Here is a 113,318-nt window from a genome sequence, read left to right as displayed (position 1 = left end):
GAGGCCTGACGGGCCCGGTTGCGGGCGGCGCGGCGCTTCATGGCACGGCGCTCGTCCTCGCTGAGACCACCCCAGACGCCCGAGTCCTGGCCGGACTCAAGCGCCCACTGCAGACACTGCTCGATCACCGGGCAGCGACGGCAGACGGCCTTGGCTTCCTCGATCTGCAGCAGCGCAGGACCGGTGTTGCCGATGGGGAAGAAGAGCTCGGGGTCTTCCTCGCGGCAAACGGCGTTGTGACGCCAGTCCATGGCTGCTACCTCTCCTTGGTATTACGTGCAGGGTGCTTGTGAATGTGAACGCTTTCACGAATCCCTCAACAAGTGAAGGGCCGATCGCCAGGTTCGCCGGCGAGGTCCTGTGATTTGGAGAGGGGTTCCGGTGATCTGTGGAGGCTGGTCTTGCGGGCCGTCCCGATCGCCACGTAGAGACTCGCAAACCTCAGCGGCGGATACAACCCCTTCCGGAAAGTTTTTTTTGATTCCTCGGTGTCGACTAGGTCACAGCCGTACTTCCATGGGGTGGATCCTGGCCTAAACGTTCGAGTGAAAGGACTTTGGCCCCTTCTGCTCACACAATCACACGCAGTGCACGGCGTACGCCTGTGAACGTCACGCTCGTACGCAGCCCCAGGTGGTCACCGTCCATCTGAAGGGGGAGGGGGACCTTCGAATGCAAGGTGAACCGGGTCAGGTCATGCAGGGAGGTGGCGTGCTTTCCCTGAGGTCCGCGGTCGGGGGACGAAGTGAGCAACTGGGTGCCATACCGGGCAACCGCGGCCGTGGACAGACGGCTGAGACCGAATACGTCGAGGCCGGTGTCGAACGACGCCTTAGGCGACGCATACATGGGGCGATTGCCGAGGAACGTCCACGGGGCTGTGTTCGAGACTATGGACAGCACCAGATCGGTCGCCAGTTCCTCGCCGTCCTGCTCGAGCGAGATCGTCCCGTGCCGGCGATGGGACTCACCGAGCAGCTGGCGTACCACCTGGCGCACATACAGAGCGTGCGTGGACTTCTTCCCGCGCTCGCGCTGCTGCTCGACCCGGCCGACCACGCCCGCGTCGAAGCCGAGCCCCGCGTTGAAGGTGAACCAGCGGGACGGGACGGCCTCGTCGTCGGTGCCGGGCGTCCCGGAGGTGAGCCCCAGGCCGACCGTCCGTTCGCGGCCCTCGCGCAGCGCGTCCAGCAGGGCGCCGGTCGCCTCCACCGCGTCGTTGGGCAGGCCCAGGGCGCGGGCGAAGACATTGGTGGAGCCGCCGGGGACCACGGCCAGGCCCGGCAGACGGTCCGGATCAGGCCCCGCGTGCAGGAGGCCGTTGACGACCTCGTTGACCGTGCCGTCGCCGCCGAGGGCCACGACCAGCTCTATGTCCTCGCTGTCCGCCGCCTGCCGGCCGAGGTCGCGCGCATGGCCGCGGTACTCGGTGGTGACCGCCTCCAGCTTCATCTCGCTCGCGAGAGCGTGGATCAGCACATCGCGCGTACGTGCGCTTGTGGTGGTTGCCGCCGGATTGACCACGAGAAGTGCACGCATGGATGGCAGCGTACCTACTGGGTGGTACCTGGCCCAGACCGGAAGAGGGATCACACAGGAGTTCGGGGCGTGAACCTTGACACGAGCGCGGGGGAGCGGGGGTGTGGGAGGGCGGGAGGAGGGGGAGCCGCGGTGGGCCGGCCCGGCCGCTACCCTGCTGGAGTGAGCTCTGCGCAGAACCCCAGCACCGAAGCCGCCGAAGAGGCGGGCCCGCGTCCTGTCCGGCTGACCGCCGCGGCGGCGCTGGCCGCGCTCGAAGGGCTGGCACTGGTGGCCGGCGGGATCTGGATGCTCGTCCTCGGACTGACCGGCGAGCCGGACGACCGGCAGCAGGCCGTCACGGGCGGCGTCACACTGATCGCGCTCGCGCTGCTGCCGCTGATCGCGGCCCGCGGCCTGCTGGCCCGCCGCAGCTGGAGCCGGGGACCGGCGGTGATCACGCAGATCATGGCGCTGCCCGTCGCCTACAACCTGCTCCAGGCCGACAGCATGGCCATCCCGGCCGGGATCGCGCTGGCGGTCGTGGCGGTCGCGGCGCTGGTCCTGCTGATCAACCCCGAGACGACCCGGGCCCTCGGGATCCGCGGGCCCGGCAACGCCGACAAGTAGCCACCGCTGCTGACGGAGCCGCTGCACGGCCGCCCCGTCCACCGCTCAGCGTCCCGCCGCTGAACGTCTACTCCTCCACGAGGAGCTTCTCCCGCAGCTGCGCCAGGGTCCGGGCCAGCAGCCGGGAGACGTGCATCTGCGAGATGCCGACCTCCTGCGCGATCTGCGACTGCGTCATGTTCCCGAAGAAGCGCAGCAGCAGAATCCGCTTCTCACGGGGTGGGAGGTCCTCCAGGAGAGGCTTCAGCGACTCCCGGTACTCCACGCCCTCCAGCGCCTCGTCCTCCGCGCCCAGCGTGTCGGCGACGGCCGGGGACTCGTCGTCCGTGTCGGGGACGTCCAGGGACAGCGTGGAGTAGGCGTTGGCGGACTCCAGGCCCTCCAGGACCTCCTCCTCCGAGATCGCCAGCTTCTCGGCCAGCTCGTGCACCGTGGGGGAGCGGCCGTGCAGCTGGGACAGCTCCGCGGTGGCCGTGGTCAGCGAGAGCCGCAGTTCCTGGAGCCGGCGCGGCACCCGCACCGCCCAGCCCTTGTCCCGGAAGTGCCGCTTGATCTCGCCGACGACCGTCGGGGTCGCGTACGTCGAGAACTCGACGCCGCGATCCGGGTCGAAGCGGTCGACCGACTTGATCAGCCCGATGGTGGCGACCTGGGTGAGGTCGTCCAGCGGCTCGCCGCGGTTGCGGAAGCGGCGCGCGAGGTGCTCGACGAGCGGCAGGTGCATCCGGACCAGCTGGTTGCGCAGCTCCGCGTACTCCGGGCTGCCCTCCTTCAGCGTGCGCAGCCGGATGAACAGGGCACGCGCCCCGCTGCGGTCCTGAGGGTCGTGGTGAGCGGCCGGCGCGTTCCGCGCGCTCGCCGCGTCGTCCTCGGAATTTCGCTCGTGCTCGCTCATCGTCCCGCCCGTCGCCCTTCCCCGAGCCCGCGCCTCGGCCCGGACAGGGAAGCCCCCGTTCCGCCGCTCCACAGGCGCGCCCTGCACGGCACTGTCCTGATCCCGCTGCCCGTCGCCGGAGAGGTCCGCCCGAGGGGAGTCCTCCTCCGGGTGCGGCCGGGCCTGCTCGGGGATGCCGTCGATGCCGTCCGCCATGCGTCGGGAACCGCCCGGTCCGTCCGGATCGGCCGGACCGACGGGCCCGCCCGTCTCCTCGGCCGGCAGCTCCCGTGTGCCGCGCTCTTCGTCCCGCACCGGCCCGTCCCCGTTCCTCACGCCGGCCCGGGTCCCGCGCCGCGCTGTTTGTAGAGGCTGATCGAAACGGTCTTGTCGTCGTCCACGGCGGAGGAGACCTTGCCCGCGAGGGCGGACAGGACGGTCCAGGCGAAGGTGTCCCGCGAGGGGGCGTGACCGTCCGTGGTCGGCGCGGAGACGGTGACCTCCAGCGAGTCGTCGACGAGCCGGAAGACGCAACTGAGCACCGAGCCGGGCACGGCCTGCTGCAACAGGATCGCGCAGGCCTCGTCCACCGCGATGCGAAGGTCCTCGATCTCGTCGAGGGTGAAGTCCAAACGGGCCGCGAGGCCGGCCGTGGCCGTCCGCAGCACCGACAGGTAGGCACCCGCAGCCGGCAGCCGGACTTCGACGAAGTCCTGGGTCGCGGGCTCGCCTGCGATCTGGGACACCCTCACCTCCAAGGTGGTACAAGCTCTACAAGCTTCACGGGGCCGAGGGTCGCCCCCCGGGGTAACGCGATGTGTGGTTCAGCGGTGACGCTACCGCGCTCTCGATTTTCCTGTCCCCTGGGACCCCAACCCCCTGCTGTCACTCATAGTAAACACGTGAACACGCACAGTGGCTAGAGGGTGGGCGGTCCCAATTCGGAACAGGGCGCGCCGGGTTGACGTACCCCGGCGTCAGACGCTCGAACCGTCCGGATCCGGGGTCACGAACGGGTCACACGAGCACGTGGTCGACGAAGCACCAACGCCAATTCTCACCCGGTTCGAACGTGCGCATCACCGGATGCCCCGACTTTTCGTGATGATCTGTGGCGTGCCGGCCCGGCGACGAGTCGCAGCAGCCGACGTGACCGCAGGTGAGGCACAGCCGCAGCTGTACCGGGTGCGTACCGGCCGCCAGGCACTCGGGACACGTCTCGCTCAGCGCGGAGGGTTCCGGGTGCGGCAGCGCGTCGGCGTGCGTGCACTGTTTCATGATTGCCAGATTACGACGGGTGTGCGGATGACCGCGCGAAAAACGAGGGCGGGCGAGAACCATGGACGTGATGCCACTGCTGTTGCTGGTGGCAGGCAGTGCCGCGATCGCCGCGGCGGGCCGCCGCACACCGGTGCCGGCCCCGCTGCTGCTGGTCGCCGCCGGACTGGCGGTCTCCTACATCCCGGGCATCCCGGACTACACCCTGGACCCGCACATCGTGCTGCCGCTCCTGCTGCCCCCGCTGCTGCACACCGCGGCCACCGACAGCTCCTACCTCGACCTGCGCGCACAAGTGCGGCCCGTCGCACTGCTGTCCGTGGGATACGTGCTCTTCGCGACGGTCGCCGTCGGCTGGGCCGCGTATCTGATCGTGCCCGGGCTGCCGCTGACCGCAGCGCTGGTGCTGGGGGCCGTGGTCGCGCCGCCGGACGCGGTCGCCGCCACGGCGATCGCCCGCCGCGTGGGGCTGCCGTCCCGGATCACCACCATCCTCCAGGGCGAGTCCCTGGTGAACGACGCCACCGCGATCACCGCCTACCGCGTGGCCGTCGCCGCCGTCGTCGGCGAGGGCGCCACCTGGGCCGAAGGGGTCGGTGAGTTCCTGGTCGCGGCGGTCGGCGGCATCGGCATCGGACTGGTGCTGATGGTGCCCATCCACTGGCTGCGCACCCACGTCAAGGAAGCGCTGCTGCAGAACACGCTCTCCCTGCTGATCCCGTTCGTGGCCTACGGCGTCGCCGAACAGGTGCACGCCTCCGGCGTCCTGGCGGTCGTGGTGGTCGCCCTGTATCTCGGCCACCGCGCGTGGGAGGTCGATTTCGCCACCCGCCTCCAGGAGGACGCCGTCTGGAAGATGGTCGCCTTCGTCCTGGAGTCGGCGGTGTTCGCGCTCATCGGCCTGCAACTGCCGGTGGTCCTGCGCGGGCTCGGGGAGTACGAGGGCGCGGACGCCGCCTGGTACGCCTTCGCCGTCTTCCTGGTGGTGGTCGTCGCCCGGTTCGTCTGGGTCTACCCGGCGACCTTCCTGCCACGCGCACTCTCCGCGCGGATACGCGAACGGGAGGACAACCCCTCCTGGAAGGGGGCGTTCATCATCTCCTGGGCCGGCATGCGCGGCGTGGTCTCCCTGGCCATCGCCTTCTCCATCCCGGCGACCATGCACGGCGGCGAGGACTTCCCCGGCCGCAACCTGATCCTCTTCCTCACCTTCACCACGGTCATCGGCACCCTCGTCGTCCAGGGCCTCACCCTGCCGCCCCTGATCCGGCTGCTGCGCCTGCCCGGCCGCGACCTCCAGGCCGAGACCCTGGCCGAGGCCAACGCCCAGGCGCAGGCCTCCCGCGCCGCCGAACAGCGCCTCGACGAACTTCTCACCGACGAGCGCAACGCCCTGCCGGAGCCGCTCGCCGACCGGCTGCGCACCGTCCTGGAACGCCGCCGCAACGCCGTGTGGGAACGTCTGGGCCAGCCCAACCCGATCACCGGGGAGACCGCCGACGACACCTACCGCAGGCTCGCCGGCGAGATGATCGGCGCCGAGCGGGAGGTCTTCGTCAAGCTGCGCGACCTGCGCTACATCGACGACGAGATGCTGCGGACGCTGCTGCGCCGGCTGGACCTGGAGGAAGCGGCGGCGTACCGGGAGACGACGTGATGTGATGCCCCCACGCGTTGTCGGTGCGAGGGGGGATCATTGACCGCACAGGCAGAACACGGCGATCGCCAGGGTGACTCGGGGGGCTCGATGACCGGCGCCGCACAGCGGTACTTCATCAGTTACGCGGGCGCGGACCGCACCTGGGCCGAGTGGGTCGGCTACCACCTTGAGCGCAACGGCCACCAGGTGATGCTCGACGTGTGGGACTGGCGCACCGGCGACGACTTCGTGCAGCGCATGGACGAAGGGCTGCGGCAGGCCGACGCGGTCGTGGCGCTGTTCTCCAAGTCGTACTTCGAACCGGGCCGTTGGACCGGCGAGGAGTGGACCGCCGCCGTGGCCCGCCGTGACCGCGTCATCCCGCTCGCCGTCGAACCGCTCACCAACCACGACGTCCCCGCGATGCTCGCCACCAGGGTCCGCAAGGACCTCCACGGCCTCGACGAGGAGGGTGCGCTCGCCGCCCTCCTGGCGGCGGTCAACGGCGGCGGACGGCCGAGCGCCCCGCCGCCGTTCCCCGGCGCCGCACCCGCCGCGCCGGGCACCGGCCCGGCGGTCCCGCCCGACGACGCCGGGACGGGCGGGACGGCCGGGGGCGCCAGGCCCCGGCTGCCGGACAGCAGCAAGCGGGCCGAGGTGTGGAACGTACGGCGGAAGAACGCCGACTTCTCCGGCCGCGAGGCGGTCCTCGTCGAGCTGCGCGAGGGGCTGCTCGGCGGCCGCGACACCGTCGCCTACGCGCTGCACGGCCTCGGCGGCATCGGCAAGAGCCAGATCGCCCTGGAGTACGCCCACCGCTTCGCCGACCAGTACGACCTGGTCTGGTGGATCGACGCGGAACAGGCCGACCAACTGCCCGTCCACTACACCGAGCTCGCCGACCGGGTCGGCATCGCCAACCCCGAGGCCAGCGCCGAGCACAACGCCCGTACGCTGCTGAACCATCTGCGCGACCGGTCGCGCTGGCTGATCATCCTGGACAACGCCGAGAACCCCGGCCAGATCGAGAACTGGCTCCCCGAAGGCCCCGGCCACGTCCTGATCACCTCCCGCAACCCCAACTGGCGCGACATCGCCCATCCGCTGGCCCTGGACGTCTTCACCCGCGAGGACTCCCTCGCCTACCTCGGCAAACGCATCCCCGGCATCGCCGAGGAACAGGCCCAGGCGCTCGCCCGAGACCTCGGCGACCTGCCGCTGGCCCTCGCCCAGGCCGCGGGTGTCATCGGCAACGGCATGACGGTGGACCGCTACCGTCGGCTGCTGACGGAGAGCACGGCCCGCATCCTGCAAGAGGGAGAGGTCCCCGGCTATCCGGCGCCCCTCGCCGCGACCGTCGGCATCGCGACGGCCGGCCTGGCCGAGGACCACCCCGACGCGGCCGCACTGCTGCGGCTGGCCGCGTTCCTTGGGCCCGAGCCGATTCCCACGGCGTGGCTGGAGGAGGCGCGGCGCCGGCTGACGACGATCCCGGGCGACCCGGACGACCCGATGTGGCTCCAGGCGGCACTCCAGCGACTGAGCCGCTTCGGACTGGCCCGCATCGACCACGAGGCGTTCCAGGTCCACCGGCTGACCCAGGCGGTGCTGCGGGACCAGGTGGATCCCGTGGAGGCCGCGTCGGTCCACGACGACGTGGCCACCGTGCTGGCCGCGGTGAGACCCGGCGAGCAGCAGCGCGCGGAGAACTGGCCGACCTGGGCGAGCCTGACCTCCCACCTCACCGCGCGGCACATCGACGTCGCCGCGCGGGCCGGGCTCCGGCCGGCGCTGTGCGACGCGATCCACTTCCTGATCCGCAGCGGCCAGCCACAGCCCGCCGCGGAGCTCGCCGCCGAGCTGCGGGAGGCATGGACGGCGCGGCTGGGGCCGGACCACCCGGACGTCCTGACCTGCATGCAGTACCTGGGCCACGCCACGGCCGACCTCGGTGACCTGCAAGGCGCCCGGCCCATCATCGAGGACACACTGGTACGGCGGCGGCGCACGCTCGGGGACGATCACGTGGACACCCTCCAGTCGGCGAACGACCTCGCGTCGATCCTCGGCCGGCTCGGCCTCTACGAGGACGCGCTCAGGGTCAACGAGGACACCCTGGCGCGCCGTCAGCGGATCCTCGGCGACGACCACCCGGACACCCTCCAGTCGGCCGACAACCGAGGCGCCTACCTCAGCTCCCTGACGCGGTACGAGGAGTCGCGTGCCATGCACGAGTATGCGCTCGCCCGGCGCCGTCGCGTCCTCGGCGACAGCCACCTGACCACGTTCGCCTCCGCCATCAACCTCGGCAACAGCCTGGCCAACCTCGGAGAGACGACCGAGTCGTGCCGCCTCCTGGAGGACACGCTGCTGAAGTGCCGCACCGTGCTCGGCGACGACCATCCGACCACCCTCAGCGCGAGTCGGGCCCTCGGCAGCACACTGCATGCGTTGGGCAGGCTCACGGAAGCACGGAAACTGGAGACGGACGCGCTGGCCCGCCTGCGCCGGGTCCTGGGCCACGATCACCCCGACACCCTGGCGTCCGCCGAGGGGCTGGCCGTGACGATGGCCGAGCTGCACGACCACACAGAGGCGCGCCTTCTGCACCAGGACACACTGGAGCGCAGGCTCCGCATCCTCGGTGAGGACCATCCGGACTGCTTCTCATCCGCCCACAACCTCGCCGCGACGCTGTCCCGGGCGGGCAAGTACCAGGAAGCCCAGCAGATGCACGAGGCCACGCTCGCCCGCCGCCGTCGGGCCCTGGGACCCGACCACCGGGACACGCTCAGAAGCGGCTTCAGCCTCGCCTTCAACCTGCTCCAGCTCCGGGCCTTCACCCAGGGCACCGAACTCCTGGAAGACGTACGCGCCCGCCAGCGCCGCACGCTCGGCGACGAGCACGAGGACACCCGGCGCTCCACCCACCTGCTCGCCGAGGCCTACACCGCCATGGGTAAGAAGTTCAAAGCGCAGAAGCTCATGGCCAAGAAGAAGCCGGCCCGCAAGTTCGGCCGCAGATCGCGCTAGGCGGACATCCGCTCGGGCGTTCCGGTGATCACGGCTGCCACCGTCGTCCCCTCCGCGAACGCCCCTTCCCCCGCCAGAGCGAAAAGCCCGTACAGCATTTTGGCGACATACAGACGTTCCACTCCCACCCCATGCCGCTCCTCGAACTCCTCTGCGAAGGCGTGGAGTTCCGGCGTGGTGCGGCCGTAACCCCCGAAGTGGAACCGCTCGTCGAGCCACCAGTCACCCCGGGGCCCGTCGAACGCCCGCTTCTGCAACGCCCGTATCTCGTCGCCGAGGAAGCCGCCCTTGAGCACGGGTATCCCGAGGACCCGCTGCTCGGGCCCGGTTCCGGCCGCGAGTCCCGCCAGTGTGCCTCCGGTGCCGCAGGCCACCGCCACCACGTCGGCCCGGCCGCGCAGTTCCTCGCCGAGGGCCTGGCAGCCGCGTACCGCGAGCGCGTTGCTGCCGCCCTCGGGGACGACGTAGGCGTGCTCGGCGTCGGCCGCGCGGAGCACCCGCGCGAGAGTGGCCGGATCCGTCTTGTGACGATACGTCGATCTGTCGACGAAGTGCAGCCGCATGCCGTCGGCCGCGCAGCGGGCCAGGGAGGGGTTGAGAGGGCGGTCCGCCAGTTCGTCGCCGCGGACCACGCCGACCGTGGGCAGGCCGAGCAGCCGGCCCGCGGCGGCGGTGGCCCGCAGATGGTTGGAGTACGCGCCGCCGAAGGTGAGGACGGTCCGGCCGGCCGCCGCCGTGAGGTTGGGCGCGAGCTTGCGCCACTTGTTGCCGACCAGGTCGGGATGGACGAGGTCGTCGCGCTTGAGCAGCAGACACACGCCGCGGCGGGCGAACCGCTCGTCCCGCACCTCCTGCACGGGAGAGGGCAGCCGGGGCCGGCCGAGAGCGGCAAGGGAGGCGTCGTGGCTGGTCACGCCACCATTGTCACTCCCGCCGCCGGAACCTCATTTCAGCCGGTCCCGGATCCGCTCCCGCATCGACTCCATGGTGAAGCCGCGCGGGTCCACCTTCCCGGGCTGCCACTCCTTGTGCCCGATCACCGAGCGCTCCGTCCATCCGTGGTGGCGGCAGATCGCCGCCGCGGCCCGCTCGATGGCCTCCAGCTGGGCCTTCGGCCAGGGATCCACGCCGTCGCCGAGGTTCTCGCACTCGAAGCCGTAGAAGCGGCGATTGCCGTCGGTGTTCGCCTCGTTGTCGTGCGGCAGACCCTTCTCCGCGATCACCGCGCGCAGCACGTCGTCGTCGCCCTTGCCCGCGTGGTTGGCGCGGCCGTAGCCCACGAGATGGACGGTGCCGTCCTTGGTGATGACGCCGTGGCACAGCGGACCCGGCAGGTCCTCGTAGCCGTCCCGGCACAGCTCCACGGTCCGCTTGCTGCCCTTGGTGACCGTGTGGTGGATCATCACGCCGTGCACGGGGCCCCAGGGCCCCTTGTGGTTGCGGTTGTGGTGCCGCCAGTCGCCCACTTCGACGACCCTGACGCCTTCCGCCCGCAGGGCTTCGAGGAACCGGTCCGCGGACATCGGTGAGGCCATGAGCGCCCCCTTCGGTGCTGCGTGACGGCCGCCCGTCGCGACCGCCTCGTGCCGTTTGTACCGAGGCGCGACGGACCGGAACCCTGTGTTCGCACAGCGTGCGAGCCGATCCGGACAGCGCGCTTCCGGACGTTCGCGCCGTCGTCACCCTGTGGGGGGTCCCTATGTGTGCCCCGGCCGACGATGATCCATTCCCGCTCTTTCGGGTAATAGCACGAGCACGTTGCGTGATGGAAGGGTTGGGGGCGAGATCGGTGCCTGGCGGCAGATCGCCGGCCGGGCATGACCGGGAGGGCAATTCCTTATGTCGGTAGGCGAAGAGGTCCGCACGGAGCAGGGCAAGCCGCAGCAGAGTCTCGGAACGGCGGCCGCGCGGAACCTGGCCACCACCACCAAGTCCGTTCCCCAGATGCAGGAGATCAGCTCCCGCTGGCTGCTGCGCATGCTCCCGTGGGTGGACGTACAGGGCGGCACGTACCGGGTGAACCGACGGCTGACCTTCGCGGTGGGTGACGGACGCATCACCTTCGTGAAGACCGGCGACCGCGTCGAGGTCATCCCCGCCGAACTCGGCGAGCTGCCCGCGCTGCGGTCCTATGAGGACGAGGAGGTCCTGAGCGAACTCGCCCGGCGCTGCCAGCAGCGGGAGATCGCCGCGGGCGAGGTCATCGCCTCCTTCGGCAGCCAGACCGACGAGGTCTACCTGATCGCGCACGGCCGCGTGGAGAAGATCGGCACCGGCCCCTACGGCGACGACGAGAGCCTCGGCGTCCAGGCCGACGGCTCCTACCTCGGCGAGCAGGCGCTGCTCGACCCGGACGCCATCTGGGAGTACACGGCCCGCGCGATCACCCCGTGCACCGTCCTCACCCTGGCCCGGCAGGACTTCGAGCAGGTCGCCGAGCGCGCCGAATCCCTCCGCGGCCACCTGGACCAGCAGCGCTCGCTGCCCCGCCAGCGCACCAACAAGTACGGCGAGAAGCAGATCGAGCTGGAGGCCGGCCACACCGGCGAGCCGGACATCCCGCACACCTTCGTCGACTACGAGGCCCGGCCCCGCGAGTACGAACTGAGCATCGCCCAGACCGTGCTGCGCATCCACAGCCGCGTGGCGGACCTCTACAACCAGCCGATGAACCAGACCGAGCAGCAGATCAGGCTCACCGTGGAGGCGCTCAAGGAGCGCCAGGAGCACGAACTGGTCAACAACCGCGAGTTCGGCCTGCTCAACAACTGCGAGTACGACCAGCGGATCCAGCCGCACGACGGCGTCCCCAGCCCCGACGACATGGACGAGCTGCTGAGCCGCCGGCGCGGCACCAAGCTGTTCCTCGCCCACCCGCGCGCCATCGCCGCGTTCGGCCGCGAGCTCAACAAGCGGGGCCTGGTGCCCGAGACCATCGACGTCGGCGGCAACCGCATCCCGACCTGGCGCGGAGTGCCGATCTACCCCTGCAACAAGATCCCGGTCACCGAGGCCCGCACCACCTCCATCATCGCGATGCGTCTCGGCGAGGCGGACCAGGGCGTCATCGGCCTCCGGCAGTCCGGCATCCCGGACGAGATCGAGCCCAGCCTGTCGGTGCGGTTCATGGGCATCAACGAGCAGGCGATCATCAAGTACCTCGTGACGGCCTACTACTCGGCGGCGGTCCTGGTGCCCGACGCCCTCGGCGTCCTGGAGAACGTCGAGATCGGCCGCTGGCGGTGACCCTGGTCGCCCAGAGGCAGTGTCCCCGCCCGGCAGGGCGGGTACATCCTCCGGGTACGCGCCCGACCGGAGCGGACGTGCCACCGTCCGCGGACGTTGTGAGGGGGATGCCGTGACCGAGTCCATGACACAGGCCGAGCAGCTCCCCGGCAGGACGCTCGCAGGCGTCGCAGGCCCGCGGCAGTCCTCCGACACGCTCACCGTCCACGACGCGCCACACCAGTCGAAAACAGACACCGACAAGGACACCGACAAGGACACCGGCAAGGACACCGGCAAGGACACAGACAGGGGCGGGGACAGGGAGAGGGATACGGTCACGCCCACGGGCGGGAGCCCGGAGGACGAGCCGGGCCGGCTCGACGGGCACGAGGCGACGGTGATCCTGGAGCGCACCCGCGCCTCCGTCGACCCCGAACTGCGCGCCGCCGTCGACTCCTTACCCAGCTCCATGCGCAGGGTGGCGCGCTACCACTTCGGCTGGGAACACGCGGACGGCACTCCCGCCTCCGGCAACGCGGGCAAGGCCATCCGCCCCGCCCTCGTCCTGGCCGCGGCCGCCGCCCTCGGCGGCCCGCAGGCCCAGGCCGCGGCCGTCCGCGCGGCCGCGGCGGTGGAACTGGTGCACAACTTCACGCTGCTGCACGACGACGTGATGGACCGGGACACCACACGCAGACACCGCCCCACCGCGTGGACGGTGTTCGGTGACCCCGACGCCATCCTGGCCGGCGACGCCCTTCAGGCACTGGCCCTGCGTCTGCTCGCCGAGGACCCGCACCCGGCGTCGGCAGCCGCCGCGGCCCGGCTCGCGGCCTGCGTGATCGAACTGTGCGAAGGACAGCAGACCGACACCGCCCTGGAGCGGCGCGCACCCGCCGACGTCGGACTCGACGAGGTGCTGGTCATGGCCGAGGCCAAGACGGGCGCGCTGCTGGGCTGCGCCTGCGCCGTGGGCGCGCTGTACGCGGGGGCGTCCGCCGAGGACATCGAGGCGCTGGACGCGTTCGGCCGGGAGGCCGGGCTCGCCTTCCAGCTGATCGACGACGTGATCGGCATATGGGGCGACCCGAGCCGGACCGGGAAACCGGCCGGCGCGGATCTCGCCGCCCGCAAGAAGTCCCTGCCGGTCGTCGCCGCGCTGGCCTCCGGCACCCCGGCGGCCGCGGAACTCGCCGAGCTGTACGGGGCGCCGTACGACGGTGGGGACCTGGAGCCCGCCGTGCTCGCGGTGGAACGGGCCGGCGGCCGTGACTGGGCCCAGCTCCAGGCGGCCGACCACATGGCCCGGGCGATGCAGGAACTGGCCCGCGCCATCCCGGACCCGGAGACGGCGGGCGGGCTGCTCGCCCTCGCGGAGTTCGTCACCCGGCGTACCACCTAGACCCCGGAGCCTTCGGGACCGTGCGGCTCCTGACCCCGCACGGTCACCGGAGGCTCCGGCTCGCGGGTCCCGCACATCCCCACGGTGTGCGGGGCCCGCCCCACGCCTTCGGCCACCCACCGACTACGCTCAACCGCCGTACCGATCAGGCGGGTTGGGGCGGACGAAGGGGTGGGCATGGGCGTGGCGATCCGGGCTGCGGGGGAGGGGGACCGGGAGGCGGTCGTCCGGCTGCTGGACGAGGCGTTCCGGGACGACCCGGTCAGCCGCTGGGTGTTCCTTGATGAGGAGTACCTCCGCGCCACGCACCACAGGCTGATGGCCGCGTTCACGGACATCGTGCTCGCCGAGGGCTGGATCGACGTCACCGAGGACGGCTCGGCCTGCGCGCTCTGGCTGTCGGTGCCCGCGGCCGGCCCGGACGACGGGCACGCCGCCGAGGACGACGGACCCGCCCTGGTCCGTGCGGCCGTCGACCCCGCGAACGAGCGCGTCGAGCTGATCGGCCGGCTCACCGCGGAGATCCACCCGGCCGAACGCGCCCACGCCTACCTGTGGATGATCGGCGTCGCCCCGCACCGGCGGGGCGAGGGGCTGGGCAGCGCGCTGATCCAGGCGGTCCTGGACCGCTGCGACCGCGACGGCCTGCCCGCCTACCTGGAGGCGAGCAACGCCGACAGCCGCCGCCTGTACGAGCGGCTGGGCTTCGCGGTCATGGCCGACCGAGTGCTGGAACTGCCCGACGGCCCACCGATGTGGCCCATGTGGCGCGAGCCCGACGCCGGCTGATCCCATGGGAGCGCGGCGGATGCCCTGCGCCGGCTGATCGCAAAGGGCTCGCATCCCCTCCCCGGCTGACCCGACGGAGCCGCATTCCTCAGCGGCTGATCCGGTGGGGGTCGTGCGTCCCGCATCGGCCGCGTCCGCAGCGGCTGTGCGCGTTGTGCGTGTTGTGCCGTGCCGGTTGACCGGGGGGCGAGCCCTCGCGGGCTGGCCCGACGGAGCCGTATGCCGCACCGGCTGATGCGACAGGAGCTGTGGGTCCTGCATCGGCTGGGTCCAGGTCGGCGCGAGCCCTGCGTCGACTGACCTGGCAGGGGCCGTATGCCTCACGGGTTGATCCTGCGAGGGTGCGAGTCCTCGCGGGCCGGCCCGACAGGGGGTCCTCCCCTCACTGGCTGAGCCCGGGCGGCGGTTCTCGACACCGGCCTACCTACGGTCGTGCCCCTCACGGGCTGCCCCCGTAGGCGGCAGGTGCCCACACCGGCCGACCGCACAGCACGCCCCTGCCCGCCCGTTGACCCGACGCAAGGCCGCTCCGAGCCGGCCGAGCCCGCAAACTCCGCTGCCCTCCGCCCCCGCCGATGGCTCTCACCGCCCCACCGGAGGCCCACCACCCCTTCACCGTGCGCCGGAGGCCCACCACCCCCCGTCGGAGGCGGCTCCCCTTCCCCCGCCCGCCGCAGGCGGGCCCTCACCGCTCCGGCACGATCCTCGCCACGATGCGTTCCACCAGTTCCTCCGGGACACCCGTTCCGGGGAGGACGCCGTCGAGGACTCCGGGCAGGGTCACCTGTTCGAGGATCAGGCCGAGCATGGCGAGGTAGAGCACGACGACCGTCTCGTCGCCGCCGGGCAGGCCCGCCTCCCGGTGGAACGTCATGCCGTACTCCAGTTCGCCGCGGACGGACTCGGTGTACGAGGCGCGCAGTTCCGGGCGGCGGGTGGCCTCCAGGCGGAGTTCGAGCAGGGCCAGATAGCCCGTGCGGTCACCGGTGACGCGGGTCATCAGGTCGTGCATCAGCGCGGTGACCAGCGCGCGGTCCTTCGGGGCCTTCATCAGTGCGCCCAGGACCTCCGGGTCGGGGGTCAGCCGGGTGTGCACCCGGCCGTCGATCTGCCGCAGCAGGTCGTCGCGCCCGCCGAAGTAGTTGGAGGCGGTGCCGACCGGCACCCCGGCCGCCGTGTCCACCGCGCGGAACGTCAGCCCGCGGGCGCCCTCCCGTGCCAGCACCTCGATCCCGGCGTCGAGCAGGGCCGCGCGGCGCTCCGGATTACCGGCCATTCGGAATCCCCTCTCTCACTTGAACGACTTCACCGGCTCGTCCATCGAAACACTTGCAACCACTACAAGCGAAGTACTACAACTGGAGTGGTTCAGCGACGAGTGCAGCTTACGGAAGAGAGACCCAGTTGCGAAAGCTCAGCTACTTCATCGCCTGCTCGATCGACGGATTCATCGGCGACCCGAGCGGCGACGCCTCCGCCATGTTCCGCTTCGTCGAGGGCGAGTACCTCGACTACCTCAAGACGGAGGAGGCCGACACCCTGCCCACCCCGGGCCGCCGCGCCTTCGGCGTCGACGACACGCCCAACCGGCGGTTCGACACGATCGTCCAGGGCCGCGCCAGCTACGACCTGGCACTGAAGGAGGGCCTCACCAGCCCCTACGCCCACCTGCGCGAATACGTCGCGTCCCGCACCCTCGCCGAGTCCCCGGACCCGAACGTCGAGATCATCTCCGACGGCCTCGTCGCCAAGGTCCGCGAACTCAAGGCCGAGGACAGCGCCTTCGACATCTACCTGTGCGGCGGCTCGCGGATCGCCGGCGAGCTGATCGACGAGATCGACGAGATCGTCGTCAAGACCTACCCCGTCGTGTTCGGCTCCGGCATGCCGATGTTCGCCTCCGGCTTCGCCGTCACCGACTTCGCCCTGGACTCGGTGCGCTCCTTCGACAACGGAGTGCTGGTGCGGACGTACCGCAGGAAGCGGTGACGGGCGGAGGGGCGGGGCGGCCGGCCGGCGGGGAGCGCGGAACGGTCGGCCGTCCTACCCTGGAGGGCATGGACAGCGAAGGTCATGCCTGTCCCGTCTGCGGACAGTCCGTCGAAACGGTCGTCCGGCGCCACAAGACGCTGGGCGCATGGGTGCCGACCTGGGTCGCGGGCCCGTGCCGGAACCCCAAGTGCGACGCGTACGCCGAGGTGGGCGTCGCAGCCGCCGAAGAGCACACCAGGCGCCCCGGCCCCACCGAGCACGAGCGGCACACCGGGCGGCACACCGGGCACGCGAAATCCTGACCGCCCCGACCGGGCCCGACCGAGGAGCGCCCATGAAGTACCTGGTCGTCGTGCAGGGCACGCAGGCGGAGTACGAGGGCATGCGCGGGAACCCCTCCGAGAACGCCCCCGGCTGGACCGAGGACGAGCTGAAGGCCATGTACGTCTACATGGGCGCGATCAACTCCGAGCTGGCCGAGACCGGCGAGCTGGTCGACCCCCAGGGTTGGCCGAGCCCGCCCGGAGCCGGCTGGTCACGCGCGGCGCGGACGGCCGTACGGTGATCGCGGACGATCCCTACGACAAGGCCGAGGTGCTGCCGGCCGGCTACTGGCTGCTGGACTGCGCGAGCCTGGAGCGGGTCACGGAGATCGCCGAACGCGTCACCCGCTGCCCCGGCCCGGAGGGAGTCGTCGAGCGGCCGGTGGTGATCCGGCCCGTTCTCGACGGCGCCGACGACATCCAGGACGCCTCCTAGAACTCACGACGCGCCCGGCAGTCCGCCCGTCAGGGGGTCTCGTCCCGTCAGGCAGTAGATGCCGCTCGCCGGGTCCCGCAGCACGATCCAGTGCCCGCCCGTCGCCACCCGTACCGCGCCGAGCCTCTCGTGCTCCGCGCAGGTCGCCTCGATGTCGGCGCAGGCCAGGTCGAGATGGGCGGAGGCCGGCCGTTCGGTGCCGAGGCGCTGGAGCAGCAGCCGCACCGGCAGCCCGGCCGGCGGCGCCACCACATGGAACTCCGGCCGCGACCCCGGCCGGGACGTCCAGCCGGTGGTCAGCGCGCTCCAGAAGGCGACCTCGGCGTCGTAGGCGGACGGCGGGACGTCCAGGCACACCTGGTCGAGACGGCTGCCGCGCACCACCGGCGGCCGTATCGCCTCCCCCTGCCAGGGCACGGCGCAGAACAGCTGACCGGCGGGCGAGCGCAGCACGGCCCATCCGTCGTGCTCGGCGACGGTCCGCGCGCCCAGCGCCAGCGCGGTGGCGATGAACTCCGGTACGTCGTCCACGGCGAAGTCGAGATGCGCGCCGCCGTCCCCGGAGCCGACGCCCTGCACCTTCGCGCAGGCGTCCGCGCCGCCGCCCGGCAGCAGTGTCGCGAACTCTCCCCGCTTGCCGCGGGGCTCGGACAGCCGGGTGCCGGTGACGGCCGTCCAGAACTCCTGGGCGCGGCCGAGGAGTCCGGCGGGGCGGTCGATGAAGGCGTAGGTCCAGCGGATGGTCATGCCGTGATCGTAGAGCGAACGATTCCGTGATCTCCTGTCCCGCGAACCACCGATCGGATCAGCGGCTCAGTGGATCGTCGTACAGAGGAGAGTGCGCTCGATGGAACCCTGCGTCTTCTGCGGCATCGTCGCGGACCCCGCCCGCGCGCGGATCGTGCACGAGGACGCCCACACGCTCGCCTTCTTCCCGCTGACCCCGGCCACCTGGGGACACACCCTGGTGGTGCCGCGGGCGCACTCGGAGGACCTGTGGCAGATGGCCGAGGACGAGGTCCGGCGGCTGATGGACGCGGTGCTGACGGTCGGCAGGACACTGCGCTCGGTCCTCGCCCCGGAGGGCATGAACGTCATCAACTCGGCCGGGCGGGCCGCCACCCAGACGGTCTTCCACACCCACGTCCACCTGGTGCCGCGGCATACCGGCGACCCGATGGGCGACTTCTGGCCGCCGCGCACCGCGCCCCGGGACGAGGCGGCGCTCGACGAGCTGGCCGGGCGCGTGCGGTCCGCCGGGCTCAGCTCCAGACGGCGATGAGCACCAGGTCGGCGGCGAGCAGCGCGCCGTGGAAGAGGGCGAGGGTGTCGGAGAGGACCGCGCCGCGCAGGGGGACGTCGGCCCGGAACGGGGTGGCGTCCATGGACAGCACCTCGATCGTGCTGCCGGGGCGGCGGGCGGCGTCGTACAGCCGCCGGTACAGCCGCTCCTGACGCAGGAAGTGCGCGTCGAGGAACCAGAAGCACAGCAGCGGCACCACCCCGGTGGCCGCCACCGCCCAGCTCTTCTGGCTGGCCGACAGAGCCAGGAAGCCCGCGGCGAGGGTGAGCGACCAGCCCTTGACCAGGAACGAGTTGTTGCCCAGCCGGGTGATGGTCGCCTGGACGAACTCCAGATGCTTGACCCGGTCGGCGTCCAGCGGCTCACGGCCGGTTGCGGCCCCGGCCCCGACCCCTGCTCCGGCTCCGGTCCCGACACCGGTTCCGGCCCCGTCGTTCAAGGCTGTCACGTCGAACTCCCCCCGTCCCGGCGCGCGTTCGCCACCGCGTCGAGGCTAGCGAAAAAACGCCGAAAGGGCCGGTCGCGGTTGCGACCGGCCCCCTCGGGAAGCCTCATGACCTGCGATGGTGCACCGATCGCGGGTCCGCGGCAGCGGCCTTGGTCAGGCCTTCTTGGTCTCCCAGAAGATCTTGTCGATCTGGGCGATGTAGTCCAGCGCCTTCTGGCCCGTCGCCGGGTCGGTGGACGCCTTGGCGGCCGAGAGGGCCTTCAGGGTGTCGTTGACCAGCTGGTGCAGCTCCGGGTACTTCTCGAAGTGCGGGGGCTTGAAGTAGTCGCTCCAGAGCACCGAGACGTGGTGCTTGGCGAGCTCCGCGCGCTGCTCCTTGATGACCGTGGCACGCGCCTGGAAGTGCGGGTCGTCGTTGGCGGCCATCTTCTCCTGGACGGCCTTCACCGACTCCGCCTCGATGCGGGCCTGGGCCGGGTCGTACACACCGCAGGGCAGGTCGCAGTGCGCGCTGACCTTGACCTTGGGGGCAAACAGGCGGGAAAGCATGGAGCATTCCTTCCTCGTGATCGTCTTCTCAGGTGGGACATTACTCCCTGAGGAACCGGTTTTCGCGAGTGCCCCCTTGGGCTTAGGACAAAAGTCCGGGGTGAGACTGAGACTGGTGGAGGATCGAACCGGGGAGGTGCCGGGATGCGGGAGCCGTCGCAGGAGACCGAGCGCAGGGGTGCGCCGTTCGGGCTGGCGGAGGTGACCGGGCCGTCGATGGTCCCCACGCTGCTGCACGGGGACCGGCTCGTGGTGCACTACGGCGCCCGGATCCGCCCTGGTGACGTGATCGTCCTGCGCCATCCGTTCCAGCAGGACCTGCTGGTGGTGAAGCGGGCGGCGGAGAGCCGCGAGGGCGGCTGGTGGGTGCTCGGGGACAACGCCTTCGCGGGCGGTGACAGCACCGACTACGGCACCGTGCCGCAGGAGCTGGTGCTGGGCCGGGTCCGCTTCCGCTACCGGCCCCGCAAGCCGGGTCAGCGCTCGCCGCTGGCGGTGCTGCGCTGGGCGGTCTCCGCGGCCAGGCCGGTCTGGTGCGACCGGTCCGCCTCCAGGCGCTTGCGGGCGCGGTAGGCGGCCACGTTCGCGCGGGTGGCGCAGCGGTCGGAGCAGTAGCGCCGCGAGCGGTTGGTGGAGGTGTCCAGGTAGGCGTTGCGGCACGGGGCCGCCTCGCACAGGCCCAGGCGGTCCACGCCGTACTCGGTGAGGTGGAAGGCCAGGCCCATCGCCGCGATGGCCGCGTAGCCGGCGGTGGCGTTCGACGGGTGGTCGGCGAGGTGCATGTGCCACAGCGGGCTGCCGTCCTCGTCGCGGTGGTCGTGCCCGGAGATCTGCGGGCTGACCGGGAACTCCAGCAGCAGCGAGTTCAGCAGGTCCACCGCCAGCGTCTCGTCGCCGCCGTCGGCCGCCTCGAAGACCGCGCGCAGCCGGCCCCGGACCGAGCGGAACCGGGTGACGTCCGCGTCGGTGGCGCGCCGGGCCGCCGACTGGTTGCCGCCGAACAGGTCGCGGACGGCGTCGACGGACGTCAGCGCGTCCTTGCCCCGGGCCGGCTCCTCGCTGTTGACGAGACGTACGGCGTAATCCGAGTAATAGGCCAGTTCCACTTGTAGTCCTTACGAGGGCGCTTTATGGTCGTGGTGCGGTCGGGTAACAGACGATCGTGCTTCCAGGGTATTACGCATGCCTCGATCGGGGAGGGTGACGATGACGGACACGCAGACGACGGCGGCCGGTACCGACTGGCAGGCCTGGCAGCACAGCTGGGACCGCCAGCAGGAGTGGTACATGCCGGACCGGGAGGACCGCTTCCGGGTCATGCTCGACATGGTCGAGGCACTGGTCGGCACCGCCCCGCGCGTCCTGGACCTCGCCTGCGGCACCGGCACCATCACCGCCCGGCTCCTGGCCCGCCTCCCCGAGGCCACCAGCACCGGCGTCGACCTCGACCCGGCCCTGCTCACCATCGCCGAGGGCACCTTCGCGGGCGACGACCGGGTCACCCTGGTCACGGCCGACCTCAAGGACCCGGACTGGACGGCGAAGCTGCCGTACGAGACGTACGACGCGGTCCTCACCGCCACCGCCCTGCACTGGCTCCACAGCGAACCCCTCGCGACCCTCTACGGTCAGGTCGCGGAGCTGGTCCGCGACGGCGGTGTCTTCATGAACGCGGACCACATGATCGACGACAGCACGCCCCGGATCAACGCGGCCGAGCGCGCCCAGCGCCACGCCCGCATGGAACGCGCCCGCGCCGACGGCGCGCTCGACTGGACCCAGTGGTGGCAGGTGGCCGGCGAGGACCCGGTGCTCGCCGCCCCCACCGCCCGCCGCTTCGAGATCTACGGCGAGCACGCCGACGGCGACACGCCCTCCGCCGCCTGGCACGCCCGGGTGCTGCGCGAGAAGGGCTTCGCCGAGGCGCGCCCGGTGTGGTGCTCGCCGTCGGACACGCTGCTGCTCGCGCTGAAGTAGGGCGCACGCGCGAGGGGCGGTACGGAACCCGTCCGTACCGCCCCTCGCCGTGACTGCCGCTACAGCACCTTCGACAGGAACGCCTGCGTCCGCTCGTGCTGCGGGTCGGTCAGGACGTCGCGCGGGTTGCCGGACTCGACCACCACACCGCCGTCCATGAAGACCAGGCTGTCGCCGACCTCGCGGGCGAAGCCCATCTCGTGGGTGACGACGACCATCGTCATACCGGACTCGGCGAGGTCGCGCATGACGTCGAGGACGTCACCGACCAGCTCCGGGTCCAGCGCCGAGGTCGGCTCGTCGAACAGCATCAGCTTGGGCTCCATCGCCAGGGCACGCGCGATGGCCACCCGCTGCTGCTGGCCGCCGGAGAGCTGCGAGGGGTAGTTCCCGGCCTTGTCGGCCAGGCCCACGCGCTCCAGAAGCTGCCGCGCGTGCTCCCTCGCCTCCGTCCGGCTCTTGCCCTTGACCTGCATCGGCGCCTCGACGACGTTCTCCAGCGCGGTCATGTGCGGGAAGAGGTTGAAGCGCTGGAAGACCATGCCGATGTCCCGGCGCTTCAGCGCGACCTCGCTGTCCTTGAGCTCGTACAGCTTGTCGCCCTTCTGGCGGTAGCCGACCAGCTCGCCGTCGACGTAGAGCCGACCGGCGTTGATCTTCTCGAGGTGGTTGATGCACCGCAGGAAGGTCGACTTGCCGGAGCCGGAGGGACCGATGAGGCAGAACACCTCACCCTGCTTCACCTCCAGATCGATGCCCTTGAGGACCTCGACCGGGCCGAAGCTCTTGTGGACGCCCTCGGCCTTGACCATGGGGACGGTGGTGCTCTTCACGGGCTTGTCCGTCTTGCTGAGCTTGTCGGTCATGCGGACGCGTCTCCCTTCGGGCGGCTCAGGGACAACACGTTCGCCTTCACCTTCTGCCACGGCGTGGGCGGCAGCTGTCGGGTGGAGCCCTTGGCGTAGTAGCGCTCCAGGTAGTACTGGCCGATGCTGAAGACCGAGGTCAGCAGCAGGTACCAGGCCGCGGCGAGGAACAGCATCTCGGCCGGGGCGCCGGACGTCTGCCCGATGTCCTGGGCGGCGCGCAGCAGCTCCGGATACTGGACGACCGAGACCAGCGAGGTCGTCTTCAGCATGTTGATGACCTCGTTGCCCGTCGGCGGCACGATCACGCGCATCGCCTGCGGGATCACGATCCGGCGCAGGGTCTTGGCGTGGCTCATGCCCAGGGCGTGCGACGCCTCGGTCTGGCCCTCGTCGACCGCGAGCAGACCGGCACGGCAGATCTCCGCCATGTACGCGGCCTCGTTCAGGCCGAGGCCGAGCAGCGCGGTCAGGAACGGGGTCATGAAGTCCGACCACTCGTCCTTGTAGAACGGCCCGAGGTTGATGTACTCGAAGACCAGGCCCAGGTTGAACCAGACGATCAGCTGCACCAGGACCGGGGTGCCGCGGAAGAACCAGATGTAGAACCAGGCGATCGTCGAGGTCACCGGGTTCTTCGACAGGCGCATCACGGCGAGCAGGACGCCGCCGACGATGCCGATCGCCATGGACAGGACGGTCAGCAGGAGCGTCTTGCCGACGCCGTCCAGGATGCGGTCGTCGAAGAAGTAGTCGGGGATCGCGTCCCAGTTGATCCTGCCCTGGGAGAACGCGTAGACGACCGCGCCGAACAGCGCGAGCGCGACGACGGCGGAGACGTACCGCCCGTAGTGCCGGACCGGGATGGCCTTGATGGCTTCCGGTCCGGCCGGGGGAGTGTCGTCCGGCCCCGTCGTCTTGTCGATGTCAACAGTCACGGGTGTTGCCTTTCAGTGCCCGCAGTACGGTGGCCGCGCGGTCACTTGCCGCCGTTGACGACGGCTTCCTCGACGGCACCGTCCTCGACGCCCCACTTCGAGATGATCTTCTCGTACTCGCCGTTGGCGATGATCGCTTCCAGGGCGGCCTTGAGGGCGTCGCGCAGCTGGGTGTCGCTCTTGGCGACCGCGATGCCGTACGGCGCCGCCTCGACCTGCTCGCCGACCAGCTGGAAGTCGTTGCCGCCGCCGGAGGTCTTCACCGCGTACGCGGCGACCGGGAAGTCGGAGGAGCCGGCGTCGGCGCCGCCCGCGCGCAGGCGGGTCTGGGCCTGCTGGTCGTTGTCGAAGGCCTCGATCGTGATCTTCTCGCCCTTCGGGCACTTCTCCGACTCGGCCTTGGCGAGGTCCTCGGAGACGGTGCCGCGCTGCAGCACGATCTTCTTGCCGCACAGGTCGGACCAGGTCTTGATGCCCTGGTCGTCGCCCTTCTTGGTGTAGATCGAGACACCGGCGGTGAAGTAGTCGACGAAGTCGACGCCCTCGCCGACCTTCTTGCCGGTGTCGGAGTCGATGCCCTCCTGGCGGTCCTTGGTGTCGGTCATCGCGGACATGGCGATGTCGTAGCGACCCGAGCGCAGACCGGTGATCAGCGTGTCGAAGGTGCCGTTCTCGAACTGGAAGTCGACGCCGAGCTGCTTGCCCATGGCGGCGGCGATGTCCGGGTCGATACCGACCGTCTTGCCGGAGCTGTCCTTGAATTCGACCGGCGCGTACGCGATGTCCGAACCGACCTTGATGACGCCCTTGTCGCGGATCTCCGCGGGCAGCTTGTCGGCCAGCGGCGCCGCGGTCTTCGACGCGGTGTCCGCGGTCTCCGAGCCGCCGCCGTTCTTCGTCTGGTCACCGCAGCCGGTGAGCAGCAGGGCGCCTGCGACCGCGATCGAGCCGACCGCGGCCAGCCGGGTGCGCATGGCGGTCGTACGACGGGTGGTGCTTGCGGTCATGGTGGGTTCCTCCGGCGGATGGGTGGAGTTGCCGATGGGTCGACGAGAACACACACCTTCGGGTGTCGCGACCTCGTGTGATTACGGGCATCTTGCCATTCGGACTGAGCCATTCAGGCTGCCCGCCATGTCAAAATCGGATAACGGGTGACGCCCGAACCGCATCACTCCGGACAACACGGCCGGACCTTCTGCGGGAATGCCTCCTTCCGGCCGGAAGATCTTCGGCATGTCTCACGATATGGATGATCCAAACCGGGCTTATGCCGGTACTTGAGCGTTTGTCAAGGGTTTGTCGAGCCCTCGTCCCCATATTCGTCTATGAGTCATGTCACCGGCATGTGACCTTCGCGTTATGGACTCGTCGGCGACGCCCTTCGTCCGGTAAGAAGGTTCTTTACACCCCTCATCCGGGGCAGGGCGCGTGTGCGGCGCGCCCGTCGCGTATGTGCCCGTACGCATCTCTCACTGGGTCATACGCGGTGCCCGCCCACCCCTCACCAGGAGTGGAACCCACCCTCAAACCATGAACACCTAAGGGGTAAAACGAAGTGGCAGCGGAGATCGTCAATCCTCGCAGCGAGACCCATACGGACCAGGAGGGCGGTGCGGAGCCCCTCGACTCCATCGATCCGGCTTTCGCGCTGCACCGCGGCGGCAAGATGGCTGTGCAGGCCACCGTGCCGATCCGTGACAAGGACGACCTGTCCCTGGCTTACACGCCCGGCGTCGCGAAGGTGTGCACCGCGATCGCCGAGCAGCCGGACCTCGTCCACGACTACACCTGGAAGTCGTCGGTCGTGGCCGTCGTGACGGACGGTACGGCCGTGCTCGGGCTCGGCGACATCGGACCCGAGGCCTCCCTTCCGGTCATGGAAGGCAAGGCCATCCTCTTCAAGCAGTTCGGCGGCGTCGACGCCGTGCCGATCGCGCTGGCCTGCACCGACGTCGACGAGATCGTCGAGACCGTGGTGCGGCTCGCGCCGTCCTTCGGCGGCGTGAACCTGGAGGACATCTCGGCGCCCCGGTGCTTCGAGATCGAGCGCCGGCTCCAGGAGCGCCTGGACATCCCGATCTTCCACGACGACCAGCACGGCACCGCCGTCGTCACGCTGGCCGCGCTGCGCAACGCCGCGCGCCTCAGCCGGCGGGAGATCGGCCAGCTGCGGGCGGTCATCTCGGGCGCCGGCGCGGCCGGTGTCGCCATCGCCAGGATGCTGATCGAAGCCGGCATCGGGGACGTGGCGGTCGCCGACCGCAAGGGTGTCGTGTCGGCCGACCGGGACGACCTGACCTCGGTCAAGCGGGAGCTGGCCTCCTTCACCAACAAGGCGGGCCTCACCGGCTCCCTGGAGGACGCGCTGGCCGGCGCCGACGTCTTCATCGGCGTCTCCGGCGGCACCGTCTCGGAGGAGGCCGTCGCCTCCATGGCCGAGGGCGCGTTCGTGTTCGCCATGGCCAACCCGAACCCCGAGGTGCACCCCGAGGTCGCGCACAAGTACGCGGCGGTCGTGGCCACCGGCCGGTCGGACTTCCCGAACCAGATCAACAACGTGCTGGCGTTCCCCGGCATCTTCGCCGGGGCGCTCCAGGTGCGGGCCTCCCGGATCACCGAGGGCATGAAGATCGCGGCGGCGGAGGCGCTGGCCGCGGTGGTCGGGGACGACCTCGCTCCCGACTACGTCATCCCCTCGCCGTTCGACGAGCGCGTCGCCCCGGCCGTGACGGCGGCGGTGGCCGCGGCGGCTCGGGCGGAGGGCGTCGCCCGCCGGTGACGCACACCGAGCCGGCCGGGACCGGAGTCCGGCCCCGGTCCGGTCCAGAGCGTTGACCCGAATGACCCCGCCCGTTCGGGCGGGGTCATTCGGCTGCGGGGGGCTGGGCTGTTCGGGGGGTGGGTTGCGCCGGTCGGGGGAGGGCGGGCGGTGGTCGGGGTTTCGTAGGTGTGGGGGTGTGTCGACCCGGTGGTGGCCGGGTCGAGGTGGGTGCGGTCAGCCGTGCCGCTCGGGCGGTGGTCGGGTTCCCGCGGGTGCTCCGACGGGGCGTACGGTCGGTGGAGACGCTGGCAAGAGGGTGTGTCTCACAGTCCGACACGGTTCCGCCCGCCCCTACGGCCCCCTATCGTCGCCCCCATGTTCGCTGTCTACGCCGCCCGAATCGACCGCGACCGGCCGCTCGACGGACTGGAGTTGGGGGAGCGTCCCGCCCCCGAGGCCCGTCCCGGCTGGAGTGTCGTCAACGTCAAGGCCGCCTCCCTCAACCACCACGACCTCTGGTCCCTCCGCGGCGTCGGCCTCCCCGAGGACCGGCTCCCGATGATCCTCGGCTGTGACGCCGCCGGAATCGACGAGGACGGCAACGAGGTCGTCCTGCACTCCGTCATCGGCCAGACCGGCCACGGCGTCGGCCCGAAGGAGCCCCGCTCCATCCTGACCGAGCGCTACCAGGGCACCTTCGCCGAGCAGGTCGCCGTGCCCGCCTGGAACATCCTGCCCAAGCCCAAGGAGCTCTCCTTCGAGGAGGCCGCCTGTCTGCCGACCGCCTGGCTGACCGCCTACCGGATGCTCTTCACCAACGCCGGGGTGCGCCCCGGTGACTCGGTGCTCGTGCAGGGCGCGGGCGGCGGTGTCGCCACCGCCGCGATCGTGCTGGGCAAGGCGGCCGGGCTGCGGGTCTTCGCCACCAGCCGGGACGAGGCCAAGCGGAAGCGGGCGCTGGAGCTCGGTGCCGTGGAGGCGCTGGAGTCGGGCGCGCGACTGCCGCAGCGGGTGGACGCGGTGATCGAGACGGTCGGCGCGGCGACGTGGTCCCACTCGGTGAAGTCGCTGCGGCCCGGCGGCACGCTGGTGATCTCCGGTGCCACCAGTGGTGACCGGCCCTCGCACGCGGAGCTGACGCGCATCTTCTTCCTGGAGCTCAAGGTCGTCGGCTCGACCATGGGGACCAAGGACGAGCTGGAGGACCTGCTGTCGTTCTGCGCGGCCACGGGTGTGCGGCCGGTGATCGACGAGGTGCTGCCGATGGAGCAGGCTCGCACGGGCTTCGAGCGGCTGGCGGCGGGGGACCAGTTCGGCAAGATCGTGCTCACCAACTCCTGAGTTGTGCGGGCGGTTCGCCCGTGGATGACGACGGCACTCGACAACGGCCGGTCCGGTTCTTCCGGGCCGGCCGTTTCCGTATGCCGCTGTGCTGCCGCTGTGCTGCCGTCGCGTTGCCGTCGCGCGGGCTATGTCAACCAAGGTTGACGCTTGGGGGATGTCAACGTAAGTTGACGTCATGACCGAAGCAACGGATCTCGCCGAGCGCGCGGGCGACCGCGATCCACGGGTCGGGCTGCGGGCCGTCGCCGCGCTGCGCCGGCTGCTGGAGCAGTTGGAAGCCGTCCAGGTGCGCAGCGCGCGCCATCAGGGCTGGTCGTGGCAGGAGATCGCCGCGGAACTCGGTGTGAGCAGGCAGGCCGTCCACAAGAAGTACGGGAGGCGATGATGTTCGAACGGTTCACCAAGGACGCTCGTGAGGTGGTGAAGGGGGCCTTCGCCCACGCCGAGCACGAGCGGGCGAGCACCGTCGACGCCGGCCATCTGCTGCTCGCGCTGCTCGACCGCGAGGCGAGCCGGGCCTCCTTCGCGCTGGCCGCGCTGGGCGCGGATCGGCGCCGGGCCTCAGTGACCCGGGCGCTGGACGAGGCCCGGCGCCGGGCCGGACTCTCCCAGGCGGACACCGAGGCGCTGGCCGGGCTGGGGATCGACGTGGCGGAGATCGTCGCCCGGGTGGAGGAGGTGCACGGCGCGGGTGCGATGTCCGAGGGCCCCAGGGACACGGCGAGGCGCGGCAGGCGCCCCTCCTTCGGCCGGGACGCCAAGGACGTGCTGGAGAAGTCCCTGCGCATCGCCCTGGCCCGACATGACCGCACCATCGGCGACCAGCACCTCCTGCTCGCCCTCACCGCTCGCCCGGGTGTCGCCGCGGAGGTTTTGGCGGACCACGGCGTCACCTACGAGTCGGTGACGCGGGTACTGGACGGCGGGGGAGCGGGAGGCGTGGCCAAGGCGGGGTGAGGGTGCCCGCCCGCGCCGACCCCCGCCCCTACGCCTTGGGTGTGCGGAGCAGTGCGGTGATCCGGGAGGCCGCTGTCGAGAGGTGATGGCGGGCCTCGTGGAGTTGGGCGGGGGTGACTCCGTGGTCGCGGGCTGTGTCGCGGATGTCGTCGCGGAAGCGGTCGAGGAGGCGGTCGAGGTCGCGGGCCGGGTCTCCGGTGGGGTCCTCGTGGGCCCAGGCGGGTTCGACGTCGGCCGGGAAGTCCGCGGGGGTGGAGGAGTACTCGTGGTCGGGGCCGTTGCCCCGGCGCTTGCCGTTGTCCGTGCCGAACTGACCGAACTCCTTGGCCAGTTCCGTCAGGCCCTCGCGCAGGCCCGTCGGCCAGTCGCCGCGCTGGAAGTGGTCCTGCACCTGCTCCTGGACCCGCCGGGCGATGCGCTGCACCTCTTCCTGGGCCTGCGCCCGTGCCTGGTCCTGGGCCTCCTTGGCCTGGCGGCGGGCGCGCTGGGCCTCCTCGCGGGCCCGGCGGCTCTCGTCCTTGGCGCGGCGGGCCTGCTCCTTCCACTCCTGCTTGACGCGCCGCAGCTCCTCCTTGGCCGCGCGCCAGGCCTCCTTGTCCCCGCCGGCTTCCGAGGAGTCCGCCGAGCCGTGCTCCTGCCGGGCCTGGCTCGCCGCGGCGGCCCGCATCTCGCGCCGCAGGTCACCGGCGGCGCCCCGCACATCGGCCCGGATCTCCGCGGCCAGCTCGGCGACGGACTCCCGGATCTCCAGCTCCAGGTCGGCCAGTTCACCGCTGCGGTCGGCCAGTTCGGCGCGGCCGGCGTCCGTGATGGCGTACACCTTGCGGCCGCCCTCGGTGGTGTGGGTGACCAGGCCCTCGCTCTCCAGCTTGGCCAGGCGCGGGTACACCGTGCCCGCCGACGGCGCGTACAGCCCCTGGAAGCGTTCCTCCAGGAGGCGGATCACCTCGTAGCCGTGGCGCGGGGCCTCGTCGAGCAGCTTGAGCAGGTAGAGGCGGAGGCGGCCATGGGCGAAGACGGGCGGCATGTCAGAGCACCTTCTTGTCGGTCGTGCCGTCGGCCGGGGCGGCAGCGGCATTGTCTCCTGGGCCGTCCTGCGGTTCCGCCGCGTCCCACCGCTCCTCCGGCGGCCGGCGCAGCAGGGCGATGGAGCCGGAGACGGTCGTCGCCTTCAGCCGGCCGTTGCCCTCGCCGAGGCGGCCGGTGATGCGCTTGGCGCCCCACTGGCCGGTGACCCGCAGATCCTCGAAGGCGTTGGAGACGCTTCCGCTGGCGGTGTTCGCCTCCACCCGCGCGTCCGCCGGCTGCGGCAGACGGATCGCGATCTCGCCGGAGACGCTGGTGAGGCCGATGTCGGTGGGGCTGCCTCCCGGATTGAGGTCGACGATCATCGAGCCGCTGACCGAGTCGGCCTTCACGGACGAGCCCGCCTCGACGACGGTCAGGTCCCCGGAGACCGAGTTGAACCGCAGGTCGCCGCCGAGCGCCTGGGCCTCCACATTGCCCGAGACGGTGTCCGCGCGGACCGGCCCGGTGAGGCCGACCAGCGTCGTGTCCCCGAAGGCGCCCCGCACGTCCACCGGCCCCGTGACGCCGGAGACCATCGCGGAGGCGCCGACCACGCCCACCTCGACGCGGGTGTTCGCGGGGACGGCCAGCGAGACCACGGCGCTGCGCCGGCGCCCCTTGGGGTCCAGCCACTTGAGGAAGCCCTTCCAGGGCAGGTCGTCGTAGGCCACCGTCAGCGTGCCGTCCTGCTCGGTGACGGTCAGGGGCGGCCCTTCGAGCTGGGAGATCTCCAGGCGGGCGGAGCCCTCGTCGGTGCCCACCACGTTCACCGTGCCATTGACGATGCGGACGCGGAGTTCGCTCGGGGGCGCGTCGAAGACGAGCTTCCTCGGCTCCGCGACGGACCACTCTGACATGGTGCAGACCTCCTCGACGACCCACCCCGACGCGCCATATCGCGTCTTCCGCAATTCACGATATATCGCGGCCTCGGAAAGTCAAGACACTCTTTCCGGCGATCACGGATCACCCGAACCGGACAAAGTGCCCTAGCGTGTGATCATGCCGACGGACAACTCCCCGGTCGGCCCCCGTGCCGGTGCCACCGCCCCGGGCGCCCTGCTGCTCTGCCGGGCGGAGCCCGCGTCCGTCGCCTCCGCCGCCCGCCTGCTGCGCGAGCCCATGCTGCTCACCGGCGCAGGGGAGCGGTGGAGTGTGCTCGTGCCGGAGGGAAGGCCCTGGCGGGACGCCGGCGAGCCGGTCGACCGCGTCGCGGGCGGTTGGGCCGCCGCCCTCGCCGTCGGCGCTCCCTGGCCCGTCCTCGCCCTGTGGTGGGACCCCGACCGGGCGGGGTTCACGCTGGCCGCCGGCTTCCGCCGTCCCGTCGGCTACGTGTGGCTCGCGAACGGCGTCGCGGCCGGTGAGGACGAGGCCATGCGCACCTTCGCCGCCCGCCTCGGCCTGGACCCGGTCCTCGACATGCAGTCCCTTGACCGGCTGACGCGGCCCGACGACGCGGCGGACGGCCGCACCCGCATCCGTGGCCTGCTGGCGGTCCTCACGCGCGTGGGCGTCGCCCTGCCCGGCGGTCTCGTCCCCGGTGATCCCGCCGCCCGCCTCGTCGAAGCGGCCGAGAGCGCCCCGGACGTCCGGCGGATCGACCGGCCCGGGTGGCGCGAGGCGGTCCGCACGGAACTGGACGTCGTCGAGAACGGTCTCCAGGACCGTCTCCTGGGCCCCTTCCTGCCCTGGACGGGCGGCCCGAGGGCCCGTGCCCTGTCCCTCGCCCAGATCGCCGCCGGCCTCCCCCTCACCGCGTGGGGCCTGCACCGCCGCAGCGCCGGCCGGCTGGTCGCGGGCACCCTTCTCCTGGCCCACGGCACACTCGGCCTGGGCTACGGCCTGGCCCACCCACGCGACTGACGACGCACCACGACCGACGACAGACGGGCACACCAACGGCCACCCACGACAACCGGCGGCCACCCGCGTCGACCCCGTCACCCACGACAACCAGCGGCCGTCCACGTCGACCACCACGGCGACCCGCCCGCCGACGGAAAACGGGGCGCCCCAGGCGCCCCGCTCACCGGCCCTCCCGACGCAGGGGAAGGCACCGCCGCTCTACTCGTCGTCGTCCTCGTCGTCCAGCCGCGCCAGCCACGTCGCCAGACGCTCCACCGGCACCTCGAAGTCCGGGTTGAGATCGACGAACGTCCGCAGCTGCTCGGCGAGCCACTCGAAGGTGACCTCCTCCTCGCCGCGCCGCTTCTCGAGTTCCTCGATGCCTCGGTCGGTGAAGTACACGGGTGCTCTCCTGGGGATGGGGCCCGGCCCGGGGCCCGGGAACGTACGACTCAAGGTTATGACGGAAGGGCCCGGCCCCGAGTCGCGAGGACTCGGGGCCGGGCCCTTCCGCAGTGCTGAGGCCTACGCCTCGAACACCTCACGTACCAGCTGCTCCTGCTCGGCCTGGTGCCGCTTCGCGGAACCCACGGCCGGCGACGAGCCGTGCGGACGCGAGATGCGGCGCAGGCGCTCGCCGTGCGGGACGTCCGCGCCGACCGCCAGGTCCAGGTGGTCGATGAGGTTGAGGGCGATGAAGGGCCACGCGCCCTGGTTCGCCGGCTCCTCCTGCGCCCACAGGTACTTCTCGGCGTTCGGGTACTTCTTGATCTCCGCCTGGAGCTCGGCACCCGGCAGCGGGTACAGCCGCTCGATGCGGATGATCGCGGTGTCGGTGATGCCGCGCTTGACCCGCTCGGCCTCCAGGTCGTAGTAGACCTTGCCCGCGCAGAAGACGACCTTCCGCACCGCGGCCGGGTCCACCGAGCTGTCACCGATGACCGGGCGGAACTGGCCCGTGGTGAACTCCTCCGCCTTCGAGGCCGCCGCCTTGAGGCGCAGCATCGACTTCGGGGTGAAGACGACCAGCGGCTTGTGGTGCGGGTTGTGCACCTGCCACCGCAGGAGGTGGAAGTAGTTCGCCGGCGAGGTCGGCATGGCGACCGTCATGTTGTTCTGCGCGCACAGCTGGAGGAAGCGCTCCGGGCGGGCGGACGAGTGGTCCGGGCCCTGGCCCTCGTAGCCGTGCGGGAGGAGCAGGACCACACCGGAGGTCTGGGCCCACTTCTGCTCCGCCGAGGAGATGAACTCGTCGACGACCGTCTGCGCGCCGTTGACGAAGTCGCCGAACTGCGCCTCCCACATCACGAGCGCGTCGGGGCGGGCCAGCGAGTAGCCGTACTCGAAGCCCATGGCCGCGTACTCGGAGAGCAGGGAGTTGTAGACGTTGAGCCGCGCCTGCTCCTCGGAGAGGTACTGCAGCGGCGTGTACTCCTCGCCCGTCTCGCGGTCGATGATGACCGCGTGGCGCTGGCCGAACGTACCGCGCTGGGAGTCCTGGCCGGCGAGCCGGACCGGGACGTTCTCCAGGAGCAGCGAGCCGATCGCGAGGGTCTCGCCCATGCCCCAGTCGATGGTGCCGTCCTCGACCATCGTCGCCCGGCGCTGGAGCTGCGGCAGCAGACGCGGGTGGACGGTGATGTGGTCGGGGATGTTGACCTGGGACTCGGCGATCCGCTTGACGACCTCGGAGGAGACCGCGGTGCCGACGGCGACCGGGAACTCGGCCTGCGGCTCGTGCGTCTCCACCGCGGCGGGCTGCGAGGTGGCCTCGCGGACCTCGGTGAAGACCTTCTCCAGCTGGCCCTGGTAGTCCTGGAGCGCCTGCTCGGCCTCCTCCAGGGTGATGTCGCCGCGACCGATGAGGGACTCGGTGTAGAGCTTGCGCACCGAGCGCTTCTTGTCGATCAGGTCGTACATCAGCGGCTGGGTGAAGGCCGGGTTGTCGGACTCGTTGTGACCGCGGCGGCGGTAGCAGATGAGGTCGATCACCACGTCCTTGTTGAACGCCTGGCGGAACTCGAAGGCGAGCCGCGCGACGCGGACCACGGCCTCCGGGTCGTCGCCGTTCACGTGGAAGATCGGGGCCTCGATCATGCGGGCCACGTCCGTCGCGTACATGGAGGAACGCGAGGACTCGGGGGCCGCGGTGAAGCCGACCTGGTTGTTGATGACGATGTGGACCGTGCCGCCGGTGCGGTAGCCGCGCAGCTGCGACATGTTCAGGGTCTCGGCCACCACGCCCTGGCCCGCGAAGGCCGCGTCGCCGTGGATCGCCACCGGCAGGACGGTGAAGTCCGTGCCGCCCTTGTTGATGATGTCCTGCTTGGCGCGGGAGACGCCCTCCAGGACCGGGTCGACCGCCTCCAGGTGGGAGGGGTTGGCGACCAGGGAGACCTTGATCTGCTCGCCGTCGAGGCCGGTGAAGGTGCCCTCGGCGCCCAGGTGGTACTTCACGTCGCCGGAGCCGTGCATCGACTTCGGGTCGAGGTTGCCCTCGAACTCGCGGAAGATCTGCGCGTACGACTTGCCGACGATGTTGGCGAGGACGTTCAGACGGCCGCGGTGGGCCATGCCGATGACGACCTCGTCCAGGCGGGACTCGGCGGCCGAGTCCAGGACCGCGTCCAGCAGCGGGATGACGGACTCGCCGCCCTCCAGCGAGAAGCGCTTCTGGCCGACGTACTTGGTCTGCAGGAAGGTCTCGAAGGCCTCCGCCGCGTTCAGCCGGCGCAGGATGCGCAGCTGCTCCTCGCGCTCCGGCTTGGCGTGCGGGCGCTCCACGCGGTCCTGGATCCACTTGCGCTGCTTGGGGTCCTGGATGTGCATGAACTCGATGCCGGTGGTGCGGCAGTACGAGTCGCGCAGGACGCCGAGGATGTCGCGCAGCTTCATCATCGACTTGCCGGCGAAGCCGCCGACGGCGAACTCGCGCTCCAGGTCCCACAGGGTGAGGCCGTGCTCGGTGATGTCCAGGTCGGGGTGCTTGCGCTGCTGGTACTCCAGCGGGTCGGTGTCGGCCATGACGTGGCCGCGGACCCGGTAGGAGTGGATCAGCTCGAAGACACGGGCGGCCTTGGTGACGTCGTCGTCGTGGGACGCGTCGATGTCCTTGAGCCAGCGGACCGGCTCGTAGGGGATGCGCAGCGCCTCGAAGATGTCGTCGTAGAAGTTGTTCTCGCCGAGCAGCAGGTTGGCGACCTGGCGGAGGAACTCGCCGGAGGCGGCGCCCTGGATGACCCGGTGGTCGTAGGTCGACGTGAGCGTCATGACCTTCGAGATGCCGAGCTTGTTCAGGGTGTCCTGGGAGGTGCCCTGGAACTCCGCCGGGTAGTCCATGGAACCGACGCCCATGATGACCGACTGGCCGGGCATCAGACGCGGGACCGAGTGGACGGTGCCGAGGCCGCCGGGGTTGGTCAGGGAGACCGTGACGCCGGTGAAGTCGTCCATCGTCAGCTTGCCGTCACGGGCGCGGCGGACGATGTCCTCGTAGGCCTGCCAGAACTCGAAGAAGTTCAGCGTCTCGGCCTTCTTGATCGCCGCGACGACCAGCTGGCGGTCGCCGTTGGGCTTGACCAGGTCGATGGCGAGACCGAGGTTGACGTGCGGCGGCTTGACCAGGGTCGGCTTGCCGTCCTTCTCGCCGAACGACCAGTTCATCGCCGGCATGGCCTTGATGGCCTGCACCATCGCGAAGCCGATGAGGTGGGTGAAGGAGATCTTCCCGCCCCGGGCCCGCTTCAGGTGGTTGTTGATGACGATGCGGTTGTCGAAGAGCAGCTTCACCGGCACCGCGCGGACCGAGGTGGCGGTCGGCAGCTCCAGCGAGGCGTTCATGTTCTTCGCGACCGCGGCGGCCGGGCCGCGCAGCGTGATCAGCTCGGGACCCTCCGGGGCCGCGGCGGCCGGCTGGGCCTTCGGGGCGGCGGCGGGCTTCGCCGGGGCCTTGGCGGCCGGGGCGGGAGCGGCGGCGGGCTTCGGGGCCGCCGGAGCCGGCGCCGGGGCGGGGGCCGCGGCGGGCTGGGCGGCGGCGGGGGCGGCCGGGGCGGCGGGTGCCGCGGGGGCGGCCGGCGTCTGAGCCGTGGGGGAGGTCTGCGCGGCCTCCGTGGCCGGGCTACCCGCCGGAGCCGGGGCGGCGGCCGCCCCGGGCTTGTAGTCGGCGAAGAAGTCCCACCAGGCGCGGTCTACCGAATTCGGGTCCTGGAGGTACTGCTGATAGATCTCGTCGACGAGCCACTCGTTGGCTCCGAACGCGGCCGCGGGATTCTTGCCCGCTTGGTCGGCGTCGGTGGAGATGCTCGAATTACTGGGGGACTGTGGCGACACGGCGGCAACCGCCCTCTTCCGCTTCACAAGGTGATGGACAGCGGGAATAAAGGCTACGCCTCCCTGGGCGGGAAGGTCAGGCCGGGCCCGTTCATCGTCGCGTAAGTCACATCGGAGACCGTGTTTCGGGGCTGATAATGGCGGGAAACAAGCGTGGTTCCGGTGTGCGATGCCGCTGGTGGGGTACGCCGATGCGGCCCGGCGCACGGACGGCGCGGGGCCCTGCCTGATCACACGTGTCCGTCAGTGCGAACGCCCGTGGATCTTGTGGCTCCGGTTCGCACTTTACGTCAACTTGGCACGGATGGCAGTCCCGGAAGAGTGATAAGAATCCGGCAACCCCGCTCGGATTCGGCCACTCCGATCCGGCCGCCGTGCAGATCCACCGCCCAGCGGGCGATCGCCAGGCCCAGTCCGGTGCCCCCGTCGCTGCCGGGCCCGTGCGGCCGGCTGACCACACCGCGGTTGAACCGCTCGAAGACCCGGTGCCACTCCGAGCGCGGAATGCCCGGACCCTCGTCCAGCACCTCCAGCGCCAGCGACTCCGGCTGCGCCCCGCGCCGCGCCTTCACCGTCACCCGGCCGTGCGGCGGACTGTGCTTGACCGCGTTGTCGATCAGGTTGGCGACGACCTGGTGGATGCGCTCGGGGTCGGCGTGCGCGGTCAGCTCCGGAGGCGAGACGTCGAGGTGCAGATGGACGTCGGTGCGGGTGTGGCTGCCGGATCCGGAGGCGATGCCCGCGCGGGCCGAGGCGACCATGTTGGCCTCCTTCAGCACGCCCGACAGATACGGCCACACCTCGAACCGCCGTTTCTTCAGCGGGACGACGCCGTTGTCGAGCCGGGACAGGTCCAGCAGCGTCTCCACCAGCCGGCCGAGCCGCTCGGTCTGCTTCAGCGCCGTGCGCATGGTCTCGGGGTCGGCCTCGGCGATGCCGTCGACGACGTTCTCCAGCACCGCGCGCAGCCCCGCGATGGGGGTGCGCAGCTCGTGCGAGACGTTGGCGACCAGCTCCTTGCGCTGGCGGTCCTGGGCCTCCAGCTCGTCGGCCATGACGTTGATCGTCCCGGCCAGGTCGCCCAGTTCGTCCCGCCGGTTCTCCCGCACCCGGCGGGTGTAGTCGCCGTGCGAGATGGAGCGGGCCACGGCGTTCATCTCGTCCAGCGGGGCGGTGAGCGAGTGCGCCACGAACTGTGTGATCAGCAGCGTGGCGATCATCGAGAAGACCGTGATGAACCGCAGCTCGGTCTTGGTGTGCACCGCGATCACCGACAGTCCGGTGGTGATCAGCACCGAGATGACGACCAGCGCGCCGAGCTTGGTCTTGATCGAGAACGGGCGTACGCCGCCCCAGGGTTCCCCGGGGCTCCTCCGTGCGGCTCGCCGCCCGTCCCTCATGGCGTCGGGGTCTCCAGCGCGTACCCGACGCCGTGCACCGTGCGGATCCGCTCGGCGCCGATCTTGCGGCGCAGCGCCTTGATGTGGCTGTCGACCGTGCGGGTGCCGGAGGCGTCCGCCCAGTCCCACACCTCGGCGAGCAGCTGCTCACGGGAGAGCACCGCGCGGGGGGTGTTGGCCAGGCACACCAGCAGATCGAACTCGGTGGGCGTCAGATGCACGTCCTCGGCCTTCACCCGGACCCGGCGCTGCGCGTGGTCGATCTCCAGCTCGCCGAGCCGCAGGATGCCGCTGCGCGGCGTGGAGGCGGCCAGCGCCGCCCGCTCCACCCGGCGCAGCAGCACATGCACGCGGGCCGCCAGCTCCCGCATGGAGAACGGCTTGGTCATGTAGTCGTCGGCGCCGACCCCGAGTCCGACCAGCATGTCGGTCTCGTCGTCGCGCGCGGTGAGCATCAGGACCGGCACCGGCCGCTGGGCCTGCACCCGGCGGCATACCTCCAGGCCGTCGAAGCCCGGCAGCATGATGTCGAGGATCAGCAGGTCGGGCTGCCAGGCCTCCGCCGTGTCGACCGCCGAGGGACCGTCGCCGGCCGTTTGCACCAGGAATCCCTCGGCGCGCAGGCGGGCCGCGATGGCGTCGACGATCGTCGGGTCGTCCTCGACGACGAGGACCCGGCGCTGTGCCGCCGGAGCGGCCGTCGCCGTGCCGTTGTGGGAGGTGTGTGTCTGCTCCATCGCCCGCCCCAAAAGTGTGCTTTCCGGAATCAGTGGGGTGATCCCTTGTCTGCGCATGACTGCGATTGACGCTTGAATGATCGGCGTCAGGCAAGCAGGGTACGGGGAGTCACCGCGCCTTTGCTATCCAGGTCGGACGCCGAGGTGCACGACGTCCGGAACGCCCCGGGCAACGGGGATCTCTTCGGTACGCACATGCCGGAATCCGGCATTACGCAAGGTTTCTTCGAAATCCGGGGAAGGCTCGGCCGACCATACGGCGAGCACCCCACCGGGCCTCAACACCCTTGCGCAGCTTGCCAGTCCGGCCGGTGCGTAGAGCCCGTCGTTGCCCTCCGTGACGGTCCAGCCGGGGCCGTTGTCGATGTCCAGGCACAGCGCGTCGAACGTGGCGCATGTCTCATTGACGTAGGCGACCAGATCCGCCTCGACGATCTCGGTGCGCGCGTCGGCCAGGGCCTCGCGGGACAGCGCGGCGAGCGGACCGTTTCGGTGCCAGTCGATGACGGCGGGCTCGCGTTCCACCACCGTGACGCGCCCCCAGCGGGCGTTCGCGGTCGCGTGTGCGAGCGAGAAGCCGACCCCGAGACCGCCGATCAGGACCGCGGGCTTCGGCCGCCCGTCCAGCGCGGCGAGCGCCGCGTCGACGAGCCGCCGCTCGGAGCGGCCGTCGGAAGTGTCCATGAGGAAACAGCCGTTGGCGATGATCTGCAGCACATCGCCGTGCCGGCGCAGCACGACCTCGCCGTAGGGGCCCTCGCGACGGTCCAGGACTTCGGGTGTGTCGTAAGCGGTGGGCATCGGCCCATCCTGGCACCTCGGGCCGCACCGCCGACGGGAATTACCGACCGTCCTCGCCGACCCGGAGCCCGTGCCCGTAGGGGAAGACCGGATCCTCGGTGTCGCCGGGCACGTCCGGCCGGGACGCCGCGACCGCCGCCATCGAGCGCGGCAGCTCGAACGGCAGCCGCCCCTCGGCCCGCGCCCGCCCGAACACCACATCGAGCAGCGCAGCGTCCGAGGCACCGAAATCGGCCACCAGTGCCGCCGCCCGCTCGGCGATCTCGGGCAGCACCGCGGGCCGCTCCAGATGGACGCAGACCAGCGTCGGCACGGTCCGGAGCAGCCGCAGGATCTCCTTCAGCTCGGGCTCGGGGAAGGCCAGCGAACCCGAGTGGAAGAAGGACTCGAAGGCCCCGGGACGCTCCTCGTACGGCGTGCGCAGCCGCAGCACCGCCAGGTCCGCCGCCGCCGGCTCGGCGACCACCTCGCCGTACTCGGCGGCCGTCGCCGGGTCGACGCCCCGCACATACAGTTTCGGCCGCCCCCGCACCGGCAGCAGCGACCGGTCGGTGAGCACCGTCAGCGAGCGGCGCTGCGCGGCGGCGCCGAGCGCGGTGAACCGGCTCGACCCGACGACCTCCTCCGCCAGGTCCGGGTCGACGAACCGCTCCTCGAACAGCCCGAGGGCGAACTTGTCCCGCAGCAGCCGCCGTACGGAGACGTCGATCCGCTCCTCGGAGATCCGCCCGGAGCGGACCAGCTCCACGACGACCTCCGGGCACTGCTCGCCGCCGAACTGGTCCGCGCCCGCATCCAGCGCCTTCGCCGCGCGCTCGGCGACCGACAGGTGCTCCACGCCCCAGGCGCGGGCCTCGGCCGGCTCGCCCAGGATCTCGGCGTCGTTCAGCAGGCCCCAGTCGGTGCAGACGACCCCGGTGAAGCCCAGGCGCTCGCGCAGCAGCCCGGTGAGGACGTCCCGGTTGAAGCCGAAGCCGACCTCCTCCCAGTCGGTGCCGACCGGCTGCCCGTAGTACGGCATGATCTGCGCGCACCCGGCGCGCACGGCCGCCTCGAACGGCTTCAGGTGGTACTCCCGCATCCCGCCCGGATAGACCTGCTCCTTGCCGTGCGGGAAGTGCGGGTCCTCGCCGTCCTTCTGCGGGCCGCCGCCGGGGAAGTGCTTGACCATGGCGGCGACCGAGCGCGGACCCAGCCGCGGCCCCTGGAGGCCGCGTACGTACGCCCGGACGAGTTCGCTCGTCAGGTCCGCGTCCGAGCCGAAGGTGCCGGACTGGCGGGACCAGCGCGGCTCGGTCGCCAGATCGATCTGCGGGTGCAGCGCCACCCGGAAGCCGACCGCCAGGTACTCCTGCCGCACGGTGTCCGCGAACCGTTCCACCAGCGCCGCGTCCCCGATCGCCGCCAGCCCCAGCGGCTCCGGCCATGCCGAGAACGCGCCGGACAGGAACGAGGCGCCCGGGTTGTCGGTGAAGGCGTGCCGCGGATCGGTGGAGAGGGTGACCGGGATGCCGAGCCGGGTGCCGGCGGCGGCCTCCTGGAGCCGGTTGGACCACTCGGCCAGGGCGCGCGGGGTGCCCTGGCCGAGCAGGTTGAAGTGGCTGAGGTGGCGGCCCGTGACCAGGTCGAGGGTGGCGTCCGGGGCCGGTGTCGCCATGGTGTGGAAGAGCTGCCCCGCCTTCTCCTCCAGGGTCATCCGGGCGAGCAGGTCCTCGACGCGCTCGTCCGCCGGACGGTGCGGATCGCGGTACACGGGCGTGGTCATACGGGGTTTCTCCGGGTTCTACGGGAATGCGGGGCGGCGGGCTGCGCGGGGGCCTGGGCCGGCCCGCCCGTGCGGGGCTACTTGACGGAGCGGACGAACTGGACGGCGAGCGCGCCCAGCACGGCGGCGATCGCGCCGAACAGGAACAGGGCGCCGTAGTTGCCGCCGCCGCCGATCGCGAGGAAGGCCGGCGCGGCGATGGGCACCAGGGACTGCGGGAGGGCGTTGCCGATGTTCAGCACCCCCATGTCCTTGGCGGACTGCTCCGGATCGGGCAGGACGGCGGCGGCCAGCGCCATGTCCACCGAGAGGTAGAGGCCTTCGAAGAAGCCGAAGACGACCATCGCGACGAGGTAGAGCGTGAACGACTGCGCGGCGGCGATCAGCGCCAGCCCGGCCGCCATGCCCAGCGAGGCGGCGAGGACGTACGGCTTGCGGCGGCCGGAGCGGTCGGAGAGCTGGCCGCCCAGCACCGAACCGGCGATCGTCGCGCCGACCATGGCGAGGGTGCCGGCGAACACCTGGTCCGCGACCTCGGCGTCGCTGTAACCGAGGCGGTCCATCAGGAAGTACACCTGGTAGCTGGTCACACAGGAGGCGCCGGTGAAGACCAGGAAGCGGCCGGCGAAGTTCCAGGCGAAGTCGGGGTGGCGGCGCGGGCTCACCCAGAAGCTGCGCAGGAACTCCTTCACGCCGTACGGCTGGAAGGCCCCGGGCCGGGCCGGGCGGTCCGGCATCACGGCGACGAGCAGGCCGACCGCGGCCACGCCGACGACACCGGGCACCAGGAACGCCAGCGCCATGGAGTCGCTGAAGACGCCCGCCAGGGCCGAACCGGCGATGATCGCCAGCGGGGTGGCCATGCCGACGGCGCCGGAGACCCGGGCCATCTGGCGCTCGGGGACCAGATCCGGGATGCAGGAGGTCAGCGCGGCCAGCGCGGCGTTGATGCCGAGCTGGGCGAGGGCCCAGCCGAGCATCAGGGTCGGCACGTTGCCGCCGAGCGCGACGACCGCCAGCCCGGCGAGGCCGCCCGCCATGCCGCCGAGCAGCCAGGGCCGGCGGCGGCCGAAGCGGCTGGTGGTGCGGTCGGAGAGGGCGCCGAAGACCGGGTTGCCGAGCATCGCGAGCAGCGCGCCGACGGACAGCACCTGACCGAGGGCGGCGCCGCGCTCGTCCTCCGGGACGATCTGGCTCACCCGCAGGGCGAGGGTGACCATGACCGGGGTGAGCACGGCGAGATAGGCGCCGAACTGGGCGAAGGCGAGTGCGAGGACGAGCTTCGCGGGGGCGTGGGCGGGCTGGGACGCCTCGGGGACGGGGGCCCGGTCGGGGGACTCGACGGGCTCGTGGCTCAGGGCCATGCGGCTCTCCGTGGGGACGGGGGCGGCTTCTTCGCCGCACCGGCCCGCTCAGCGAAGCAGCAAAACCGAGTGGGTACTAGGTTTTGTTCGGGTGGCCAGAATCACGCTGCACGCGGCTTGAAAGAGAGGGCTTGCTGACACGTGTAATCATGGGTTCGGCCGTCGGCTAGGGTGACGGCCATGGAGCGCATGGAGCCGGCCGGGACTTCACAGGCCAGGGGCAACGGCGGCCGCAACGGCACCCGGGGCGCGGCCCGCGGGTCGTACGCCGTCGGTGACGAACGCCGGGTGCGGATCCTCGACGCGGCCGTCGAGCACTTCGCCCAGTGGGGCTTCCACGCCTCCTCGCTGGCCCGCATCGCCCGGGACGTCGGCATCACCCAGGGCGGGCTGCTGCACCACTTCCGCAGCAAGGAGGACCTGCTCGTCCAGGTCCTCGAACGCACCGAGGAGCAGGACAAGGAACGGTTCTTCGCCGAGGAGTTCGGCTCCGCCGCCGGCTGCTACGCGGCCCTGCTCCGGCTCACCGAGCACAACGCCGCCCGGCTCGGCCGCACCCGGATGTTCAACGTCCTCGCCGCGGAGGCGGGCGACCCGGCACACCCCGCCCACGCCTATTTCGTGCGCCGCTACGCCGAGCTGCGCGAGGTCATGTCCGCCACGCTGGAGCGGGCCGTGGAGAGCGGCGAGCTGAGAGCGGGCACGGACGTCGCCGCCATGGTGGAGGAGACCACCGCCGTCATGGACGGCTTCCAGCTCCAGTGGGTGCTGGACCCGCGGGGCTTCGACATGGTCGGCCGGTTCCGCGCCTACGCCGACCGGCTGCTGCGGGCGGTCACCACGGCCGGGACGGGTCTTCCTTCGGCCTGAAGAGCGACTACTTCTCCATCCCCCGGTTGAGCTGGTGCAGCAGCCGGGCCAGCTCGGCCACCTCGCGGCGGTCCCAGTGGGAGAGCTGGCTGACGTACCGGCCGCGGCGCGCCTCGCGCACCCGCTGCACCCGGCCGCGGCCCTCGTCGGTGAGGTGGACCAGCCAGGCACGGCCGTCGGCGGGGTCCGGCTCACGGGCCACCAGGCCCAGGTCCTCCAATGCGCGCAGCTGGCGGGACATGGTGGCCTTGCCGACGCCGATGTAGGCCGCCAGCTCGGTGGCCCGCTGCCGGCCGCACTCGTCGAGCCGCACCAGCAGGCCGTACGCCGCGGACTCCAGGTCGGGGTGGACCTCGCGGGCCATCTCGCCCTGATTGGCGCGGGCCCGGCGCAGCAGGACCGTCAGTTCGCGCTCCAGGGACAGGTACTCCTGGTCCGCACCGTTCGTCGGCGCCGCGGATCCGCCCCCGTGTCCGCCGCCGTTCGCGTCCTCGTGCACGTCAGCACCCCTGATCCGGTTTCCCGCTCGTGAAAGTTCCTGCCAAAGGCCACCATCGCCGCAGCTCCGCCAGTATTTCGCAGGCGTAGACCAACGGCGGCATCCGGGCCCTCTTCCCAGCCCCACGTCTACGTGCGTAGCTTCTTCACCAGGCAACTACTGGCATGCTCACGCCAGTGACGTACGTCCGCGGGTGAGCGGCGGCCGACGACGCCCGCGCGCCCCGCCCGCGCCATCTCGTGCTCCCCCCACCGAGCACCATCGAGTCCTCAGTCTCGGAGGCACGTCATGCCCGTGCACAGATCCGGAACGAACCGGCGCCGACGCCGTGCGACGACGCTCGCCGGCATCCTGCTCGCCGTTTTCTCGCTGCTGTCCGCCGTCCCCGCGTCCGCCGCCGACGTCCCCGCCCGCGGCACCGCCCACATGGGCATGGGCGTCATCGAGCACGACGGGCAGCACGGCACGCCCACGCCCGGCGGCGCCACCCAGACCGAGGGGGTGGACGTCAGCAGCCACCAGGGCAACGTCGCCTGGACGACCCTGTGGAACAGCGGGGTGAAGTGGGCCTACGTGAAGGCCACGGAAGGCACGTACTACAAGAACACGTACTTCTCCCAGCAGTACACCGGCTCCTACAACGTCGGCATGATCCGCGGCTCGTACCACTTCGCCACCCCCGACACCACCACGGGCGCCGCCCAGGCCAACTACTTCGTCGACAACGGCGGCGGCTGGTCCCGCGACGGCAGGACCCTGCCCGGCGCCCTCGACATCGAGTGGAACCCCTACGGCGCCGCCTGCTACGGCAAGACGCAGTCCGCGATGGTCACCTGGATCCGCGACTTCCTGAACACCTACAAGGCGCGCACCGGCCGCGACGCCGTCATCTACACCGCCACCAGCTGGTGGACGCAGTGCACCGGCAACTACGGCGGCTTCGGCGCCACCAACCCGCTGTGGGTCGCGCGGTACGCCTCGACGGTGGGCGAGCTGCCGGCGGGCTGGGGCTACTACACGATGTGGCAGTACACCTCCACCGGACCGACCGTGGGCGACCACAACCGGTTCAACGGCGCCCTGGACCGGGTCCAGGCCCTGGCCAACGGCTGATCCGCCGCACACACCGCGAAGGCCCGGGCCTCCCTCACGGGACCCGGGCCCTCACCTAACCGATGGCGTCCGTCACGCCGCCACCGGGACCTTGGGCTCCACGCCGCTCGTGGCGGGCGTCAGGGCCAGTTCCAGGACCTGGCGGACATCGGTCACGGCGTGGACCTCCAGCTTGTCCAGCACCTCGGCCGGGACGTCGTCCAGGTCGGGCTCGTTGCGCTTGGGGATGATCACCGTGGTGACCCCCGCGCGGTGCGCGGCGAGCAGCTTCTGCTTCACACCGCCGATGGGCAGCACCCGGCCGGTCAGCGAGACCTCGCCGGTCATCGCCACGTCCGTGCGGACCAGGCGGCCCGAGAGCAGGGACGCCAGCGCCGTCGTCATGGTGATGCCGGCGCTCGGACCGTCCTTGGGCACCGCGCCCGCCGGGAAGTGGATGTGCACGCCCCGGTCCCGCAGGTCCGCCACCGGCAGCTCCAGCTCGGCGCCGTGCGAGCGCAGGAAGCTGAGCGCGATCTGCGCCGACTCCTTCATCACGTCGCCCAGCTGACCGGTGAGGGTCAGCCCGGCCGCGCCGGTCTCCGGGTCGGCCAGGGACGCCTCCACGTAGAGGACGTCACCGCCCGCTCCGGTCACCGCCAGGCCGGTCGCCACGCCCGGGACGGACGTGCGGCGCTCGGCCGGGTCCTGGGCCGACTCCGGAACATGGTGCGGACGGCCGATCAGCTCGCGCAGTTCGCCGTCGGTGACGGTGAACGGCAGCTTCCGCTCGCCCAGTTCGTGCTGGGCGGCGACCTTGCGCAGCAGCCGGGCCACGGACCGCTCCAGGGTGCGCACACCCGCCTCGCGGGTGTACTCGCCGGCGAGCTTGCGCAGCGCGCTCTCGTCGATGACCACCTCGTCCGCGCCCAGCCCGGCGCGCTCCAGCTGACGGGGCACCAGGTGGTCACGGGCGATGACGACCTTCTCGTCCTCGGTGTAGCCGTCCAGCCGGACCAGCTCCATACGGTCGAGCAGGGCCTCCGGGATGGCCTCCAGGACGTTGGCCGTCGCCAGGAAGACGACGTCCGACAGGTCGAGTTCGACCTCCAGGTAGTGGTCGCGGAAGGTGTGGTTCTGCGCCGGGTCCAGGACTTCCAGGAGCGCCGCGGCCGGGTCGCCGCGGAAGTCGGAGCCGACCTTGTCGATCTCGTCGAGCAGCACGACCGGGTTCATCGACCCGGCCTCCTTGATCGCGCGCACGATCCGGCCGGGCAGCGCGCCGACGTAGGTGCGCCGGTGGCCGCGGATCTCCGCCTCGTCGCGGACGCCGCCGAGGGCGACCCGGACGAACTTGCGGCCCATGGCGTGGGCGACCGACTCACCGAGCGAGGTCTTGCCGACGCCGGGCGGGCCCACCAGGGCCAGCACGGCACCGCCTCGCCGCCCGCCGACCACGCCGAGGCCCCGGTCGTTGCGGCGCTTGCGCACCGCCAGGTACTCGGTGATGCGTTCCTTGACGTCCTCCAGACCGGCGTGCTCGGCGTCCAGGACGGACTTGGCGCCCTGGATGTCGTAGGCGTCCTCGGTCCGCTCGTTCCACGGCAGTTCGAGGACGGTGTCGAGCCAGGTGCGGATCCAGGAGCCCTCGGGCGACTGGTCGCTGGCCCGCTCCAGCTTGTCGACCTCCTTGAGGGCGGCCTCGCGGACCTTCTCGGGCAGGTCGGCGGCCTCGACACGGGCCCGGTAGTCGTCGGACTCCTCGCCCTCCGCCTCACCGTTCAGCTCGCGCAGCTCCTTGCGGACGGCCTCCAGCTGGCGGCGCAGCAGGAACTCGCGCTGCTGCTTGTCGACGCCTTCCTGGACGTCCTTGGCGATGGTCTCGGCGACGTCCTGCTCGGCGAGGTGGTCGCGCAGGTGCTGGGTGGCGAGCTTGAGGCGGGCGACCGGGTCGGCGGTCTCCAGCAGCTCGACCTTCTGCTCGGTGGTGAGGAACGGCGAGTAACCGGAGTTGTCGGCGAGGGCGGAGACGTCGTCGATCGCCTGCACCCGGTCGACCACCTGCCAGGCGCCGCGCTTCTTCAGCCAGGCGGTGGCAAGGGCCTTGTACTCCTTCACCAGCTCGGCGACGCTGCCCGGCAGCGGGTCGGGCACGGTCTCGTCGAGCCGCGTCCCCTCGACCCACAGGGCGGCACCCGGCCCGGTCGTCCCGGCGCCGATCCGCACCCGCCCGCGCCCGCGGATCAGGGCGCCGGGATCGCCGTCGGCCAGGCGGCCGACCTGCTCGACGGTGCCGAGGACACCGGTGCTCGCGTAGGTCCCGTCGATGCGCGGCACCAGCAGCACCCGGGGCTTGCCGGGCTCCGACCGGGCGGCGGCCTGGGCGGCCTCCACCGCGGCCCGCACATCGGCGTCGTTCAGGTCCAGCGGAACCACCATTCCGGGCAGCACGACCTCGTCGTCGAGCGGCAGCACAGGCAGGGTGAGCGGTGTGAACGCCGTGGACTCAGCAGCCATGATCTCCCCTTCGGCAGTCAAGTTGAGTTATGCCGACTCAATGCACGACGGGCCTCCGATGTTCCCCACCCCGCGTTCGCTCTGAGCGATCATCCGGCACCGGCCGCATCACCGCAGGTCAGAGGCGTGGGCAGGAGCACTGTCAGTGGCTGCTGCCACGCTTGCCCCGTCCGCAGCCGCCATCGGGGGAGGTCCGCATGGGCACCTGGGACGTCGGTCCCTTCGACAACGACACCGCGGCAGACCTCTGTCATTCCCTGGACGACGCGGAACCCCCGCCGAGCGGGCGGAGCTGGTGCGCGCCGCGCTCGACGCCGCGGTCGCGACGACCGGCTGCGGCCCGAAGAGGCCCTTGCCCGACCTCACGGCCCTCCGCGAAACCGCCGTCCAGGCCCTCGACCGGGTCCTGGGTGAGCCGCCCGAGCCGCGGGAACCGTGGGCCGAGTCCGGCCGGGACGCGGACGCCTGGCCGGCGACCCTCCACCGCATCCGCGCGGCGCTGACGGCAGCACCCCCTGCTCCGCCGGCGCGGCCGAGAGCGTGACCGGCGCGTACGGACGTTCCCCGTCGCCGAGTCGGGCCGCTCGGCCCGCGGCCCCCGGCGGGAGGAGGGGTGTGTGTGGCGGCGAGTGGGCCGAGGAGTGCGGCGCGAGCTGACCGGCGCGGAGCGCGTCGGCGGCGCCGGGGGCGCGCTGTCACGGCACCGGCAAGGTGTGGCGTGCGCCGGACCTCCCGCCCGCGCCGACCCCGTCCTTCCCGGTGGCCCGGGCGCGGCCGGGCGGGGCCGGGAGGGGTCGAGCAGGGCCGAGCGGGGCCGGGCGGGGCCGGGCGGGGATCCGGGCCCCGGCGCCGGCCGCGGCGCCCTTCCCTGCCCCCGTCACAGCTCCACGAACACCACCGTCGCGTCGTCGTGGGTCTTGGCGCGGCCCAGGTGTGTCCGCTGCTCCCGGTCGGCCTCCTCCAGGGCGCGGACCCGGTCGATCACGGACCGGGCGCCGTTCTTGCGGACGGCGGTGTGCAGGGCGGTCCAGTCACCCTCGTGGAAGGTCTCCGTCCAGCGGGTCGCCCCGTCGGTGAGGGCGGTCAGGGCCTCGACCCGCGCGCGGGGCACGCTGCCGGTGACCGCCAGGGCCGCGACCGCCGGGTCCGCGGCGGCGGTGAAGAAGCCGCCCTCCTTGTTGCGCAGGGTGGCGTCGATGACGTCGTCGGAGGTACGGGCCGCGCGCGGCAGACGGGAGAGGCGGTCGTCGAGGACGGGGGTGACCAGGCCGTCGGGGGACTCCAGGAGGAGGGCCGAGTCGGACAGCACCAGGTGGTCGACGGACTCCTCGGTCCACCGGGCCAGGACCACGGTCGCCTGAGGAGTGCGCGGGTGAGAAAGGTCACAGGTCGCGGCGTGGGCGTCGGCGGTACGAGTGATCGCGCGGGCCAGCGCCTCGGCGAGCGGAACATCCGGGAGCGAAACGGTCAGTTCGGTCAGGGCGCCGCCGAGACGCGCGGTGTACCAGGGGACGGAATGCAGACAGCCGGTGTCACCTCTCGGCGGTGTCACTCCGTCCAGCACGATCAGACAACCGCCCTGTCCGGAAGCGGGAAGTCCGACACCGGCGAAGTCCTCGTTGGGGCGGGCGAGATCACCGGGCACCGAGACAAGTTCCGTACGCATGCCGCCAGTCTGCACGAGCCCTTCACAAGGTCCGCGAAAGACTGGCATCGGTCGCCGAATCGGCGAACCGTCGCAGGTCAGGAGCCGGTTTTGGGAGGGATTGGCGCACTCCGGGAAGACGTGGCGGCGAATACTGCCAAAGCCTGCCGCAGACGTCCAACCGGCCCGCCGGAAAGGGCCGTCGCACAGGCCGGAGGAACTTGCCCGCCAACTCCCGTCCGATGTTCACTCCTTCGGGTGGCGGGTCAGGCGATACGGGACCACTGCCCACCGGCACTGGGAGGGTCGGGAACTGTACCGGGAGTACGCGCCAGTTGACGGAGCGTCACCCGGGCCCACGGGTACACGAGTCAGGAATGCGAGCACCGGTGCAGAAGAAGCGGCCTCGGCGCACAGGCAGGCAGACGGCCCCCGAAGGGGCAGCGGAGCACACCCCCGTCGGAAAGGGCCGCCCCACCCACGTACGCAATCGCCTCATCGTGGCCGTGGCCGTGGTGGCCGCCGCCATCGCCGGAGCGGGCGCCCCGTCGGTCCTCGCCGCCGCCGGGCAGGCGAACGACACCCAGAACCTGGTCACGCTCTCCGCGCAGACCCAGGACGCCCTCACCCTCGCCCACTCGCTCGCCGACGAGCGCGACGACGTGACGTCGTACATCGCGGCCGGGCGGCCCAAGTCCAAGGCGCCCTCGGAACAGCGCAGCGCCCGCGTCGACCGGCAGGTCGAGGAGCTGCGCGCCGACACCGACACCCCGGCGTCGCTGCTGAAGGACCTCGACGCCGTCGCGGCCGTCCGCCGGGCCGCGCTCACCGGCAAGAGCACCGCCCTGGAAGCACACCGGGCGTACTCCGACGCCATCACCGAACTGCACCGGCTCACCGAGGAGCTGGCCGAGCAGCTGCCGCCCCGCGCGGGCTCCGGCGCGTACGCCCTCGCCGAGCTGGACACCGCCGTCCAGCAGGCCGCCGCCACCCGCGGACTGCTGCTCGCCGCGCTGAACGTGCCGCGCACCACGCAGACGGTCATCGACCCGATCACCGGTCTGCCCACCACAGCCACCACCTCCTCCGAGGCCGACACCCGGCAGCGCGCCGCCCTGACCGCCGCCGCCCAGCAGGCCCGGCTGCGCTCCGACGCGGCCCTGGAGGACTTCCGGGACACCGCCCCCAAGGCCTCCCGCACCTCCTACGACTCCACGGTGACCGGCCCCGAGGTCAACTCCGCCGAGAAGTACCTCGCCACCCTCACCGACCAGCCGACCCTCGGCGACGACGAGCTCGCCACCGGCACCGAGAAGCTGAACGCCGCGCTCTCCGCCCGCGTCGACGCCATGCGCGGCGTCGAGTCCGCGCTCTTCGACCGCCGTACGAAGGACCTGGAGCGGCTGCGCGACGACGACGTCACCGAGCTGGAGATCCGGATCGCCGTCCTCGGCGCGCTGCTGCTGCTCGCCGTCGGCGTCGCCACCGCGATGGCCCGCTCCCTCACCCGCCCGCTCGCGGTGCTGCGCATCGGCTCCGCCCGGCTGGCCGAGGCCGCCGACCCGGCCGCCGAGGAACCCGTCAAGTTCACCGGACGCAACGACGAGTTCGCCCGCGTCGTCCGCTCCGTCAACGCCCTGCACGCCCAGGCCACCGCCCTGCACGAGCGCATCGCGACCCTGGAGTCCGACCGCAAGCACCTGGTCGGCCAGCGGCAGAAGATGGCCGACGCCCGCGAGGAACTGCGCGCGGAACTGGACGAGGCGAGCACCCAGCTGGAGCGGGTGCGGACCAGCATCGGCGGCACCTTCGTCAATCTGGCGCTGCGCACCCTCGGCCTGGTCGAGCGTCAGCTCGCCGTCATCGAGCAGCTGGAGGACCGCGAGCAGGACCCGGACCGGCTCGCCACCCTCTTCAAGCTCGACCACTTCGCCACCGTGATGCGCCGGCACAGCGAGAACCTGCTCGTCCTCGCCGGCACCGAGCACGTCCAGCAGCACCCCGGACCCGTCCCGCTGGTCGACGTCGTGCGTGCCGCGGTCAGCGAGATCGAGCGGTACGAGCGGGTCCGGATCTCCGCGCTGCCGCCGCACGCGCACATCGCCGGGTTCGCCGCCGACGACCTCTCCCACCTGCTCGCCGAGCTGATGGAGAACGCCACCTCGTTCTCCCCGCCCGACCTGCCTGTCGAGGTCTCCGGCTGGCTCCTGGAGAGCGGCGAGGTCATGCTCTCCGTCCAGGACGGCGGCATCGGCATGACCGAGGAGCGGCTGACCCGGCTCAACGCCCGCCTCGCCGAGTTCGACCCCGAAGCGGCGTACGACCAGGAGGGCGAGGACGGCCTCGGCCTCGGCCTGTACGTCGTCGCCCGGCTCGCCCACCGGCTGGGCGTGCGGGTCCAGCTGCGGGAGCAGAAGCAGGGCGGGATCGCGGCGGTCGTGGTGCTCCCGCAGCCGCTGCTCGCCGAGGCCGGCCCGGCCGCCGTGCCCAGCGCCGCGCCCTCCCCGGACGGCACCCTCACCTTCTCCCTCCCCGGCGCCGACGCCGAGGCCAACTCCAACGTCCTGCGCGGACGCGCCAAGCAGGCCGACCCGCTGGTCGCGCTCGCGGAGAAGGCGGTGGAGGAGCAGACCGCAGGGGAGCGGGCCGTAGGGGACGAGGCCGTACGCGAGTCGGTGCGCGCGGACGCGACCGGTGCGGCGGGTACGGGCCCGAAGACGCGGCCCGATGCCGCGTCCGAGTCCGAGTCCGCGTCCCATGCCGAGCCCGCGTCCGAGACACGGGCCGGAGCCGCCGCCGGCACGACAGCCGACGCCGCAGCCGACGCCCGCCCCGCCGTCGAGCCCGAGCCCGAGGCCGGGACGGACGGTGCGCCCGAGGCCGGCGCCCGCACCGCGTCCGAGCGCGGCGCGCGTCCCACCCCGGAGTCACCGTCCGAGACCACCATGGAGCTCCTGATCCCGGAGCCCACCCCCGCGGAGCCCGCCGCCGAGCGGCCCGCTCCCGTCCACCCCGAGCCGGCGACGCCCGCCGACCCCTACGCCATCGGCCCCGACACCCACGACCGCACGCCCGACGAGGGCGAGGACCGGCTGACCGACAAGGGGCTGCCCAAGCGCACCCCGAAGATCTCCGCGCCCGCGGCGGCGCCCCGGCCGCGTGCCGGGGGTGTCGACGCCGAGGCGCTGCGCCGCCGGCTGGGCGGTTTCCGTCGGGGGGCGGAGGCCGGTCACCGCGAGGTGGAGGCGGAGATCGCCGAGCAGACGGCCCAGACCAGGGCGCCGGAGACCACCGCGCCGCACCACCGCACCACCGCAGGACACGCAGAAGCCGAAGAAGCCACGGGGGGCACAGTCGAGGAGGCAAGCAGTTGACCGCGCCCAGTACCTTCGGACTGAGCAGTGAAGCCCGCAATCTGCACTGGCTGCTGACCAACCTGGTCGAGGAGGTGCCCGGCATCCTCTCCGTCGCGGTCGTCTCGTCCGACGGTCTGCTGCTGCTTTCCTCCGACCCGGGACGGAACGAGGCCGCCCGCACCCCGCGCGACGGCCGCCCGGCCGGCCCGCGCGGCTCCTCCGCCGACCTGGCCACCATCGTCTCCGGCATCGGCAGCCTCACCATCGGGGCCGCCCGGCTGATGGAGTTCGGCGGGGTGAAGCACACCATGGTCGCCATGGACGAGGGCAGCCTGTTCGTGATGTCGATCAGCGACGGCTCGCTGCTCGGCGTGCACGGCTCCGCGGACTGCGACATGAGCGTGGTGGCCTACCACATGGCGCTCTTCGTCGGCCGGGCCGGCCACGTCCTCACCCCCGAACTGCGCAGCGAGCTACGGAAATCCCTGGAGTCCGAGTCGACCGGGAGTGCCCGATGAGCGCCACACCGAAACCGCTGCTCCCGGTCCGCGGCGGCGAGCGCAAACCCGCCCGCGTCCGCCCCTACTCGCTCACCGGCGGCCGTACCCGCTTCGGGCACGTGCTGCTGGTCGAGACGTTCGTGGCGAGCACGGCCGCGCTGGACGCCGCCGAGGAGCGCAAGGAACTGACGAATGGTTCCCTCACCACCCGGGTCATGCCGGAGCTGCGGGCCATCGTCGAACTCTGCCGCCGGATGCGGACGGTGGCAGAGATCGCCGCGCTGCTGAAGATGCCGCTCGGCGTGGTCCGGGTCCTCCTCAGCGACCTCGCGGACCAGGGAAAGATCCGGGTGTACGGAACCGGTACGGGACACGGCACGGGCCGCCCGGACCGCGCGCTGCTGGAAAGGGTGCTGAGTGGACTCCGTCGTCTCTGACGCCGCTCATGGCGTCTCCCCGCTCACCGGAGCTCCGGACCTCGTGGTTCCGGAGCCCGACGAGCCCCTGCTGCCCTGGCAGGCGGACCGCACCCGGGCGCCCGTCGCCACCAAGATCGTGGTGGCGGGCGGCTTCGGCGTCGGCAAGACCACGCTGGTCACGGCCGTCTCGGAGATCACTCCGCTGCAGACCGAGGCCCTGATGACCGAGGCGAGCGAGGAGACCGACGACCTCACCGCCACGCCCGGCAAGCTCACCACCACCGTGGCCATGGACTTCGGCCGCATCACCCTCGACGACGACCTGGTGCTCTACCTGTTCGGCACACCGGGCCAGCAGCGGTTCTGGTTCATGTGGGACGACCTGGTGCGCGGCGCGATCGGGGCGGTCGTGCTGGCCGACACCCGCCGTCTGAAGGACTGCTTCCCGGCCCTGGACTACTTCGAGAGCTGCGGACTGCCGTACGTCGTGGCGGTCAACCACTTCGACGGCAGCGAGCTGTTCGATCCGGAGGACGTGCGCGAGGCCCTCACCATCCCCGCGCACATACCTGTCATGATCATGGATGCGCGGCGCCGGATCTCGGTGATCGAGACCCTTCTGGCCCTTGTCGGCCACGCGCTCGACGAAACCCCCGAGTAGTCCCGACTAGGAGACAGCAACCGCATGCGGAAGATACTCGTCGTCGGAGCCGGCCAGTCCGGACTCCAGCTCGCCCTCGGCCTCCAGTCGCACGGGTACGAGGTCACCCTGATGTCCAACCGGACGGCGGACGAGATCCGCTCCGGCCGGGTCATGTCGACGCAGTGCATGTTCCACACGGCGCTCCAGCACGAGCGCGAGCTCCAGCTGAACTTCTGGGAGTCCCAGGCCCCGAAGATCGAAGGACTCGGCGTCTCGGTCGCGGCCCCCGGCTCGCACGACCCGGGGCCGACGCAGCGGGCGATCGACTGGGTGGGCAAGCTCGACGGGTACGCGCAGTCGGTCGACCAGCGGGTGAAGATGGCCGGCTGGATGGAGACCTTCGCCCAGCGCGGCGGCCAGCTGGTCATCCACGGCGCCGCCGTCGGCGACCTCGACTACTTCTCCCGCGCCTACGACCTGGTGCTGGTCGCCGCCGGCAAGGGCGAGCTGGTGCAGATGTTCGCCCGCGACCCGGAGCGCTCCCCGTACAGCGAGCCGCAGCGCGCCCTCGCGGTGGCCTACGTCCACGGCCTCGGCCCGCGCCCCGAGCACCCGGAGTTCGACGCGGTCCGCTGCAACCTGGTGCCCGGCGTCGGCGAGCTGTTCGTGATGCCGACGCTGACCACCTCCGGCCGCGCCGACATCCTGTTCTGGGAAGGCATACCCGGCGGCCCGCTGGACGCGTTCAAGGGCGTCAAGGATCCGGCGGAACACCTCTCCCTGACCCTGGAACTCATGGAGAAGTTCACGCCCTGGGAGTACGCGCGGGCCACCAAGGTCGAGCTGACCGACGCCGGCGGCACGCTCGCCGGCCGCTACGCCCCGACCGTGCGCAACCCCATCGGCCGGCTGCCCGGCGGCGGGCTGGTGCTCGGCGTCGCCGACGTGGTCGTCGCCAACGACCCGATCACCGGGCAGGGCTCCAACTCGGCGGCCAAGTGCGCGGCGGCTTACCTGTCCTCGATCCTCGAACACGGTGACAAGCCGTTCGACGAGGAGTGGATGCGGGCCACGTTCGACCGGTACTGGGCCACCGCCCAGCACGTCACCAAGTGGACCAACGCGATGCTGGCCCCGCCGCCCGAGCACGTCCTCAACCTGATCGGCGCCGCCGGCCAGCTCCAGCCGGTGGCTGATCGTTTCGCCAACGCGTTCAACGACCCGGCCGACTTCGAGAACTTCTTCTACGAGCCGCAGAAGACCGAGGGCTACCTGATGGAGGTCTCGGGCGCGGCCGGCGCGTAGGGGTCCCGCGTCCCCGCCGGCGGGTCGTCCGGCCGTACCGCTCCCAGGATCGGGTTGCTCGCCAGCGGCGCGAGCTTGATCCGCTCTCCGGTGCGGGGGGCGTGGACGACCTCGCCGTCGCCGGCGTACAGGGCGACATGGGTGGCCTCCGGGAAGTAGATCACCAGGTCGCCGGGGCGCAGCTCCTCCAGCGGGACACGGGGGAGCCGCGCCCACTGTTCCTGGCTGGTGCGCGGGATGGGCGTGCCCGCGTGGGCCCAGGCCTCGGAGGTCAGGCCCGAACAGTCGTACGTCTCCGGGCCCTCCGCGCCCCACTCGTACGGCTTCCCCAGCTGCCGCACGGCGTAGTCCAGGGCCCGGTCGCCCTGCTCGGACGGCTTGGCGTCGTCGCCGAGCGCGCCCGAGCTCACCAGGGCCCGCTGCGCCTTGTCGACCCCCTTGTTCTCGAAGTCGGCGAGCGCGGTGAGCTGTTCGGAGGTGAGGGACGCCAGCAGCTCCTCCACGTCGGCCAGGCGCTTGCGGACCTCGTCCCGGTCCTTCTTCTGCCGCTCGGCGAGGACGAGTTGTTCGTCGAGCGCCTTGCGCGCCCGGCGGGCCAGCTCGTCGGCCTTGCGCTCGCTGCCGGTCAGCCGGCCCAGCGTCTCGGCACGCCCGCGCGCCAGCCGGCTGATCACATGGCCCTGGTCGAGGGCGTGCTGCGGGTCGCGGGCCAGCAGCAGACGGACGTACGGGGAGATGTCGGTGCTGTTCTGGTACTGCTGGCGGGCGAGCCGTCCGGCGGCGCCGCGGCTGTCGTGCAGGGAGAGCCGGGCCCGGGCCAGCGCGTCATCGAGCCGGGCGACCTCGGCGCGCCGCTCCCGCAGCTTCTCCTCGGTGGCGTTGTACGTCTCCGTCGCCTGTTCCGCCTCCCGGTACAGCTTCTGAAGATCCGTCAGCAGCTCGGCGACGGAGCGCTCCCCGGGCGGCTCGGGCACGGCCGTCGCCGTGAGCGGCGCGAGGCTCGCGTGGGCGGCCACGGTCACCGTGCAGAGCAGACGCAGAAGCCTTCCTGACACGTCATCACCTCCGGTGCGCCGAGGTGTCTCCCCGCCGCACCGCGAGCATCCGGCGCCCTCGCGCGTCCCGCGCGCCGGACGTGCGCGGGATGGCGTAACAGGGTCACCCGACGGCGTCGACCCCCTTGTCACCCGGCGTGGCATCGGGACGGGGAGTGGAGTGGCGTTGTGGCGAGGGGTCGGGTGGCGTGGCGGAGGGGCCGGGGCCTGGGGTGCGCGCGGAGCGGGGCGGCTCGGTGGGTCGCCGTCGGGGCGAGGGCGGGGGGTGTGGGGCTCGTGGTCGTACCGGGTGGGGGTGCAGGGTGGCGGCGAGGGCTGTGCGGGTGCGGGTGCGGGTGCGGAGCGGGCGGCTCGGTGGGTCGCCTTCGAGGCGCGGGGCGCGGGGTCGTACCGGGTGGGTGTGCAGGGTGGCGGCGACGGCTGCGGTGGTGCGGGTGCGGAACGGGCCGGCCCCGTGGGTCGCCTTCGGGGCGCGGCCGTGCGGGCCCATCGGGTCCGCGTCCAGGGCGCGGCGACGGCCGGATGCGGCGACGGTGATCCGGGCGGCAGGGGGGTCCCGGCGAGCCGGTGGGGGCGGGCGTCCCGGCGAGCCCGCGGGGGCGGGCGGGTCGGTGAGCGGTGGTCAGTCGTCGGTGGGGCCCGAGCGGGGGCGGGGCTTCGACCACGGCCATCTGGGCCGGTCCCCGGCCAGGGCGCCCTCGGGGTCGTGGACGTACTTCCAGCGTCGGGTCAGACGGCCCTGGCCGCGCGAGACGCGTCGGTAGACCAGGACGGTCGGGGGGCCGCCCGCCGCGTCGGGGACGGGGATGCGGTACGTCTTGGGCGGGTGCCCGGTGAGCCCCAGCAGGACGGGCAGGGTGCGGCCGTCCATCGGCCCGCCCTCGAACGGGGTGTCTTCGCTCTTCACGGCACCAGTGTCAGCCATCCGCCGCGGCGAGCGCGGCCACGACCGCCGCGGTCTGCGCGTCCCGCGCGGCGGTCACCGAGAGCACCGCCACGAACTGGTCCACCAGCCAGTCCCGCAGCTCCTCGACCGGCGGCCGCTTGTCGTCGTCCAGCCACATCAGGGACGCCGCCTCCACCGCCGTGATCCACATCCGCACGGTCATCCGCAGCGGCGGCCCCGGCTCGTCGACGTCCAGGTGCCGGTAGATGTGCACGGCCGCGGCCCGCCGTACGCCGTCCACGATGGCGGTGGTCCGGGACGTCTCCACCACGCTGCCGCCCTGGAGCAGCGCGCTGAAGCCGGCGTCGTGCTGGTCGACGAAGGTCAGATAGCGGTCCAGGGCGCGCGACAGCCGCGGCAGCAGCGGACCCTGCCGCGGCTCGTCGAAGCAGCCCCGCAACGCCTCCGCGGCGGAGCGCAGGGCCGCCTCGTACAGCTGCTGCTTGCCGCCGGGGAAGTAGCGGTACACCAGCGGCCGGGACACGCCGGCCGCCTCCGCCACGTCGTCCAGCGCGACGTCCTCGGGGGCCCGGTGCGCGAAGAGGGTGAGCGCGGCGTCGAGCAGCTGACTGCGCCGCTCCTCGACACTGAGCCGGCGGTAGCTGCGGGCGGGGGCCTCGGGGGTCATGACCGGCAGCGTAACCGGCGACCCCTGCCGCGTGTCCGGGTGACGGGCCCTTCAGGCCAGCAGCCCGGACGACTGCCACAGCCGCCGGCCGACGCCGCGCAGCACGCCGATGTCGTCGAGGAAGTCGGTCAGCCGCTTGGCGCCGGTCTGCATGATCTCCTTGCGGTGGCCGCTCGCCTTCACCTGGGCCATGGCCTCGCGCTTGTCGAGTCCGACGTTCGTGTACACCTCGGGGTTGACGAACGCCACGGAGAACACGCGGGCGAACTCGCCGGAGGTGACCCGGGTGAACTCCTGGGACCACTTCGGCGCCGTCACCATCTGCCGCCGCAGCTCCTCACGGGCGTACCGCACGTGCCGCGCCTCCTCCACGACGTGGATGCGCGTGACGCCGCGGATCAGGGTCTGCACCCGCTCGTCGGGGAAGGTCAGCCGCTGCATCCAGTCCAGCACCTCCTCGCCGAGCAGGGTCGCGGTGAAGGACCCGGGCGTGGTGGAGATGGTCTTGAACAGCCGGCCGAGGTTCTGGTGGGTCCGGCTGACCGGGTACCAGGGCGTCTCGCCGCGGGATATCAGCCGCGCGAACATCTTCGAGTGCCGGCACTCGTCCTCGATCTCGGTCAGCGCGTACCGCACGTGCGCACTCGTCGCCGCCTTGTCGTAGATGTGCCGGACCAGCAGCTGCATGAGGATGAGCTCGAACCAGATGCCCAGCGAGGCGAGTGCCGCCGCCTCGTGCTGGGACAGCAGGATCCGCTGCTCCTCGCCCATCCGCTTCCACAGCGGGGTGTCGTAGAGCGACACCAGCTCCGGCGGCCAGAACCACTTGCCGTCCTCGAAGGGGGCGTCCCAGTCGAGTTCCTTGTCCGGGTCGAAGGAGTGCTTGGCGGAAGAGTCGAGCAGCCGCTCGGCCACCTGCTCCCGGTCCTTGAGCAGGCCGAGCGCGTCGCGCAGCCCTTCGACCGCGTCGGCTTCCGTCAGGGTCGTCATGGCAGTCCCATCTCGTCGTACGGAGCTGTGTCCGGTTACCCGCGAGTCACTGGTCTTATGAGACTGCCTGTCAGCAAGCCCGTCAATCCCCCGCGCGAGACTTGTTGACCCCGCGTCTACCGCGTAGGAGCCTGCGGGACATGCCGACCTTCGATCTGTACGCCAACACCCCCGACGACCCCCGCTGGTCCGTGCCCGCGACCGGCGAGGCCCGCTTCAGCTGGGAGTACGACGACGGACGAGACCGCCTCCTCGCCCTCTACCAGAAGGGCAAGGACAAGCAGTGGGACGGCGCCACGCGCATCGACTGGGATCTGGAGGTCGACCCCTTCGACCCGCTCGGCACCCCCGACGAGGCGATGTCCCTGTACGGCACCCGTCACTGGTCGAAGCTCACCGAGAAGGACAAGGGCGAACTGCGCCGGCACTACGCCTCCTGGCAGTTCAGCCAGTTCCTGCACGGCGAGCAGGGCGCGATGATCTGCGCCGCCCGGATCGTCGAGTCCGCCCCGGACCTGGACGCCAAGTTCTACTCGGCCACCCAGACCATGGACGAGGCCCGGCACGCCGAGATCTACGGCCGCTTCCTGCACGAGAAGATCGGCCTGCTCTACCCGATCAACGACAACCTCCAGTCGCTGCTCGGCGACACCCTGCGCGACAGCCGCTGGGACATGCCCTACCTCGGCATGCAGGTGCTGATCGAGGGCCTGGCGCTGGCCGCCTTCGGCATGATCCGGGACTCCACGAAGAAGCCGCTGCCGAAGCAGATCCTCGCCTACGTCATGCAGGACGAGGCCCGCCACGTCGCCTTCGGCCGCATGGCCCTGCGCGACTACTACAAGCAGCTCACCGACGCCGAACTGCGCGAACGTGAGGAGTTCGTCATCGAGGGCTGCTACCTCATGCGCGACCGGCTGCGCGGTGTCGAGGTCCTGGAGAACTTCGGCGTCCCCAAGGCCGAGGCGGAGGAGTACGCCGAGCGCTCCGAGTTCCTCGCCCTCTTCCGCAAGCTCCTCTTCAGCCGCATCGTCCCCTGCGTCAAGGACATCGGCCTGTGGGGCAAGCGCCTCCAGCAGGCCTACGTCGACATGGGCGTCCTCGAACTCGGCGACTCCAACCTCGACCTCCTCATGGCCCAGGACGAGGAGATAGCCGAACAACTGGACGCGGAACGCTTCGCGGCGGAGGAGAGGGAGCGGGTCGCGGAGGTGGCGGACGCCATCGAGGCGGGCGCCCAGGGCTGACACCCCGGGCGGTGCCGGTCTCAGCGATCGAGCACCGCCTCCATCACGGCCCTGGCGATCGGCGCCGCCACCCCGCCCCCGGTGATGTCCCCGCGGTCGGCGGCCGCGTCCTCCACCACCACCGCCACCGCCACCTGCGGCTCCAGATCCCGCTCACCCTGCGCCCAGGAGACGAACCAGGCGTACGGCGTCCCGGAGTTGCCGATGCCGTGCTGGGCGGTGCCGGTCTTGCCGCCGACCTTCGCGCCGGGGATCGCCGCGTTGCCGCCGGTGCCCCGCTCGACCACGTTCCGCATCAGCTCCCGCATGCGCACGGCGGTCGACGGCTGCATCGCCTGGCGCGCCGGGCGCGGGCCGGGCGCGGACACCGTCGAGCCGGCCGCCGACGTCGTCCGCTCCACCAGGTACGGCTCCCGCACCTGACCGCCGTTGGCCACGGCGGCCGCCACCATCGCCATCTGGAGCGGCGTCGCCCGGGTGTTGTACTGGCCGATGGAGGACAGAGCCAGCTGCGCCCGGTCCACCGTGGTGTCGAAGGTGCTCCGGGACACCTCGAACGGGATCCGCAGCCCGGTGTCGTTGAAGCCGAACGCCTCCGCCGTGGCCGCCATGTCCGCCACCCCGACGTCCACGCCCAGCTTGGCGAACACCGTGTTGCAGGACCGCTCGAAGGCCACCCGCAGCGGCGCGTTCTCGCACCCCTCGACCTCGTTGGTCAGCCTCGTCGTCGTGCCGGGCAGGGTGTACGGGGCGGGAGAGTCCGTCGGCCTGTCGATGTTCCTGATCACGCCCGCGTCCAGCGCCGCCGCCGCGGTGACCACCTTGAAGGTGGAGCCCGGCGGATACGTCTGCCGCACCGCCCGGTTCAGCATCGGCTTGCTCGGGTCCTCGTTCAGCTGCGCCCAGGACCGCCCCACGGTCTCCCCGTTGCCCGACAGCGACTCCGGGTCGTACGACGGGGTCGACACCAGCGCCAGGATCCGGCCGGTCGCCGGCTCCAGCGCCGCCACCGCGCCCTTGCGCGCTCCGAGCCCTTCGTACGCCGCCCGCTGGGCGCCCGCGTGGAGCGTGGTGGTGACATCGCCGCCGTCGTTCTGCGCCCGCGTCAGGTCGCTGATCAGCGGCAGCGGCGAGAGCATCGGGTCGGTGCCGGAGAGGATGCCGTCCTCGGCGTGCTCCAGGAACGTCGAGCCGTACACCTGCGAGGCGAAGCCGGTGACCGGCGCGTACAGCGGCCCGTCCGTGTACGTCCGTTCGTAGCGCAGCCGGCCCGCGGTGTCCTTGGAGCCGGTGATCGGCCTGCCGCCGACCAGGATGTCACCGCGCGGTTGGCCGTAACGGGCGATGACCTGACGGCGGTTGGCGGGATTGTCGTCGTACGCCGAGGCCTGGACGATCTGGATGCGGGCGGCGTTGACCAGCAGCGCCACCAGCAGCAGGGCGCAGAAGGCGGCGGCGTGCCGGATGTACCGGGTCATGGGGCGACCTGCCCGTCGTACTGCTTGCGGGCCGCGTGGCTCACCCGGATCAGCAGGGCCACGATCGCCCAGTTGGTGACGACCGAGGAGCCGCCCTGGGCGAGGAACGGCATCGCCATGCCGGTCAGCGGGATCAGGCCGGTCACCCCGCCCGCGATCACGAAAACCTGGAGCGCCACGATGGACGCCAGCCCGACCGCGAGCAGCCGGCCGAAGGGCTCGCGCAGGGCGAGGCCCGCGCGGTAGCCGCGTTCCACCAGCAGCGCGTAGAGCAGGAAGATCGCGGAGAGGCCGGCCAGGCCCAGTTCCTCGCCCGCCGTCGCCAGGATGAAGTCGGACTTGGCGGCGAAGCCGATGAGGATGGAGTGGCCGAGGCCCAGCCCGGTGCCGAGCAGGCCGCCCGCCGCGAAGGCGAACAGCGACTGGGCGAGCTGGTTGGGGCCCTCGCCCGCGTCGATGGTGGCGAACGGGTGCAGCCAGTCCTCGACCCGGCTGTGCACATGCGGCTCCAGCCGCGCCACGGCGACCGCGCCGAGCACCGCGAGCAGCAGACCCACCGCGATCCAGCCGGTGCGGCCGGTGGCCACGTACAGCATGACGACGAACAGGCCGAAGAAGAGCAGCGAGGTGCCGAGGTCGCGCTCCAGGATGAGCACGCCGACGCTCAGCAGCCAGATCGCGACGATCGGGCCGAGCACCCGCCCGGTGGGCAGTTGGAGCTTCCACACGGTGCGGCCCGCGTACGCCAGGGCGTTGCGGTTGGCGGCGAGATACGCGGCGAAGAACACCGCCAGCAGTACCTTCGCGAACTCGCCCGGCTGGATGGAGAACCCGGCGATCCGGATCCAGATGCGGGCGCCGTTCACCGACGGGAAGAAGATCGGCAGGGTGAGCAGGGCCAGGGCGGCGGCGACGCAGACGTACGCGTAGCGCTGGAGAACGCGGTGGTCGCGCAGGGCGAGGACGACCAGGGTGAACAGACCCACGCCGAGCGTCGACCAGATCAGCTGGGCGGGGGCGGCCCGGTCGGCCGGGGTCTCCAGGTCGAGCCGGTAGATGAGCACCAGGCCGATGCCGTTGAGCAGCACGCCGATGGGCAGCAGCAGCGGGTCGGCGTACGGGGCGCGCATCCGTACCGCCAGATGGGCGAGGAGCGCCAGCACCCCGAGCCCGGCGCCGTAGCCCGCCGCGCCGGGCGGGATCGCGCCCTCCTTGGCCAGGCCGACAGCGCAGTAGCCGCACACCGGGAGCAGTACGGCGACCACGATGAGGGAGAGCTCGACGCCACGGCGCCGGGGGAGGCGTACCGCGGGAGCGGGCGCGTCCGCTGCCACGATGGTTCCGGTTCCGGCCTTCATCATGTCCGGAACCTACCCAAATAGGGCGACTTGCTTGCTCTGGTCGTCAACACCAGCGTGGCGCGGGGCCGGTGGTGTCGCCGCCGCGGCCCGCACCCACGCCCGTGCCCGCGCGCGCACTCCGGGCCCGGGTCCCGGCGGCCGTGACCGCGGCCGGGCGGGCGGAGGGGGAGCGGGTGGGCATGGGGTGCCTCCGTGGCGGGCGGGCGGACGGGCGGACGGGCGGGGTGAGCGGGCTGGCGGGCTGACTGGCTGGCCGGCAGGCCGGCGGGCCGGTGGGCCGGTGAAGGTGACTGTCCGCCACATTAGGAGCGGAGCGTGCGTGGCGCTCTTCGGGCTGCGCCATCGGGGAGAGCGCAGGTGGATGCTTCCGCCGGACGGAAGCGTCCGTTTCCTCCGTCGGGCGGAGGCGTCACGGTGGAGGCGTCACGGTGGAGGCGTGCGTTACGTGGTGGAGGTGGGCGGAGGCGTCATGCGGGGGAGGAGGGGCAGGGGGCGTTATGAGGGGAGGAGGCCAGGGGGCGTCACGTGGAGGAGGTCGATGGCGGCGGTGTCCGAGGCAACGTCAGCGTCGCCACCGCCCCGCCGTCCGGCGCGTTGCCGAACTCCAGCCGGGCCCCCAGCACCTCCGACTGGCCCAGCGCGATCGTCAGCCCCAGCCCGTGCCCGCGCGCCCCGCCCTCCGTACGGAACCGCTGCGGGCCGTGCGCCACCAGATAGCCGGGGTAGCCGTCGCCGTGGTCCCGGACGGTGACCACCGGCCCGTCCACCGTCAGCACCACCGGCGCCCGCCCGTGCCGGTGCGCGTTCGCGACCAGATTGCCCAGCACCCGCTCCAGCCGCCGCCGGTCGGTCTCGACCCGCGCGTCCCGCATCACGCGCACCTCGCTGTCGGTGCCCGACGCCCGCACCACCCGCCCGGCCAGCGCGCCCAGCTCCTCGGCGTCCACCTCCAGCCGCTCCCGGCCGGTGTCCAGCCGGGAGATCTCCAGCAGGTCCTCGGTCAGCGTGCGCAGCGCGGCCACCCGGTCGCGCACCAGCTCCGTCGGCCGCCCCGGCGGCAGCAGCTCCGCCGCCGCGTGCAGACCGGTGAGCGGTGTGCGCAGCTCGTGCGCCACATCCGCGGTGAACCGCTGCTCGGCCAGCAGCTTGCCCTGGAGCGACGCCGCCATGGAGTCCAGCGCGGCGGCCACCGCGGCCACCTCGTCCTGCGGGCGCCGGGCGTCCTCGGCCCGCCGGTCGTGCACCCGCGCGTCCAGATCACCGGCGCTGATCCGCCGCGCGACCCGGGCGGTGGCGTGCAGCCGCCGGGTCACCCGGGTCACCGCGAACGCGCCGACCAGCAGCGTCGCCCCGATCGCCAGCGCCGAGGACCAGACGATCGCCCGGTCCAGGCCGTCGATGGTGCGGGCCTGCTGGGCGTGGTCGACGGCCACCGCGAGCGCGTGGCCGCCGTCGGCCGGGCCCGCCGCCCACATGGTGGGCCGACCGTGACGGTCGGCGACCATCGTGCCGCGCTGCCCGGCGACCGCCAGCTGGCGCAGCGCCTCGGGCAGCTCCGGCGGGTCGAGGCCCGCGCCCGGCATCAGCGGGTCCCCGGCCTCGTACGCCGTCGTCGCCTCCGCCAGCCGGGACAGCGCCAGGTCGCGGGCCTCGCCGACGGTCTGGTTGGTCACCGACACATGGACCAGGGCACCGAGCAGCGCGGCGAGGGCGCAGCACATCACGGTGATGAACAGCGCCGCCTTCACGGCCAGCGTGCCGGCCCACTGGGGGAGCCTCATCACCGGCTCTCCGCGGGAGACGGGGACGAAGACGACGACGGGGACGGGGACAGCGGGGTCGAGGTCGGGGACGGAGTGCGCCGGTCGGTGCGCAGCATCTCGTCGTGGGTGAGCAGCATCGCCCGCTGCTCCGGGTCCCAGCTCCACTGGAGGCGGTACTCGTACCCCTTCACCTCGGACGGCGAGCGGATGATCACCGACCGCCCGGCCAGCTCGACCCCGCTCACGGCGTCGTCCCAGGTCATGACCTGCACCAGCCGGTTCTTCTCCACGGTGTACACGCGTACGGCGGTCAGCTCGCCCGGCAGCTGCCGGAAGCCCAGCGCCAGGTCCTCGTGCCCGTCGCCGGTCAGATCCCGGTAGTACGGCGTGAGCACCGGACACCGGCCCCGGCCCGCCCCGGCACCGCAGTCGGCCATCCGCGCGCCCGTGACCCGGTACCGCGCGTCGGCCCCCTCGTAGTCGTCCGGGTGCGCGTCGATCTCGGTGCGGACGACCGCCACCGGGTCCACCGCCCGGACGTCCCCGCCCGGCACCGGCACGCCCTTGACGACCTCACGCTCCACCTCGCCGATCTCGTACGCGGGGCTGGACGCGGGCGGCAGCGTCGGCCACAGCCGGGCCGGGCCCTCGGCGGTCGGCGTGGGACCCGCGCCGCGCAGCCCGCCGGCGTCACCACAGGCCGCCGCGGCCGCGCCGCAGACCAGCAGCAGGACCACGGCGACGAAGACGCGCGGACGGGCGCGGACACGGACGCGGACGGGCACGGCACTCCGGTGATCGGGGGCGACCAGGACGCGTACACCTTATTCGTGCGGAAGTCCTTTTTGCCGTCGGCCGGCGGCCGTAGTGGGAGGTACCAGGAGGTACCCCTCGGGCTGGCTGTCGTGGGGGAAGGGCCCCGTCGTCCGGCTTCCGCAGCCGGAAGGATCCGCCGGCCGGCTGCCGACGCGGGAAGGCCCCAGCGGCCGGCCGCCAGGGCGGGAGGGAGCCCCCACCGGCCGGCCGCCAGGGCGGGAGGAGCCCATCGTCCGGCTTCCGCAGCCGGAAGGATCCGCCGGCCGGCTGCCGGCGCGGGAAGCCCCCACCGGCCGGCCGCCACGGCGGGAGGAAGCCCCCACCGGCCGCCCGCCACGGCAAGAGGAAGCCCCCACCGGCCGGCCGCCACGGCGGGAGGAAGGCCCCTCGGCCGCCTGCCACGGCAGGAGGAAGGCTGGGGAGGTAGGCCAGAGGACCCCACCAGCCGCCTGCCGTCGGCGGAAGCCTCACTCGGCCAGTTCCTCCAGCAGGCGCGCCGTCGGTAGTCCGGCCCGCAGGTAGTCCACGAACAGGTCGTTGTGCAGTGCCCAGGGTGAGCGGCGGGCCCGGATGAGCCGGATGGCCTCCTCGGCCGAGCGGCCCTGCCGGACCAGTGCGTGCCCGACGACCAGCCCCGAACGGTTGTACCCGTGGTAGCAGCGGACCAGAACCCTGCGCCCCGCGGCCACCGCCTCGCCCGCGGCCTCCGCCAGCCGGATCACCCCGGCGAGCTGGGTACCGTCCAACGGCCCGTCCGGGATCGGCCACACCTGGTGCTCGACGCCGGGATCGGGACCGTGCCCGGGCAGCCGCAGCAGGGTCTGCACCAGGTCGAACTCGCTGCGCACGACAGCGAACTCCAGATGCCCCGACGGCCCCTCGAACTCGTGTCCGCCCATCCACAGACCGGGCACGATCTCGTGCCACGGGCCGCCCGGAGCCGGTACGTCGGGCTGCTTCCCGCGGGTACGCAACGGCGCCTCCCCAACCGCGCTCCCAACTCTGCTCCACGGTAGCCGGGTTCTTGCCCGCGCAGCACCCCGCCTGTTCCCATGGTCATGAGGTGATGGTGCATGAGCGGACTGCGTGTCGTACCGACCCGGCACCTCGGCCGGGACCGGCTCTACGTCTGCCTCCCGGACGGCGCGAACATCGCCTGGTACGACCGGGAGACCGCCCGCGTCAACCTGCTGCGCGAGGACCGCAGAGCGGACGTCCTGCACGCCCTGAGCCCCTTCGTCACCGGCCCGGTCACCGTCGGCCCGCCGCCGGTCCCCACCCCCGCCGAACTGGCCCGGCTCAGCCTCCACCCCGACGACGACCTGGCCCCCAACCGCCCCGGCGAGGCCCTGCTCGTCGCCCTGGACCGGGATCCCGGCGGCGGCCACCTGCTGCGCCCGGATCCGCGGCGCCGGGCGCTGGAGGCGGAACAGGAGGTGGGGGAGGCGCTGGACGCCCTGGAGGGAGCGGGCTGGCACACCCTGCACTCGGTGCCGCTGCCCGGCGGCGACCGCATCCACCACCTGCTGATCGGCCCCGGCGGCCTCTACGCCGTCCACACCCTGCCCGCCCGCAAACAGCGGGTACTGGTCGCCGACCCCCTGGTCACCCTGGGCCGCGGTGACCCCACGCCGCTGCTGCGCCGCCTCCGCGCCGACGCGTCCCGCGCCTCCCACGCCCTCACCGCGGAGGTCCACCCGGTCCTGGCCGTCACCCACCCCGCCCGTCTCACCCTCCCCACCCCACCCCGCGAGGTCCGCGTCCTCACCCACACCGACCTGCCGGGCCTCGGCCACCTCGGCGGCGTACTGAAACCGGCGGACGTGGAGGCACTGCACGCGATGGCCCGGGACAGGGGGACGTGGGTGCGGCGACTGTGAGACGCGGCCCCACCCGAGACGGCGAGCCCGCTCCACACCAGGGCCCGCGCCCCGCGCCCCGGCACACAACTGCTGCCTGGACGGGGACCGACCCTCACGGCAGCACCCCCGCCCGCCCCCCCTCCAGCAGCGGCGCCAGCAGATCGCCGTAGTCCTGCACGCGAGGAGAGATGTCCGGCGCCCGGAACGCCAGCTGCGCCGGATCGCCGCACGCCTCGACCTCCGCCCAGGTCACCGGCGCCGACACCCATGGCTCGGCGCGCGCCCGCAGGGTGTAGGGGGTGGCCGTCGTCTTGCGGGCCGCGTTCTGGCTCCAGTCCACGAACACCTTCCCCGGCCGCAGACTGCGCGTCATACGGTGCACGACCAGCCGCGGCATCGTCCGCTCCGCCTCGACGGCCAGCGCCTTCGCGTACTCGGACGTCTCCTCGGAGGACGCCCCCCGCACCGCCGCCAGCAGATGCAGCCCCTTGGATCCGGAGGTCTTGGCGTACGCCTCGATCCCGTCGGCGGCCAGCCGCTCCCGCAGCCACAGCGCGACCTCGCAGCAGTCGACGACGGTCGCCGGCGGGCCCGGGTCCAGGTCGAAGACCAGCCGGTCCGCCTCCTCGGGTGTGTCCACCAGCCACTGGTGGGTGTGGAACTCGGTGACCAGGTTCGCCGCCCACATCAGACTCGGCAGGTCCTGCACGAGCACCATCCGCGCCGGCCCCTCCGACCGGGGCACCTCGGCCGTCGTGACCCAGTCGGGCGTACCCGGCGGCACGTTCTTGGCGAAGAAGACCTGCCCGTCCGGCCCGTCCGGATAGCGCAGGAAGGACACCGGCCGATCGCGCAGATGCGGCAGCAGCACCTCGGCGACGGTGGCGTAGTAGTGCAGCACCTCGCCCTTGGTGAAGCCGGACGCCGGATACAGCACCTTCTCCAGATTGCTGAGCGCGAGCCTCCGGCCCGCCACCTCTGTGATCGGCGTCATACGATGAGAATCACAGAAACCGTCACATATCGCCTCATGCTCATATCGCTCGTCGAGGGGAAAGGTGGGACGCGTGCGATCCATCTGGAACGGAGCCATCTCGTTCGGCCTGGTCAGCATCCCCATCAAGCTGGTGAACGCCACCGAGAGCCACTCGATCTCCTTCCGCCAGATCCACACCGAGGACGGCGGCCGGATCCGCTACCGCAAGGTGTGCGAACTGGAGGAGCGCGAGGTCACCCAGTCGGAGATCGGCAAGGGCTACGAGGACGCGGACGGCTCGATCATCCCGATCACGGACGAGGACCTGGCCCAGCTGCCGCTGCCCACCGCCAAGACGATCGAGATCGTCGCCTTCGTCCCGGCCGACCGGATCGACCCGCTCCAGATGGACGCCGCCTACTACCTCGCCGCGAGCGGCGCCCCCGCCGCCAAGCCGTACACCCTGCTCCGCGAGGCACTGAAGCGCAGCAACAAGGTCGCCATCGCCAAGTACGCCCTGCGCGGCCGCGAACGTCTCGGCATGCTGCGGGTCGTCGGCGACGCCATCGCCATGCACGGCCTGCTCTGGCCCGACGAGGTCCGGGCCCCCGAGGGCGTCGCCCCCGAGACCGGCGTCACCGTCCGCGACAAGGAGCTGGACCTCGCGGACGCCCTCATGGACACCCTCGGCGAGGTCGACCTGGAGGACCTGCACGACGAGTACCGCGAGGCCGTGGAGGAGGTCATCGCCGCCAAGGCGGCCGGCGAGGCGCTCCCGGAGGCGCCGGAGGCCCCGAAGGGCGGCAAGGTGCTCGATCTGATGGCCGCGCTGGAGAGCAGCGTGCGCGCGGCGAAGGAGTCGCGCGGCGAGGAGGCGGAGGTCAGATCCCTCCCCGCGCGCAAGGCCACCGGTTCCGCGCGCAAGGAGACCGGCTCCGCGCCCAAGGACACCGGCGGCAAGAAGTCGACGTCCACGGCGAAGAAGACGGCCGCGAAGAAGACCGCCGCCTCCTCCTCCGCCAGGAAGTCGACGGCGAAGTCGGCCCAGAGCGGCACGAAGAAGGCGGCGGCCTCCAAGAGCGCCGCGAAGAAGTCGACGGCGAAGACCACGGCGAACTCGGCGGCGAAGAAATCGACGACCTCACGCAAGCGCTCGGCGTGAGCGGACCGAGCGGCACACCCGGGACGGAGGCGGAGTCGGAGGCGGAGCGGGCGGGCCTCAGATCGCGTCGAGGTCCCGCTCCCGCGTCTCCGGCAGGGCGATGACGCAGACCAGCGACAGCAGGGCCATCGCGCTCATGAACCACCCGCCGACGGCCGGGCTGTAGTTCTCGGCGAGCGCGGTGACGATCAGCGGGGCGGCGGCACCGCCGAGCACACCGCCGAGGTTGTAGGAGAACCCGGCCCCGGAGTACCGCATCCGCGTACTGAACAGCTCGGGCATGTACGCGCCGGCGGGCCCGTAGATGATGCCCATGCACAGCAGCGCACCGCTCAGCGCGACGGCGATCAGCACATGGTTCCCGGTGTCGAGCAGCGGGAAGAGCACCGCTCCCCACACCACACCGAACGCCGCGCCCCCGATGATCAGTCTGCGCCGCCCGATGACGTCCGACCAGCGGGCCACGAAGAAGGTCGACAGCCCGAGCACCACGACGGCGACGAGGGTGAGGGCGAGCATGGTGTTCTTGGGGACGCCGAGGGTGCCGGTGGTGTAGGTCATGCAGTAGGTGGCGGCCGTGTAGAACATCACGTACACCACGGTGATCATCCCGGCCCCGAGCAGCATCTCCTTCGGATGCCGCCGGAACGCCTCGAAGAGCGGCGCCTTGCTCTCCTGCTCCTCCTCCCGCACCTTCGCGAACGCCGGCGACTCGGCGATCTTCAGCCGGATGACGAGCCCCACGGCGACCAGCACGAACGAGAACAGGAACGGTATGCGCCACCCCCAGCTGTCGAAGGCGTCCTCGCTCAGCGCCGAGGACATCACCAGGAAGGTGAGCGTCGCCGCGAAGTACCCGACGGGTGACCCCATCTGCGGCGCCGCCGCGTAGAGCCCCCGCTTCCCCTTCGGCGCGTGCTCCACCGCGAGCAGCGCGGCCCCGCCCCACTCCCCGCCGAGCCCGAGCCCCTGCACCAGCCGCAGCAGCACCAGCAGCACGGGAGCGGCGAGCCCCAGCGTCTCGTAACCGGGCAGCAGCCCGATGAGCCCGCTGCTGAGGCCCATCATCAGCAGCGACACGACCAGGACGGCCTTGCGCCCGACCCGGTCCCCGAAGTGCCCGAAGACCGCCGCGCCCAGCGGCCGCGCGGCGAACCCGACGGCGAACGTCGACAGCGTCGCCAACGTGCCTGCCGTCTCGGACAGTTCGGGGAAGAAGACCTCGTTGAGGACGAGCGCCGAGGCGGTCCCGTAGATGTAGTAGTCGTAGAACTCGATGGCCGTGCCGACGAAACTGGCCGTGGCGATACGACGCATACCCTTCGGGGTCGCGCCGCTCACGGCCTCTTCGCCCACGTCCGGTCCGGCTGATCCGGCTGATCCGGCTGATCCGGCGCTGCTCATGCCTGTTCACTCCCGAGCTGGGTTGGGGACGGTGCTGAACGGAACGTGAACGCTAAACCGCAGGTCGGGCCCCGGTTCCCGTCCACCGGGACAAAAAATGGGGTCCCTGGCTGTACGACCGGACAGCGGCCGGCACCGGCCCGTGCGAGGATCAGGGACACCGCCCAGGAGGAAGCACCCCGTATGACGCAGCCGCGATACGACCAGCGGGTCCGGGTCTTCGTGGAGGTGCGGGGCGGCCCGCACGACTGGCAGGAGGCCGAGGAGCGCTTCGCGGCGCACGGCTGGCCGGTCCGCGCCCACCATCCGTCCGGCGAGGGCCCGTTGGGCGCCGCACTGGAACCCGACCCCGGCTCACGCGTGTACGAGATCGAGGTCCGCCTCTTCGGCATCGCCAAGGGATGCGACCGCGGCGCGGCCGACCGCGTCCGCAAGGTCGCCCGCGGCGCGCGGCTCGAGGCGTACGTCCGCCGCGCCGACCCACTCGCGCGCGACCGGCAGATGTACCCGCACTGGCGAACGGTCAGCACGCTCCACCGGCTCGGCCACCAAGTCCGAAGCGGGGGCGGAAGCGAGGGCGGAAGCGGGGGCCGAGGCGAGGGCCGAGTCCAGGGCCGCCGCCCGGCCTGGCGGCGCCATCTGATCCAGCGGATCACCCACCTCGGCGGCTATGACAGGGACGGATACATATCCGGCACCCCGCGGCAGGCGCTGCGCCTGGCCCGCGCCGCTCATGAAGCGGGGCCCACCACCGTGGCCGTGCGCCCGCTGGACGGCCGATGGCGCGAACCGGCGCCGTACAGACGGGAGGAGCACGTGGAACGCGGGGTCCTGCGGCTCGTCCTGTGGTCCCTGCTGACCGCCGCGGCCCTGACCCTGACCACCCACGCGACCCCGCTCGGCTGGGGCATCCTGCTCACCGTCGCCCTGCTGGGACTGTGCGGCGCCGTCCGGGCGGGCTGGGAGCTGACCGGGGAGCGGAAGAGGGCCCAGGGCGTCCTCTGCGCCGTCCTGTGCCCACTGGTGTTCACCGCGGTGGGGACGGGCTTCCTGAGCGACGACGGCCAGGCACCGCCGCCCGAACAGGTCCTGATCACCGCCGTCGTGGTCACGGTCATCGCCGGCCTGTGGCTGCTCGTACGGCAGTGGACCTGGGGCGAGTGGGTCGCGTGGGCGGTCCCGCTGGTGGCGACCGTGACCGTCTCCCTCGTCGTGGCCGCCGGCTCCGTCCTGCACGCGCTGTACGCCGACGGACTCTCGCTCGCCCCGGACGACCTGGACGTCCCACCCATCTGGCAGGTCCTGGCCGCCGCGAAACTGCTCGTCATGCTCAGCTTCGTCCTCATCGTCCCGGCCTGGTGGGGCTTCGCCCGCCACCGGCACCACCGGTACGCCACCCCGGGCGACGGCACGAACATCATCCTGAACATGTGCCTGTTCCTCGCGATGCTGGTCACCGCCGGGGTGCAGGCCTGGGACTCCGCCGGAACGGCCGTGGACCGTACGATCGCGGCGGCCGTGCGCGGCGACGACCCGCCCTCGTACTTCGGCGTGGAACCGGAGTGGACCTGCGTACGACCTGTCGCTCCCGCCAGGGAAATCCCGGGCGAGGGCCCGCAGTTGCACCCGCGCACCCCGTACCTCTCCTTCGGCGTCGCGGGGGAGACGGCGGTGCTGTGGGACCCGAGAACCGGGCAACCGGTCAAGCTGCCCGCCAACCAGGTGTGGCTGTCGCCGGCGGCATCGGGACACACGCGCTGCGGGCCGTGAAAACCACATGCGCCGCACCACCCTCGCCCGATAGGTTTCCGCGTGTTCGAAGGGGGACCGAAGTGGCGAAACTGAACCAGATCATCGCTGTCGAAAAGGGCGTCAAGAGCAGATCGCTCCAGGACATCACCGCGGCGCACCACAAGGTGCAGAAGCCCGCCCTGCTGGCCGGCATCTCGCGCACCTACCAGCCGAAGGACGAGGAGGGCGAGCAGCTGCCGCCCGAGTCCACGCGGGTACAGGTGCAGGCCGAGGACGTGCTGCGGGAGATGTCCACGTCGCTCACCCGGCTGTTCGACGTCACCGCCACCAAGGACTGGGCGAACTGCGCGGCCCGCGCGGACGTCACGGTCGAGGGCCGCACCATCCTCGCCGACGTCCCGGTCAGCTACCTCCTGTTCCTGGAGAAGCAGCTCACCGACCTGCACACCTTCGTCAAGAAGCTGCCGACCCTCGACGCCGCCGAGTCCTGGTCGCACGACCCGTCCACCGACTGGTGGAAGACGGACCCGGTCCGCACCATCCGCACCAAGAAGGTCCCCCGCAACCACGTCAAGGCGGAGGCGACCGAGAAGCACCCGGCGCAGGTCGAGGTGTACTACGAGGACGTGCCCATCGGCTACTGGACGACCGTGAAGTTCTCCGGAGCGCTCCCGGCCCGGCGCGTCAACGAACTGGTGGAGCGCGTCGAAAAGCTCCAGCAGGCCGTGAAGTTCGCCCGCGAGGAGGCCAACGGCGCCGAGGTCACCGACCAGCGGGTCGGCGACGCGGTCTTCGGCTACCTGTTCGGCTGACACGGCCCGACAGGCGGCACCCCATGATCGCCCCCGCGTGCGAGCGCGGGGGTGCGCGACAGCGCGGGCCGGAAATGAGGACCGGTCCGCGCGAGGAGCGCAAGCTGACACTGAAGTTCAGCCTGAAGAAGCGGTGACACTGCCCACGCCGGCAGATGTCGCCGCGATCAATCTCAGACTCTCGCTCCAGTCTCAGCATCGCCGCCGATCGCCGGATCGACCGAGGCCGGACGAACGCCGTCGGATGCGAGTTCGACTCTCGCCTGCACCTCTCCCACGGTGCGGTAGTTCAAAGGAAGAACACGACGGCCTGACGCCTGATCCGACCTCTTAAACGCCGCCGGCGTGCACAACTGGGTGGCATCCCCAGGAGCCCGGGAGCTGGATACGCCTCCCGGGCTCCGCCACGTCTTCGGGCACCTGGCCGGGAGGCCAGCCGTAGTTGTGAGCGCCGCCGTTGTCAGTACCGACTCTTAGAGTCCCGGTATGGCGATATTCCGGTCCAGCCACTCGCTCAGGCTCATGGTTGAAGAAGCGCGAAGTCTCACCGACCACGCTGACGTGCATAAACGGATCGACGTGGTGCTGCGCATCATGGGAGACGGCTTCGGCGGGACGTACGGCAAGGGAAGGCCGCTGGTAGACGCCCTGGAGGATGTGGCCCAGGAGTGCCTCCTCCATGAGGAGTTTGCGCTGGCTCAGCGCTTCCAAAGGTTCGCCGCTACGCAAGCGGCAAACTCTACCTTGACATTCTTGAGAACTACTACGATCCGAAGGCGCGACAGCGTAGCGAGGAGTTCATGCGGCGAATGGCCGCCATGGGCGCCGAGCAAGCCGTCTCCGCTCTGGAGGCGCTGCGCGCCGAGAACCCCGGTGCGAGTGTCACCGACGCCCTTGCTCTCTTCCATGGCATCGCCCGGTCCACCGGCCATCTGGGGATCGGAGACGGCGACGGCGGCATCCAGCTGCCCGCCAAGTACCTCAAGCGCCTTCAAGAGTTCGGGCACATGGAACTGATCCTGCGGGATCTGCCCCGGCCGGCCTCCGCCGAGACAGCTCGGATGATGAGCGATTCCCTGGAAGATGCGGATGCTGGAATGCTGGCCCAATTGCTGGAACTACGGGTGAGGCGGGCGGGCCTCACCTCCCTGCGCGCCGCAGTGAACCACCCTGAGAGTTCCGAAGGCGCCCTCCACGCCTGCCTGAAGAACCAGGAGTGGATCTTCGGTGGTGCGTTCGTGGCTGAGCTGGCCCGCCGCCAGTACGCCCCGGACACCGTTCTCGACATTCCGCTGCTGCGAGGTGATGGCGCCTTGCATGTGGTGGAACTCAAACGCGCCAACATCAGGAATCTGGTTGTCCGGCCGAGCGGGCAACTCATGCTGGGCGCCCCGGTCCACCGCGCGGTATCGCAGACACAGAACTACCTGCGGACCTTGGACGAAGGCCGTGATTCCATCCTCGCGAAGTACGGCATTGACACACGCAGGGCCTCCGCAACCGTGGTGATCGGGCATCCGCAGTACGTGAGCGAGGGAATCACATCCCAGCAGGTAGCAGAGACGCTGCGGACCTACAACACGCATCTGGCGCGTATAGAGGTGATCACCTACGAGACCTTGCTGGAGTCCGCGGAGCGGATGCTTGCGCTCTCGTCGGCCGAGCAGACCTCCGGCCAGGGGGAACACACGGCATGAAGGACGACTCTCCGGCGATCGAGCCGCTTTTCGCCAGACTCTGCGGTGGCGCCATCAGCAGCAAAGACTACGTCGGCTATTTCATGAATGAGCACGGTGAGGAGCTCGTCTTTGCCCAACGGCGGGGCGACAAGACCGCCCGGCTCTGGCACAGCGACGCGGACTGGGAAATGGTCCGGGTCGCTGATCATTCGATACGGCTCGACGGAGCCATGGATGGGGTGATCACCGTCGCCGACCTGATCATCGACCGCTCTGAGGCGACTTGGCTGTCCTCATGCCTGGCAGCCTCCCGCCACCTGCGTCCCGGGCGCGCCTGAAGCGGACAGAGAGCCGGTCAGGCGGTCCAGACGTGGCGGCATCCTGCAACGGCAGTACGCGATCATCCCGGAGCGGCCATCAGTCTGCGGAGCGAGACAGGGAAGGTAGGGCGTCCTGGGCATGTGCCAGAGGTGTGTCGCGAACGCTGAGAGACAATGAGGAAAGGCGGGAGTCAGTGAACTGACTCCCGCCTTCTCTTCTCGGCATTCGCCCTGGTCAGAAGCGACTTTCAGCGTGTGACCGGCGAGTGCCCCCGGCAGGATTCGAACCTGCGCACACGGCTCCGGAGGCCGTTGCTCTATCCCCTGAGCTACGGGGGCGTGTCGGTCGCGGTGTCTCGCGGCGACGGGTAGAACACTACCAGCTCCGTGGGGGTGTTCATGAACGGGTTTCCTGGTCGTGGCGCGGGTCGGGTCGCCCGCACGGGGTGGAAGTGGGGAAAACCGGGACGCGGTGGCCGGTCCGGACCTACTCTCGAGTTGTGCCAGGCGCGTCGGGTCGGGTGCTTGTTGTGGACGACAACAAGGTCATCCGGCAGCTGATCAGGGTCAACCTCGAGCTGGAGGGCTTCGAGGTCGTGACCGCGGCCGATGGTGCCGAGTGTCTGGATGTCGTGCATCAGGTGCGGCCGGACGCCGTGACGCTGGACGTGGTGATGCCGCGGCTGGACGGGCTGCGGACCGCCGCGCTGCTGAGGGCCGATCCCCGTACCCGTGATCTCCCGCTCGCCATCGTCAGCGCGTGTACGCAGTACGAGATCGAGAGCGGGCACGGTGTCGGTGTCGACGCCTTCCTCGCCAAGCCCTTCGAGCCGGCGGAACTCGTGCGGATCGTGCGGCAGTTGGTCGAGGGGGAGAGCGGTTCCGCCCCGGATGAGGGTGAGGCTGAGGCTGAAGGGCTGCTCGGTGCCGGCGAAGGCGAGCGTGCCGGTCGGGCCGGCGGCTGACGCCGAGAGGCTGGCTCCGAGTGGCTGGCGCCGAGCGGCTCAGGCAGAGCGGCGGGGGCCCGAGTGGCTGACGCCGAGTGGCTGACGCCGGGCGGCGGACGCAGGCGGGCGGGGGCCATCGGCGCCCGGGGTGACACACGAGCCCGGGATGACCCACGCGCCGGGATGGCATCCCCGGCCAGGGTGACACACGCGCCCGGGGTGACACCGCGCCCGGGGTGACACCGCGGCCAAGGTGACACCGCGGCCAAGGTGACCCACCCGCCCGGTATGGCATCCCCGGCCACGGTGACATACGCAGGCACAGAGGGCGCGGCCGCGCACTGTCGTCCACATGCCGGAACCCTCGCCAAACCGGCTCGCCTACCCACCCCCCTCCTCCCCTACGCTTGTCCCGTGACCCCCGTCGAGCTCTCGCGCACCGTGCTGCACGCGGTGCGTCGTGCTGTGGACGCGGGGGAGCTGAGTGTGACCGTCCCTGCGCGTGTCGTGGTCGCGCCGCCGGGGCCGGGGGGCTGGGGGGACTACGCGACCAACATCGCGCTCCAGCTGGCCCGCCCGGCCGGGCAGCCGCCGCTGCGGGTCGCCGAGGTGATCCGGCCGTATCTCGTGGGGGCGCAGGGGGTCGAGGGCGTCGAGGTCACCGGGCCGGGGTTCATCAACATCCGGCTGGGGGCCTCCGTCGCGGGCGGTCTCGTAGCGCGGATCATCGAGGACGGTGACCGGTACGGGCACGGCGAGTCGCTGGCCGGCCGGATCGTCGGCCTCCGTATTCCTTATGACGTACGCGCCGAGGTGCTCGCGGACGCGCTCGTGCGCATCGTGGCCTCGCAGGGCGGGCGGGTCGAGGTGGAGCACGGGGAGCCGGTGACGCTGCGGCCGGTGCCCGCGCCCGAGGATCCCGCGCCGCTCGGCGCCGACGCCGCCCGCTGGGCGCTGCTGTACCCCGCCGCGCACGATCGTCCCCGGATCACCGCCGATCACCTGGTCCAGCGCGAGAGCAACCCGCTCTTCCGCGTTCGCTACGCCCACGCCCGCACCCGGGCTCTCGGCCGCAACGCCGCCGACCTCGGCTTCACCGCGCAGCCCGGCCCCGTCGAGGACATCGACGCGGTGGACGGGCTGCTCGCCGCGCTCGCCGACCACCCCCGCATCCTCGCCGCGGCCGCCACCCACCGTGCCCCGGACCGTCTCGCCCGGCACCTCGTCACCGTCGCCGATGCCGTTCTCCCCGTTCTCCCCGTGGTGCTGCCGTGCGGTGAGGAGAAACCCTCGGCCGCCCACCGTGCCCGGCTCGCCCTCGCCGAAGCCGCCGGGACGGTGCTGGCCGGCGGCCTCTCCCTGCTCGGCATCGACGCACCCGACCATCTCTGAGAGAGCCTTCAGAAGTCATGAGCCGTTCCGCACACCCCGCCGGGCCCCGGCACGCCGACGTCCTCCCCGAGGGTCACTACTCGGCGCCGCCCGCCGACCTCAACGTTCTCGATCCGAAGGTGTGGGCGCAGACGGTGACCCGCGACGAGGACGGTGTCCTCACCGTCGGCGGGATCGACGTCAAGCGCCTCGCCGAGGAGTTCGGCACCCCCGCCTACGTCGTCGACGAGGCCGACTTCCGGTCCCGGGCGCGGGCCTGGCGCACCGCTTTCGGGCAGGACGCCGACGTCTTCTACGCGGGCAAGGCGTTCCTGTCCCGTGCCGTGGTGCGGTGGCTGCACGAGGAGGGGCTGAACCTCGACGTCTGCTCGGGCGGTGAGCTGGCCACCGCGCTGTCCGCCGGGATGCCGGCCGACCGTATCGCCTTCCACGGCAACAACAAGTCCCCGGCGGAGATCGAGCGGGCCATCCGCGCCGGTGTCGGGCGGATCGTGCTCGACTCCTTCCAGGAGATCGCGCGGGTCGCGCACATCGCGCGGGAGCTGGGCAAGCGGCAGCGGGTGCAGATTCGTATCACCGTGGGCGTCGAGGCGCACACGCACGAGTTCATCGCGACCGCGCACGAGGACCAGAAGTTCGGCATTCCGCTGGCGGGCGGGCAGGCCGCGGAGGCGGTGCGGCGGGCGCTCCAGCTGGACGGGCTGGAGCTGATCGGGATCCACAGCCACATCGGCTCGCAGATCTTCGACATGTCCGGGTTCGAGGTCGCCGCGCACCGCGTGGTCGGGCTGCTGAAGGACATCCGCGACGAGCACGGCGTCGAGCTGCCCGAGATCGACCTCGGCGGCGGCCTCGGCATCGCGTACACCAGCGACGACGACCCGCGCGAGCCGCACGAGATCGCCAAGGCGCTCACCGAGATCGTCACCCGGGAGTGCGAGGCGGCCAAGCTGCGCACTCCGCGCATCTCCGTCGAGCCGGGACGGGCCATCGTCGGGCCGACCGCCTTCACGCTCTACGAGGTCGGCACGATCAAGCCGCTCGACGGGCTGCGGACGTACGTCTCCGTCGACGGCGGCATGTCCGACAACATCCGTACCGCGCTCTACGACGCCGAGTACAGCGTGTCGCTGGTCTCCCGCGCCTCCGACGCCGCGCCGATGCTGGCGCGGGTCGTCGGCAAGCACTGCGAGAGCGGTGACATCGTGGTGAAGGACGCGTTCCTGCCGGCGGACCTGGCCCCCGGCGATCTGATCGCCGTACCGGCCACCGGGGCGTACTGCCGCTCCATGGCCAGCAACTACAACCATGTACTGCGCCCGCCGGTCGTCGCCGTGAAGGACGGCGAGGCGCGGGTGATCGTCCGCCGGGAGACGGAGGACGACCTGCTGCGGCTCGACGTGGGCTGAGCGGCATCGCGGGTCGCGGGGCGGAAGATCTCCGGTCCGACGCCCCTGCGAAAATGAAATAGACGTCTCACGATCCGGACCAGTGGCAGAAACTGCGGTCCGGTGAGTGAGACTGGTGAAACCGAAGACGGTATGAGGAAACGAGGTCGGATGATGCGTACGCGTCCGCTGAAGGTGGCGCTGCTGGGCTGTGGAGTGGTCGGCTCAGAGGTGGCGCGCATCATGACGACGCACGCCGACGACCTCGCCGCCAGGATCGGAGCGCCCGTCGAGCTGGCGGGCGTGGCCGTGCGGCGCCCCGACCGGGTCCGCGAGGGCATCGACCCCTCCCTCGTCACCACCGACGCCACCGCCCTCGTCAAACGCGGCGACATCGACGTCGTGGTCGAGGTCATCGGCGGCATCGAGCCCGCCCGCACCCTGATCACCACCGCCTTCGAGCACGGCGCCTCCGTCGTCTCCGCCAACAAGGCCCTCCTCGCCCAGGACGGCGCCGCGCTGCACGCGGCCGCGAACGAGCAGGGCAAGGACCTCTACTACGAGGCCGCCGTCGCCGGTGCCATCCCGCTGATCCGCCCGCTGCGCGAGTCCCTCGCCGGCGACAAGGTCAACCGGGTGCTCGGCATCGTGAACGGCACCACCAACTTCATCCTCGACAAGATGGACAGCACGGGCGCCGGCTACCAGGAGGCGCTCGACGAGGCCACCGCGCTCGGTTACGCCGAGGCCGACCCGACCGCCGACGTCGAGGGCTTCGACGCCGCCGCCAAGGCCGCCATCCTCGCCGGGATCGCCTTCCACACCCGGGTCCGCCTCGACGACGTCTACCGCGAGGGCATGACCGAGGTGACGGCCGCCGACTTCGCCTCCGCCAAGGAGATGGGCTGCACCATCAAGCTGCTCGCCATCTGCGAGCGGGCCGCCGACGGCGGGTCCGTCACCGCGCGCGTGCACCCGGCGATGATCCCGCTGAGCCACCCGCTCGCCTCGGTGCGCGGCGCCTACAACGCGGTCTTCGTCGAGTCGGACGCCTCCGGCCAGCTGATGTTCTACGGCCCCGGCGCCGGCGGCGCGCCCACCGCCTCCGCGGTCCTCGGCGACCTCGTCGCCGTCTGCCGCAACCGGCTCAGCGGCACCACCGGACCCGGCGAGTCCGCGTACGCGGCGCTGCCGGTCTCGTCCATGGGCGAGGTCGTCACGCGGTACCACATCAGCCTGGACGTGGCCGACAAACCGGGTGTTCTCGCCCAGGTCGCGACCGTCTTCGCCGAGCACGGAGTCTCGATCGATACGGTTCGCCAGCAGGGGAAGGACGGCGAGGCCTCCCTCGTCGTCGTCACCCACCGCGCGTCCGACGCCTCCCTCACCGGGACCGTCGAGGCGCTGCGCAAGCTCGACACCGTGCGCGGTGTCGCCAGCATCATGCGGGTTGAAGGAGAGTAACCAGCAATGACCCACCAGTGGCGCGGAATCATCGAGGAGTACCGGGACCGGCTGCCGGTATCCGACACCACGCCGGTCGTGACGCTCCGCGAGGGCGGTACGCCCCTCGTGCCCGCGCAGGTGCTCTCCGAGCGCACGGGCTGCGAGGTCCACCTCAAGGTGGAGGGCGCCAACCCGACCGGGTCCTTCAAGGACCGCGGTATGACCATGGCCATCTCCAAGGCGAAGGAGGAGGGGGCCAAGGCCGTCATCTGCGCCTCCACCGGCAACACCTCCGCCTCCGCCGCGGCCTACGGCGTCCGGGCCGGCATGGTGTCGGCCGTGCTCGTCCCGCAGGGCAAGATCGCGCTGGGCAAGATGGGCCAGGCCCTGGTGCACGGCGCGAAGATCCTCCAGGTCGACGGCAACTTCGACGACTGCCTCACGCTGGCCCGCGCGCTGAGCGACAACTACCCGGTCGCGTTGGTCAATTCGGTCAATCCGGTGCGTATCGAGGGCCAGAAGACGGCCGCCTTCGAGATCGTCGACATGCTCGGCGACGCCCCCGACATCCATGTCCTCCCGGTGGGCAACGCGGGCAACATCACCGCCTACTGGAAGGGCTACACCGAGTACGCCGCCGACGGCGTCTCCGCCCGTACGCCCCGTATGTGGGGTTTCCAGGCCTCCGGCTCGGCGCCCATCGTGCGCGGCGAGGTCGTCAAGGACCCGTCGACCATCGCCACCGCGATCCGGATCGGCAACCCCGCCTCCTGGCAGCACGCGATCGACGCCCGCGACCAGTCCGGCGGCCTCATCGACGAGGTGACGGACCGTGAGATCCTGCGCGCCTACCGGCTGTTGGCCGCGCAGGAGGGCGTCTTCGTGGAGCCCGCCTCCGCCGCGTCGGTGGCCGGTCTGCTGAAGGCGGCCGAGCAGGGCAAGGTCGACCCGGGCCAGCGGATCGTCTGCACGGTCACCGGAAACGGCCTGAAGGACCCGGACTGGGCCGTCGCCGGCGCTCCGCAGCCGGTCACCGTCCCGGTCGACGCGGCGACGGCCGCCGAACGCCTCGGTCTGGCGTAACCAGCGCCACGTCAGGCGTAGGACGGCGCTTGCCCGGGGAAGTTGTCCGAGGCGGGTGCACAGGGGGCTCGCGACACGCATCGTGCGCCTCCTGTGCGCCCTATGTCGCCACAGAACCTTCCTTCGATAGGCTGTACCGAACCCGCCCGCCGCATATGCCGCGGTGCCGCGCCGTCCTCGTGATCAGCGCCCGGGTTCTCGTACGTCATCGAATGTCTTCGACAATCACGCAGCTCAAGGAGAGTCATCGAGCGATGGCCGGTCCAGCGTTCCGCGCCGCCGCCGTCCGGGTGCGCGTCCCCGCCACCAGCGCCAATCTCGGTCCGGGCTTCGACGCCCTGGGCCTCGCGCTGGGTCTGTACGACGACGTGGTCGTCCGGGTGGCCGACCACGGGCTGCACATCGACATCGCGGGTGAGGGCAGCGAGACGCTTCCCCGCGACGAGAAGCACCTGCTCGTCCGCTCCCTGCGCGCCGCCTTCGACCTGCTCGGCGGACAGCCGCGCGGCCTGGAGATCGTCTGCGCGAACCGCATCCCGCACGGCCGCGGCCTGGGCTCCTCCTCCGCCGCCATCTGCGCCGGCATCGTCGCGGCGCGCGCCGTGACCATAGGCGGCGAGGCCAGGCTCGACGACGCGGCGCTGCTGGAGCTCGCCACCGAGATCGAGGGCCACCCCGACAATGTCGCGGCCTGTCTGCTGGGCGGCTTCACCCTGTCCTGGATGGAGAACGGCGCCGCCCGCGCGATCAGGATGGACCCCGCCGATTCCATCGTTCCGGTGGTTTTCGTGCCCGGGAAACCGGTCCTGACCGAGACCGCGCGCGGACTGCTCCCGCGCACCGTCCCGCACGTCGACGCCGCGACCAACGCCGGCCGCGCCGCGCTGCTCGTCGAGGCCCTGACCAGGCGCCCCGAGCTGCTGCTGCCCGCCACCGAGGACCGCCTCCACCAGGAGTACCGCGCCCCCGCCATGCCGGAGAGCGCCGCGCTGGTGGAACGGCTGCGCGCGGACGGAATTCCCGCGGTGATCTCGGGAGCCGGGCCCACGGTGATGGCCCTGGCCGACGCGGAATCGGCGGACAAGGTGGAAGCGCTGGCCGGTGCGGACTGGGCGGCGAACCGGCTGGCCCTCGATGTCCACGGCGCGAGCGTATTGCCGCTCGCGACCGGCGGCGTGAATTAAAGAGCGGCCGATTGCCGGATTTGGAGAGGGGGAATGTTTGTTGGATCCGGTAGTGTTAACCTCAAGTCTGCACCCGACCCCACCATGGCGAGGTGCCTCGTGTCCCCGTCCGGGACAGACATTCTTCCGGGAGCCCCCCAAGCCGCACTGTGTCTCGTACCCCGTATGCGGGCAGTACGTCGTACGTCGACACTGAGCGGCCCGCCGGGCACGCTCCGGAACCGGTGCGACCACGCCACGTGACACTGGGTGCCACGGCTCGAGGAAGCGCCATCACCAGATATCTCTTCCGCCGCTTAGGCGGACCACCGCCCCGGCACGGTTCACACAGCAAGGACCGAAGCCGGACAGCACAACCGGTCGCCGAGCCAGACAGGCCGACGTCCGCTCCAGGGAAGGACCCTTCGTGAGCGACACCACCGATCTGATGGGCGCACGTGTCGAGGAGACCGCTGCCGCGCCCGCCACGGACGCCTCCGCGCCTGCCACCGGTGCCGGCTCCCGGCGGCGCCGCGGTACCGGCCTCGAGGGCATGGTGCTGGCCGAGCTGCAGCAGGTCGCATCCGGCCTCGGCATCAGGGGCACCGCGCGGATGCGCAAGAGCCAGCTGATCGAGGTCATCAAGGAGGCGCAGGCCGCCGGGGGAGCCCCCGCCAAGGCCGAGACCGCCACCGAGGCCAAGCCCAAGCGCCGCGCCACCTCCAAGGCCCGTACGGGCGACGAGGCTGCCGCGAAGAAGGCGGAGAAGTCCGAGGCCCCGGCCGAGAAGGCCGTGGCCCAGCAGCAGATCGAGATCCCCGGCCAGCCGGCCGCCGAGCGTGGCGGGGACGACGCTCCCGCCGAGCGCCGCCGCCGCCGTGCCACCGCCGAGGCGGGCGCCCCTTCCGCGGCCCCCGAGACGATCGTCGCCGAGGCGAAGAGCGAGCCGAAGGCCGAGACGCCGGCGCAGCAGCCGCAGCAGAACGACGCCAAGGGCGACGCCGGTGACGGCGCCGAGGGCCGCCGCCGTGACCGCCGCGAGCGCGGCCGGGACCGCGGCGAGCGCGACCGCGGCGAGCGTGGCGACCGCGCTGACCGCGGTGACCGCCGCAAGGGCGACGACCAGCAGGGTCAGCGCCAGCAGCAGAGCCAGCAGCAGGGCCGCCAGGACCGCGACCGCCAGCAGCAGGACGACGACGACTTCGACGGCGGCCGTCGCGGCCGTCGGGGCCGTTACCGCGACCGCCGCGGCCGCCGTGGCCGCGACGAGATCGCCCCGGAGCCGCAGATCGCCGAGGACGACGTCCTGATCCCGGTCGCGGGCATCCTGGACATCCTCGACAACTACGCGTTCATCCGCACCTCGGGCTACCTGCCCGGTCCGAACGACGTGTACGTCTCCCTCGCCCAGGTCCGCAAGAACGGCCTGCGCAAGGGCGACCACATCACCGGTGCGGTCCGCCAGCCGAAGGAGGGCGAGCGGCGCGAGAAGTTCAACGCGCTGGTCCGCCTGGACTCCGTCAACGGCATGGCGCCCGAACACGGCCGCGGGCGGCCGGAGTTCAACAAGCTCACGCCGCTGTACCCGCAGGACCGGCTCCGTCTGGAGACCGACCCGGGCGTGCTCACCACCCGCATCATCGACCTGGTGTCGCCGATCGGTAAGGGTCAGCGCGGTCTGATCGTGGCCCCGCCGAAGACCGGCAAGACCATGATCATGCAGGCGATCGCCAACGCGATCACGCACAACAACCCCGAGTGCCACCTGATGGTCGTCCTGGTCGACGAGCGTCCGGAAGAGGTCACCGACATGCAGCGGTCGGTCAAGGGCGAGGTCATCTCCTCGACCTTCGACCGTCCGGCCGAGGACCACACCACGGTCGCCGAGCTCGCCATCGAGCGCGCCAAGCGCCTGGTGGAACTGGGCCACGACGTCGTCGTGCTGCTCGACTCCATCACGCGTCTGGGCCGTGCGTACAACCTCGCCGCGCCCGCCTCCGGCCGCATCCTGTCCGGTGGTGTCGACTCGACCGCCCTGTACCCGCCGAAGCGCTTCTTCGGTGCGGCCCGCAACATCGAGGACGGCGGCTCGCTGACCATCCTCGCCACCGCCCTGGTGGACACCGGGTCCCGCATGGACGAGGTGATCTTCGAGGAGTTCAAGGGCACCGGCAACATGGAGCTCAAGCTCGACCGGAAGCTCGCCGACAAGCGCATCTTCCCGGCGGTGGACGTCGACGCGTCCGGTACCCGCAAGGAGGAGATCCTGCTCGGTGCCGAGGAACTGGGCATCGTGTGGAAGCTGCGCCGGGTGCTGCACGCGCTGGACTCGCAGCAGGCGATCGAGCTGCTTCTCGACAAGATGAAGCAGACCAAGTCGAACGCCGAGTTCCTGATGCAGATCCAGAAGACGACGCCCACCCCCGGCAACGGCGACTAGCCGGCCGCGGCCGACGGCTCGCTTCGAGGCCGGTCCCCGTCACTGCTGTGACGGGGACCGGCCTTTTGGCGCTGAGGAGAAGGGGTGCGTCAGGCCGCCCCGTCCACTCGTGCATCCCTGGGGGGATTCTCCTTGTCCACGTCCACCTCCGGCGGCGGTCGCCACAGACGCCGGATACGCATCGGGCTGCCCGTCGGTGCGGCCGGGCTCGCCGCCGCGGTCGCCGCCGCGCTGCTGACCACCTCCGCGGACGCCGCCACGGCGCTGCCGCGGCCCACCGTGCAGCCCGCCGTCAGCTCGCCGTCGACGGCGGAGCTCCAGCAGCGCCTCGAGACCGCCATCGCCGGCGACGACACGGCCGGCGAGACCGCGCTCAGCAGGTCGGCGCTCAGCGCGAGCACCGCCGGGACCGAGCCCTCGCCCACCATCGACGCCAAGATCATCGGCGGTACCACCACGACGATCGCCTCGGCCCCGTGGATGGCGCAGCTCTGGTACGGCGACGACAAGGGCACCGCCGACACCTCCGACGACGTCGGCTTCTTCTGCGGCGGCGCGGTCGTCGCCCCGACGAAGATCCTCACCGCCGCGCACTGCGTGGCCGGGTACAACTGGTACGCGCACGGCTCGGTGATCACCGGCACCGCGCAGCTGCCCTCCGTCGACGCCGACGGCTACATCACCGACCTGCACGGCGGCAGCATCAGCGGCGTCTGGCGGCAGTGGAGCCACCCGACGTACTCCCCGGTGACCATCGACAACGACATCGCGGTCCTCACCCTGCCGAACGCGGTCAAGGCGACGCCGATCCGGATGACGACGGCCGCGGACACCGCCTCGTACGCCGCCGGGACCAGCGCCAAGGTCTACGGCTGGGGCCGTACCAGCTCCACCCACGACAACATCTCCGAGACGCTGAAGGCGGCCACGCTGCCCGTCCAGTCGGACACCACCTGCGCCGCCGCGTACGGATCCGACTTCGTCAAGGGCCACATGGTCTGCGCGGGCCAGCCCGCCACCGGCAGCGACGCCGGGACCACCACCGCCTGCAACGGCGACTCCGGCGGGCCGCTGGTCGTGAACAACCGGATCGTCGGCATCGTCTCCTGGGGCGTGGAGGACTGCGTCGCCAAGGGCGCCTACAGCGTCTTCGCCCGGGCCGGCGCCTACGTCGGCGCCGTCTACCCGCGCATCGACGACACCAACATCAGCGGCGACCACAAGGCCGACCTGTGGGTGCGCAACGCCGCCACGCGGACCGGCTACTCCAAGAACTCCAACGGCAGCTCGTTCGCGGCCCGTGAGACCTGGGGCAACTGGGACGGCGTGAACGTCGTCCTGCAGAGCGACCTCGACCGCGACGGCTACCAGGACCTCGTCTACCGCCGCAGCAGCGACGGCGACGTCTTCTGGGCCCACTACGTGCGCACCAGCGACTCCTGGTCCACCCAGCGCCTGGCCGACAACTGGAAGACCCGCACCCGCATCCTGACCCCCGGCGACGTCACCGGCGACTACCTGCCCGACCTGCTCTCGGTCGACTCCGCCGGCGTGCTGTGGATCTACCCCGGCAAGGGCAACGGCACCTTCGCCACCCGGGTCAAGGCCGGCTCCGGCTGGAACCAGTACAACTCGGTGCGCGGCCACGGCGACCTCACCGGCGACGGCAGGGCCGACCTGATCGCCCGCAGCTCGTCCGGCAGCTACGTGTACCTGTACAAGGGCACCGGCAAGGCGGGCACCGGCGCCTTCGCGAGCAGGATCAAGGTCCGCACCTGGAGCGGGTACAACGCCTTCGACGCGGTCGGCGACATCAGCGGCGACGGCAAGGCCGACTTCCTGGCCCGTACGCCCGGCGGAACGCTCTACCTCTACAAGGGCACCGGCAAGGCCACCAGCGAGATCTTCGCCACACGGATCTCCGTCGGCACCGACTTCAAGCAGTACGACATCTTCGGCTGAGACAGCAGGTGAGCGGAGGAACCCCTCCGCTCCCGCCGGCTACGCACCGTGCCCACCCGAGCCCCGGGTGGGCACAGTGCGTCATGCGACGCTGTGCCGAGTTTCCCCGCCGGACCGGCGGGGCGACGATGAGCGGTACCGGGTCGTCGAGGGACGGCCGAGTCTGACCGCCACCGCAGGGGGTAGCCGACCGGAGAGAGCCGAGGAGCACATGTCTGCCGACAGCACGCCGGGGCCCGGTACCGCGGGCGAGACCGGCACCAGCGGTCCGCGCCGCCGCGCCGGATCCGGCCGCCGCAAGCCCCGGGGCAAGCGCCGCAAGGGGCTGCTGATCACGGCCTGGACCGCGGCGGGCATCGTCGTGCTCGGCGGCACCGGTGTCGGGTACGTCTACTTCAAGCTCAACGGCAATCTCAGAAGCATCGACATCGACCAGGTCCTCGGCACCGACCGCCCCGGCAAGGCGGACAACGGCTCGGAGAACATCCTGGTCCTCGGCTCGGACACCCGCTCCGGCGACAACCGGGCGCTCGGCGGCGGCGCCGACGACGGCACCGCCCGCTCCGACACCGCGATGATCGTGCACGTCCACGAGGGGCATCGGAAGGCCAGCGTGGTGTCGATCCCGCGCGACACCCTCATCGACCGCCCCGCCTGCACCGACTCCGACGGCGACACCCATCCGGCCGCCTCCGAGGTGATGTTCAACTCCGCGTACTCCACCGGCGGCGCCGCCTGCGCGGTGAAGACGGTCGAGACGCTGACCGGCCTCCGCATGGACCACTATTTGGAGGTTGACTTCGGCGGCTTCCGGAAGCTGATCGACGAACTGGGCGGCGTCGAGGTCACCACCACCGAGGCCATCCAGGACCCCGACAGCCACCTCGACCTGAAGGCCGGCACCCACCGCCTCGACGGCGAGCAGGCCCTCGGCCTGGTCCGCACCCGGCACGGCGTCGGCGACGGCTCCGACCTCGGCCGGATCCAGCTCCAGCAGGCGTTCCTCAAGGCACTGCTCGACCAGATCGACCGGATCGACCTGTTCGGCAGCCCCAAGAAGCTGTACGCCCTCGCCGACACCGCGACCAGGGCCGTGACCACCGACTCCGGCCTCGGCTCGGTGAACTCCCTGATGTCCTTCGCGAGCGGCCTCGAGGGCATCGGCGCCTCCGGCATGACGATGGTCACCATGCCGGTCGTCTACGACCCCGCCGACCCCAACCGCGTCCTGCTGGAGGAGACCAAGGCCCGGCAGGTCTGGACGGCCCTGAGGAACGACCGGCCGATCCCCGGGTCGGCGACGGAGGGAACGGCCACCGGTGAGGCCAAGGGCGTCGTGAGCGCCGGACAGCCGCGCTGACGACCCCGCGGGCGGCCCTGTTCGGGCGGCGCGGAATATCCGGGGGCCTCCCCCGGTTTTGGGGGATGGCCCCAGTCCTGGCAGACTGGTACGTCGGCTCCGGTTCACGCTTCCGCATCCCGCGGCGGCGACCCGGCGCCCTCCCGAAACTAGGAGACACCTTGAAGCGCGAGATCCACCCCGAGTACGTCGAGACGCAGGTCAGCTGCACCTGCGGCGCCTCGTTCACCACCCGTAGCACCATCGCGTCCGGCAACATCCGGGCCGAGGTCTGCTCCGAGTGCCACCCGTTCTACACGGGCAAGCAGAAGATCCTCGACACCGGTGGCCGTGTGGCCCGCTTCGAGGCCCGCTTCGGCAAGGCTGCCGGCTCCAAGAAGTAGCGAGCCCCTTTTCGCCGGTCCACGGTCACGCCCCCTCCGCGGGCGTGCCGGGACCGGCGTTTTTGGTCGCCGCCCACTTCACCTTTCCACGCCCCACAGGAGCCACAGATGTTCGAGGCCGTCGAGGAGCTCGTCGTCGAGCACGCCGACCTGGAGAAGAAGCTCGCGGACCCGTCGGTCCACGCCGACCAGGCCAACGCGCGCAAGCTCAACAAGCGCTATGCCGAGCTCACGCCGATCGTCGCCACGTACCGCTCCTGGAAGCAGACCGGCGACGACACCGAGACCGCCCGCGAGTTCGCCGCCGACGACCCCGACTTCGCGGCCGAGGTCAAGGAGCTGGAGAAGCAGCGCGAGGAGCTGACCGAGAAGCTGCGCCTGCTGCTCGTCCCGCGCGACCCCAGCGACGACAAGGACGTGATCCTGGAGATCAAGGCGGGCGCCGGCGGCGACGAGTCCGCCCTGTTCGCCGGCGATCTGCTGCGCATGTACCTGCGCTACGCCGAGCGGGTCGGCTGGAAGACCGAGATCATCGACGCCACCGAGTCCGAGCTGGGCGGCTACAAGGACGTCCAGGTCGCCGTGAAGACCAAGGGCGGCCAGGGCGCCACCGAGCCCGGCCAGGGCGTCTGGGCCCGGCTGAAGTACGAGGGCGGTGTGCACCGCGTGCAGCGGGTGCCGGCGACCGAGTCGCAGGGCCGTATCCACACCTCCGCGGCGGGCGTGCTCGTCACCCCCGAGGCGGAGGAGGTCGACGTCGAGATCAACCCCAACGACCTGCGGATCGACGTCTACCGCTCGTCCGGCCCCGGCGGCCAGTCCGTCAACACCACCGACTCCGCGGTGCGCATCACCCACCTTCCCACCGGAGTCGTCGCCTCCTGCCAGAACGAGAAGAGCCAGCTGCAGAACAAGGAGCAGGCACTGCGTATCCTGCGCTCCAGGCTGCTCGCAGCGGCGCAGGAGGAGGCGGAGAGGGAGGCCGCCGACGCCCGCCGCAGCCAGGTCCGCACCGTCGACCGCTCCGAGAAGATCCGTACGTACAACTTCCCGGAGAACCGCATCTCGGACCACCGCGTCGGCTTCAAGGCCTACAACCTGGACCAGGTCCTCGACGGCGACCTCGACGCGGTGATCCAGGCCTGTGTCGACGCGGACTCGGCCGCCAAGCTCGCAGCCGCGTAAGGCACGTACCCAGTACCCACACGGAGGACGAGCGTGAACCTGCTGCTCGCAGAGGTGGCCCAGGCCACCCAGCGGCTGGCCGACGCCGGCGTGCCCTCGCCGCGCACCGACGCGGAGGAGCTCGCCGCGTTCGTGCACGGTGTGAAGCGGGGCGAGTTGCACTCCGTGAAGGACAGCGACTTCGACGCCCGCTACTGGGAGGTCGTCGCGCGCCGGGAGCAGCGCGAGCCGCTCCAGCACATCACCGGCCGCGCGTTCTTCCGGTACCTGGAGCTCCAGGTCGGACCCGGCGTGTTCGTGCCCCGGCCGGAGACCGAGTCGGTCGTCGGCTGGGCCATAGACGCCGTGCGCGCCATGGACGTCGTGGAGCCGTGCATCGTCGACCTGTGCACCGGCTCCGGTGCCATCGCGCTGGCGCTCGCCCAGGAGGTGCCGCGCTCCCGGGTGCACGCCGTGGAGCTGTCCGAGGACGCCCTGGTGTGGACCCGCAAGAACGTGGAGGGCTCACGCGTCGACCTGCGCCAGGGCGACGCGCTGACCGCCTTCCCCGACCTCGACGGCCAGGTCGACCTGGTCATCTCCAACCCGCCGTACATCCCGCTCACCGAGTGGGAGTACGTCGCCCCCGAGGCCCGGGACTACGACCCCGAGCTGGCGCTGTTCTCCGGCGAGGACGGCCTGGACCTGATCCGCGGCCTGGAACGCACCGCGCACCGGCTGCTGCGCCCCGGCGGCGTCGTCGTGATCGAGCACGCCGACACCCAGGGCGGCCAGGTGCCGTGGATCTTCACCGAGGAACGCGGATGGGCCGACGCGGCCGATCACCCCGACCTCAACAACCGCCCGCGGTTCGCCACCGCCCGCAAGGCGCTGCCGTGAGCACCACCCCGACTCTTTCTCTGAAGCACGTGTACGAGGAGGCCCGCTAGATATGGCACGGCGATACGACACCAACGACGCGACCGACCGCGTGACCGGTCTGCGCGAAGCCGCGTCCGCCGTCCGCCGTGGCGAGCTGGTGGTCCTCCCGACCGACACCGTGTACGGCATCGGCGCCGACGCCTTCTCCAAGGAGGCCGTCGGAGACCTGCTGGAGGCCAAGGGCCGGGGCCGCAACATGCCCACGCCCGTCCTCATCGGCTCCCCGAACACCCTGCACGGCCTCGTCACGGACTTCTCCGAGCTGGCCTGGGAACTGGTCGACGCCTTCTGGCCGGGCGCGCTCACGCTGGTCGCCAAGCACCAGCCGTCCCTCCAGTGGGACCTCGGCGACACCCGCGGCACGGTCGCGGTGCGGATGCCGCTGCACCCGGTCGCCATCGAGCTGCTGACCGAGGTCGGCCCCATGGCCGTCTCCTCGGCGAACCTCACCGGCCACCCGGCGCCGGAGGACTGCGACGCCGCGCAGGGCATGCTCGGCGACTCCGTCTCCGTCTACCTGGACGGTGGCCCGACCCCCGGCAACGTGCCGTCCTCGATCGTCGACGTCACCCGCGAGGTGCCGCTGCTGCTGCGCGCGGGCGCGCTGTCCGCGGAGGAGCTGCGGAAGGTCGTACCCGACCTCGAGGTGGCGAATTGACAGCCCCCGAGTCCTCCGAGCTCCCGGCCGCGCTCGACCAGGGGGGACCCCCATGCGCGGCATAGGCAGCGGGGAAGAGACGACGACCTTCGGCTTCCCGAGGGACAGTTTCCGCATCCTCCACGTCAGCACCGGCAATGTGTGCCGCTCGCCCATCACCGAGCGGCTGACGCGGCATTTCGTGTCGCAGCGGCTCGGCGTGCTGGGCGGCGGGCTGATCGTGGAGAGCGCGGGCACCTGGGGACACGAGGGCGCGCCCATGGAGGCCAACGCGGAGGCGGTGCTGGCCGACTTCGGCGCGGACGCCTCCGGGTTCGTCGGCCGGGAGCTGCTGGACGAGCACGTCATCATGGCCGACCTGGTCCTGACGGCGACCCGCGACCACCGCGCCCAGGTCATCTCCATGGGCCACTCGGCGGGCCTGCGCACCTTCACCCTCAAGGAGTTCACCCGCCTGGTGCGCGCCATAGACCCCGCGACCTTGCCTCCCCTGGAGGACGGGGTGGTGATGCGCGCCCGCGCCCTGGTCCGCGCGGCCGCCGCCCTGCGCGGCTGGCTGCTGGCGCCGACGGCGGAGGCGGACGAGGTGTACGACCCGTACGGCGCGCCGCTGCCGTTCTTCCGCTCCATCGGCGACGAGATACACCAGGCGCTCGATCCGGTGGTGACGGCGCTGACCGGCGTACCCGCGCGGATGCAATAGCCGGGCGGGGTGCGGGGGCCGGGCCTACATTGGACGTACGTCACCGTCGACGCCCGGAGCCCACCATGACGGTCACCCCTGTGTCCGAGACCGATGTCCTGCGCGCTCAGGACCCCGAGCTGGCCGAGGTGCTGCTCGGGGAGCTGGACCGGCAGTCGACGACGCTCCAGCTGATCGCCGCCGAGAACTTCACCTCGCCCGCCGTGCTGGCCGCACTCGGCTCGGCCCTTGCCAACAAGTACGCCGAGGGCTATCCGGGCGCCCGCTTCCACGGCGGCTGCGAGATCGTCGACGTCGCCGAGCGGATCGCGGTGGAGCGGGCGAAGGCGCTGTTCGGCGCCGAGCACGCCAACGTGCAGTCGCACTCCGGGTCGTCGGCCGTGCTCGCCGCCTACGCCGCGCTGCTGCGGCCCGGCGACACCGTCCTCGCCCTCGGACTGCCGTACGGCGGTCATCTCACCCATGGTTCTCCCGCCAACTTCTCCGGCCGCTGGTTCGACTTCGTCGGGTACGGCGTCGACGGCGAGACCGGGCTCGTCGACCACGAGCAGGTGCGGGCCCTGGCGCGCGCCCACCGCCCCAAGGCGATCGTGTGCGGCTCCATCGCCTATCCCCGGCACCACGACTACGCCCTCTTCCGGGAGATCGCCGACGAGGCCGGCGCGTACCTCATCGCGGACGCCGCGCACCCGATCGGGCTGGTCGCCGGGGGAGCGGCGCCGAATCCGGTGCCGTACGCCGATGTCGTGTGCGCCACCACGCACAAGGTGCTGCGCGGTCCGCGCGGCGGGATGATCCTGTGCGGCGCCGAGCTGGCCGAGCGCGTCGACCGGGCCGTGTTCCCGTTCACCCAGGGCGGCGCGCAGATGCACACCATCGCCGCGAAAGCCGTCGCGTTCGGCGAGGCGGCAACTCCGGCGTTCACCGCGTACGCCCATCAGGTGGTCGCCAATGCGAGGGGTCTGGCGACCGCGCTGGCCGACGAGGGCCTGGCCGTCACCACCGGCGGTACGGACACCCATCTGATCATCGCCGACCCGGCCCCGCTGGGCGTCGACGGCCGTACCGCCCGCGGCCGGCTGGCCGCGGCCGGGCTGATCGTGGACTGCTGCGCCCTGCCGCACGACGACGCCCGCGGCCTGCGCCTGGGCACGGCGGCGGTGACGACGCAGGGGATGGGCGCGGTGGAGATGGCGCGGATCGCGGTCCTGCTGGCGACGGCGGTGCGGGAGCCCGCGCGGGCCAAGGCGGTGCGTGAGGAAGTGCGGGAGCTGACGGGCCGATTTCCGCCGTATCCGCGCTGAGCGGGGGTAGACGCACTTCCGTGCACAGCCACCCGTGCAACCATCGTCGCTACCCGTAAGTCCTCACACATATGCGTCCCTCGCTAGGGTGTGGGGCTGAGATGGCCAGCGAGACCTGTGGGGAAGCCCGTGCGTGAATACCTGCTGACGCTCTGCGTCACGGCCGCGGTGACGTATCTGCTGACCGGGCCGGTGCGGAAGTTCGCGATCGTGGCGGGCGCGATGCCGGAGATCCGGGCCCGGGACGTGCACCGGGAACCGACGCCGCGGCTCGGCGGGATCGCGATGTTCTTCGGGCTGTGCGCCGGTCTGCTGGTCGCCGACCACCTGACCAACCTGAACCAGGTCTTCGAGAAGTCCAACGAGCCCCGCGCGCTGCTCTCCGGGGCCGCGCTGATCTGGCTGATCGGCGTCCTGGACGACAAGTTCGAGATCGACGCCCTGATCAAGCTGGGCGGCCAGATGATCGCCGCGGGTGTGATGGTCATGCAGGGTCTGACGATCCTGTGGCTGCCGGTTCCGGGTGTCGGCACGGTCGCGCTGACCCAGTGGCAGGGCACCCTGCTGACGGTGGCGCTGGTCGTGATCACCATCAACGCGGTCAACTTCGTCGACGGGCTGGACGGCCTGGCGGCCGGCATGGTGTGCATCGCGTCCGCCGCGTTCTTCATGTACACGTACCGCATCTGGTACTCGTACGGCATCGAGGCCGCCGCCCCGGCCACGCTGTTCGCGGCGATCCTGATGGGCATGTGCCTGGGCTTCCTGCCGCACAACATGCATCCCGCGCGGATCTTCATGGGGGACTCGGGCTCGATGCTGATCGGCCTGGTGCTGGCGGCCGGCGCGATCTCGGTGACCGGGCAGGTGGACCCGGACGTGATGAACCTGTTCTCCGGGTCCGAGCGCAACACCGTGCACCAGACGGTCCCGGTGTACATCCCGCTGCTGCTGCCGCTGACCATCATCGCGATCCCGGCCGCCGACCTGATCCTGGCGATCGTGCGCCGTGCCTGGCGCGGCCAGTCGCCGTTCGCCGCGGACCGCGGGCATCTGCACCACCGGCTGCTGGAGATCGGCCACTCGCACAGCCGCTCGGTGCTGATCATGTACTTCTGGTCGGCGCTGATCGCCTTCGGCGCGCTGACGTACTCCGTGAACTCCGCGTCCATGTGGATCGTGCTCGGTGTGGTGGTACTGAGCGCCATCGGTCTGGTGCTGCTGCTGCTGCCGCGCTTCACGCCGCGCGCGCCCGTCTGGGCCGAGCGCTTCGTGCCGCCGCGCTACCGGCGCCGCAAGCCGGCCGTGGACTCCGGGCCGGGCCTCGCGCAGGAGCCGGCGGAAGCGGCGTCGGCGGAGCAGGAGGCCCGTACTCCCGTGGCGGCCGGGGTCTCCGGTGTCAACGGGGCGACCGCCGTGGGCCCCCGTTCGCGGTTCTCAAGGTAAGAATCTGACTAAAGCATTGCCTTGTCGTGGGGGAGCGAAGCGGCTCAATACCAGACAAGTCGGCTGGGTTTCTGCACAGACGCGCGGCATCACTCTCATGTGTGACAGCCAGCACACCAAGCAGGTAAAGACCTCATCAAATAGTTTGTGATACCGTTCACGAGAACCCCGGATAGAGCCGAAGGACCGCAGTGCGACGGTCCACCGGCGTGAGTCTCTGTCTCAGCCCGGGGACTACGCTCGTCCATGACGACACCCCTGCCCCCTTTGAAAGCGGAGTTGCCGCCATGCCGTCCAACGACGTCCGGATCCTGGCCCAGGCTGCTGTGCCCACAGCCGCCGTCGGCGCTGTAGCCGCCGTCGTCAGCGGAGTGGTGGCCGGTGGCAAGGGGGCCGTGGGATCTCTCGTGGCCGCGCTGGTGACGATCCTCTTCATGGGCATCGGCCTGCTGGTCCTCCAGCGCACTGCCAAATCGCTTCCGCACCTGTTCCAAGCGATGGGCCTGATGCTGTACGCGGCTCAGATCCTGCTGCTCTTCATCTTCCTCGCCGCCTTCAAGAACACGACGCTGTTCAACCCGCGGGCGTTCGCCATCACGCTTGTCGCGACCACCCTGGCGTGGATCGGCTCGCAGACGGTCGCGCACATGAAGAGCAAGATCCTTTACGTCGAACCCGACTCCTCGGCGGACAGCAAGTCCGAGAAGACGGGCCGTTCGTCGTGAGGGGTAGGGCCGGGATAAGGACGCGTTCGACAAGCTGCTATCGTCCGGTGCCAACTGCGGCACTGCGGGCGCGGGCATCCGAGCTGACGCCTGTTCCATCGCGAGGCTCGACGCCGAACCGCCGCCCCCACACCAGAAACACCAGTCCAGTGCCGAACCGCGGCTGCGCGCCGCGCCGACACAACGAGGTTGCCGTACCCATGCGCCACGCTGAAGGAGCCCGCGGTGAGTGCTGACCCGACGCAGGTGCTCGCCTTCGAGACCGATTGCCACATCTTCGACGGCTGTGGCTTCCCGGCTCCCGGCCTGCACTCGTTCCTGTTCGAGCCCCTCTGGGGCGACGCGGACAGCAACGTGTACTTCAACAAGACGATGCTGCTGGCGCTGCTCGGCTCCGTCATCGTCATCGGCTTCTTCTGGGCTGCTTTCCGCAAGCCGAAGGTCGTCCCGGGCAAGCTGCAGATGGTCGCCGAGGCCGGTTACGACTTCATCCGGCGCGGAGTCGTCTACGAGACCATCGGCAAGAAGGAAGGCGAGAAGTACGTACCGCTGGTCGTCTCGCTCTTCTTCTTCATCTGGATGATGAACCTGTGGTCGATCATCCCGGTCGCCCAGTTCCCGGTCACCTCGATCATCGCCTACCCGGCGGTGCTCGCCCTGATCGTCTACATCCTGTGGGTCTCGCTGACCTTCAAGCGGCACGGTTTCGTCGGCGCGTTCAAGAACTTCACGGGCTACAACAAGGAGCTCGGCCCGGTTCTGCCGCTGGCCATGGTCATCGAGTTCTTCTCGAACCTGGTGGTCCGGCCGTTCACGCACGCGGTGCGACTCTTCGCCAACATGTTCGCGGGCCACACCCTGCTGCTGCTCTTCACGATCGCCAGCTGGTACCTGCTGAACGGCATCGGCATCGCCTACGCCGGCGTCTCGTTCATCATGGTCATCGTCATGACGGCCTTCGAGCTCTTCGTCCAGGCCCTTCAGGCGTACGTCTTCGTGCTCCTGACCTGCACCTTCATTCAGGGCGCGCTCGCCGAGCACCACTGAGCACCCGCCACTTTCGAACCCCCGCAGACGTCCGGTGGCCAACCCCCACCGGTCCTTGAAAGAGAAGGAAGAACTGGCATGTCTACTCTTGCCGCTGTCACCGGTGACCTCAAGGCCCTCGGCTCCATCGGCTACGGCCTTGCCGCCATCGGCCCCGGCGTGGGCGTCGGCATCATCTTCGGTAACGGTACGCAGGCTCTCGCCCGTCAGCCCGAGGCGGCCGGCCTGATCCGCGCCAACCAGATCCTGGGCTTCGCCTTCTGTGAGGCGCTCGCCCTGATCGGTCTGGTCATGCCGTTCGTCTACGGCTCCTGATCACCTCAGGCTGACGACCAGCAATCCAGACGAAAGGCAACGACATGAGCCAGCTGCTCATTCTGGCGGCGACCGAGGGGGAGGCGGAGAACCCCCTCATCCCGCCGATCCCTGAGCTCGTCATCGGCCTGCTCGCCTTCGTCATCGTCTTCGGCTTCCTCGCCAAGAAGCTCCTCCCGAACATCAACAAGGTTCTGGAGCAGCGCCGCGAGGCCATCGAGGGCGGTATCGAGAAGGCCGAGGCCGCCCAGACCGAGGCCCAGAGCGTGCTCGAGCAGTACAAGGCTCAGCTCGCCGAGGCCCGTCACGAGGCCGCGCGTCTGCGCCAGGAGGCGCAGGAGCAGGGAGCCACGCTCATCGCCGAGATGCGCGCGGAAGGCCAGCGGCAGCGCGAGGAGATCGTCGCCGCCGGTCACGCGCAGATCGAGGCGGACCGCAAGGCCGCCGCGTCCGCGCTGCGCCAGGACGTCGGCAAGCTGGCCACCGACCTGGCCGGCAAGCTCGTCGGAGAGTCCCTCGAGGACCACGCCCGGCAGAGCCGCGTGATCGACCGTTTCCTCGATGAGCTTGAGGAGAAGGCCGAGGCGGCTCGATGAACGGAGCGAGCCGCGAGGCCCTGGCAGCCGCACGTGAGCGTCTTGACGCGCTGACGGACTCCACGTCCGTGAACGCGGCGCAGCTCGCCGACGAGCTGGCCGCGGTGACCGCGCTGCTCGACCGCGAGGTGTCGCTGCGTCGGGTCTTCACCGACCCGGCGCAGGCCGGTGAGGCCAAGGCCGAGCTGGTCCAACGGCTGCTCGGCGGCCAGGTCGGCGGCGTGACCGCTGACCTCCTGGCCGGCATGGTGCGCTCCCGCTGGTCGCAGTCGCGCGACCTGGTGGACGCGCTGGAGGAGCTGGCGAACACTGCCGACCTCACCGCCGCCCAGCGGGCGAACAGGCTCGACGACGTCGAGGACGAGCTGTTCCGGTTCGGCCGGATCGTCTCCGGCAGCACCGAGCTGCGCGCCGCGCTGACCGACCGCAAGGCCACCACCGCGGCCAAGAGCGAGCTGCTGCGCAGCCTGCTCGGCGGCCGTGCCGACGCCACCACCGAGCGTCTGGTGACCCGCCTCGTGACCGCGCCGCGGGGACGTAGCCTGGAAGCGGGACTGGAGTCCCTGTCCAAGCTCGCCGCCGAGCGCCGGGACCGCATGGTCGCCGTCGTCACCTCGGCGGTGCCGCTGAGCGACCCGCAGAAGCAGCGCCTGGGCGCCGCCCTCGCGAAGCTCTACGGCCGTCGGATGCACCTGAACCTCGACGTGGACCCGACGGTCATCGGCGGGATCCGGGTGCAGGTGGGCGACGAGGTCATCAACGGCTCCGTCGCGGACCGCATCGGGGACGCCGAGCGCCGGCTGGCCGGCTGACGGCGACGCGGTACCCGCGGCAACTGAACACGCAGTACGTACTTACGGCCCGGTTGGGCCGTGCAGAGGATTCCTGGGGGTCGCCCCCAGACCCCCTAAGTGAAACTTCGGGCCCAACAAGGAGAGCAGGGAACCCAGATGGCGGAGCTCACGATCCGGCCGGAGGAGATCCGGGACGCGCTGGAGAACTTTGTCCAGTCGTACAAGCCGGACGCGGCCTCGCGCGAGGAGGTCGGTACGGTCACCCTTGCCGGCGACGGCATCGCGAAGGTCGAGGGTCTGCCCTCGGCCATGGCCAACGAACTGCTGAAGTTCGAGGACGGCACCCTCGGCCTCGCGCTCAACCTGGAAGAGCGCGAGATCGGCGCCATCGTCCTCGGTGAGTTCAGCGGCATCGAGGAGGGTCAGCCGGTCACGCGCACCGGCGAGGTCCTCTCCGTCGCGGTGGGCGAGGGTTACCTCGGCCGCGTCGTCGACCCGCTCGGCAACCCGATCGACGGCCTCGGCGAGATCGAGACGTCCGGCCGCCGCGCCCTCGAGCTGCAGGCCCCCACGGTCATGCAGCGCAAGTCGGTGCACGAGCCGATGGAGACGGGCTACAAGGCCGTCGACGCGATGACCCCGATCGGCCGTGGTCAGCGTCAGCTGATCATCGGTGACCGCCAGACCGGCAAGACCGCCCTGGCCGTCGACACGATCATCAACCAGCGCGACAACTGGCGCTCGGGCGACCCGAAGAAGCAGGTCCGCTGCATCTACGTCGCCATCGGCCAGAAGGGCTCGACCATCGCGTCGGTCCGCCGCGCGCTGGAGGAGAACGGCGCGCTGGAGTACACGACCATCGTCGCCGCCCCGGCGTCCGACCCGGCCGGCTTCAAGTACCTCGCCCCCTACACCGGCTCGGCCATCGGCCAGCAGTGGATGTACGAGGGCAAGCACGTCCTGATCATCTTCGACGACCTGTCGAAGCAGGCCGACGCCTACCGCGCCGTGTCGCTGCTGCTGCGCCGCCCGCCGGGCCGTGAGGCCTACCCGGGTGACGTCTTCTACCTGCACTCCCGCCTCCTGGAGCGCTGCGCCAAGCTCTCCGACGAGATGGGTGCCGGCTCGATGACCGGTCTGCCGATCGTCGAGACCAAGGCCAACGACGTCTCGGCGTTCATCCCGACCAACGTCATCTCCATCACCGACGGCCAGTGCTTCCTGGAGTCGGACCTGTTCAACGCCGGTCAGCGCCCCGCGCTGAACGTCGGTATCTCCGTCTCCCGAGTCGGTGGTTCCGCGCAGCACAAGGCGATGAAGCAGGTCTCCGGCCGTCTGCGCGTGGACCTCGCCCAGTTCCGTGAGCTGGAGGCGTTCGCCGCCTTCGGTTCCGACCTGGACGCCGCGTCCAAGGCGCAGCTGGAGCGCGGTCAGCGCATGGTCGAGCTGCTGAAGCAGGCTCAGTACCAGCCGATGTCGACCGAGGACCAGGTCGTCTCCGTCTGGGCCGGCACCACCGGCAAGATGGACGACGTCCCCGTCGCCGACGTCCGCCGCTTCGAGAAGGAGCTGCTGGAGTACCTGCACCGCCAGGAGCAGGGCCTCATGACCTCCATCCGGGAGGGCGGCAAGATGTCGGACGACACCCTCCAGGCCGTCGCCGACGCCATCGCCGCGTTCAAGAAGCAGTTCGAGACCTCGGACGGCAAGCTGCTCGGCGAGGACGCTCCGGCCGCTGCCGCCAAGTGACGTAAGGAAGGGACCTGACTCATGGGAGCTCAGCTCCGGGTCTACAAGCGTCGCATCCGATCCGTCACCGCGACCAAGAAGATCACCAAGGCGATGGAGATGATCGCCGCCTCGCGTGTCGTCAAGGCGCAGCGCAAGGTGGCGGCCTCCACGCCGTACGCGGACGAACTGACCCGCGCGGTCACCGCGGTCGGCACCGGCTCCAACACCAAGCACCCGCTGACCACGGCGGCCGAGACGGTCACCCGTTCCGCGGTGCTGCTGCTGACCAGCGACCGCGGTCTGGCCGGCGCGTTCAACTCCAACGCCATCAAGGCGGCGGAGCAGCTGACCGAACGGCTGGAGCGCGAGGGCAAGCAGGTCGACACGTACATCGTCGGCCGGCGCGGTGTCGCCCACTACAACTTCCGCGAGCGCACGGTCGCGGAGTCGTGGACCGGGTTCACCGACGAGCCGTCGTACGCGGACGCCAAGAAGGTCGCGGCCCCGCTGATCGAGGCGATCGAGAAGGACACGGCGGACGGCGGCGTGGACGAGATCCACATCGTCTTCACCGAGTTCGTCTCGATGATGACGCAGACGGCGCTCGACGCGCGCCTGCTGCCGCTCAGCCTCGACGAAGTCGCGCAGGAGAAGTCCGCCAAGGACGAGATCCTGCCGCTGTACGACTTCGAACCGTCGGCCGAGGACGTCCTCGACGCGCTGCTGCCGCGGTACGTCGAGAGCCGGATCTACAACGCGCTGCTCCAGTCGGCGGCTTCGAAGCACGCCGCCACGCGGCGCGCGATGAAGTCGGCCACCGACAACGCGGGCGAGCTGATCAACACGCTCTCCCGTCTTGCCAACGCGGCCCGCCAGGCCGAAATCACCCAGGAAATCAGCGAGATCGTCGGTGGCGCGAGCGCCCTGGCCGACGCGACCGCGGGGAGTGACAAGTAATGACCACCACTGCTCAGACGGCCACGGCGACGGGCCGCGTCGCGCGGGTCATCGGCCCGGTCGTCGACGTGGAGTTCCCCGTCGACGCGATGCCGGAGATCTACAACGCGCTGCACGTCGAGGTGGCCGACCCGGCCAACGCCGGCGAGAAGAAGACGCTGACCCTGGAGGTCGCCCAGCACCTGGGTGACGGCCTGGTCCGCACCATCTCCATGCAGCCGACCGACGGTCTGGTCCGCCAGGCCGCCGTCACCGACACCGGCACGGGCATCACCGTCCCGGTCGGCGACTTCACCAAGGGCAAGGTGTTCAACACCCTCGGTGAGGTGCTGAACGTCGACGAGTCCTACGACGGTGAGCGCTGGTCCATCCACCGCAAGGCGCCGAACTTCGACGAGCTCGAGTCGAAGACCGAGATGTTCGAGACCGGCGTCAAGGTCATCGACCTTCTCACCCCGTACGTCAAGGGTGGAAAGATCGGTCTGTTCGGTGGTGCCGGCGTCGGCAAGACGGTGCTCATCCAGGAGATGATCTACCGCGTCGCCAACAACCACGACGGTGTGTCGGTGTTCGCCGGTGTCGGTGAGCGCACCCGTGAGGGCAACGACCTCATCGAAGAGATGAGCGACTCGGGCGTCATCGACAAGACCGCCCTGGTCTTCGGCCAGATGGACGAGCCCCCGGGCACCCGTCTGCGCGTCGCCCTGGCCGGTCTGACCATGGCGGAGTACTTCCGCGATGTGCAGAAGCAGGACGTGCTGTTCTTCATCGACAACATCTTCCGCTTCACGCAGGCGGGTTCCGAGGTGTCGACCCTGCTCGGCCGTATGCCCTCCGCGGTGGGTTACCAGCCGAACCTGGCCGACGAGATGGGTCTCCTCCAGGAGCGCATCACCTCGACCCGTGGTCACTCGATCACCTCGATGCAGGCGATCTACGTCCCCGCGGACGACCTGACCGACCCGGCCCCGGCCACCACCTTCGCCCACCTCGACGCGACGACGGTTCTCTCCCGTCCGATCTCCGAGAAGGGCATCTACCCGGCCGTGGACCCGCTGGACTCCACGTCCCGGATCCTGGACCCGCGCTACATCACGCAGGACCACTACAACGCGGCCATGCGCGTGAAGAACATCCTGCAGAAGTACAAGGACCTCCAGGACATCATCGCGATCCTCGGTATCGACGAGCTCGGCGAGGAGGACAAGCTCGTCGTCCACCGTGCCCGTCGCGTGGAGCGCTTCCTGTCCCAGAACACCCACGTCGCCAAGCAGTTCACCGGCGTGGACGGTTCGGACGTGCCGCTGGACGAGTCGATCGCCGCGTTCAACGCGATCTGCGACGGCGAGTACGACCACTTCCCGGAGCAGGCGTTCTTCATGTGCGGTGGTCTTGAGGACCTCAAGAACAACGCCAAGGAGCTGGGCGTCTCCTGAGCCTCGCGCTCGTGACGAGGGGGCGGGCACGTCCCGCCCCCTCATCCACGCCCACTAGACTTGTAACCAACACCCGGCACAACCGCCGGGTGGTGACCCGAGGAGCCAACCTTGGCTGCTGAGCTGCACGTCGCGCTGGTCGCGGCCGACCGAGAGGTCTGGTCCGGCGAGGCCACCCTGGTCGTCGCGCGCACCACGTCCGGCGACATCGGCGTCATGCCCGGTCACCAGCCGCTGCTCGGTGTGCTGGAGTCGGGCCCGGTGACCATCCGTACGAGTGATGGTGGAACGGTCGTCGCCGCGGTGCACGGCGGTTTCATCTCGTTCGCGGACAACAAGCTGTCGCTGCTGGCCGAGATCGCCGAGCTGTCGGACGAGATCGACATCCAGCGCGCGGAGCGGGAGCTCGAGCGCGCCAAGGCGGAGGGCGACGCCGCCGCCGAGCGCCGCGCGGACGTCCGACTGCGTGCGGCGGCGGCGCGCTGATACAGCGCGCCGTGTAGTGACGCCACTCAGCCGCGGTCGGCACCGGAGCAATCCGGAGCCGGCCGCGGCTGAGGCAGATATAGAGGTTTTTTCCGTTCCGTTACCTAGGAGACGAGGAGGTCGGTGCCGATGGTCCTCGCTCTGACTGTGTGCGGAATCGTCGTCGCCCTCGTGGTGCTGGGATTGTTCGTCTTCGGTCTGCGCCGCAGGCTCATCCAGCGCTCCGGCGGCACCTTCGACTGCTCCCTGCGCTGGGACGTCCCGGAAGAGGGCGACGCCGGCGGCAAGGGCTGGGCCTATGGAGTGGCTCGCTACAACGGCGACCGCGTGGAGTGGTTCCGGGTCTTCTCCTACGCTCCCCGCCCGCGCCGGGTGCTGGAGCGTTCGGCGATCGAGGTGGCCGGCCGCCGGCTGCCCGAGGGCGAGGAGGAGCTGGCACTGCTGTCCGACGCGGTGATCCTGGCCTGTCTGCACCGGGGCTCGCGGCTGGAGCTCGCCATGAGCGAAGACGCGCTGACCGGATTTCTCGCATGGCTCGAGGCAGCCCCACCCGGACAGCGAGTGAACGTGGCGTAGCCATGTTCACTCGCTGGTGGGGGTCCCCCCGGACGAAGTCCGGGGGAGCGTCAGTGTCGCTCAGTTATGGTTCTTCGGCCTCTACTTCAGGCCGCTTGCGATGGCGTTCACCAGTTCACCGTTGCTGGTGTCACCGCTGAACTCCCAGAAGAACGCGCCGCCCAGGCCCTGGTTCTTGGCCCAGGTCATCTTGGTGCCGATGGTCGCCGGGGTGTCGTAGGACCACCAGTTGGTGCCGCAGTGCGCGTAGGCCGTGCCGGCGACGGTGCCGGTGGCGGGGCAGGCCGTCTTGAGGACCTTGTAGTCCTCGATGCCCGCCTCGTAGGTGCCGGGCGCGGCGCCGGTGGCGGTGCCGCCGGGGGCCGACTGGGTGACGCCGGTCCAGCCGCGGCCGTAGAAGCCGATGCCGAGCAGCAGCTTGGACGCCGGGACGCCCTTGGCCTTCAGCTTGGCGATGGCGGCGGCGGAGGTGAAGCCCTCCTTCGGGATGCCGCTGTACGAGGTGAGCGGCGAGTGCGGGGCGGTCGGACCGGTCTTGTCCCAGGCGCCGAAGTAGTCGTACGTCATGACGTTGTACCAGTCGAGGTACTGCGCGGCGCCGCCGTAGTCGGCCGCGTCGATCTTGCCGCCGTCGGTGCCGTCAGCGGTGATGGCGGCGGTGATCAGGTAGTCCTTGCCGAACTCGGCGCGCAGCGCCTGCGACAGGTTCTTGAAGGCGGCCGGACCGGAAGTGTCGCAGATCAGGCCGCAGGCGTTCGGGTACTCCCAGTCGATGTCGATGCCGTCGAAGACATCGGCCCAGCGCGGGTCCTCCACGACGGCCTTGCAGGACTTGGCGAACGCGGCCGCGTTCTGCGCCGCCTGGCCGAAGCCGCCGGAGTAGGTCCAGCCGCCGAAGGAGTACAGCACCTTGATGTGCGGGTACTTGGCCTTCAGCTGACGCAGCTGGTTGAAGTTGCCGCGCAGCGGCTGGTCCCAGGTGTCGGCGGTGCCGCTGACGGACTGGTCGGCGGTGTAGGCCTTGTCGGTGGCGGCGTAGGCGTCGTCGAGGACGCACTGGCCGTTCTTGACGTTGCCGAACGCGTAGTTGATGTGGGTGATCTTGGCGGCGGAGCCGGAGGTCACCAGGTTCTTGACGTGGTAGTTGCGGCCGTAGACGCCCCACTCGGTGAAGTAGCCGAGGTTGACCTTGGCACCGGGCTGCGGGCCGGGGTCGGTGGAGCCGCCGGTGGTGCGGACCGCGACCGAGGCGCTGACCGGGCCGGTCTGGTCGGCGGTGTCGCGGGCCTGGACGGTGTACGAGTAGTCGGTGCCGGCGGTGAGGCCGGTGTCCGTGTAGCTCGTTCCGGTGACGGTGGCGACCTTGGTGCCGCCGCGCAGGACGTCGTAGTTCTTGATGCCCTTGTCGTCGGTGGCCGCGCTCCAGGTGAGCTTCACCGAGGTGTCGGTGACGCCGGAGGCGGTCGGGGTGCCGGGGGCGGAGGGGGCGGCGTCGCCGGGAACGCTCGGGCCGCCGTCACAACTGCCGCCGTTGAGCTTGCAGTTGGTCGGGGAGCCGGTGCCGGAGCCGTTGAACCCGAAGGTGAGGGAGGCGCCGGGGGCGAGGGTGCCGTTCCAGGACTTGTTCTTGGCGGTCCAGTGGGTGCCGGAGGAGGTGAAGTCGGCGTCCCAGCCGGAGGTGACCGAGGTGCCGGCGGGGAAGTCCCACTCGACCGTCCACGAGCTGAGGGTCGTGGTGCCGGTGTTCTTGACGGTCCACTTGCCCTCGAAGCCGCTGCCCCAGTCCTGGGACTTGACGTAGGTGGCGGTGGCCTCGGTGGCGGCCTGGGCGGGGCTGGCGAGCCCGACCAGTCCGGCGAAGGGGAGCAGCAGCGTCGCGAATCCTGCCGCTGCTCTGTGTCTGAAGCGCATCCTGCGCCTCCTTATGGGGGTGTGGGGGGCGTGACTGAGCCTTCACGCCCACGGTGCGGCGAGAATAGAAAGGTCTGGACCATAGGTCAATAGGTCTGGACCACTACCCAGGCCGCCCGCCGGTAACCCTTCTCAGACGCCCAACTCCTGCGCCAGCACCGCCGCTTGCACCCGGCTGCGCAGCTCCAGCTTCCCCAGCAACCGGCTGACGTGCGTCTTCACCGTCGCCTCCGCCATGTCGAGCCGCCCCGCGATCTCCGCGTTCGACAGGCCCTCCCCGAGGCACGACAGCACCTCCCGCTCCCGCCGGGTCAGTTGCTCCAGCACCGCCGGATCACCCTTCGGCTCCCGGGCGGGCCCGGCCGCGAACTCGGCGATCAGCCGCCGTGTCACGGCCGGGGCGATCAGGCCCTCGCCGCCGGCCACCGTCCGCACCGCCGCCAGCAGATCCGCCGCCTCGGTGTTCTTCAGCAGGAACCCGGACGCGCCCGCGCGCAGCGCCCCGAACACGTACTCGTCGAGGTCGAAGGTGGTCAGCACCAGCACGTCCGCCAGACCCTCGGCGACCACCTGCCGGGTCGCCGACACCCCGTCCAGCCGCGGCATCTGCACATCCATCAGCACCAGATCCGGCCGCAGTTCACGGGCCAGCGCCACCGCCCGCTCCCCGTCCGCCGCCTCGCCCACCACCTCGATGTCCGGTGCGCTGCCCAGGATGAGCACCAGTCCGGCGCGCACGGCGGACTGGTCCTCGGCGACCAGGACGCGGATCATGAGGAGTCTCCTTCGACGGTGGGAAGTGTCGCGCGCACGGCCCAGATGCGGCCGTCCGCGGTGTCCTCGGGTCCGGCGCGCAGCGTGCCGCGCAGCAGCGAGGCCCGCTCCCGCATCCCCACCAGACCGGCCCCGGAACCGGGGGCGCGCGGCGCGTCCCGGTCGCCGCAGGGGCTGATGACGTCGATGCCGAGGCTGCCGTCGCGCTGAGCGAGGGTCACCCGGACACGGCCGGGTCCGGCGTGCTTGAGGGCGTTGGTCAGCGACTCCTGGACGATGCGGTAGGCCGCCAGTTCCACCGGGGCGGGCAGCCGCTCGTGCGCCGCCTCCAGGGTCACGTCCAGACCGTTGGCGCGGGCGGTGTCGACCAGCGCGCCGAGGCCGTCGAGGGTCGGCGCGGCGGACGGCTCGGTGCCGGCGCCCGCGTCCCGCAGGATGCCGATCAGACGGCGCATCTCGGCGAGCCCCGCGACGCTGTTCTCCCGGATCACCCCGAGCGCCTGCCGGGTGGTGCCGGGGTCGTCGAGGGAGAGCGCGGCCGTGGAGTGGATGGCGATCGCCGACAGATGGTTGGCGACCATGTCGTGCAGCTCCCGCGCCATCCGGGCGCGTTCGGCGCCGACCGCCTGGGCGCGGTCCATCTCGGCGAGCAGCGCGGTCTGCTCGGCGCGCAGCCGGGCGGCCTCGGCGGCGTCGCGGTGGGTGCGCACGATGAGGCCGGTGGAGGCGGGCGCGAACGACATGATGCCGACGGCCACCCCGATCAGCAGCGCCTCCGGCACCCGCCACAGCGCGAACGGCACCACCGTCGCGGCGATCGACAGCAGTCCGGTGACGCGGGGGATGCGCCGGGCGGAGGCCGGGGTGCCGTACAGCACGGCGGCGTACATCACGTCGGTGTACATCACCAGGGTGGCCAGGCTGCCCTGGGTGACGGTGTCCAGGGTCAGCGCGGCGGTGGCGGTCAGCAGGGCGGTGCGGGGGGCGGCCCGGCGCAGCACCTCGCAGCCCGCCATCACCACCAGGGGCACCAGGATCGGCCAGGGACCCGGCAGCAGCACGATCGGCTCCCGCTCCGGCCGGGTGGCGAGGCCGATGCCCCACAGCAGCAGCCCGCCGAGCAGCCCGGCCAGCCCGGCGTACACGTCGAAGCGGCGCGGGCGGGGGAGGCGGGCAACGGCCATGTGCCCATCCAACACGGCACCGGCCGCGCTCGCCTGATCCGCGGGAACGGTCCCGCACTGCATCTTTCGATGTACCGCGGGTTCGTCACCGGCGACGACGATCCTGGCCCGCCGAGCCGGGAGCCTGGGAGGGTGACCGAAGGGAGCGCATCATGATCGTCGCGTTGATCATCGCCTGTGAGGTCGGCTTCTGGGTGCTGCTGGCGCTGGGCCTGGCCGTCCGCTATCTGCTGAGGTGGCGCCGGACGAGCGTCGCGCTGCTGCTGTGCGAGCCGGTCCTGGAGCTGGTGCTGTTCGCGGCGACCGCGGTCGACCTGAAGAACGGCGCCGTACCGGGCTGGGAGCACGGCCTGGCGGCGCTGTACATCGGCTTCACGCTGGCGTACGGCCACTACACGATCCGCTGGCTCGACGGCCACGCCGCGCACCGCCTCGCCGGGGCGCCGAGGCCGGCCGGCGCCCCCCGGTACGGCATGCCGCGCGCCCGGCACGAGGCCCGGCTGTGGCTGCGGACGCTGCTGGCCGCGGCGGTGGCCTGCGCGCTGCTCCAGGCCGCCATCCGGTACGTCGGTGACGACGGCGACATCTCGTCGCTGCGCTCGTTCCAGTGGGTGGCGCTGCGGGCCGCCGGCATCCACGGCCTGGTCGCCCTGGCCTACTTCGTGTGGCCGAAGAAGGCCCCGGCGGCTACGTCCGGGTCAGCGCTCCCCGCCCGGGACCCAGAGCACGTCCCCGACGTCCTTGTTGGCCGTCCGGGCAAGGATGAACAGTAGGTCCGACAGGCGGTTCAGGTAGGTCGCGGTGAGCGGGTTCATGGTCTCGCCGTGCACCTCCATCGCCGCCCAGGTGGAGCGCTCGGCCCGGCGGACGACCGTGCAGGCCTGGTGGAGCAGGGCCGCGCCCGGGGTGCCGCCGGGGAGGATGAAGGAGCGCAGCTTCTCCAGCCGCTCGTTGAAGCGGTCGCAGTCGGCCTCCAGCCGGTCGATGTAGAACTGCTCGACCCGCAGCGGCGGGTACTCGGGGTTCTCCACCACCGGCGTCGACAGGTCCGCGCCCACGTCGAACAGGTCGTTCTGCACACGGGTGAGGACCTGCACGACCTCCTCCTCCAGGCCGCCCAGCGCGATCGCCGTGCCGAGCACCGCGTTCGCCTCGTTGGCGTCGGCGTACGCCGAGATCCGCGGGTCGGTCTTGGCGACCCGGCTCATGTCGCCGAGGGCGGTGGTGCCCTTGTCGCCGGTCCTGGTGTAGATGCGTGTCAGATTGACCATGCGGCCAGCGTAGTTACGCCTACGCCCCGGCGGTACGGAAGACCCGTGTGCCCACCGTCACGGAGAGGGCGGCGAAGCCGACGGCGACCAGGGTGCCGTGGAGCATGGCGGGGCTGGTGTAGTCGCCGACGTAGGCGTCGCGCATCGCGTCCACCAGGTAGCGGAACGGCATGACGTGCGACAGCCCGTCCAGCCAGGCGGGCCCGAGCGTCATCGGCAGCATCAGGCCGGACAGCAGCATCGACGGCATGGTCAGCGCGTTGACCGCCGGGCCGAACCCCTGCGGGGTCCGGACCTTCATGGCCAGCGCGTACGACAGCGAGGCCAGCGCCACGCTGAGCAGGGCGACGAAGCCGAAGCCGATCAGGACACCGGGCAGCGGGGCGCGCAGGCCCATGGCGACGGCCGCCAGCACCAGCAGCACCGCCTGGAAGACGAAGATCGTGGCGTCCCGCAGCACCCGGCCGAGCAGCAGGGCGAGCCGGCTCACGGGTGTCACCCGCATCCGCTCGACCACCCCCTGCCCCTTCTCCAGGATGATCATGAATCCGGCGAACGAGGCGCCGAACAAGGCGAGTTGCAGCAGCAGTCCGGGCACGAGCAGCTGCCAGGAGCTGCCCGCGCCGCCGAGCGGCAGCTCCGTCAGCAGCGGACCGAAGAAGAGCAGGTACAGCAGCGGCATCAGCACGCCGAAGAGCAGCGCGAAACGCGAGCGCAGCGACTGGCGGGCGTAGCGGGCGTAGATCAGTGCGGTGTCGTGGAGCAGCATCGTGTCGTGTCCCTGGGCGGCTGTGGTTAGACGGCTACGGGGGCCGTGTCGGCGGGTGTGGCGTCGCGGCCGGTGATGGCGAGGAAGGTGTCCTGGAGGCCGGCGTCGATCGAGCCGGCGTACTTCAGCTTCAGCGCGGCCGGGGTGCCCTCGGCGGCGACCACGCCCCGGTCGACGATCACCAGGCGGTCGGAGAGGGCGTCGGCCTCGTCGAGGTAGTGGGTGGTGAGGACGACGGTGGTGCCGTGCTCGTCGCGCAGCCGGCGGACCCGGGCCCACAGGTCGGCGCGGCCGGCCGGGTCGAGGCCGGTGGTCGGCTCGTCGAGGAAGAGCACCCTCGGGCGGTGGGTGAGCGCCATCGCGATGTCCAGGCGGCGGCGCCGGCCGCCGGAGAGCGTGGCGGCCTTGCGGTCCAGCAGATCGGTGAGGTCCAGGTCGTGCGCCAGCTCCTCGGCGCGCCGGCGGGCCTGGTCCTTCGTCAGCCGGTACATGCGGCCCTGGGTGACCAGCTCCTCGCGGACGGTGATCTGGCCGTCGACGCCGCCGGACTGCGCCACGTAACCGCAGGCCCGGCGGACCCCGACCGGGTCGGCCACCAGATCGCAGCCCGCGACGGTGGCCGCGCCGCCGGTCGGCTTCAACAGGGTGGTCAGCATCCGCAGGGTGGTGGTCTTGCCGGCGCCGTTGGGCCCGAGGAGGCCGACGATCTCGCCGGGCCGCACGGTCAGGTCGATCCCGCGCACCGCCTCGACGGGGCCGTGCTTGGTCTGGAAGGTGCGGGCCAGTCCCGCCGTACTGATGATTGCCATGACCCCAGAAAAACAGAGGCACTGAAATTTTGCAACGACCCCAAGTTTTCATCGGCCCCAGCGAAGCTAGGATGGCGGTATGGCCGAGGGACTCAGGGAGCGGAAGAAGCGGCAGACCCGGCAGTACATCTCCGATGTCGCCACGGGGCTGTTCGTCGAGCGCGGCTTCGACGCCGTCACCGTCGCGGAGATCGCCGAGGCCTCGAACGTCTCCGTGAACACCGTCTACAACTACTTCCCGGCCAAGGAGGACCTCTTCCTCGATCGCTCCAAGGGGGTCGTCGACCGGCTCTCGCGCTGGGTGCGCGGCCGGCGCGACGGCGAGTCCGCCGCCGAGGCGGTGCTGCGCGAACTGCGCGAGGAGGTCGAGGCGGTCTCGCCGCACGTGGGGCTGATGGACGGCTATGCCCGGTTCATGACGGTGATTCATGAATCGCCCGCCCTGCGCTCCCGGCTCTGGGCCATCGGCCAGGAGACCGTCGACAACCTGGAGTGGACCCTGCGCGAGGAGACCGGCGCCGAGGCCGACGACCCGCTCCCGACCCTGATCGCCGGTCAGGTCAACTGGCTCCACCACACCGTGATGGCGGCCATCGGCCAGCGCATGATGGCCGGCGGCCGGCCCGCCGAGGTGTCCCGTCAGGTCCTGCTGCTGCTGGACGAGATGGAGGAGCTGTTGAGCGAGAAGGTGCTCAACTACGCCGTACGAGGCGCCCAGTGACCCTCGCCGGTGTGATGTCCGTCATCTGAGACGTGACGCGCATTACTTACCGGTCACACAGCCCCTCACGAGCGCTAGTGTCCGCCCGAGAGGAACAAGGACAGCGCGTATCAGGGGAGTCGCACAGTGGCACGGAAGCTCGCCGTCATCGGGGCCGGTCTCATGGGATCCGGTATCGCCCAGGTCTCCGCCCAGGCGGGCTGGGACGTCGTGCTGCGCGACGTCACCGACGAGGCGCTGAAGCGCGGCACCGACGGCATCAAGGCCTCGTACGACAAGTTCGTCGCCAAGGGCAAGCTGGCCGCGGCCGACGCCGAGGCCGCGCTCGGCCGGATCACCGCCACCACCGACCTGGACGCCGTCGCCGACGCGGACGTCGTCGTCGAGGCCGTCTTCGAGAAGCTCGAGGTCAAGCACGAGATCTTCCGCGCCCTCGACAAGATCGTGCGCCCGGAGGCCGTGCTCGCCTCCAACACCTCGGCCATCCCGATCACCAAGATCGCGGCCGCCACCGAGCGCCCCGAGCGGGTCGTCGGCGTGCACTTCTTCTCGCCGGTGCCGATGATGCAGCTCGTCGAGCTGGTCCGCGGCTACAAGACCAGCGACGAGACGCTCGCCACCGCCCGCGAGTTCGCCGAGTCCGTCGGCAAGACCTGCATCGTCGTCAACCGGGACGTGGCCGGCTTCGTGACCACCCGGCTGATCTCGGCCCTCGTCGTCGAGGCCACCAAGCTCTACGAGTCGGGCGTCGCCAGCGCCGAGGACATCGACCTCGCCTGCAAGCTGGGCTTCGGCCACGCCATGGGCCCGCTCGCCACCGCCGACCTCACGGGCGTCGACATCCTGCTGCACGCCACCGGCAACATCTACACCGAGACGCAGGACGAGAAGTTCGCTCCGCCGGAGCTGATGCGCCGGATGGTTGACGCCGGTGACATCGGCCGCAAGAGCGGGCAGGGCTTCTACAAGCACTGAGACAGCACACGCCTCAGGGACATCACACCTCGGGGTGAATTCGGTATCGGTTCCCTTACAAGCAGCAACCGCATCGCCACCGAAGCAGTCAGACGGTGCAAGCCACCGTCCCACCGACGTTGCACAGCCACCGTCATGGAGTACGTCACCGAACGCACCGGGGAGCGCATATGCACATCAGGGGCGACCACGCCGAGGTGGTCGTCGGGGGCCGCCTCGACGTCCGCAGCGCGGCGGACGCCCGTGCGGTTCTGCACTCGGCCGTCGACGACGGAGTCGGCGATCTGGTCCTCGACCTGTCCGAACTGGACTCCTGGGACGCCACCGGTCTCGGGGTGATCATGGGTGCGCACCGGCGGGCCGGCCGCTGCGGCCGCCGGCTGGTGCTGCGCGGCGTACCGCCGCAGATGCAGCGCCTGCTGGTCGCCACCCGGCTGCACCGGATCCTGGCGATCGAGGGCGGCATCGGCGTGGAGTCCCTGCCGCGCGTGTGACGTTCGGCGAGGACGGGGCGGGCGGCTCGGGCGAGACCTGCCGCGCGGATTGGGGTGTGCCACGTGGATGAGGCGTCCCCGCGCGGGTGAGGTGCGAAGAGCCGGACGTTCCGGTCCCGACAGGAATGTCGCGCACAATCCTCACGAGACTGTGACGTCTCGGACGGCCCGGCACCCCGGGCTGTCGTAGATACTGAGCGAAGGTTTAGGGTTCGGTCGCCCGCTGTCCGATCCACCCTCGAGCGGGCCCGGACCAGAAGCGACAGCGCGGTGTGCGACACGGCCGGGAGGGGCTGGTCGCACTCGACGCTTTTGGGGGGCTTGAACCTATGGACCCGAACAACCGGGGACCCGAGGAGTACGGCCATGGCGGCGAGAGCCACGCGCCGCGCCAGCGCCCGCCCAGGGACTCCCTCACACCCGACTTCGGACAGCACGCACCGGCGCTCGCGCGCACGGTCCAGCTCGTCTCCGGCGACCATCTGCTCACCGTCAACCCGGTGGACGGCAGCGAGATCGAGCTGTGCCCGCCCGCCGAGCGGCCCGGACGGCCCGCCAAGCTGACCGCGGCCGAACGCGCCGAGGTCGCCCGCGCGGCCCGCCCGCCGGCCCCGCCCGGACCGGCCCGGCCCCAACTGCCGCTGCTGGAGCGCCAGGAAGAGCGCGAACGCCTGGTCCGGCTGCTCGCCCGCGGCCGCTCGGTCCGCCTGACCGGCCCCGGCGGCTCCGGCCGCACCGCCCTGCTCGACGTCGTCGCCGAGGACTGCGCGGACCTCGCCCCCGACGGCGTGATCCGCCTCAGCGGCTTCCGCCGCACCGCCGGCGAGCTGCTGTACGACCTCTTCTACGCCGTTCACGGCACACCCCGGTACCGCCCGGAACGGGACGAACTCCTCGACTCCGTCCGCGAGATCGGTGCCGTCGTCGTGCTCGACGACATCGAGTTCGGCGGCGCCGCCCTCGACGAGCTGCTGGACGCCACCCCCGAGTGCGCCTTCCTGATCAGCGCCACCCCCGACGTGCCCGCGCCGTCCGCCGAGTCCGCCCTGGAGGAGGTCTTCCTCGCCGGCCTCGACCGGGCCGGCGGGCTCGACCTGCTCCGGCACGCCGTCGGCCGTCCCCTCGCCGAGGACGAGGCCGGCTGGGCCGGTGACCTGTGGTTCGAGTCCGAGGGACTGCCGCTGCGGTTCGTCCAGGCGGGCGCCCTGCTCCGGCAGCGCGACCGGCTGCGGGCCGGCGCGGACGCCTTCGACGAGTTCGGCGTCTTCCAGG

106 protein-coding genes, 1 tRNA gene and 2 pseudogenes (2 of these 109 running past the window's edge) are annotated in these 113,318 nt (G+C 71.2%); 64 read left to right on the top strand and 45 right to left on the bottom strand.

Going from position 1 to position 113,318, the window contains the following annotated elements; all coding sequences use genetic code 11:
- A protein-coding gene (locus ABT232_RS06460) for a WhiB family transcriptional regulator (RefSeq protein WP_003992873.1) crosses the window boundary here: on the bottom strand, window positions 1-251 show its 5' portion. 7 nt of this gene lie to the left of the window's left edge; 251 of the gene's 258 nt are visible here — the first part of the coding sequence; it begins with the start codon at window positions 249-251; its stop codon lies beyond the left edge, outside the window.
- A 319-nt stretch (window positions 252-570) separates the two neighbouring features.
- Window positions 571-1,539 carry a diacylglycerol/lipid kinase family protein gene (locus ABT232_RS06455; RefSeq protein WP_351836704.1) on the bottom strand — a complete coding sequence of 323 codons (969 nt, stop codon included), beginning with the start codon at window positions 1,537-1,539 and terminating at the stop codon, window positions 571-573.
- Window positions 1,540-1,701: 162 nt separating this feature from the next.
- Here ABT232_RS06455 and ABT232_RS06450 point away from each other — a divergent pair, with 162 nt between their 5' ends.
- Entirely contained in the window at window positions 1,702-2,148 is a 447-nt protein-coding gene (locus ABT232_RS06450; protein WP_351836703.1) for a hypothetical protein, read from the top strand.
- A gap of 67 nt (window positions 2,149-2,215) precedes the next feature.
- Here the strand turns inward: ABT232_RS06450 and ABT232_RS06445 are convergent, their stop codons facing one another.
- From ABT232_RS06445 to ABT232_RS06435, 3 genes are all read right to left on the bottom strand, one after another.
- Window positions 2,216-3,337, bottom strand: a complete 1,122-nt coding sequence (locus tag ABT232_RS06445; protein ID WP_351836701.1) for an RNA polymerase sigma factor SigF — start codon at window positions 3,335-3,337, stop codon at window positions 2,216-2,218.
- Window positions 3,338-3,354: 17 nt separating this feature from the next.
- Entirely contained in the window at window positions 3,355-3,768 is a 414-nt protein-coding gene (locus tag ABT232_RS06440; RefSeq protein ID WP_015657891.1) for an ATP-binding protein, read from the bottom strand.
- A gap of 271 nt (window positions 3,769-4,039) precedes the next feature.
- Window positions 4,040-4,300, bottom strand: coding sequence for a UBP-type zinc finger domain-containing protein (locus ABT232_RS06435; RefSeq protein WP_351836910.1), 261 nt, complete (start codon window positions 4,298-4,300; stop codon window positions 4,040-4,042).
- Between the two features lie 61 nt (window positions 4,301-4,361).
- Between ABT232_RS06435 and ABT232_RS06430 the strand changes: the two genes are divergently transcribed.
- Both ABT232_RS06430 and fxsT read left to right on the top strand, forming a co-directional pair.
- Window positions 4,362-5,957, top strand: coding sequence for a Na+/H+ antiporter (locus ABT232_RS06430; RefSeq protein WP_351836698.1), 1,596 nt, complete (start codon window positions 4,362-4,364; stop codon window positions 5,955-5,957).
- Window positions 5,958-6,047: 90 nt separating this feature from the next.
- Entirely contained in the window at window positions 6,048-8,972 is a 2,925-nt protein-coding gene (gene fxsT, locus ABT232_RS06425; protein WP_351836695.1) for an FxSxx-COOH system tetratricopeptide repeat protein, read from the top strand.
- On the opposite strand, the gene ABT232_RS06420 is transcribed toward fxsT, so the two are convergent.
- On the bottom strand, window positions 8,969-9,886 hold the full coding sequence (locus tag ABT232_RS06420) for a 1-aminocyclopropane-1-carboxylate deaminase/D-cysteine desulfhydrase (protein ID WP_351836694.1): 918 nt from the start codon (window positions 9,884-9,886) through the stop codon (window positions 8,969-8,971). The genes fxsT and ABT232_RS06420 overlap by 4 nt on opposite strands.
- 30 nt (window positions 9,887-9,916) lie before the next feature.
- The gene (locus tag ABT232_RS06415; RefSeq protein WP_351836692.1) at window positions 9,917-10,507 is read right to left on the bottom strand and encodes an N-acetylmuramoyl-L-alanine amidase; all 591 of its coding nucleotides are present in this window, start codon (window positions 10,505-10,507) and stop codon (window positions 9,917-9,919) included.
- A 304-nt stretch (window positions 10,508-10,811) separates the two neighbouring features.
- On the opposite strand from ABT232_RS06415, the gene ABT232_RS06410 reads away from it, so the two are divergent.
- From ABT232_RS06410 to ABT232_RS06400, 3 genes are all read left to right on the top strand, one after another.
- Entirely contained in the window at window positions 10,812-12,218 is a 1,407-nt protein-coding gene (locus ABT232_RS06410; protein ID WP_351836690.1) for a family 2B encapsulin nanocompartment shell protein, read from the top strand.
- A gap of 112 nt (window positions 12,219-12,330) precedes the next feature.
- Window positions 12,331-13,602: a family 2 encapsulin nanocompartment cargo protein polyprenyl transferase gene (locus ABT232_RS06405; protein ID WP_351836688.1), complete on the top strand. Its 1,272-nt coding sequence runs from the start codon at window positions 12,331-12,333 to the stop codon at window positions 13,600-13,602.
- 177 nt (window positions 13,603-13,779) lie between these two features.
- Window positions 13,780-14,391 (top strand): GNAT family N-acetyltransferase, encoded by a 612-nt coding sequence (locus tag ABT232_RS06400; RefSeq protein ID WP_351836685.1) that lies wholly within the window; start codon window positions 13,780-13,782, stop codon window positions 14,389-14,391.
- Window positions 14,392-15,076: 685 nt separating this feature from the next.
- On the opposite strand, the gene ABT232_RS06395 is transcribed toward ABT232_RS06400, so the two are convergent.
- A complete protein-coding gene (locus ABT232_RS06395; RefSeq protein WP_351836682.1) occupies window positions 15,077-15,667 on the bottom strand; it encodes a TetR/AcrR family transcriptional regulator in 591 nt (196 codons plus the stop codon).
- Between the two features lie 128 nt (window positions 15,668-15,795).
- Between ABT232_RS06395 and ABT232_RS06390 the strand changes: the two genes are divergently transcribed.
- The 3 genes and pseudogenes from ABT232_RS06390 to ABT232_RS06380 all read left to right on the top strand — a co-directional run bounded on the left by ABT232_RS06390 (window position 15,796) and on the right by ABT232_RS06380 (window position 17,142).
- Entirely contained in the window at window positions 15,796-16,380 is a 585-nt protein-coding gene (locus tag ABT232_RS06390; RefSeq protein ID WP_351836679.1) for a dihydrofolate reductase family protein, read from the top strand.
- Between the two features lie 68 nt (window positions 16,381-16,448).
- A complete protein-coding gene (locus tag ABT232_RS06385; RefSeq protein WP_351836676.1) occupies window positions 16,449-16,685 on the top strand; it encodes a hypothetical protein in 237 nt (78 codons plus the stop codon).
- A gap of 32 nt (window positions 16,686-16,717) precedes the next feature.
- A pseudogene (locus ABT232_RS06380) lies at window positions 16,718-17,142 on the top strand (YciI family protein).
- 3 nt (window positions 17,143-17,145) lie between these two features.
- On the opposite strand, the gene ABT232_RS06375 reads toward ABT232_RS06380, so the two are convergent.
- Window positions 17,146-17,889 carry a VOC family protein gene (locus ABT232_RS06375; protein WP_351836673.1) on the bottom strand — a complete coding sequence of 248 codons (744 nt, stop codon included), beginning with the start codon at window positions 17,887-17,889 and terminating at the stop codon, window positions 17,146-17,148.
- Window positions 17,890-17,989: 100 nt separating this feature from the next.
- Between ABT232_RS06375 and ABT232_RS06370 the strand changes: the two genes are divergently transcribed.
- Window positions 17,990-18,424: an HIT family protein gene (locus tag ABT232_RS06370; protein WP_351836670.1), complete on the top strand. Its 435-nt coding sequence runs from the start codon at window positions 17,990-17,992 to the stop codon at window positions 18,422-18,424.
- Here the strand turns inward: ABT232_RS06370 and ABT232_RS06365 are convergent.
- A complete protein-coding gene (locus ABT232_RS06365) occupies window positions 18,405-18,893 on the bottom strand; it encodes a hypothetical protein (protein WP_351836667.1) in 489 nt (162 codons plus the stop codon). The genes ABT232_RS06370 and ABT232_RS06365 overlap by 20 nt on opposite strands.
- Before the next feature lie 153 nt (window positions 18,894-19,046).
- Window positions 19,047-19,442 (bottom strand): superoxide dismutase, Ni, encoded by a 396-nt coding sequence (sodN, locus tag ABT232_RS06360; protein ID WP_020136639.1) that lies wholly within the window; start codon window positions 19,440-19,442, stop codon window positions 19,047-19,049.
- 144 nt (window positions 19,443-19,586) lie between these two features.
- Here sodN and sodX point away from each other — a divergent pair, with 144 nt between their 5' ends.
- Window positions 19,587-20,015: a nickel-type superoxide dismutase maturation protease gene (sodX, locus tag ABT232_RS06355; RefSeq protein WP_351836663.1), complete on the top strand. Its 429-nt coding sequence runs from the start codon at window positions 19,587-19,589 to the stop codon at window positions 20,013-20,015.
- Here sodX and ABT232_RS06350 read toward each other — a convergent pair.
- Window positions 19,919-20,548 carry a CGNR zinc finger domain-containing protein gene (locus ABT232_RS06350; protein WP_351836660.1) on the bottom strand — a complete coding sequence of 210 codons (630 nt, stop codon included), beginning with the start codon at window positions 20,546-20,548 and terminating at the stop codon, window positions 19,919-19,921. The genes sodX and ABT232_RS06350 overlap by 97 nt on opposite strands.
- Window positions 20,549-20,648: 100 nt before the next feature.
- Between ABT232_RS06350 and ABT232_RS06345 the strand changes: the two genes are divergently transcribed.
- Window positions 20,649-21,419: a class I SAM-dependent methyltransferase gene (locus tag ABT232_RS06345; protein WP_351836658.1), complete on the top strand. Its 771-nt coding sequence runs from the start codon at window positions 20,649-20,651 to the stop codon at window positions 21,417-21,419.
- A gap of 59 nt (window positions 21,420-21,478) precedes the next feature.
- Here ABT232_RS06345 and ABT232_RS06340 read toward each other — a convergent pair whose 3' ends face one another.
- From ABT232_RS06340 to ABT232_RS06330, 3 genes are read right to left on the bottom strand one after another with little or no spacing between them, the layout of a single operon-like run.
- Complete coding sequence (locus ABT232_RS06340; protein ID WP_351836656.1) at window positions 21,479-22,285, bottom strand: amino acid ABC transporter ATP-binding protein; 807 nt, start codon at window positions 22,283-22,285, stop codon at window positions 21,479-21,481.
- Window positions 22,282-23,223: an amino acid ABC transporter permease gene (locus ABT232_RS06335; RefSeq protein WP_351836653.1), complete on the bottom strand. Its 942-nt coding sequence runs from the start codon at window positions 23,221-23,223 to the stop codon at window positions 22,282-22,284. The genes ABT232_RS06340 and ABT232_RS06335 overlap by 4 nt, the downstream gene beginning before the upstream one ends.
- Window positions 23,224-23,264: 41 nt before the next feature.
- Complete coding sequence (locus tag ABT232_RS06330; protein WP_351836650.1) at window positions 23,265-24,230, bottom strand: ABC transporter substrate-binding protein; 966 nt, start codon at window positions 24,228-24,230, stop codon at window positions 23,265-23,267.
- Between the two features lie 551 nt (window positions 24,231-24,781).
- Between ABT232_RS06330 and ABT232_RS06325 the strand changes: the two genes are divergently transcribed.
- From ABT232_RS06325 to ABT232_RS06310, 4 genes are all read left to right on the top strand, one after another.
- On the top strand, window positions 24,782-26,005 hold the full coding sequence (locus ABT232_RS06325; protein ID WP_351836648.1) for an NAD(P)-dependent malic enzyme: 1,224 nt from the start codon (window positions 24,782-24,784) through the stop codon (window positions 26,003-26,005).
- Between the two features lie 357 nt (window positions 26,006-26,362).
- Window positions 26,363-27,328 carry a zinc-binding dehydrogenase gene (locus ABT232_RS06320; RefSeq protein ID WP_351836646.1) on the top strand — a complete coding sequence of 322 codons (966 nt, stop codon included), beginning with the start codon at window positions 26,363-26,365 and terminating at the stop codon, window positions 27,326-27,328.
- 178 nt (window positions 27,329-27,506) lie between these two features.
- A complete protein-coding gene (locus ABT232_RS06315; RefSeq protein ID WP_351836644.1) occupies window positions 27,507-27,716 on the top strand; it encodes a helix-turn-helix domain-containing protein in 210 nt (69 codons plus the stop codon).
- A complete protein-coding gene (locus ABT232_RS06310; RefSeq protein ID WP_351836907.1) occupies window positions 27,716-28,288 on the top strand; it encodes a Clp protease N-terminal domain-containing protein in 573 nt (190 codons plus the stop codon). The genes ABT232_RS06315 and ABT232_RS06310 overlap by 1 nt, the downstream gene beginning before the upstream one ends.
- Window positions 28,289-28,316: 28 nt before the next feature.
- Here the strand turns inward: ABT232_RS06310 and ABT232_RS06305 are convergent, their stop codons facing one another.
- Together ABT232_RS06305 and ABT232_RS06300 are read right to left on the bottom strand one after the other, a co-directional pair.
- Window positions 28,317-29,315, bottom strand: a complete 999-nt coding sequence (locus ABT232_RS06305; RefSeq protein ID WP_351836642.1) for a PadR family transcriptional regulator — start codon at window positions 29,313-29,315, stop codon at window positions 28,317-28,319.
- A gap of 1 nt (window position 29,316) precedes the next feature.
- Window positions 29,317-30,213: a DUF4097 family beta strand repeat-containing protein gene (locus tag ABT232_RS06300; RefSeq protein WP_351836640.1), complete on the bottom strand. Its 897-nt coding sequence runs from the start codon at window positions 30,211-30,213 to the stop codon at window positions 29,317-29,319.
- A gap of 145 nt (window positions 30,214-30,358) precedes the next feature.
- Between ABT232_RS06300 and ABT232_RS06295 the strand changes: the two genes are divergently transcribed.
- Complete coding sequence (locus ABT232_RS06295) at window positions 30,359-31,219, top strand: hypothetical protein (protein WP_351836637.1); 861 nt, start codon at window positions 30,359-30,361, stop codon at window positions 31,217-31,219.
- Between the two features lie 201 nt (window positions 31,220-31,420).
- Here ABT232_RS06295 and ABT232_RS06290 read toward each other — a convergent pair whose 3' ends face one another.
- The 7 genes from ABT232_RS06290 to ABT232_RS06260 all read right to left on the bottom strand — a co-directional run bounded on the left by ABT232_RS06290 (window position 31,421) and on the right by ABT232_RS06260 (window position 41,597).
- Window positions 31,421-31,603: a DUF6104 family protein gene (locus ABT232_RS06290; protein ID WP_019075209.1), complete on the bottom strand. Its 183-nt coding sequence runs from the start codon at window positions 31,601-31,603 to the stop codon at window positions 31,421-31,423.
- A 123-nt stretch (window positions 31,604-31,726) separates the two neighbouring features.
- Window positions 31,727-35,530 (bottom strand): multifunctional oxoglutarate decarboxylase/oxoglutarate dehydrogenase thiamine pyrophosphate-binding subunit/dihydrolipoyllysine-residue succinyltransferase subunit, encoded by a 3,804-nt coding sequence (locus ABT232_RS06285; RefSeq protein WP_351836635.1) that lies wholly within the window; start codon window positions 35,528-35,530, stop codon window positions 31,727-31,729.
- A gap of 290 nt (window positions 35,531-35,820) precedes the next feature.
- Complete coding sequence (locus ABT232_RS06280; RefSeq protein ID WP_351836632.1) at window positions 35,821-36,930, bottom strand: sensor histidine kinase; 1,110 nt, start codon at window positions 36,928-36,930, stop codon at window positions 35,821-35,823.
- On the bottom strand, window positions 36,927-37,667 hold the full coding sequence (locus tag ABT232_RS06275) for a response regulator transcription factor (protein ID WP_351836629.1): 741 nt from the start codon (window positions 37,665-37,667) through the stop codon (window positions 36,927-36,929). The genes ABT232_RS06280 and ABT232_RS06275 overlap by 4 nt, the downstream gene beginning before the upstream one ends.
- A gap of 123 nt (window positions 37,668-37,790) precedes the next feature.
- Window positions 37,791-38,468: a spermidine synthase family protein gene (locus ABT232_RS06270; RefSeq protein ID WP_351836627.1), complete on the bottom strand. Its 678-nt coding sequence runs from the start codon at window positions 38,466-38,468 to the stop codon at window positions 37,791-37,793.
- 40 nt (window positions 38,469-38,508) lie between these two features.
- Window positions 38,509-40,233 (bottom strand): glycoside hydrolase family 3 protein, encoded by a 1,725-nt coding sequence (locus ABT232_RS06265; RefSeq protein ID WP_351836624.1) that lies wholly within the window; start codon window positions 40,231-40,233, stop codon window positions 38,509-38,511.
- A gap of 77 nt (window positions 40,234-40,310) precedes the next feature.
- A complete protein-coding gene (locus ABT232_RS06260) occupies window positions 40,311-41,597 on the bottom strand; it encodes an MFS transporter (RefSeq protein WP_351836621.1) in 1,287 nt (428 codons plus the stop codon).
- 180 nt (window positions 41,598-41,777) lie between these two features.
- Here ABT232_RS06260 and ABT232_RS06255 point away from each other — a divergent pair, with 180 nt between their 5' ends.
- Complete coding sequence (locus tag ABT232_RS06255) at window positions 41,778-42,467, top strand: TetR/AcrR family transcriptional regulator (protein ID WP_351836618.1); 690 nt, start codon at window positions 41,778-41,780, stop codon at window positions 42,465-42,467.
- 7 nt (window positions 42,468-42,474) lie between these two features.
- Here the strand turns inward: ABT232_RS06255 and ABT232_RS06250 are convergent, their stop codons facing one another.
- Complete coding sequence (locus ABT232_RS06250; protein ID WP_351836615.1) at window positions 42,475-42,966, bottom strand: MarR family winged helix-turn-helix transcriptional regulator; 492 nt, start codon at window positions 42,964-42,966, stop codon at window positions 42,475-42,477.
- Between the two features lie 288 nt (window positions 42,967-43,254).
- Here ABT232_RS06250 and ABT232_RS06245 point away from each other — a divergent pair, with 288 nt between their 5' ends.
- Window positions 43,255-44,079: a lysozyme gene (locus ABT232_RS06245; protein WP_351836613.1), complete on the top strand. Its 825-nt coding sequence runs from the start codon at window positions 43,255-43,257 to the stop codon at window positions 44,077-44,079.
- Between the two features lie 72 nt (window positions 44,080-44,151).
- Here the strand turns inward: ABT232_RS06245 and lon are convergent, their stop codons facing one another.
- Complete coding sequence (lon, locus tag ABT232_RS06240) at window positions 44,152-46,575, bottom strand: endopeptidase La (RefSeq protein ID WP_351836610.1); 2,424 nt, start codon at window positions 46,573-46,575, stop codon at window positions 44,152-44,154.
- A 29-nt stretch (window positions 46,576-46,604) separates the two neighbouring features.
- Between lon and ABT232_RS06235 the strand changes: the two are divergent.
- Both ABT232_RS06235 and ABT232_RS06230 read left to right on the top strand, forming a co-directional pair.
- Window positions 46,605-46,817 (top strand): annotated as a pseudogene (locus ABT232_RS06235) (hypothetical protein); the annotation flags it as partial.
- Entirely contained in the window at window positions 46,721-47,119 is a 399-nt protein-coding gene (locus ABT232_RS06230) for a DUF4259 domain-containing protein (RefSeq protein WP_351836607.1), read from the top strand. The pseudogene ABT232_RS06235 and the gene ABT232_RS06230, both read left to right, overlap by 97 nt.
- Window positions 47,120-47,452: 333 nt before the next feature.
- Here ABT232_RS06230 and ABT232_RS06225 read toward each other — a convergent pair whose 3' ends face one another.
- Window positions 47,453-48,241 (bottom strand): hypothetical protein, encoded by a 789-nt coding sequence (locus tag ABT232_RS06225; RefSeq protein WP_351836604.1) that lies wholly within the window; start codon window positions 48,239-48,241, stop codon window positions 47,453-47,455.
- A gap of 356 nt (window positions 48,242-48,597) precedes the next feature.
- Here ABT232_RS06225 and ABT232_RS06220 point away from each other — a divergent pair, with 356 nt between their 5' ends.
- From ABT232_RS06220 to ABT232_RS06200, 5 genes are read left to right on the top strand one after another with little or no spacing between them, the layout of a single operon-like run.
- Window positions 48,598-51,594, top strand: a complete 2,997-nt coding sequence (locus ABT232_RS06220) for a sensor histidine kinase (protein ID WP_450871718.1) — start codon at window positions 48,598-48,600, stop codon at window positions 51,592-51,594.
- Window positions 51,591-52,094 (top strand): roadblock/LC7 domain-containing protein, encoded by a 504-nt coding sequence (locus ABT232_RS06215; RefSeq protein WP_351836599.1) that lies wholly within the window; start codon window positions 51,591-51,593, stop codon window positions 52,092-52,094. The genes ABT232_RS06220 and ABT232_RS06215 overlap by 4 nt, the downstream gene beginning before the upstream one ends.
- Entirely contained in the window at window positions 52,091-52,513 is a 423-nt protein-coding gene (locus ABT232_RS06210; protein WP_351836596.1) for a DUF742 domain-containing protein, read from the top strand. The genes ABT232_RS06215 and ABT232_RS06210 overlap by 4 nt, the downstream gene beginning before the upstream one ends.
- Window positions 52,494-53,156 (top strand): GTP-binding protein, encoded by a 663-nt coding sequence (locus ABT232_RS06205; protein WP_351836593.1) that lies wholly within the window; start codon window positions 52,494-52,496, stop codon window positions 53,154-53,156. The genes ABT232_RS06210 and ABT232_RS06205 overlap by 20 nt, the downstream gene beginning before the upstream one ends.
- Window positions 53,157-53,180: 24 nt before the next feature.
- On the top strand, window positions 53,181-54,443 hold the full coding sequence (locus ABT232_RS06200) for a styrene monooxygenase/indole monooxygenase family protein (RefSeq protein ID WP_351836590.1): 1,263 nt from the start codon (window positions 53,181-53,183) through the stop codon (window positions 54,441-54,443).
- Here ABT232_RS06200 and ABT232_RS06195 read toward each other — a convergent pair.
- The 4 genes from ABT232_RS06195 to ABT232_RS06180 all read right to left on the bottom strand — a co-directional run bounded on the left by ABT232_RS06195 (window position 54,407) and on the right by ABT232_RS06180 (window position 58,062).
- On the bottom strand, window positions 54,407-55,498 hold the full coding sequence (locus tag ABT232_RS06195; RefSeq protein ID WP_351836587.1) for a C40 family peptidase: 1,092 nt from the start codon (window positions 55,496-55,498) through the stop codon (window positions 54,407-54,409). The two genes, ABT232_RS06200 and ABT232_RS06195, sit on opposite strands and share 37 nt — an antisense overlap.
- Window positions 55,499-56,120: 622 nt before the next feature.
- Window positions 56,121-56,405, bottom strand: a complete 285-nt coding sequence (locus ABT232_RS06190; protein ID WP_502975336.1) for a DUF8847 domain-containing protein — start codon at window positions 56,403-56,405, stop codon at window positions 56,121-56,123.
- A gap of 10 nt (window positions 56,406-56,415) precedes the next feature.
- On the bottom strand, window positions 56,416-57,072 hold the full coding sequence (locus tag ABT232_RS06185) for a TetR/AcrR family transcriptional regulator (RefSeq protein WP_351836581.1): 657 nt from the start codon (window positions 57,070-57,072) through the stop codon (window positions 56,416-56,418).
- 51 nt (window positions 57,073-57,123) lie between these two features.
- Window positions 57,124-58,062 (bottom strand): AurF N-oxygenase family protein, encoded by a 939-nt coding sequence (locus ABT232_RS06180; RefSeq protein WP_351836578.1) that lies wholly within the window; start codon window positions 58,060-58,062, stop codon window positions 57,124-57,126.
- 140 nt (window positions 58,063-58,202) lie between these two features.
- On the opposite strand from ABT232_RS06180, the gene ABT232_RS06175 reads away from it, so the two are divergent.
- On the top strand, window positions 58,203-59,309 hold the full coding sequence (locus tag ABT232_RS06175; RefSeq protein ID WP_351836575.1) for a ferritin-like domain-containing protein: 1,107 nt from the start codon (window positions 58,203-58,205) through the stop codon (window positions 59,307-59,309).
- 20 nt (window positions 59,310-59,329) lie between these two features.
- Here the strand turns inward: ABT232_RS06175 and ABT232_RS06170 are convergent, their stop codons facing one another.
- The 5 genes from ABT232_RS06170 to ABT232_RS06150 all read right to left on the bottom strand — a co-directional run bounded on the left by ABT232_RS06170 (window position 59,330) and on the right by ABT232_RS06150 (window position 65,701).
- Window positions 59,330-60,787: a penicillin-binding transpeptidase domain-containing protein gene (locus ABT232_RS06170; RefSeq protein ID WP_351836572.1), complete on the bottom strand. Its 1,458-nt coding sequence runs from the start codon at window positions 60,785-60,787 to the stop codon at window positions 59,330-59,332.
- Window positions 60,784-62,148, bottom strand: coding sequence for an FtsW/RodA/SpoVE family cell cycle protein (locus tag ABT232_RS06165; RefSeq protein WP_351836569.1), 1,365 nt, complete (start codon window positions 62,146-62,148; stop codon window positions 60,784-60,786). Before ABT232_RS06165 ends, ABT232_RS06170 begins: the two co-directional genes overlap by 4 nt.
- Before the next feature lie 521 nt (window positions 62,149-62,669).
- Window positions 62,670-63,929, bottom strand: coding sequence for an ATP-binding protein (locus ABT232_RS06160; RefSeq protein ID WP_351836566.1), 1,260 nt, complete (start codon window positions 63,927-63,929; stop codon window positions 62,670-62,672).
- Entirely contained in the window at window positions 63,929-64,696 is a 768-nt protein-coding gene (locus ABT232_RS06155) for a hypothetical protein (protein ID WP_351836563.1), read from the bottom strand. The genes ABT232_RS06160 and ABT232_RS06155 overlap by 1 nt, the downstream gene beginning before the upstream one ends.
- 498 nt (window positions 64,697-65,194) lie before the next feature.
- A complete protein-coding gene (locus ABT232_RS06150) occupies window positions 65,195-65,701 on the bottom strand; it encodes a protein-tyrosine phosphatase family protein (protein ID WP_351836560.1) in 507 nt (168 codons plus the stop codon).
- 99 nt (window positions 65,702-65,800) lie between these two features.
- Here ABT232_RS06150 and ABT232_RS06145 point away from each other — a divergent pair, with 99 nt between their 5' ends.
- Window positions 65,801-66,607: a nuclease-related domain-containing protein gene (locus ABT232_RS06145; RefSeq protein ID WP_351836557.1), complete on the top strand. Its 807-nt coding sequence runs from the start codon at window positions 65,801-65,803 to the stop codon at window positions 66,605-66,607.
- A 94-nt stretch (window positions 66,608-66,701) separates the two neighbouring features.
- Here the strand turns inward: ABT232_RS06145 and ligD are convergent, their stop codons facing one another.
- Window positions 66,702-67,583 carry a non-homologous end-joining DNA ligase gene (gene ligD, locus ABT232_RS06140; RefSeq protein WP_351836555.1) on the bottom strand — a complete coding sequence of 294 codons (882 nt, stop codon included), beginning with the start codon at window positions 67,581-67,583 and terminating at the stop codon, window positions 66,702-66,704.
- Window positions 67,584-67,656: 73 nt separating this feature from the next.
- Between ligD and ku the strand changes: the two genes are divergently transcribed.
- Window positions 67,657-68,727 (top strand): non-homologous end joining protein Ku, encoded by a 1,071-nt coding sequence (ku, locus tag ABT232_RS06135; protein ID WP_450871721.1) that lies wholly within the window; start codon window positions 67,657-67,659, stop codon window positions 68,725-68,727.
- A gap of 57 nt (window positions 68,728-68,784) precedes the next feature.
- On the opposite strand, the gene ABT232_RS06130 is transcribed toward ku, so the two are convergent.
- Entirely contained in the window at window positions 68,785-70,044 is a 1,260-nt protein-coding gene (locus tag ABT232_RS06130) for an MFS transporter (protein ID WP_351836550.1), read from the bottom strand.
- A 270-nt stretch (window positions 70,045-70,314) separates the two neighbouring features.
- Between ABT232_RS06130 and ABT232_RS06125 the strand changes: the two genes are divergently transcribed.
- The 4 genes from ABT232_RS06125 to ABT232_RS06110 all read left to right on the top strand — a co-directional run bounded on the left by ABT232_RS06125 (window position 70,315) and on the right by ABT232_RS06110 (window position 74,712).
- Window positions 70,315-71,901 (top strand): hypothetical protein, encoded by a 1,587-nt coding sequence (locus ABT232_RS06125; protein ID WP_351836548.1) that lies wholly within the window; start codon window positions 70,315-70,317, stop codon window positions 71,899-71,901.
- Between the two features lie 62 nt (window positions 71,902-71,963).
- Window positions 71,964-72,695, top strand: coding sequence for a DUF7873 family protein (locus ABT232_RS06120; RefSeq protein WP_351836545.1), 732 nt, complete (start codon window positions 71,964-71,966; stop codon window positions 72,693-72,695).
- A gap of 809 nt (window positions 72,696-73,504) precedes the next feature.
- Window positions 73,505-74,392 carry a Shedu anti-phage system protein SduA domain-containing protein gene (locus ABT232_RS06115; protein ID WP_351836542.1) on the top strand — a complete coding sequence of 296 codons (888 nt, stop codon included), beginning with the start codon at window positions 73,505-73,507 and terminating at the stop codon, window positions 74,390-74,392.
- A complete protein-coding gene (locus ABT232_RS06110) occupies window positions 74,389-74,712 on the top strand; it encodes a hypothetical protein (protein ID WP_351836540.1) in 324 nt (107 codons plus the stop codon). The genes ABT232_RS06115 and ABT232_RS06110 overlap by 4 nt, the downstream gene beginning before the upstream one ends.
- 249 nt (window positions 74,713-74,961) lie before the next feature.
- Here the strand turns inward: ABT232_RS06110 and ABT232_RS06105 are convergent.
- Window positions 74,962-75,033, bottom strand: a tRNA-Arg gene (locus tag ABT232_RS06105).
- A 113-nt stretch (window positions 75,034-75,146) separates the two neighbouring features.
- Here ABT232_RS06105 and ABT232_RS06100 point away from each other — a divergent pair.
- The 26 genes from ABT232_RS06100 (at window position 75,147) to ABT232_RS05975 (ending at window position 103,138) form a co-directional block, all read left to right on the top strand.
- Window positions 75,147-75,659: a response regulator gene (locus ABT232_RS06100; protein WP_351836538.1), complete on the top strand. Its 513-nt coding sequence runs from the start codon at window positions 75,147-75,149 to the stop codon at window positions 75,657-75,659.
- A gap of 396 nt (window positions 75,660-76,055) precedes the next feature.
- Window positions 76,056-77,033: an ArgS-related anticodon-binding protein NrtL gene (gene nrtL / locus ABT232_RS06095; RefSeq protein WP_351836536.1), complete on the top strand. Its 978-nt coding sequence runs from the start codon at window positions 76,056-76,058 to the stop codon at window positions 77,031-77,033.
- Between the two features lie 17 nt (window positions 77,034-77,050).
- On the top strand, window positions 77,051-78,442 hold the full coding sequence (lysA, locus tag ABT232_RS06090) for a diaminopimelate decarboxylase (RefSeq protein ID WP_351836533.1): 1,392 nt from the start codon (window positions 77,051-77,053) through the stop codon (window positions 78,440-78,442).
- Window positions 78,443-78,592: 150 nt separating this feature from the next.
- Window positions 78,593-79,885, top strand: coding sequence for a homoserine dehydrogenase (locus ABT232_RS06085; RefSeq protein WP_351836530.1), 1,293 nt, complete (start codon window positions 78,593-78,595; stop codon window positions 79,883-79,885).
- Window positions 79,886-79,891: 6 nt separating this feature from the next.
- Window positions 79,892-80,950 (top strand): threonine synthase, encoded by a 1,059-nt coding sequence (gene thrC, locus ABT232_RS06080; protein WP_351836527.1) that lies wholly within the window; start codon window positions 79,892-79,894, stop codon window positions 80,948-80,950.
- A 254-nt stretch (window positions 80,951-81,204) separates the two neighbouring features.
- Complete coding sequence (gene thrB / locus ABT232_RS06075; RefSeq protein ID WP_351836525.1) at window positions 81,205-82,134, top strand: homoserine kinase; 930 nt, start codon at window positions 81,205-81,207, stop codon at window positions 82,132-82,134.
- Window positions 82,135-82,540: 406 nt separating this feature from the next.
- The gene (gene rho / locus ABT232_RS06070) at window positions 82,541-84,553 is read left to right on the top strand and encodes a transcription termination factor Rho (protein ID WP_351836522.1); all 2,013 of its coding nucleotides are present in this window, start codon (window positions 82,541-82,543) and stop codon (window positions 84,551-84,553) included.
- Between the two features lie 132 nt (window positions 84,554-84,685).
- Entirely contained in the window at window positions 84,686-86,515 is a 1,830-nt protein-coding gene (locus ABT232_RS06065; protein ID WP_351836519.1) for a trypsin-like serine protease, read from the top strand.
- A 211-nt stretch (window positions 86,516-86,726) separates the two neighbouring features.
- Window positions 86,727-87,875, top strand: coding sequence for an LCP family protein (locus ABT232_RS06060; protein WP_351836516.1), 1,149 nt, complete (start codon window positions 86,727-86,729; stop codon window positions 87,873-87,875).
- 161 nt (window positions 87,876-88,036) lie between these two features.
- Window positions 88,037-88,258: a 50S ribosomal protein L31 gene (rpmE, locus tag ABT232_RS06055; protein WP_351836513.1), complete on the top strand. Its 222-nt coding sequence runs from the start codon at window positions 88,037-88,039 to the stop codon at window positions 88,256-88,258.
- A 108-nt stretch (window positions 88,259-88,366) separates the two neighbouring features.
- Window positions 88,367-89,443 carry a peptide chain release factor 1 gene (gene prfA, locus ABT232_RS06050; protein ID WP_351836510.1) on the top strand — a complete coding sequence of 359 codons (1,077 nt, stop codon included), beginning with the start codon at window positions 88,367-88,369 and terminating at the stop codon, window positions 89,441-89,443.
- A gap of 33 nt (window positions 89,444-89,476) precedes the next feature.
- Window positions 89,477-90,322: a peptide chain release factor N(5)-glutamine methyltransferase gene (prmC, locus tag ABT232_RS06045; protein WP_351836507.1), complete on the top strand. Its 846-nt coding sequence runs from the start codon at window positions 89,477-89,479 to the stop codon at window positions 90,320-90,322.
- Window positions 90,323-90,374: 52 nt separating this feature from the next.
- Entirely contained in the window at window positions 90,375-91,022 is a 648-nt protein-coding gene (locus ABT232_RS06040; protein ID WP_351836504.1) for an L-threonylcarbamoyladenylate synthase, read from the top strand.
- A 52-nt stretch (window positions 91,023-91,074) separates the two neighbouring features.
- Window positions 91,075-91,725 carry an arsenate reductase/protein-tyrosine-phosphatase family protein gene (locus tag ABT232_RS06035; RefSeq protein WP_351836503.1) on the top strand — a complete coding sequence of 217 codons (651 nt, stop codon included), beginning with the start codon at window positions 91,075-91,077 and terminating at the stop codon, window positions 91,723-91,725.
- A gap of 65 nt (window positions 91,726-91,790) precedes the next feature.
- Window positions 91,791-93,029, top strand: a complete 1,239-nt coding sequence (gene glyA / locus ABT232_RS06030) for a serine hydroxymethyltransferase (protein ID WP_351836501.1) — start codon at window positions 91,791-91,793, stop codon at window positions 93,027-93,029.
- Between the two features lie 129 nt (window positions 93,030-93,158).
- On the top strand, window positions 93,159-94,475 hold the full coding sequence (locus ABT232_RS06025) for an MraY family glycosyltransferase (RefSeq protein WP_351836498.1): 1,317 nt from the start codon (window positions 93,159-93,161) through the stop codon (window positions 94,473-94,475).
- Window positions 94,476-94,762: 287 nt separating this feature from the next.
- Window positions 94,763-95,200 (top strand): Cg1360 family ATP-synthase-associated protein, encoded by a 438-nt coding sequence (locus tag ABT232_RS06020; protein WP_351836495.1) that lies wholly within the window; start codon window positions 94,763-94,765, stop codon window positions 95,198-95,200.
- A gap of 225 nt (window positions 95,201-95,425) precedes the next feature.
- Window positions 95,426-96,247, top strand: coding sequence for a F0F1 ATP synthase subunit A (gene atpB / locus ABT232_RS06015; protein ID WP_351836493.1), 822 nt, complete (start codon window positions 95,426-95,428; stop codon window positions 96,245-96,247).
- 78 nt (window positions 96,248-96,325) lie between these two features.
- Window positions 96,326-96,562 (top strand): ATP synthase subunit C-like protein, encoded by a 237-nt coding sequence (locus ABT232_RS06010; protein WP_030042676.1) that lies wholly within the window; start codon window positions 96,326-96,328, stop codon window positions 96,560-96,562.
- 44 nt (window positions 96,563-96,606) lie between these two features.
- Window positions 96,607-97,158: a F0F1 ATP synthase subunit B gene (locus ABT232_RS06005; protein WP_351836490.1), complete on the top strand. Its 552-nt coding sequence runs from the start codon at window positions 96,607-96,609 to the stop codon at window positions 97,156-97,158.
- Window positions 97,155-97,970, top strand: a complete 816-nt coding sequence (locus ABT232_RS06000) for a F0F1 ATP synthase subunit delta (protein ID WP_351836487.1) — start codon at window positions 97,155-97,157, stop codon at window positions 97,968-97,970. Before ABT232_RS06005 ends, ABT232_RS06000 begins: the two co-directional genes overlap by 4 nt.
- A 138-nt stretch (window positions 97,971-98,108) precedes the next feature.
- On the top strand, window positions 98,109-99,701 hold the full coding sequence (atpA, locus tag ABT232_RS05995; protein ID WP_351836485.1) for a F0F1 ATP synthase subunit alpha: 1,593 nt from the start codon (window positions 98,109-98,111) through the stop codon (window positions 99,699-99,701).
- Window positions 99,702-99,722: 21 nt separating this feature from the next.
- On the top strand, window positions 99,723-100,640 hold the full coding sequence (locus ABT232_RS05990) for a F0F1 ATP synthase subunit gamma (protein WP_351836483.1): 918 nt from the start codon (window positions 99,723-99,725) through the stop codon (window positions 100,638-100,640).
- Entirely contained in the window at window positions 100,640-102,076 is a 1,437-nt protein-coding gene (gene atpD, locus ABT232_RS05985; RefSeq protein WP_351836480.1) for a F0F1 ATP synthase subunit beta, read from the top strand. The genes ABT232_RS05990 and atpD overlap by 1 nt, the downstream gene beginning before the upstream one ends.
- A gap of 111 nt (window positions 102,077-102,187) precedes the next feature.
- Window positions 102,188-102,562 (top strand): F0F1 ATP synthase subunit epsilon, encoded by a 375-nt coding sequence (locus ABT232_RS05980; protein WP_351836478.1) that lies wholly within the window; start codon window positions 102,188-102,190, stop codon window positions 102,560-102,562.
- A 129-nt stretch (window positions 102,563-102,691) separates the two neighbouring features.
- Entirely contained in the window at window positions 102,692-103,138 is a 447-nt protein-coding gene (locus ABT232_RS05975) for a DUF2550 domain-containing protein (protein ID WP_351836476.1), read from the top strand.
- Between the two features lie 81 nt (window positions 103,139-103,219).
- On the opposite strand, the gene ABT232_RS05970 is transcribed toward ABT232_RS05975, so the two are convergent.
- The 3 genes from ABT232_RS05970 to ABT232_RS05960 all read right to left on the bottom strand — a co-directional run bounded on the left by ABT232_RS05970 (window position 103,220) and on the right by ABT232_RS05960 (window position 107,007).
- Window positions 103,220-105,049 carry a glycosyl hydrolase family 18 protein gene (locus tag ABT232_RS05970; RefSeq protein ID WP_351836474.1) on the bottom strand — a complete coding sequence of 610 codons (1,830 nt, stop codon included), beginning with the start codon at window positions 105,047-105,049 and terminating at the stop codon, window positions 103,220-103,222.
- Between the two features lie 132 nt (window positions 105,050-105,181).
- Complete coding sequence (locus tag ABT232_RS05965) at window positions 105,182-105,823, bottom strand: response regulator (protein WP_351836472.1); 642 nt, start codon at window positions 105,821-105,823, stop codon at window positions 105,182-105,184.
- Window positions 105,820-107,007, bottom strand: a complete 1,188-nt coding sequence (locus tag ABT232_RS05960; RefSeq protein WP_351836470.1) for a sensor histidine kinase — start codon at window positions 107,005-107,007, stop codon at window positions 105,820-105,822. Before ABT232_RS05960 ends, ABT232_RS05965 begins: the two co-directional genes overlap by 4 nt.
- 152 nt (window positions 107,008-107,159) lie before the next feature.
- Between ABT232_RS05960 and ABT232_RS05955 the strand changes: the two genes are divergently transcribed.
- A complete protein-coding gene (locus tag ABT232_RS05955) occupies window positions 107,160-107,780 on the top strand; it encodes a hypothetical protein (protein ID WP_351836468.1) in 621 nt (206 codons plus the stop codon).
- Here ABT232_RS05955 and ABT232_RS05950 read toward each other — a convergent pair.
- The 3 genes from ABT232_RS05950 to ABT232_RS05940 are packed head-to-tail and all read right to left on the bottom strand — an operon-like array spanning window position 107,706 to window position 109,856.
- On the bottom strand, window positions 107,706-108,278 hold the full coding sequence (locus ABT232_RS05950; protein WP_351836465.1) for a cob(I)yrinic acid a,c-diamide adenosyltransferase: 573 nt from the start codon (window positions 108,276-108,278) through the stop codon (window positions 107,706-107,708). The two genes, ABT232_RS05955 and ABT232_RS05950, sit on opposite strands and share 75 nt — an antisense overlap.
- A 19-nt stretch (window positions 108,279-108,297) precedes the next feature.
- Window positions 108,298-109,047: an ABC transporter permease gene (locus ABT232_RS05945; protein ID WP_351836463.1), complete on the bottom strand. Its 750-nt coding sequence runs from the start codon at window positions 109,045-109,047 to the stop codon at window positions 108,298-108,300.
- Window positions 109,048-109,073: 26 nt separating this feature from the next.
- Window positions 109,074-109,856: an ABC transporter ATP-binding protein gene (locus tag ABT232_RS05940; protein WP_351836460.1), complete on the bottom strand. Its 783-nt coding sequence runs from the start codon at window positions 109,854-109,856 to the stop codon at window positions 109,074-109,076.
- A 79-nt stretch (window positions 109,857-109,935) separates the two neighbouring features.
- On the opposite strand from ABT232_RS05940, the gene ABT232_RS05935 reads away from it, so the two are divergent.
- The 4 genes from ABT232_RS05935 to ABT232_RS05920 all read left to right on the top strand — a co-directional run.
- Entirely contained in the window at window positions 109,936-110,577 is a 642-nt protein-coding gene (locus tag ABT232_RS05935; RefSeq protein WP_351836457.1) for a TetR/AcrR family transcriptional regulator, read from the top strand.
- 126 nt (window positions 110,578-110,703) lie between these two features.
- Window positions 110,704-111,552, top strand: coding sequence for a 3-hydroxyacyl-CoA dehydrogenase family protein (locus ABT232_RS05930; protein ID WP_351836454.1), 849 nt, complete (start codon window positions 110,704-110,706; stop codon window positions 111,550-111,552).
- Window positions 111,553-111,722: 170 nt separating this feature from the next.
- Window positions 111,723-112,046 carry an STAS domain-containing protein gene (locus ABT232_RS05925; RefSeq protein WP_043504169.1) on the top strand — a complete coding sequence of 108 codons (324 nt, stop codon included), beginning with the start codon at window positions 111,723-111,725 and terminating at the stop codon, window positions 112,044-112,046.
- Window positions 112,047-112,375: 329 nt separating this feature from the next.
- Window positions 112,376-113,318, top strand: the 5' end (the start) of a protein-coding gene (locus ABT232_RS05920) for an ATP-binding protein (protein WP_351836451.1). The gene runs 1,637 nt beyond the window's last position; the window shows 943 of its 2,580 coding nt (coding positions 1-943); its start codon is at window positions 112,376-112,378; its stop codon lies off the right edge, out of view.

Source organism: Streptomyces sp. NPDC001532 (assembly GCF_040298625.1).
Taxonomy (GTDB): Bacteria; Actinomycetota; Actinomycetes; order Streptomycetales; family Streptomycetaceae; genus Streptomyces.
This window is presented reverse-complemented; position numbering and strand designations above follow the sequence as displayed.

Coding starts and splice junctions, on each gene's coding strand:
- ABT232_RS06245 (WP_351836613.1), top strand. CDS start 43,255: ATGCCCGTGCACAGATCCGGAACGAACCGGCGCCGACGCCGTGCGACG.
- lon (WP_351836610.1), bottom strand. CDS start 46,575: ATGGCTGCTGAGTCCACGGCGTTCACACCGCTCACCCTGCCTGTGCTG.
- lysA (WP_351836533.1), top strand. CDS start 77,051: ATGAGCCGTTCCGCACACCCCGCCGGGCCCCGGCACGCCGACGTCCTC.
- ABT232_RS06145 (WP_351836557.1), top strand. CDS start 65,801: ATGAGCGGACTGCGTGTCGTACCGACCCGGCACCTCGGCCGGGACCGG.
- ABT232_RS06185 (WP_351836581.1), bottom strand. CDS start 57,072: ATGACCCCCGAGGCCCCCGCCCGCAGCTACCGCCGGCTCAGTGTCGAG.
- ABT232_RS06165 (WP_351836569.1), bottom strand. CDS start 62,148: ATGATGAAGGCCGGAACCGGAACCATCGTGGCAGCGGACGCGCCCGCT.
- ABT232_RS06300 (WP_351836640.1), bottom strand. CDS start 30,213: ATGTCAGAGTGGTCCGTCGCGGAGCCGAGGAAGCTCGTCTTCGACGCG.
- ABT232_RS05935 (WP_351836457.1), top strand. CDS start 109,936: ATGGCCGAGGGACTCAGGGAGCGGAAGAAGCGGCAGACCCGGCAGTAC.
- ABT232_RS05965 (WP_351836472.1), bottom strand. CDS start 105,823: ATGATCCGCGTCCTGGTCGCCGAGGACCAGTCCGCCGTGCGCGCCGGA.
- fxsT (WP_351836695.1), top strand. CDS start 6,048: ATGACCGGCGCCGCACAGCGGTACTTCATCAGTTACGCGGGCGCGGAC.
- ABT232_RS06020 (WP_351836495.1), top strand. CDS start 94,763: ATGCCGTCCAACGACGTCCGGATCCTGGCCCAGGCTGCTGTGCCCACA.
- ABT232_RS06370 (WP_351836670.1), top strand. CDS start 17,990: ATGGAACCCTGCGTCTTCTGCGGCATCGTCGCGGACCCCGCCCGCGCG.
- atpD (WP_351836480.1), top strand. CDS start 100,640: ATGACCACCACTGCTCAGACGGCCACGGCGACGGGCCGCGTCGCGCGG.
- ABT232_RS06430 (WP_351836698.1), top strand. CDS start 4,362: ATGGACGTGATGCCACTGCTGTTGCTGGTGGCAGGCAGTGCCGCGATC.
- ABT232_RS06410 (WP_351836690.1), top strand. CDS start 10,812: ATGTCGGTAGGCGAAGAGGTCCGCACGGAGCAGGGCAAGCCGCAGCAG.
- ABT232_RS06005 (WP_351836490.1), top strand. CDS start 96,607: ATGAGCCAGCTGCTCATTCTGGCGGCGACCGAGGGGGAGGCGGAGAAC.
- ABT232_RS05970 (WP_351836474.1), bottom strand. CDS start 105,049: ATGCGCTTCAGACACAGAGCAGCGGCAGGATTCGCGACGCTGCTGCTC.
- ABT232_RS06345 (WP_351836658.1), top strand. CDS start 20,649: ATGACGGACACGCAGACGACGGCGGCCGGTACCGACTGGCAGGCCTGG.
- ABT232_RS06225 (WP_351836604.1), bottom strand. CDS start 48,241: ATGCGTACGGAACTTGTCTCGGTGCCCGGTGATCTCGCCCGCCCCAAC.
- ABT232_RS06260 (WP_351836621.1), bottom strand. CDS start 41,597: ATGGCCCTGAGCCACGAGCCCGTCGAGTCCCCCGACCGGGCCCCCGTC.
- ABT232_RS05945 (WP_351836463.1), bottom strand. CDS start 109,047: ATGCTGCTCCACGACACCGCACTGATCTACGCCCGCTACGCCCGCCAG.
- thrC (WP_351836527.1), top strand. CDS start 79,892: ATGACCCACCAGTGGCGCGGAATCATCGAGGAGTACCGGGACCGGCTG.
- ABT232_RS05960 (WP_351836470.1), bottom strand. CDS start 107,007: ATGGCCGTTGCCCGCCTCCCCCGCCCGCGCCGCTTCGACGTGTACGCC.
- ABT232_RS06320 (WP_351836646.1), top strand. CDS start 26,363: ATGTTCGCTGTCTACGCCGCCCGAATCGACCGCGACCGGCCGCTCGAC.
- ABT232_RS05990 (WP_351836483.1), top strand. CDS start 99,723: ATGGGAGCTCAGCTCCGGGTCTACAAGCGTCGCATCCGATCCGTCACC.
- ABT232_RS06040 (WP_351836504.1), top strand. CDS start 90,375: ATGGCACGGCGATACGACACCAACGACGCGACCGACCGCGTGACCGGT.
- ABT232_RS06265 (WP_351836624.1), bottom strand. CDS start 40,233: ATGACCACGCCCGTGTACCGCGATCCGCACCGTCCGGCGGACGAGCGC.
- ABT232_RS06455 (WP_351836704.1), bottom strand. CDS start 1,539: ATGCGTGCACTTCTCGTGGTCAATCCGGCGGCAACCACCACAAGCGCA.
- ABT232_RS06305 (WP_351836642.1), bottom strand. CDS start 29,315: ATGCCGCCCGTCTTCGCCCATGGCCGCCTCCGCCTCTACCTGCTCAAG.
- ABT232_RS06340 (WP_351836656.1), bottom strand. CDS start 22,285: ATGACCGACAAGCTCAGCAAGACGGACAAGCCCGTGAAGAGCACCACC.
- ABT232_RS06000 (WP_351836487.1), top strand. CDS start 97,155: ATGAACGGAGCGAGCCGCGAGGCCCTGGCAGCCGCACGTGAGCGTCTT.
- ABT232_RS06395 (WP_351836682.1), bottom strand. CDS start 15,667: ATGGCCGGTAATCCGGAGCGCCGCGCGGCCCTGCTCGACGCCGGGATC.
- ABT232_RS05950 (WP_351836465.1), bottom strand. CDS start 108,278: ATGGTCAATCTGACACGCATCTACACCAGGACCGGCGACAAGGGCACC.
- ABT232_RS06315 (WP_351836644.1), top strand. CDS start 27,507: ATGACCGAAGCAACGGATCTCGCCGAGCGCGCGGGCGACCGCGATCCA.
- ABT232_RS06210 (WP_351836596.1), top strand. CDS start 52,091: ATGAGCGCCACACCGAAACCGCTGCTCCCGGTCCGCGGCGGCGAGCGC.
- ABT232_RS05955 (WP_351836468.1), top strand. CDS start 107,160: ATGATCGTCGCGTTGATCATCGCCTGTGAGGTCGGCTTCTGGGTGCTG.
- ABT232_RS06060 (WP_351836516.1), top strand. CDS start 86,727: ATGTCTGCCGACAGCACGCCGGGGCCCGGTACCGCGGGCGAGACCGGC.
- ABT232_RS06275 (WP_351836629.1), bottom strand. CDS start 37,667: ATGGAGCAGACACACACCTCCCACAACGGCACGGCGACGGCCGCTCCG.
- ligD (WP_351836555.1), bottom strand. CDS start 67,583: ATGACGCCGATCACAGAGGTGGCGGGCCGGAGGCTCGCGCTCAGCAAT.
- ABT232_RS06200 (WP_351836590.1), top strand. CDS start 53,181: ATGCGGAAGATACTCGTCGTCGGAGCCGGCCAGTCCGGACTCCAGCTC.
- sodN (WP_020136639.1), bottom strand. CDS start 19,442: ATGCTTTCCCGCCTGTTTGCCCCCAAGGTCAAGGTCAGCGCGCACTGC.
- ABT232_RS06115 (WP_351836542.1), top strand. CDS start 73,505: ATGGCCGCCATGGGCGCCGAGCAAGCCGTCTCCGCTCTGGAGGCGCTG.
- ABT232_RS06130 (WP_351836550.1), bottom strand. CDS start 70,044: ATGCGTCGTATCGCCACGGCCAGTTTCGTCGGCACGGCCATCGAGTTC.
- ABT232_RS05975 (WP_351836476.1), top strand. CDS start 102,692: ATGGTCCTCGCTCTGACTGTGTGCGGAATCGTCGTCGCCCTCGTGGTG.
- ABT232_RS06280 (WP_351836632.1), bottom strand. CDS start 36,930: ATGAGGGACGGGCGGCGAGCCGCACGGAGGAGCCCCGGGGAACCCTGG.
- ABT232_RS06180 (WP_351836578.1), bottom strand. CDS start 58,062: ATGACGACCCTGACGGAAGCCGACGCGGTCGAAGGGCTGCGCGACGCG.
- ABT232_RS06110 (WP_351836540.1), top strand. CDS start 74,389: ATGAAGGACGACTCTCCGGCGATCGAGCCGCTTTTCGCCAGACTCTGC.
- glyA (WP_351836501.1), top strand. CDS start 91,791: ATGACGGTCACCCCTGTGTCCGAGACCGATGTCCTGCGCGCTCAGGAC.
- ABT232_RS06385 (WP_351836676.1), top strand. CDS start 16,449: ATGGACAGCGAAGGTCATGCCTGTCCCGTCTGCGGACAGTCCGTCGAA.
- ABT232_RS06435 (WP_351836910.1), bottom strand. CDS start 4,300: ATGAAACAGTGCACGCACGCCGACGCGCTGCCGCACCCGGAACCCTCC.
- ABT232_RS05925 (WP_043504169.1), top strand. CDS start 111,723: ATGCACATCAGGGGCGACCACGCCGAGGTGGTCGTCGGGGGCCGCCTC.
- ABT232_RS06170 (WP_351836572.1), bottom strand. CDS start 60,787: ATGACCCGGTACATCCGGCACGCCGCCGCCTTCTGCGCCCTGCTGCTG.
- ABT232_RS06330 (WP_351836650.1), bottom strand. CDS start 24,230: ATGACCGCAAGCACCACCCGTCGTACGACCGCCATGCGCACCCGGCTG.
- ABT232_RS06085 (WP_351836530.1), top strand. CDS start 78,593: ATGATGCGTACGCGTCCGCTGAAGGTGGCGCTGCTGGGCTGTGGAGTG.
- ABT232_RS06295 (WP_351836637.1), top strand. CDS start 30,359: ATGCCGACGGACAACTCCCCGGTCGGCCCCCGTGCCGGTGCCACCGCC.
- prfA (WP_351836510.1), top strand. CDS start 88,367: ATGTTCGAGGCCGTCGAGGAGCTCGTCGTCGAGCACGCCGACCTGGAG.
- ABT232_RS06220 (WP_450871718.1), top strand. CDS start 48,598: ATGCGAGCACCGGTGCAGAAGAAGCGGCCTCGGCGCACAGGCAGGCAG.
- ABT232_RS06400 (WP_351836685.1), top strand. CDS start 13,780: ATGGGCGTGGCGATCCGGGCTGCGGGGGAGGGGGACCGGGAGGCGGTC.
- ABT232_RS06310 (WP_351836907.1), top strand. CDS start 27,716: ATGTTCGAACGGTTCACCAAGGACGCTCGTGAGGTGGTGAAGGGGGCC.
- sodX (WP_351836663.1), top strand. CDS start 19,587: ATGCGGGAGCCGTCGCAGGAGACCGAGCGCAGGGGTGCGCCGTTCGGG.
- ABT232_RS06255 (WP_351836618.1), top strand. CDS start 41,778: ATGGAGCGCATGGAGCCGGCCGGGACTTCACAGGCCAGGGGCAACGGC.
- ABT232_RS06125 (WP_351836548.1), top strand. CDS start 70,315: ATGACGCAGCCGCGATACGACCAGCGGGTCCGGGTCTTCGTGGAGGTG.
- ABT232_RS06175 (WP_351836575.1), top strand. CDS start 58,203: ATGCCGACCTTCGATCTGTACGCCAACACCCCCGACGACCCCCGCTGG.
- thrB (WP_351836525.1), top strand. CDS start 81,205: ATGGCCGGTCCAGCGTTCCGCGCCGCCGCCGTCCGGGTGCGCGTCCCC.
- ABT232_RS06160 (WP_351836566.1), bottom strand. CDS start 63,929: ATGAGGCTCCCCCAGTGGGCCGGCACGCTGGCCGTGAAGGCGGCGCTG.
- ABT232_RS06010 (WP_030042676.1), top strand. CDS start 96,326: ATGTCTACTCTTGCCGCTGTCACCGGTGACCTCAAGGCCCTCGGCTCC.
- ABT232_RS06035 (WP_351836503.1), top strand. CDS start 91,075: ATGCGCGGCATAGGCAGCGGGGAAGAGACGACGACCTTCGGCTTCCCG.
- ABT232_RS06375 (WP_351836673.1), bottom strand. CDS start 17,889: ATGACCATCCGCTGGACCTACGCCTTCATCGACCGCCCCGCCGGACTC.
- atpA (WP_351836485.1), top strand. CDS start 98,109: ATGGCGGAGCTCACGATCCGGCCGGAGGAGATCCGGGACGCGCTGGAG.
- ABT232_RS05940 (WP_351836460.1), bottom strand. CDS start 109,856: ATGGCAATCATCAGTACGGCGGGACTGGCCCGCACCTTCCAGACCAAG.
- ABT232_RS06415 (WP_351836692.1), bottom strand. CDS start 10,507: ATGGCCTCACCGATGTCCGCGGACCGGTTCCTCGAAGCCCTGCGGGCG.
- ABT232_RS06270 (WP_351836627.1), bottom strand. CDS start 38,468: ATGCCCACCGCTTACGACACACCCGAAGTCCTGGACCGTCGCGAGGGC.